This is a genomic window from Bradyrhizobium sp. AC87j1 (assembly GCF_002936975.1).
GTDB lineage: Bacteria > Pseudomonadota > Alphaproteobacteria > Rhizobiales > Xanthobacteraceae > Bradyrhizobium > Bradyrhizobium shewense.
In genome coordinates, this window is sequence record NZ_PTFE01000002.1 from 109,261 (window position 1) to 221,543 (window position 112,283).

The 112,283-nt window shown below is 62.9% G+C and carries 111 protein-coding genes, 4 tRNA genes and 2 pseudogenes; 59 read left to right on the forward strand and 58 right to left on the reverse strand.

Going from position 1 to position 112,283, the window contains the following annotated elements; all coding sequences use genetic code 11:
• Positions 1–434: 434 nt before the first annotated feature.
• From CV770_RS01970 to CV770_RS02005, 8 genes are all read right to left on the reverse strand, one after another.
• A complete protein-coding gene (locus tag CV770_RS01970) occupies positions 435–1,388 on the reverse strand; it encodes a 2-hydroxyacid dehydrogenase (RefSeq protein ID WP_104461129.1) in 954 nt (317 codons plus the stop codon).
• An 89-nt stretch (positions 1,389–1,477) separates the two neighbouring features.
• On the reverse strand, positions 1,478–2,170 hold the full coding sequence (rplA, locus tag CV770_RS01975) for a 50S ribosomal protein L1 (RefSeq protein WP_014494487.1): 693 nt from the start codon (positions 2,168–2,170) through the stop codon (positions 1,478–1,480).
• Between the two features lie 6 nt (positions 2,171–2,176).
• Positions 2,177–2,605 carry a 50S ribosomal protein L11 gene (gene rplK, locus CV770_RS01980; RefSeq protein ID WP_006611824.1) on the reverse strand — a complete coding sequence of 143 codons (429 nt, stop codon included), beginning with the start codon at positions 2,603–2,605 and terminating at the stop codon, positions 2,177–2,179.
• 134 nt (positions 2,606–2,739) lie between these two features.
• Positions 2,740–3,294 carry a transcription termination/antitermination protein NusG gene (gene nusG / locus CV770_RS01985; RefSeq protein ID WP_008136441.1) on the reverse strand — a complete coding sequence of 185 codons (555 nt, stop codon included), beginning with the start codon at positions 3,292–3,294 and terminating at the stop codon, positions 2,740–2,742.
• Positions 3,294–3,485, reverse strand: a complete 192-nt coding sequence (secE, locus tag CV770_RS01990; protein ID WP_026202711.1) for a preprotein translocase subunit SecE — start codon at positions 3,483–3,485, stop codon at positions 3,294–3,296. The genes nusG and secE overlap by 1 nt, the downstream gene beginning before the upstream one ends.
• 366 nt (positions 3,486–3,851) lie before the next feature.
• Positions 3,852–5,120 (reverse strand): class I SAM-dependent methyltransferase, encoded by a 1,269-nt coding sequence (locus tag CV770_RS01995; RefSeq protein WP_028141015.1) that lies wholly within the window; start codon positions 5,118–5,120, stop codon positions 3,852–3,854.
• An 85-nt stretch (positions 5,121–5,205) separates the two neighbouring features.
• On the reverse strand, positions 5,206–6,225 hold the full coding sequence (locus CV770_RS02000; protein ID WP_104461130.1) for a lysylphosphatidylglycerol synthase transmembrane domain-containing protein: 1,020 nt from the start codon (positions 6,223–6,225) through the stop codon (positions 5,206–5,208).
• Positions 6,226–6,237: 12 nt separating this feature from the next.
• Positions 6,238–6,825: an SIS domain-containing protein gene (locus CV770_RS02005; RefSeq protein ID WP_245453650.1), complete on the reverse strand. Its 588-nt coding sequence runs from the start codon at positions 6,823–6,825 to the stop codon at positions 6,238–6,240.
• A 165-nt stretch (positions 6,826–6,990) separates the two neighbouring features.
• Here CV770_RS02005 and CV770_RS02010 point away from each other — a divergent pair, with 165 nt between their 5' ends.
• The 19 genes from CV770_RS02010 (at position 6,991) to CV770_RS02100 (ending at position 28,025) form a co-directional block, all read left to right on the forward strand.
• Entirely contained in the window at positions 6,991–8,007 is a 1,017-nt protein-coding gene (locus CV770_RS02010; RefSeq protein WP_104461227.1) for an SDR family oxidoreductase, read from the forward strand.
• An 82-nt stretch (positions 8,008–8,089) separates the two neighbouring features.
• Positions 8,090–9,655 carry a PfkB family carbohydrate kinase gene (locus tag CV770_RS02015; RefSeq protein WP_104461132.1) on the forward strand — a complete coding sequence of 522 codons (1,566 nt, stop codon included), beginning with the start codon at positions 8,090–8,092 and terminating at the stop codon, positions 9,653–9,655.
• A gap of 27 nt (positions 9,656–9,682) precedes the next feature.
• The gene (locus CV770_RS02020; protein WP_104461133.1) at positions 9,683–10,684 is read left to right on the forward strand and encodes an NAD-dependent epimerase/dehydratase family protein; all 1,002 of its coding nucleotides are present in this window, start codon (positions 9,683–9,685) and stop codon (positions 10,682–10,684) included.
• A 5-nt stretch (positions 10,685–10,689) separates the two neighbouring features.
• The gene (locus tag CV770_RS02025; RefSeq protein ID WP_245453651.1) at positions 10,690–11,301 is read left to right on the forward strand and encodes an HAD family hydrolase; all 612 of its coding nucleotides are present in this window, start codon (positions 10,690–10,692) and stop codon (positions 11,299–11,301) included.
• Entirely contained in the window at positions 11,298–12,335 is a 1,038-nt protein-coding gene (locus tag CV770_RS02030) for a phosphotransferase (RefSeq protein WP_245453652.1), read from the forward strand. Before CV770_RS02025 ends, CV770_RS02030 begins: the two co-directional genes overlap by 4 nt.
• Positions 12,310–13,158 (forward strand): transketolase, encoded by an 849-nt coding sequence (locus CV770_RS02035; RefSeq protein ID WP_018322243.1) that lies wholly within the window; start codon positions 12,310–12,312, stop codon positions 13,156–13,158. The genes CV770_RS02030 and CV770_RS02035 overlap by 26 nt, the downstream gene beginning before the upstream one ends.
• 10 nt (positions 13,159–13,168) lie before the next feature.
• The gene (locus CV770_RS02040) at positions 13,169–14,128 is read left to right on the forward strand and encodes a transketolase family protein (RefSeq protein WP_104461136.1); all 960 of its coding nucleotides are present in this window, start codon (positions 13,169–13,171) and stop codon (positions 14,126–14,128) included.
• Between the two features lie 8 nt (positions 14,129–14,136).
• The gene (locus tag CV770_RS02045; RefSeq protein WP_028141025.1) at positions 14,137–15,243 is read left to right on the forward strand and encodes a DegT/DnrJ/EryC1/StrS family aminotransferase; all 1,107 of its coding nucleotides are present in this window, start codon (positions 14,137–14,139) and stop codon (positions 15,241–15,243) included.
• A complete protein-coding gene (locus CV770_RS02050) occupies positions 15,233–16,351 on the forward strand; it encodes a DegT/DnrJ/EryC1/StrS family aminotransferase (RefSeq protein ID WP_104461137.1) in 1,119 nt (372 codons plus the stop codon). The genes CV770_RS02045 and CV770_RS02050 overlap by 11 nt, the downstream gene beginning before the upstream one ends.
• Positions 16,348–17,154, forward strand: coding sequence for a sporadic carbohydrate cluster 2OG-Fe(II) oxygenase (locus CV770_RS02055; protein ID WP_104461138.1), 807 nt, complete (start codon positions 16,348–16,350; stop codon positions 17,152–17,154). The genes CV770_RS02050 and CV770_RS02055 overlap by 4 nt, the downstream gene beginning before the upstream one ends.
• Positions 17,147–17,539: an LIC12192 family sporadic carbohydrate cluster protein gene (locus CV770_RS02060; RefSeq protein ID WP_018322238.1), complete on the forward strand. Its 393-nt coding sequence runs from the start codon at positions 17,147–17,149 to the stop codon at positions 17,537–17,539. The genes CV770_RS02055 and CV770_RS02060 overlap by 8 nt, the downstream gene beginning before the upstream one ends.
• A 25-nt stretch (positions 17,540–17,564) precedes the next feature.
• A complete protein-coding gene (locus CV770_RS02065) occupies positions 17,565–18,230 on the forward strand; it encodes a class I SAM-dependent methyltransferase (RefSeq protein ID WP_104461139.1) in 666 nt (221 codons plus the stop codon).
• Positions 18,208–18,783 (forward strand): WbuC family cupin fold metalloprotein, encoded by a 576-nt coding sequence (locus CV770_RS02070; protein ID WP_104461140.1) that lies wholly within the window; start codon positions 18,208–18,210, stop codon positions 18,781–18,783. Before CV770_RS02065 ends, CV770_RS02070 begins: the two co-directional genes overlap by 23 nt.
• Positions 18,749–19,825, forward strand: a complete 1,077-nt coding sequence (locus tag CV770_RS02075; RefSeq protein ID WP_245453655.1) for a lysylphosphatidylglycerol synthase transmembrane domain-containing protein — start codon at positions 18,749–18,751, stop codon at positions 19,823–19,825. The genes CV770_RS02070 and CV770_RS02075 overlap by 35 nt, the downstream gene beginning before the upstream one ends.
• Before the next feature lie 28 nt (positions 19,826–19,853).
• Positions 19,854–22,121 carry a hypothetical protein gene (locus tag CV770_RS02080; RefSeq protein ID WP_104461228.1) on the forward strand — a complete coding sequence of 756 codons (2,268 nt, stop codon included), beginning with the start codon at positions 19,854–19,856 and terminating at the stop codon, positions 22,119–22,121.
• Positions 22,122–22,169: 48 nt separating this feature from the next.
• On the forward strand, positions 22,170–24,401 hold the full coding sequence (locus tag CV770_RS02085; protein ID WP_104461142.1) for a hypothetical protein: 2,232 nt from the start codon (positions 22,170–22,172) through the stop codon (positions 24,399–24,401).
• A gap of 172 nt (positions 24,402–24,573) precedes the next feature.
• Positions 24,574–25,791, forward strand: a complete 1,218-nt coding sequence (locus tag CV770_RS02090; RefSeq protein ID WP_104461143.1) for a class I SAM-dependent methyltransferase — start codon at positions 24,574–24,576, stop codon at positions 25,789–25,791.
• On the forward strand, positions 25,784–26,977 hold the full coding sequence (locus CV770_RS02095) for a class I SAM-dependent methyltransferase (RefSeq protein ID WP_104461144.1): 1,194 nt from the start codon (positions 25,784–25,786) through the stop codon (positions 26,975–26,977). Before CV770_RS02090 ends, CV770_RS02095 begins: the two co-directional genes overlap by 8 nt.
• A gap of 13 nt (positions 26,978–26,990) precedes the next feature.
• Complete coding sequence (locus tag CV770_RS02100) at positions 26,991–28,025, forward strand: Gfo/Idh/MocA family protein (RefSeq protein WP_104461145.1); 1,035 nt, start codon at positions 26,991–26,993, stop codon at positions 28,023–28,025.
• Here the strand turns inward: CV770_RS02100 and CV770_RS02105 are convergent.
• Positions 28,015–29,685: a hypothetical protein gene (locus CV770_RS02105; protein WP_104461146.1), complete on the reverse strand. Its 1,671-nt coding sequence runs from the start codon at positions 29,683–29,685 to the stop codon at positions 28,015–28,017. The two genes, CV770_RS02100 and CV770_RS02105, sit on opposite strands and share 11 nt — an antisense overlap.
• A gap of 152 nt (positions 29,686–29,837) precedes the next feature.
• Between CV770_RS02105 and CV770_RS02110 the strand changes: the two genes are divergently transcribed.
• The 3 genes from CV770_RS02110 to CV770_RS02120 all read left to right on the forward strand — a co-directional run bounded on the left by CV770_RS02110 (position 29,838) and on the right by CV770_RS02120 (position 31,765).
• On the forward strand, positions 29,838–30,344 hold the full coding sequence (locus tag CV770_RS02110) for a hypothetical protein (RefSeq protein ID WP_104461147.1): 507 nt from the start codon (positions 29,838–29,840) through the stop codon (positions 30,342–30,344).
• 9 nt (positions 30,345–30,353) lie between these two features.
• A complete protein-coding gene (locus CV770_RS02115; protein ID WP_104461148.1) occupies positions 30,354–30,860 on the forward strand; it encodes a hypothetical protein in 507 nt (168 codons plus the stop codon).
• Positions 30,861–31,003: 143 nt separating this feature from the next.
• Positions 31,004–31,765, forward strand: a complete 762-nt coding sequence (locus CV770_RS02120; RefSeq protein WP_104461149.1) for a glycosyltransferase family 2 protein — start codon at positions 31,004–31,006, stop codon at positions 31,763–31,765.
• Between the two features lie 136 nt (positions 31,766–31,901).
• Here the strand turns inward: CV770_RS02120 and CV770_RS02125 are convergent.
• Positions 31,902–31,977 (reverse strand) — tRNA-Trp (locus CV770_RS02125).
• A gap of 151 nt (positions 31,978–32,128) precedes the next feature.
• On the opposite strand from CV770_RS02125, the gene CV770_RS02130 reads away from it, so the two are divergent.
• Positions 32,129–33,364, forward strand: a complete 1,236-nt coding sequence (locus CV770_RS02130; protein WP_104461150.1) for a serine hydrolase domain-containing protein — start codon at positions 32,129–32,131, stop codon at positions 33,362–33,364.
• Between the two features lie 156 nt (positions 33,365–33,520).
• On the opposite strand, the gene CV770_RS02135 is transcribed toward CV770_RS02130, so the two are convergent.
• Positions 33,521–34,288, reverse strand: coding sequence for an SDR family NAD(P)-dependent oxidoreductase (locus tag CV770_RS02135; protein WP_104461151.1), 768 nt, complete (start codon positions 34,286–34,288; stop codon positions 33,521–33,523).
• A 120-nt stretch (positions 34,289–34,408) separates the two neighbouring features.
• Positions 34,409–35,107: a histidine phosphatase family protein gene (locus CV770_RS02140; protein ID WP_201759656.1), complete on the reverse strand. Its 699-nt coding sequence runs from the start codon at positions 35,105–35,107 to the stop codon at positions 34,409–34,411.
• Between the two features lie 134 nt (positions 35,108–35,241).
• On the opposite strand from CV770_RS02140, the gene CV770_RS02145 reads away from it, so the two are divergent.
• Together CV770_RS02145 and argE are read left to right on the forward strand one after the other, a co-directional pair.
• On the forward strand, positions 35,242–36,027 hold the full coding sequence (locus CV770_RS02145) for an SDR family NAD(P)-dependent oxidoreductase (RefSeq protein ID WP_018322223.1): 786 nt from the start codon (positions 35,242–35,244) through the stop codon (positions 36,025–36,027).
• Positions 36,028–36,945: 918 nt separating this feature from the next.
• Positions 36,946–38,124, forward strand: coding sequence for an acetylornithine deacetylase (gene argE / locus CV770_RS02155; RefSeq protein ID WP_104461153.1), 1,179 nt, complete (start codon positions 36,946–36,948; stop codon positions 38,122–38,124).
• Positions 38,125–38,196: 72 nt separating this feature from the next.
• Here the strand turns inward: argE and CV770_RS02160 are convergent, their stop codons facing one another.
• The 3 genes from CV770_RS02160 to CV770_RS02170 all read right to left on the reverse strand — a co-directional run bounded on the left by CV770_RS02160 (position 38,197) and on the right by CV770_RS02170 (position 41,421).
• A complete protein-coding gene (locus tag CV770_RS02160) occupies positions 38,197–38,823 on the reverse strand; it encodes a LysE family translocator (RefSeq protein WP_104461154.1) in 627 nt (208 codons plus the stop codon).
• 163 nt (positions 38,824–38,986) lie between these two features.
• Positions 38,987–40,045 carry a phosphotransferase family protein gene (locus CV770_RS02165; protein ID WP_091957528.1) on the reverse strand — a complete coding sequence of 353 codons (1,059 nt, stop codon included), beginning with the start codon at positions 40,043–40,045 and terminating at the stop codon, positions 38,987–38,989.
• Positions 40,046–40,185: 140 nt separating this feature from the next.
• On the reverse strand, positions 40,186–41,421 hold the full coding sequence (locus tag CV770_RS02170) for an acyl-CoA dehydrogenase family protein (RefSeq protein ID WP_091957532.1): 1,236 nt from the start codon (positions 41,419–41,421) through the stop codon (positions 40,186–40,188).
• 224 nt (positions 41,422–41,645) lie between these two features.
• On the opposite strand from CV770_RS02170, the gene CV770_RS02175 reads away from it, so the two are divergent.
• On the forward strand, positions 41,646–42,308 hold the full coding sequence (locus CV770_RS02175; protein WP_104461155.1) for a TetR/AcrR family transcriptional regulator: 663 nt from the start codon (positions 41,646–41,648) through the stop codon (positions 42,306–42,308).
• 4 nt (positions 42,309–42,312) lie between these two features.
• Here the strand turns inward: CV770_RS02175 and CV770_RS02180 are convergent, their stop codons facing one another.
• The 7 genes from CV770_RS02180 to CV770_RS02210 form a co-directional block, all read right to left on the reverse strand.
• Entirely contained in the window at positions 42,313–42,705 is a 393-nt protein-coding gene (locus CV770_RS02180) for a RidA family protein (RefSeq protein ID WP_104461156.1), read from the reverse strand.
• A 97-nt stretch (positions 42,706–42,802) separates the two neighbouring features.
• Complete coding sequence (locus tag CV770_RS02185) at positions 42,803–43,018, reverse strand: hypothetical protein (RefSeq protein ID WP_018322217.1); 216 nt, start codon at positions 43,016–43,018, stop codon at positions 42,803–42,805.
• Between the two features lie 203 nt (positions 43,019–43,221).
• Entirely contained in the window at positions 43,222–44,451 is a 1,230-nt protein-coding gene (locus CV770_RS02190) for a CaiB/BaiF CoA transferase family protein (RefSeq protein WP_104461157.1), read from the reverse strand.
• Between the two features lie 179 nt (positions 44,452–44,630).
• Positions 44,631–45,836 (reverse strand): MFS transporter, encoded by a 1,206-nt coding sequence (locus CV770_RS02195; RefSeq protein ID WP_104461158.1) that lies wholly within the window; start codon positions 45,834–45,836, stop codon positions 44,631–44,633.
• 134 nt (positions 45,837–45,970) lie between these two features.
• Positions 45,971–46,798 (reverse strand): 3-oxoadipate:acetyl-CoA acetyltransferase, encoded by an 828-nt coding sequence (locus tag CV770_RS02200; RefSeq protein ID WP_104461159.1) that lies wholly within the window; start codon positions 46,796–46,798, stop codon positions 45,971–45,973.
• Between the two features lie 122 nt (positions 46,799–46,920).
• Positions 46,921–48,318, reverse strand: a complete 1,398-nt coding sequence (locus CV770_RS02205) for an MFS transporter (protein ID WP_091957556.1) — start codon at positions 48,316–48,318, stop codon at positions 46,921–46,923.
• 270 nt (positions 48,319–48,588) lie between these two features.
• A complete protein-coding gene (locus CV770_RS02210; RefSeq protein ID WP_104461160.1) occupies positions 48,589–49,317 on the reverse strand; it encodes an NUDIX hydrolase in 729 nt (242 codons plus the stop codon).
• Positions 49,318–49,419: 102 nt separating this feature from the next.
• Here CV770_RS02210 and CV770_RS02215 point away from each other — a divergent pair, with 102 nt between their 5' ends.
• Entirely contained in the window at positions 49,420–50,466 is a 1,047-nt protein-coding gene (locus CV770_RS02215; RefSeq protein WP_104461161.1) for an SPFH domain-containing protein, read from the forward strand.
• Complete coding sequence (locus CV770_RS02220; RefSeq protein WP_104461162.1) at positions 50,450–51,385, forward strand: diacylglycerol kinase catalytic domain-containing protein; 936 nt, start codon at positions 50,450–50,452, stop codon at positions 51,383–51,385. The genes CV770_RS02215 and CV770_RS02220 overlap by 17 nt, the downstream gene beginning before the upstream one ends.
• Positions 51,386–51,408: 23 nt before the next feature.
• On the opposite strand, the gene CV770_RS42375 is transcribed toward CV770_RS02220, so the two are convergent.
• From CV770_RS42375 to CV770_RS02235, 4 genes are all read right to left on the reverse strand, one after another.
• Entirely contained in the window at positions 51,409–51,579 is a 171-nt protein-coding gene (locus tag CV770_RS42375; protein ID WP_162832278.1) for a hypothetical protein, read from the reverse strand.
• Between the two features lie 38 nt (positions 51,580–51,617).
• A complete protein-coding gene (locus CV770_RS02225; RefSeq protein ID WP_104461163.1) occupies positions 51,618–51,821 on the reverse strand; it encodes a hypothetical protein in 204 nt (67 codons plus the stop codon).
• A gap of 66 nt (positions 51,822–51,887) precedes the next feature.
• Entirely contained in the window at positions 51,888–53,225 is a 1,338-nt protein-coding gene (locus CV770_RS02230) for a PQQ-dependent sugar dehydrogenase (RefSeq protein WP_104461164.1), read from the reverse strand.
• Positions 53,222–53,674, reverse strand: coding sequence for a DUF2231 domain-containing protein (locus CV770_RS02235; RefSeq protein ID WP_104461165.1), 453 nt, complete (start codon positions 53,672–53,674; stop codon positions 53,222–53,224). The genes CV770_RS02230 and CV770_RS02235 overlap by 4 nt, the downstream gene beginning before the upstream one ends.
• A 473-nt stretch (positions 53,675–54,147) precedes the next feature.
• Here CV770_RS02235 and CV770_RS02240 point away from each other — a divergent pair, with 473 nt between their 5' ends.
• A complete protein-coding gene (locus tag CV770_RS02240) occupies positions 54,148–54,489 on the forward strand; it encodes a hypothetical protein (protein ID WP_104461166.1) in 342 nt (113 codons plus the stop codon).
• A gap of 82 nt (positions 54,490–54,571) precedes the next feature.
• Here CV770_RS02240 and CV770_RS02245 read toward each other — a convergent pair.
• Both CV770_RS02245 and CV770_RS02250 read right to left on the reverse strand, forming a co-directional pair.
• Positions 54,572–54,645, reverse strand: a tRNA-Gly gene (locus CV770_RS02245).
• Between the two features lie 318 nt (positions 54,646–54,963).
• A complete protein-coding gene (locus tag CV770_RS02250) occupies positions 54,964–57,369 on the reverse strand; it encodes an ATP-binding protein (protein ID WP_104461167.1) in 2,406 nt (801 codons plus the stop codon).
• Between the two features lie 346 nt (positions 57,370–57,715).
• Here CV770_RS02250 and CV770_RS02255 point away from each other — a divergent pair, with 346 nt between their 5' ends.
• Positions 57,716–58,429 (forward strand): substrate-binding periplasmic protein, encoded by a 714-nt coding sequence (locus tag CV770_RS02255; RefSeq protein WP_104461168.1) that lies wholly within the window; start codon positions 57,716–57,718, stop codon positions 58,427–58,429.
• Between the two features lie 12 nt (positions 58,430–58,441).
• Here CV770_RS02255 and CV770_RS02260 read toward each other — a convergent pair whose 3' ends face one another.
• On the reverse strand, positions 58,442–58,645 hold the full coding sequence (locus CV770_RS02260) for a hypothetical protein (protein WP_018322198.1): 204 nt from the start codon (positions 58,643–58,645) through the stop codon (positions 58,442–58,444).
• Between the two features lie 21 nt (positions 58,646–58,666).
• Positions 58,667–58,849 (reverse strand): hypothetical protein, encoded by a 183-nt coding sequence (locus CV770_RS02265; RefSeq protein WP_201759657.1) that lies wholly within the window; start codon positions 58,847–58,849, stop codon positions 58,667–58,669.
• A gap of 213 nt (positions 58,850–59,062) precedes the next feature.
• Between CV770_RS02265 and CV770_RS02270 the strand changes: the two genes are divergently transcribed.
• Positions 59,063–59,443, forward strand: a complete 381-nt coding sequence (locus CV770_RS02270) for a YciI family protein (protein ID WP_201759666.1) — start codon at positions 59,063–59,065, stop codon at positions 59,441–59,443.
• Positions 59,444–59,452: 9 nt separating this feature from the next.
• Here CV770_RS02270 and CV770_RS02275 read toward each other — a convergent pair whose 3' ends face one another.
• On the reverse strand, positions 59,453–60,043 hold the full coding sequence (locus CV770_RS02275; RefSeq protein ID WP_091957595.1) for a TMEM175 family protein: 591 nt from the start codon (positions 60,041–60,043) through the stop codon (positions 59,453–59,455).
• Positions 60,044–60,170: 127 nt separating this feature from the next.
• On the opposite strand from CV770_RS02275, the gene CV770_RS02280 reads away from it, so the two are divergent.
• Together CV770_RS02280 and CV770_RS02285 are read left to right on the forward strand one after the other, a co-directional pair.
• The gene (locus tag CV770_RS02280) at positions 60,171–62,228 is read left to right on the forward strand and encodes an ATP-dependent helicase (protein ID WP_104461170.1); all 2,058 of its coding nucleotides are present in this window, start codon (positions 60,171–60,173) and stop codon (positions 62,226–62,228) included.
• A 56-nt stretch (positions 62,229–62,284) separates the two neighbouring features.
• Positions 62,285–63,264, forward strand: a pseudogene (locus CV770_RS02285) (NADPH:quinone oxidoreductase family protein).
• Positions 63,265–63,305: 41 nt separating this feature from the next.
• On the opposite strand, the gene CV770_RS02290 reads toward CV770_RS02285, so the two are convergent.
• From CV770_RS02290 to CV770_RS02300, 3 genes are read right to left on the reverse strand one after another with little or no spacing between them, the layout of a single operon-like run.
• Complete coding sequence (locus CV770_RS02290; protein ID WP_104461171.1) at positions 63,306–64,553, reverse strand: metal-dependent hydrolase family protein; 1,248 nt, start codon at positions 64,551–64,553, stop codon at positions 63,306–63,308.
• 17 nt (positions 64,554–64,570) lie between these two features.
• Complete coding sequence (locus CV770_RS02295) at positions 64,571–65,068, reverse strand: GAF domain-containing protein (protein WP_091957612.1); 498 nt, start codon at positions 65,066–65,068, stop codon at positions 64,571–64,573.
• Positions 65,065–66,423 carry an MFS transporter gene (locus CV770_RS02300; protein WP_091957617.1) on the reverse strand — a complete coding sequence of 453 codons (1,359 nt, stop codon included), beginning with the start codon at positions 66,421–66,423 and terminating at the stop codon, positions 65,065–65,067. The genes CV770_RS02295 and CV770_RS02300 overlap by 4 nt, the downstream gene beginning before the upstream one ends.
• 87 nt (positions 66,424–66,510) lie before the next feature.
• Between CV770_RS02300 and CV770_RS02305 the strand changes: the two genes are divergently transcribed.
• From CV770_RS02305 to CV770_RS02340, 9 genes are all read left to right on the forward strand, one after another.
• Positions 66,511–67,458, forward strand: a complete 948-nt coding sequence (locus CV770_RS02305) for a LysR family transcriptional regulator (protein ID WP_283811257.1) — start codon at positions 66,511–66,513, stop codon at positions 67,456–67,458.
• Between the two features lie 146 nt (positions 67,459–67,604).
• Positions 67,605–68,636, forward strand: a complete 1,032-nt coding sequence (locus CV770_RS02310; RefSeq protein WP_104461172.1) for an LLM class flavin-dependent oxidoreductase — start codon at positions 67,605–67,607, stop codon at positions 68,634–68,636.
• A gap of 464 nt (positions 68,637–69,100) precedes the next feature.
• On the forward strand, positions 69,101–70,375 hold the full coding sequence (locus CV770_RS02315) for a tyrosine-type recombinase/integrase (protein ID WP_146101228.1): 1,275 nt from the start codon (positions 69,101–69,103) through the stop codon (positions 70,373–70,375).
• Between the two features lie 3 nt (positions 70,376–70,378).
• Positions 70,379–70,834 carry a hypothetical protein gene (locus CV770_RS02320; RefSeq protein WP_104461174.1) on the forward strand — a complete coding sequence of 152 codons (456 nt, stop codon included), beginning with the start codon at positions 70,379–70,381 and terminating at the stop codon, positions 70,832–70,834.
• A gap of 106 nt (positions 70,835–70,940) precedes the next feature.
• On the forward strand, positions 70,941–71,120 hold the full coding sequence (locus CV770_RS02325) for a helix-turn-helix transcriptional regulator (protein WP_104461175.1): 180 nt from the start codon (positions 70,941–70,943) through the stop codon (positions 71,118–71,120).
• Positions 71,093–71,284, forward strand: a complete 192-nt coding sequence (locus CV770_RS42050) for a hypothetical protein (protein WP_161499971.1) — start codon at positions 71,093–71,095, stop codon at positions 71,282–71,284. Before CV770_RS02325 ends, CV770_RS42050 begins: the two co-directional genes overlap by 28 nt.
• Positions 71,285–71,491: 207 nt before the next feature.
• Positions 71,492–71,644 (forward strand): helix-turn-helix transcriptional regulator, encoded by a 153-nt coding sequence (locus CV770_RS44175; RefSeq protein WP_502693582.1) that lies wholly within the window; start codon positions 71,492–71,494, stop codon positions 71,642–71,644.
• Between the two features lie 56 nt (positions 71,645–71,700).
• Complete coding sequence (locus CV770_RS02335) at positions 71,701–72,030, forward strand: hypothetical protein (protein WP_104461177.1); 330 nt, start codon at positions 71,701–71,703, stop codon at positions 72,028–72,030.
• Positions 72,030–75,302, forward strand: a complete 3,273-nt coding sequence (locus CV770_RS02340) for a bifunctional DNA primase/polymerase (protein WP_104461178.1) — start codon at positions 72,030–72,032, stop codon at positions 75,300–75,302. The genes CV770_RS02335 and CV770_RS02340 overlap by 1 nt, the downstream gene beginning before the upstream one ends.
• Positions 75,303–76,913: 1,611 nt before the next feature.
• Here the strand turns inward: CV770_RS02340 and CV770_RS43130 are convergent.
• Positions 76,914–77,015, reverse strand: a pseudogene (locus tag CV770_RS43130) (SEC-C metal-binding domain-containing protein); the annotation flags it as partial.
• 472 nt (positions 77,016–77,487) lie between these two features.
• On the opposite strand from CV770_RS43130, the gene CV770_RS02350 reads away from it, so the two are divergent.
• On the forward strand, positions 77,488–77,937 hold the full coding sequence (locus CV770_RS02350) for a hypothetical protein (RefSeq protein ID WP_104461179.1): 450 nt from the start codon (positions 77,488–77,490) through the stop codon (positions 77,935–77,937).
• Positions 77,938–78,153: 216 nt separating this feature from the next.
• Here CV770_RS02350 and CV770_RS02355 read toward each other — a convergent pair whose 3' ends face one another.
• Positions 78,154–79,068 carry a hypothetical protein gene (locus CV770_RS02355; protein WP_146101229.1) on the reverse strand — a complete coding sequence of 305 codons (915 nt, stop codon included), beginning with the start codon at positions 79,066–79,068 and terminating at the stop codon, positions 78,154–78,156.
• A gap of 181 nt (positions 79,069–79,249) precedes the next feature.
• Between CV770_RS02355 and CV770_RS02360 the strand changes: the two genes are divergently transcribed.
• From CV770_RS02360 to CV770_RS02375, 4 genes are all read left to right on the forward strand, one after another.
• Entirely contained in the window at positions 79,250–79,771 is a 522-nt protein-coding gene (locus CV770_RS02360; protein ID WP_201759659.1) for a hypothetical protein, read from the forward strand.
• Positions 79,772–79,922: 151 nt separating this feature from the next.
• Positions 79,923–80,102, forward strand: coding sequence for a helix-turn-helix transcriptional regulator (locus CV770_RS02365; RefSeq protein WP_104461181.1), 180 nt, complete (start codon positions 79,923–79,925; stop codon positions 80,100–80,102).
• The gene (locus CV770_RS02370; protein ID WP_104461182.1) at positions 80,099–80,383 is read left to right on the forward strand and encodes a hypothetical protein; all 285 of its coding nucleotides are present in this window, start codon (positions 80,099–80,101) and stop codon (positions 80,381–80,383) included. Before CV770_RS02365 ends, CV770_RS02370 begins: the two co-directional genes overlap by 4 nt.
• Positions 80,384–80,410: 27 nt before the next feature.
• A complete protein-coding gene (locus tag CV770_RS02375; RefSeq protein WP_104461183.1) occupies positions 80,411–81,193 on the forward strand; it encodes a hypothetical protein in 783 nt (260 codons plus the stop codon).
• Positions 81,194–81,666: 473 nt separating this feature from the next.
• Here CV770_RS02375 and CV770_RS02380 read toward each other — a convergent pair whose 3' ends face one another.
• Positions 81,667–83,247, reverse strand: a complete 1,581-nt coding sequence (locus tag CV770_RS02380) for an ATP-dependent nuclease (protein ID WP_104461184.1) — start codon at positions 83,245–83,247, stop codon at positions 81,667–81,669.
• Positions 83,248–83,418: 171 nt separating this feature from the next.
• Here CV770_RS02380 and CV770_RS02385 point away from each other — a divergent pair, with 171 nt between their 5' ends.
• Positions 83,419–83,739, forward strand: coding sequence for a hypothetical protein (locus tag CV770_RS02385; RefSeq protein ID WP_104461185.1), 321 nt, complete (start codon positions 83,419–83,421; stop codon positions 83,737–83,739).
• Between the two features lie 63 nt (positions 83,740–83,802).
• On the opposite strand, the gene CV770_RS02390 is transcribed toward CV770_RS02385, so the two are convergent.
• The 9 genes from CV770_RS02390 to CV770_RS02430 all read right to left on the reverse strand — a co-directional run bounded on the left by CV770_RS02390 (position 83,803) and on the right by CV770_RS02430 (position 93,480).
• The gene (locus CV770_RS02390; protein WP_146101230.1) at positions 83,803–84,723 is read right to left on the reverse strand and encodes a hypothetical protein; all 921 of its coding nucleotides are present in this window, start codon (positions 84,721–84,723) and stop codon (positions 83,803–83,805) included.
• A 30-nt stretch (positions 84,724–84,753) separates the two neighbouring features.
• Positions 84,754–86,484: an ATP-dependent helicase gene (locus tag CV770_RS02395; RefSeq protein ID WP_104461187.1), complete on the reverse strand. Its 1,731-nt coding sequence runs from the start codon at positions 86,482–86,484 to the stop codon at positions 84,754–84,756.
• Positions 86,481–88,433: an ATP-dependent nuclease gene (locus CV770_RS02400; RefSeq protein WP_104461188.1), complete on the reverse strand. Its 1,953-nt coding sequence runs from the start codon at positions 88,431–88,433 to the stop codon at positions 86,481–86,483. Before CV770_RS02400 ends, CV770_RS02395 begins: the two co-directional genes overlap by 4 nt.
• Positions 88,434–88,463: 30 nt before the next feature.
• Complete coding sequence (locus CV770_RS02405; RefSeq protein WP_104461189.1) at positions 88,464–89,186, reverse strand: hypothetical protein; 723 nt, start codon at positions 89,184–89,186, stop codon at positions 88,464–88,466.
• A gap of 8 nt (positions 89,187–89,194) precedes the next feature.
• Entirely contained in the window at positions 89,195–89,599 is a 405-nt protein-coding gene (locus CV770_RS02410; protein WP_104461190.1) for a hypothetical protein, read from the reverse strand.
• A gap of 7 nt (positions 89,600–89,606) precedes the next feature.
• Positions 89,607–90,626 (reverse strand): PIN domain-containing protein, encoded by a 1,020-nt coding sequence (locus CV770_RS02415; protein WP_146101231.1) that lies wholly within the window; start codon positions 90,624–90,626, stop codon positions 89,607–89,609.
• 48 nt (positions 90,627–90,674) lie between these two features.
• Positions 90,675–92,033, reverse strand: a complete 1,359-nt coding sequence (locus CV770_RS02420; protein ID WP_104461192.1) for a hypothetical protein — start codon at positions 92,031–92,033, stop codon at positions 90,675–90,677.
• A complete protein-coding gene (locus CV770_RS02425) occupies positions 91,993–93,090 on the reverse strand; it encodes a nucleoid-associated protein (protein WP_104461193.1) in 1,098 nt (365 codons plus the stop codon). The genes CV770_RS02420 and CV770_RS02425 overlap by 41 nt, the downstream gene beginning before the upstream one ends.
• A 304-nt stretch (positions 93,091–93,394) precedes the next feature.
• Positions 93,395–93,480, reverse strand: a tRNA-Tyr gene (locus tag CV770_RS02430).
• 206 nt (positions 93,481–93,686) lie between these two features.
• Here CV770_RS02430 and rlmB point away from each other — a divergent pair.
• Positions 93,687–94,517: a 23S rRNA (guanosine(2251)-2'-O)-methyltransferase RlmB gene (gene rlmB / locus CV770_RS02435; protein WP_201759660.1), complete on the forward strand. Its 831-nt coding sequence runs from the start codon at positions 93,687–93,689 to the stop codon at positions 94,515–94,517.
• A gap of 123 nt (positions 94,518–94,640) precedes the next feature.
• Here the strand turns inward: rlmB and CV770_RS02440 are convergent, their stop codons facing one another.
• Both CV770_RS02440 and CV770_RS02445 read right to left on the reverse strand, forming a co-directional pair.
• Entirely contained in the window at positions 94,641–95,132 is a 492-nt protein-coding gene (locus CV770_RS02440; RefSeq protein ID WP_091957632.1) for a hypothetical protein, read from the reverse strand.
• A 43-nt stretch (positions 95,133–95,175) separates the two neighbouring features.
• Positions 95,176–95,661 (reverse strand): hypothetical protein, encoded by a 486-nt coding sequence (locus tag CV770_RS02445; RefSeq protein ID WP_091957636.1) that lies wholly within the window; start codon positions 95,659–95,661, stop codon positions 95,176–95,178.
• A gap of 283 nt (positions 95,662–95,944) precedes the next feature.
• Here CV770_RS02445 and CV770_RS02450 point away from each other — a divergent pair, with 283 nt between their 5' ends.
• Positions 95,945–96,406, forward strand: a complete 462-nt coding sequence (locus tag CV770_RS02450) for a hypothetical protein (protein WP_091957640.1) — start codon at positions 95,945–95,947, stop codon at positions 96,404–96,406.
• A gap of 166 nt (positions 96,407–96,572) precedes the next feature.
• Positions 96,573–96,647: transfer RNA gene (locus CV770_RS02455), tRNA-Thr, on the forward strand.
• A gap of 18 nt (positions 96,648–96,665) precedes the next feature.
• On the opposite strand, the gene CV770_RS02460 is transcribed toward CV770_RS02455, so the two are convergent.
• The 4 genes from CV770_RS02460 to CV770_RS02475 form a co-directional block, all read right to left on the reverse strand.
• Complete coding sequence (locus tag CV770_RS02460; RefSeq protein ID WP_201759661.1) at positions 96,666–97,079, reverse strand: GFA family protein; 414 nt, start codon at positions 97,077–97,079, stop codon at positions 96,666–96,668.
• A gap of 228 nt (positions 97,080–97,307) precedes the next feature.
• On the reverse strand, positions 97,308–99,140 hold the full coding sequence (locus tag CV770_RS02465; RefSeq protein WP_104461231.1) for an outer membrane protein assembly factor BamB family protein: 1,833 nt from the start codon (positions 99,138–99,140) through the stop codon (positions 97,308–97,310).
• Between the two features lie 93 nt (positions 99,141–99,233).
• Entirely contained in the window at positions 99,234–99,947 is a 714-nt protein-coding gene (locus CV770_RS02470) for a class I SAM-dependent methyltransferase (RefSeq protein WP_104461196.1), read from the reverse strand.
• A gap of 195 nt (positions 99,948–100,142) precedes the next feature.
• The gene (locus CV770_RS02475) at positions 100,143–101,840 is read right to left on the reverse strand and encodes a methyl-accepting chemotaxis protein (protein ID WP_104461197.1); all 1,698 of its coding nucleotides are present in this window, start codon (positions 101,838–101,840) and stop codon (positions 100,143–100,145) included.
• A gap of 246 nt (positions 101,841–102,086) precedes the next feature.
• On the opposite strand from CV770_RS02475, the gene CV770_RS02480 reads away from it, so the two are divergent.
• Positions 102,087–102,287: a hypothetical protein gene (locus tag CV770_RS02480; RefSeq protein WP_104461232.1), complete on the forward strand. Its 201-nt coding sequence runs from the start codon at positions 102,087–102,089 to the stop codon at positions 102,285–102,287.
• Between the two features lie 3 nt (positions 102,288–102,290).
• On the opposite strand, the gene CV770_RS41435 is transcribed toward CV770_RS02480, so the two are convergent.
• On the reverse strand, positions 102,291–102,557 hold the full coding sequence (locus CV770_RS41435) for a hypothetical protein (RefSeq protein ID WP_146101232.1): 267 nt from the start codon (positions 102,555–102,557) through the stop codon (positions 102,291–102,293).
• Here CV770_RS41435 and CV770_RS02485 point away from each other — a divergent pair.
• Positions 102,556–102,933 (forward strand): hypothetical protein, encoded by a 378-nt coding sequence (locus CV770_RS02485; RefSeq protein ID WP_104461198.1) that lies wholly within the window; start codon positions 102,556–102,558, stop codon positions 102,931–102,933. The two genes, CV770_RS41435 and CV770_RS02485, sit on opposite strands and share 2 nt — an antisense overlap.
• A 304-nt stretch (positions 102,934–103,237) precedes the next feature.
• Positions 103,238–103,492 (forward strand): hypothetical protein, encoded by a 255-nt coding sequence (locus CV770_RS02490; protein ID WP_091957649.1) that lies wholly within the window; start codon positions 103,238–103,240, stop codon positions 103,490–103,492.
• 27 nt (positions 103,493–103,519) lie between these two features.
• On the opposite strand, the gene CV770_RS02495 is transcribed toward CV770_RS02490, so the two are convergent.
• The 4 genes from CV770_RS02495 to CV770_RS02510 form a co-directional block, all read right to left on the reverse strand.
• Positions 103,520–103,762 (reverse strand): hypothetical protein, encoded by a 243-nt coding sequence (locus CV770_RS02495; protein WP_104461199.1) that lies wholly within the window; start codon positions 103,760–103,762, stop codon positions 103,520–103,522.
• A gap of 252 nt (positions 103,763–104,014) precedes the next feature.
• Positions 104,015–104,722, reverse strand: coding sequence for an outer membrane protein (locus CV770_RS02500; protein WP_165637400.1), 708 nt, complete (start codon positions 104,720–104,722; stop codon positions 104,015–104,017).
• Positions 104,723–105,008: 286 nt separating this feature from the next.
• On the reverse strand, positions 105,009–105,443 hold the full coding sequence (locus tag CV770_RS02505) for a hypothetical protein (RefSeq protein ID WP_201759662.1): 435 nt from the start codon (positions 105,441–105,443) through the stop codon (positions 105,009–105,011).
• A 210-nt stretch (positions 105,444–105,653) separates the two neighbouring features.
• Positions 105,654–106,091 carry a His-rich protein BRANT gene (locus CV770_RS02510; protein WP_104461200.1) on the reverse strand — a complete coding sequence of 146 codons (438 nt, stop codon included), beginning with the start codon at positions 106,089–106,091 and terminating at the stop codon, positions 105,654–105,656.
• A gap of 250 nt (positions 106,092–106,341) precedes the next feature.
• Here CV770_RS02510 and CV770_RS02515 point away from each other — a divergent pair, with 250 nt between their 5' ends.
• Both CV770_RS02515 and CV770_RS02520 read left to right on the forward strand, forming a co-directional pair.
• Entirely contained in the window at positions 106,342–106,884 is a 543-nt protein-coding gene (locus CV770_RS02515) for a tetratricopeptide repeat protein (protein ID WP_104461201.1), read from the forward strand.
• 106 nt (positions 106,885–106,990) lie between these two features.
• Positions 106,991–108,376 (forward strand): serine hydrolase domain-containing protein, encoded by a 1,386-nt coding sequence (locus CV770_RS02520; protein ID WP_104461202.1) that lies wholly within the window; start codon positions 106,991–106,993, stop codon positions 108,374–108,376.
• Here the strand turns inward: CV770_RS02520 and CV770_RS02525 are convergent.
• Complete coding sequence (locus CV770_RS02525; RefSeq protein ID WP_104461203.1) at positions 108,366–109,934, reverse strand: S10 family peptidase; 1,569 nt, start codon at positions 109,932–109,934, stop codon at positions 108,366–108,368. The two genes, CV770_RS02520 and CV770_RS02525, sit on opposite strands and share 11 nt — an antisense overlap.
• Positions 109,935–110,182: 248 nt before the next feature.
• On the opposite strand from CV770_RS02525, the gene CV770_RS02530 reads away from it, so the two are divergent.
• The 3 genes from CV770_RS02530 to CV770_RS02540 all read left to right on the forward strand — a co-directional run bounded on the left by CV770_RS02530 (position 110,183) and on the right by CV770_RS02540 (position 112,214).
• Complete coding sequence (locus CV770_RS02530; RefSeq protein WP_091957674.1) at positions 110,183–110,962, forward strand: NAD kinase; 780 nt, start codon at positions 110,183–110,185, stop codon at positions 110,960–110,962.
• 99 nt (positions 110,963–111,061) lie between these two features.
• On the forward strand, positions 111,062–111,607 hold the full coding sequence (locus tag CV770_RS02535; protein ID WP_008549760.1) for a response regulator: 546 nt from the start codon (positions 111,062–111,064) through the stop codon (positions 111,605–111,607).
• A gap of 28 nt (positions 111,608–111,635) precedes the next feature.
• A complete protein-coding gene (locus CV770_RS02540; RefSeq protein ID WP_104461204.1) occupies positions 111,636–112,214 on the forward strand; it encodes an Hpt domain-containing protein in 579 nt (192 codons plus the stop codon).
• The last annotated feature ends 69 nt before the right edge of the window (positions 112,215–112,283 follow it).

Below are 112,283 nucleotides of genomic sequence, written 5' to 3' on the forward strand. Positions count from 1 at the left end.
GAGAGCCCACGGCGTGTCGAGGTCCGAACCAGACCCGTTCCGCAAACCAGCCCTTAAAGCTGGATGCGAAGTGAAATCCGGTCTTCACCCGTCTATGCAGGCCATGCGATTAAGCCGTTGAGAAGTCGAAACTTCCCGCGAGCGCCTGCAGTCTTGGACAGGACAAGGTCAGCCGGCGAACCGTCCGACCTCTGCCCGCACTCCACCAACCGACGGGTTTTCCTTCCTTTTCGGGCAAATCCTCACGGACGTCCTGAAAAGGAATGATCTCCTGTCTTGTCGGGTTTTCGGAATACGTGCACGAACGCGCCAGCCGAGGCCGGCACGTCCGGAAGCGGTTCTTTAACCGCTCAGAGCCTGCTTGCCAAGAGCAAAATTCACACCAGTTCCAATCTGTTGCCCTGGGCGCTTGATCCGGGTCGATAAGGACCGATTCAGACCGATTTGACCGCATGAGGCAGCGGCTTGCCCTCGAAAAACGCCGTCAGGTTCGCGAGCACGCAGTTCTGCATGGCGACGTGCGATTCGAGGGTATGGCCGCCAATGTGGGGGGCGAAGACCACGTTCGGGAGCGCGGTCAGGGCGTCGGGGGCGTGCGGTTCCTTCTCGAAGACGTCGAGGCCGGCGCCGGCGATGGTCTTGTCGGTCAGGGCCGCCACGAGCGCCTTCTCATCGATGACAGAGCCGCGGGAGATGTTGACGACGTAGCCGTGCTCCCCGAGGCGCTTGAGGATATCGGCATTGACGACATGCTGAGTCTCGGCCCCTGCCCGGACCGCGATCATCAGCACGCTGCACCAGTCAGCCAGGGCCTCCAGCGTCGGGAAATATTGGTAGGGCAGATCGTAATTGCTGCGGCTGAAATAGCCGACCTCGCTCTCGAAGGCGGCGCAGCGGCCTGCGATCTTGCGGCCGATCTCGCCCATGCCGTAGACGCCGATACGGCGGCCGGGCATGCCGGCCTGCGGGCGCATCATCGGTGATTGCTTCGACGCCGCCCAGTCGCCGCTGCGGACATATTGGTCGGCGACGAGGATCCGGCGGATCGTCGCCAGCATCAGGGTCACCGCGATGTCGGCGACCGAAGCCGCATTGGCGCCGGGACTGTGACCGACCGCGATATCGCGGCTCGCTGCCGCCTTCAGGTCGACACCGTCATAGCCGGTGCCGTAGCAAACGATCGCGCCGAGCTTCGGAAACAAGTCCATCGCCTCCGCGCCGAGCGGCGAGCCGCCCGCGGTCAGCATCGCGCGGATGCCGCTAAGCTCCTCCGCCGAAAACACCTCGCTAGCGGGCTTGCCACCGGTGTCGAGCAATTCGAACCGCTCGGCAAAACGCGCCATCATCGTCTTGGGAAAGCGTGAATAGATCAGGACCTTGTCAGCCATTGTTCTCGTTTCCGGTGAGCCCTGCCACAAACGACGAAGGGCGGAATCGGTTGCCCAATTCCGCCCCTCGCCTCATGCAATTTCCAGACTTAGCCGAGAATGGTGCCCGGCTCGACCTTCACGCCCGGGCCCATCGTCGAGGACACCGCAACGCGCTGGATGTAGGTGCCCTTGGAACCAGCCGGCTTCGCCTTCGAGACAGCATCGGCGAGAGCCTTGATGTTCTCGACCAGCTTCTCCTCGGAGAACGAGGCCTTGCCGACGCCGGCCTGCAGGATGCCGGCCTTCTCGACGCGGAACTCGACCGAGCCGCCCTTGGCACCCTTCACCGCACCGGTGACGTCCATGGTCACGGTGCCGATCTTCGGGTTCGGCATCAGGCCGCGCGGGCCCAGCACCTTACCCAGACGGCCGACCAGCGGCATCATGTCGGGGGTGGCGATACAGCGGTCGAAATCGATCGAGCCATTCTGAACCTTCTCGACCAGGTCTTCGGCGCCGACGACGTCAGCACCTGCAGCCTTGGCCTCATCGGCCTTGGCGCCGCGGGCAAACACGCCTACGCGGAGCGTACGGCCAGTGCCGTTCGGCAGGGTCACGACGCCACGGACCATCTGGTCGGCGTGACGCGGATCGACGCCGAGATTGATCGCGACCTCGATGGTCTCGTCGAACTTCGCTTTCGCGCGTTCCTTGACCATCTTGATGGCGTCCGCGAGCGGATAAAGCTTTTCGCGGTCAACACCTTCGCGGGCTTTGTTCAAACGCTTTCCGATTGCCATGACCAATTACCCCGCCACTTCCAGGCCCATCGAACGGGCAGAGCCCTCGACCATCTTCATGGCCGACTCGATGGAATCGCAATTGAGATCCTTCATCTTCTTCTCGGCGATCTCGCGCACCTGCGCCTTGGTCACCTTGCCGGCCTTGTCACGGCCCGGCGCCTTCGAGCCGGACTGGATCTTGGCGGCCTGCTTGAGGAAGAAGGACATCGGGGGTGTCTTCATCTCGAACGTGAACGAACGATCGGCGTAGATCGTGATCACGACGGGAATCGGGGTGTTCTTCTCTTCCTTCTGGGTCTGCGCGTTGAACGCCTTGCAGAACTCCATGATGTTGAGACCGCGCTGACCGAGCGCGGGACCGATCGGGGGCGAAGGATTCGCCGCACCGGCCGGGACCTGAAGCTTCAGGTATCCGGTCACTTTCTTTGCCATGTATCACTCCTGTTGTGCCGGCTGGCTGCCAGCGGTTTCAGGTTCGTGGTCTGGGTCGGATGCGGCTGGCAACCGCCCTCTCCCTCCCACGGCCTCTCTTTGCGCGAAGCTTTTCGGCTTCACGCGCTACCCGGTCAGACCTTCTCGACCTGACCGAATTCCAATTCGACCGGCGTGGCACGGCCGAAGATCGACACAGCGACCTTCACGCGCGAGCGCGCCTCGTCGATTTCCTCGACGACACCCGAGAACGAGGCGAACGGGCCATCGGCCACGCGCACGTTCTCGCCGATCTCGAACGACACCGACGCCTTCGGCCGTTCCACGCCTTCCTGCACCTGGTGCAGGATGCGCATGGCCTCGGATTCCGAGATCGGCATCGGCTTGTTTTCGGCGCCGAGGAAGCCCGTGACCTTCGGCGTGTTCTTGATCAGGTGAAACGCTTCGTCGGTCAGCTTCATCTTCACCAGCACGTAGCCGGGGAAGAACTTGCGCTCGGCGTCGATCTTGCGGCCGCGGCGCACTTCGGTGACCTTCTCGGTCGGAACCAGCACCAGCTCGAACAGCTCCTCGAGCCCGCGCTGCTTGGCCTGCTCGCGGATCGATTCGGCGACCTTCTTCTCGAAGTTCGAGTAGGCGTGGACGATGTACCAGCGCTTGTCGGACAGTTGAGCGGTTGCGGTTGCCATCAGTGAATGCCCAGAAGGTAAGTGATGAGGACACGGATGATCTGGTCGGCGGCGAAGAAGAAGATCGAGGCCACGGCGACCATGACGAACACCATGATGGTGGTGATCGTGGTCTCGCGGCGGGTCGGCCAAGTGACCTTGGCGGTCTCCGAGCGCACTTCCTGCAAGAACTTGAACGGGCTGACTGCCATCGTTTTGATGTCCAACGTCCGTCGACAGACGCGAATGAATTTCAGGGATCCGAACAGCCGCCGTTGGCCCAGCCCTCTGTCTCGAAGGATGAGCCGGAAACCGGGCTCGATTGTTCGGGGATTTCAAAGCCGCGCCGGAGATCCGCGTCTAACGGGCCGGCTGCGAGTGCGGGGTATCTACTGCGGATAGGACCAAAGGTCAAGATATAGAGGGCCCGACTGGACCAGCCGACCTTCCCGGGCGCTAGAGTAGAGCCCAGCCGGATCAAAGGCTTATCCACCCACCCTTCAGGGCGCAATCGCAGCGCCCGTCCGGTTCCTCCCAGACGCTCCCCCGGAGCGACCGCCTCGGCCCTATTGCGCGGGTCAGTCGGCCCGCTCGACCATGGAAATGCCCGGCAGCGGCACCACGAACTTTCCGCCTTCGGCGAAGTAGCGGGCGTGCTTGGCCCGGATCGGGTCGACGTAGCGCCAGGCGAAGACGACGACGAACGCCGGCTTGCGCTCGTAAAGGGCGGCAGGCGGCAGGATCGGGATATCGTAACCCGGGCCGGCCATCACGTTCCCCTTCTTGGGATCGTCGTCGACCAGGAAGTCGATCTTGTTCTCCAGACCGAACTGCGGCAGCAGCGTCGTGGTGCCGACCGAGACGCCGTAGCCGGCAACGAGCTGCCCGCGCGCATGAGCGGCATCAGCCATCGCGACCAGCTCGTCGCGGATCGCGGCGATCCGCTTCACATAGGGCGCATAATAGGCCGGCTGATCGACGCCCAGCCGTTCTTCCTCGGCGACGAAGCGCGCGACCTCAGCCGACGGCTTCTTGGCGCCACCGGCGCGCTGCACGGTCACGCGGATCGAGCCACCCTTGGTCCAGATGTGCTGGACGTCGATCAGCTCCATGCCGAGCCGGGCAAAGAAACGGATCAGCGGCTTGATGTTAAAATACGACAGATGCTCGTGATAGACGGTGTCGAGCAGGTTCTTCTCGGTGACGTCGACGCCGTATTGCGTTTCGAAGACGAACAATCCGTCCGGCGCAAGCACGTCGCGAACCCCGATCACCAGTGGATCGAGATTGTCGACATTGGCGATCATGTTGTTGGCGATCACGACGCTCGCCGCACCGTGGCTCTGCAGGATGCGGTGACCGATGGCATCGGTGAAGAAATCGCCGATGGTCTCGATCCCCGCCTCGGTCGCGCGCTTCGCGATATCGACAGCGGGATCGACACCCAGCACCCGCATGCCGCGCTCTTTGAAGAAGCCGAGCAGCGATCCGTCGTTGCTGCCGAGCTCGACGACCAGCGAGCCCGGCGCGACGCCGAAGCGGCTGACGACGTCGTTGGCATAGCCCGCGAAGTGCTCGCGCAGGCCGAGCGAGAGCGAAGTGGTGTAAACGTAGTTGCGGTACTGAATCTCGGGATTACCGACATGGAGAATCTGGAGATGGCCGCAATCCCTGCACAGATGCAGCGCCATCGGCACCGCGGCACGGAACACCGGATCGTCGACGCTGGCGTCCGGGACCTGGAAGTTCGGCGTGCCGATCGGCATGCCTGCCATCGGGACGACGAGCTCCTGCTTGTCCGAATGACAGAGGCGGCAGGTGTGGCGGACGTAGAACAGGTTTTTCATCGTGGAACCGAAAAATGAGATACGCGATCGGGTGAGGCAATCCCACCCCGTGAAGACCAGACCGCCAGCAACGGGCTCAAACGGGTCATGGGTGGCTCGAGACTTCCTTGCCCAGCCCGTCGTAGCCGGGGGCTTCCTCCGCCGCCTTGGCGGCCTTGTCCGCTGAATACGATCCGCGCTCCGGACTTGCCAGCCAGATCGCGCCGCCGACGAGCCCGATGATCACGCTGATGGCGCCCAGCAGCAGCGAAACCGACAGCGCTTCCTCGGAAGGAACACCCGCCAGACCGAGGCAGGCGACCATTGCCCCCTCGCGAACACCCCAGCCGCTGATCGAGATCGGGACCGCCGTCAACAGCACCACGGGCGGAATCAGGATGCCGGCGTCCACCACCGAGAGCTGTGCTCCGACACCGCGCGCCAGGGCGAAGCAGGCCGCCGCGGTCACGAGATGGATGAGCAGCGCCGACCCGAACAGCAAAGCACGTCGCTCGGACTGCAGCAGGAGAAACCTGACCAGCGCTCCGAACCGGACGAAGCTTGCGATTGCCGGATGGGCGATGAGGCGCTTGGGCAGACGGTCGAGCGTCAACAGAACCACGGTGCCGGCGACGCCGGCCAGCGTCAGCCCGCCGATAGCCAGAATCGCGGCCTGATCGGACACGCGAGACAACAGGAACGGCAATCCGGCCACCATCAGCGCGATCAGCCCGATCAATGCCGTGAAACGGTCGGCTGCAACGCCCTTGACCGCCTCCGGCCACTGCACGCCGCGCTGGCGAAGCAGCCACATCCGCACCGCATCACCGCCGACCGAGGACGGCAACACTTGGTTGAACCAGAGGCTGATCATGAGGATCCGCCAGCCCGCGAGCCAGTCCAGCGACACGCCGAGCGCGCGCATGATCAGCTCCCACCGGCCGTTGAGCACGAAGGTCTGGAAGAAAATCAACGTCAGCGCCAGGACGAACAGCAAAGGATCGACCGAGACGAGATGGCTGCGCAACCGCTGCAGATCGAGACCGCGCGCGATGTAGACCAGCACGGCAATCGACAGCAGCAGCTTTACCGAAAACAGGGCCGCCTGTTTGAACCGCGACTGCATCGGATGCCCGCCTCAGGATGCCGGATATTCCGCGCGACCGATCACGAGGTCGATCGCGGCCATCATCCAGAACTGGTGCGTGGTCTCGACAATGTTGTAGCTGCGGCTATCGACGAAGAAATTGACGTCGCCGAGATTGCGCAGCGGATTGTCCGCATTCATGCCCGACAGCGTGATCACGTCGAGCTTCATCGTCCGCGCCTGCGCAACCGCGTTGAGGATGTTCTTCGAGCGCCCCGACGAGCTGATCGCGACGAGGCAGTCGCCGGCGCGCGCGCTCAGCCGCACGGCGTGCGCGATCCAGTCCTCGAACCCGTAATCGTTGGCGAGGCACGACATCATGCTCGCGTCGCTGAAGCAGAGCGCAGGCACCGATGCGTTCTTCGCCAGATCGATCGCCAGATGCGAAGCGATGCCGGCCGAGCCGCCATTACCGATGAAGATGACGCGGCCGCCCTGCTCGCGCGCGCGCAACCAGGTCGCGCGGGTGGCGGAGATTGCGGCAAAAACGCCGTCGTCGACCGCCGTCGCGCGATGAAGACGCTCCACGTAATCGTCGAGGAAAGCCTTGTGATCGGGATCGACGGACACGGCGGGCATGGGCTGGCGGCTCGATTGCAACATGACCGGGTGATACCGGCTATTACCAAGGATTGCAAAGGTATAATACTTGCAAAGTCGGCGAGCGGCTGGTAGTCGGCTTTCGGGTTTCACTCAACATTGGCGGGCCTGTTTCGCTGGGCATTCGCGTCACGGATGTTCCTCATGAAATGCATCGTTACTGGCGGCGCCGGTTTCATTGGAAGTCACCTCGTCGATCGTCTCCTCGACGACGGCCATGAGGTCATCGCGCTCGATAATTTCGTCATCGGACGCCCCGAAAATCTGGCCGCACGCGCCGGTTCGGGCCAGTTGAAGGTCGTGCGGGCCGACGTCACCGACCTCGAGTCGATCAAGCCGTATTTCCACGGTATCGACTGGGTCTTCCATCTCGCGGCGCTGGCCGACATCGTTCCCTCGATCGAGTCGCCGATCCCGTATCATCGCGCCAATGTCGACGGCACGGTCAACGTTCTTGAAGCGGCGCGGCACGCGGGCGCCAAGCGCTTCGTCTACGCCGCCTCGTCGTCCTGTTACGGCATTCCCGACGTCTATCCGACGCCGGAGAGCGCCGAGATCCGGCCGATGTATCCCTACGCGCTTACCAAGAATCTCGGCGAGCAGTGCGTCATGCACTGGTGCCAGGTCTACAAGCTGCCTGCGGTCGCGCTGCGCCTGTTCAACGTGTACGGGCCGCGCCATCGCACCACGGGCACCTATGGTGCGGTGTTCGGCGTCTTCATGGCGCAGAAGCTTGCCGGAAAGCCCTTCACTGTGGTCGGCGACGGCGAGCAGACGCGCGATTTTACCTTCGTCAGCGACGTCGCGGACGCCTTCGTGACCGCTGCGCGCTCCGATATCTCGCACGAGATATTCAATGTCGGCTCTGACAACACTTACAGCGTCAACCGGCTGGTCGAGCTTCTCGGCGGCGACAAGGTCCACATTCCCAAGCGACCGGGCGAGCCCGATTGCACCTACGCCGACATCACTGAGATCAAGCGGGTCCTGAACTGGACGCCGAAGGTGAAATTCGAGGACGGCGTCGCGACGATGCTGAAGTCGATGGATCAGTACAAGGACGCGCCTTTGTGGACGGTCGACAAGATCGCCGACGCCACCAAGGACTGGTTCAAATATCTCGGTGACGGCGACGGCTCGCCGCAGAAGGCAAGCTCTTGAACAGGCTCGCCGGATATCGTTGCTGCGAGTCGATCATTTCAGTCCGGCCATCTGAGACCTGCCGGCGCTTTGGGTAATCCACATGGGTAATGCTGCGACAGACAAGCCGACCGGCCATCCGGCACCGCACGACAAGATCAGGACGATCGAGGAGCTGGGCGAGATTGCGCGCGCCGCGCAGGCCAAGGGCCAGACCGTCGCGCTCTGCCACGGCGTGTTCGATCTGGTGCATCTCGGCCACGTCCGGCACATCCTGGCGGCGCGCAACGAGGCCGACGTGGTCATCGTGACCACCACCGCCGACCGTTTCGTCAACAAGGGCCCGGGACGGCCGATCTTTCCGGAAAACATGCGCGCCGAGATGCTGGCCGCGCTCGGCACGGTCGACTGGGTCGGCATCAACCGGACCTCCAGCGCCGAGCCGGTCCTCGATGCCGTGCGCCCTGACATCTACGTGAAGGGCTCGGACTACGAAAACCCCGAGGATGACGTCACCGGCAAGATCGCTACCGAGCGCGAGGCTGTCGAACGTCATGGCGGACGGATCGTCTTCACGCGCGACGTCACCTTCAGCTCGTCGTCGCTGCTGAACCGCTATTTCGACATCTACGATCCCCCCCTGCGCGACTACCTCCAGAAGGTACGCGAAGGCGGCGGCGCCGAACGCCTGCTGAAGCTGATCGACAAGATCCAGGACATGCACGTCGTGCTGGTCGGCGATACCATCATCGACGAATACCAGTACGTCACGGCGCTCGGGAAGGCTTCGAAGGAGAACATCGTCGCCACTCTGCTCAAGAATGGCGAGCAATTTGCCGGCGGCGTCATTGCCGCGGCCAATCACGTGGCGAGCTTCTGCAAGTCGGTGGAGATCGTCACGACGCTGGGCGGCAACGACTACCCCGAGGAGTTCATTCGCGCGCATGTCCGCCCGAATGTCACGCTGACGCCGATCCGCATTCAGGGTCGACCGACGACCCGCAAATTGCGGTACGTTGAGATGGGCTATCTGCACAAGCTCTTCGAAGTCTACACCATGGACGACACGCCGCTCGACGAGGCCGAGCGCAAGGAGATCGACCGAATCACCGCCGAGCGCGTTCGTGGCGGGGACGTGGTGATCGTCACCGATTTCGGTCACGGCATGATCGCGTCCAGCACCATCGACACGCTCATCGCGAACTCCAAGTTCCTGGCGGTCAACGCCCAGAGCAACAGCGGAAACCACGGCTACAATCTGATCACGAAATATCCGCGGGCCGACTACGTCTGCATCGACGCGCCGGAAGCGCGGCTGGCCGCGACCGACAAGTTCAGCGACATCGCGTCGGTGATCGAGAATCGCCTGCACGGCAAGATCGATTGCGACAACATGATCATCACGCACGGCTCCTTCGGCTGCTACCCCTTCTCGTCGAAGACCGGCGTCGCGCGCGTGCCCGCTTTCACCAAAACCGTCGTCGACACGGTCGGTGCCGGCGATGCCTTCCTGACGATCACGGCGCCGCTGGTGGCGGCCGGCGGCAATATCGAGGACGTCGCCTTCATCGGCAACGCGGCGGGCGCGATCAAGGTCGGCATCGTCGGTCACCGCAACTCGGTCGAAAAGGCGCCGCTGGTCAAATTCGTCACCGCGCTGTTGAAGTAACGCGAGCGGGAAATCTGGAGAACGACAGTGATTGATCAGAAATGGAACGTGATGGTCACCGGTGGCGCCGGCTATGTCGGCAGCGTGCTGGTTCCCCAGTTGCTGGCAGCGGGCCACAAGGTCACGGTGCTCGACCTGTTCATGTATGGCGAATCCGTCTTCGACGCGGTTCGCAACAATCCGAACCTTCGCCTGATCAAGGGCGACATCCGCGATGAGGCCGCGATCAACGAGGCCCTGCGTGGCAACAATGCGGTGATCCACCTCGCCTGCATCTCCAACGACCCCTCGTTCGAGCTCGATCCGGGGCTCGGCAAGTCCATCAACTACGATTGCTTCCGTCCAATGGTGCGCGCCGCGAAGAAGGCCGGCATCAAGCGCTTCATCTACGCCTCCTCGTCGAGCGTCTATGGCATCAAGGACGAGGCCGAGGTGACCGAGGAACTGTCCTGCGAGCCGCTCACGGACTACTCCAAGTTCAAGGCGATGTGCGAGACCGACCTCGCCGAAGAGGCTGCGTCCGGCTTCGTCACCTGCACGGTTCGTCCCGCCACCGTCTGCGGCTACGCACCGCGGCAGCGGCTCGATGTCGTCGTCAACATCTTGACCAACCTCGCGGTCAACACCGGCCGCATTCGCGTGTTCGGCGGAACGCAGAAGCGGCCCAACCTGCACATCGAGGACATGTCGGCGGCCTATCTGTTCCTGCTGCAGCAGGATGACGCGAAGATCGACGGCAAGACCTACAATATCGGCTACGAGAACCACTCGCTGATGAAGATCGCCGACATCGTCAAATCGGTGGTCGGAAACAACGTCGACGTGGCCGTCGAGCCGACCGACGATCTGCGCTCCTACCACGTCTCCTCCGAGAAGATCCGCCGCGAACTCGGATTTGCACCGACGCACACGATCGAGCAGGCCGTGTCCGGCCTCGTGGACGCCTTCAGGTCCGGCCGCCTGCCGAACTCGCTCAACGATCCCCGGTATTTCAACATCAAGATGATGCAGAACATCAGCCTGAAGTGAGCGGCGTGCGGATCGGCATCGATTTCGACAACACGATCATCTGCTACGACAAGGTCTTTGCCGCCGCGGCGCGTCAGCGCGACCTGGTGCCGGAGGGCTGGGAGGGGCTGAAGAACGATGTGCGGGATCTCTTGCGGTCCCGCACGGGTGGCGAGCTCGCCTGGCAAGGCCTGCAAGGCTTCGTCTACGGCAAGGGCATTGGCGGCGCCGAAATCTATCCGGGCGTGCGGGAATTCCTTGCGGCGTGCAGACAGGCCGGCGCCAAGGTGTACATCGTCAGCCACAAGACCCGCTTCGGTCATCAGGACCCCGACCATACCGACCTGCGCGAGGCCGCACGCGGCTGGCTGCGTGGCGCCGGCCTCATCGACGCTGTGGAAGCGGCGGTGGCCAGCGGCGATGTTTATTTCGAGGACACGATGGCGGCCAAGGTCGACAGGCTCGCGAGCCTGGAGCTGGACATCTTCATCGACGATCTCGTCGAGGTCTTCGAGCAGCCGCATTTCCCGAAGGACACGCGATCGATCCTGTTCACGCGTTCGCAGTCCCCGCACCCCGAACATTGCAAGCCGATCGCGACATGGGCCGGCATCCGCGACGAGGTGTTTGCGGCATGAGCGAGCCCGACATCAGCGCAGCGGATGCGATCTCGATCGGCAGCCGCCTGGCCGGGGCCCGGGTCGCGGCAGCCCAGCCGGCGCGGTCCGGCGGCAACAACAGGGTGTTTCGGCTGGAGATGGCGGAGGGACCGCCCCTCGCTCTCAAGCATTATCCGTCGGACGGGCGCGATCGGCTGGGCCAGGAATATGACGCGCTCACGTTCCTGTCGCGCCACGGCATTGCATCAACGCCACGGCCGATCGCAAAGGACGCCGATGCGTTCTGCGCGCTGTATCAATGGTTCGACGGTGACGCGGCGGTGCTGCGTCCCCAGGACGACGATGCCGACCAGCTGGCCGATTTCCTGATCGAATTGCAGAAGCTCCGCGACGCCGAAGGTGCGCAGACCTTGCGGAACGCGTCGGCCAGCATCTTTTCGCCCGAGGAAGCCATCGCCCAGTACGAGCAGCGCCTCGACGGGTTGACGCGCGAGTCGCAGGAACACCCCGAGCTGCGTACGTTCATCGACGGCAGCCTGGTTCCCAGCACTGCCACCGCCATTCAGCGGCTCCGCCAGCGCTATGCGGAACTGGGGCGGGATCCCGCCGCGGACCTCTTGCCCCCGCATCGCGCATTGAGCCCGTCCGACTTCGGACTGCACAACGCGCTGCGCGGCGAAGACGGCCGCCTGCGCTTCATCGACTTCGAATATTTCGGCTGGGACGATCCGGTCAAACTGCTGTCCGATACCGCGATCCACCCCGGCAGCGATCTGCCCGCAACAAGCGCGAATCGCCTAATCGAACGCCTCACGCAAGCCTTCGCGGCTAGGGATGACGCGTTTGCGATCCGCCGTGACGTACTGTATCCTGTGTTCGGGGCGATCTGGTGCCTGATTGTCCTGAATGCCTATTTGCCCGAAAGCCGCTCCCGGCGCGCCTTGGCTGCGCAAGGTGGCGATCTGACGGTCCGCCTTGCCGGTCAGCTCGACAAAGCCCGCCGGCTTCATCAAACGATTTGCCAACGTGATCCAGATCTCACCCCACGCTGAAGCCGCCCTCACCTGCACGCTGGACGAGCGCAGTCTCTATTTGCGCCGCCTGGTCCTTGGTTCTGTTCGCTCCGCGGGACGCGGCCATGTCGGTCCGGCCCTGTCGCTGATCGAAATGGTCCGCGTGCTCTACGACGACATCCTGCGGATCGATCCGAACAACCCGCGCGATCCGGAACGCGACCGCGCCATCCTCAGCAAGGGGCACGGGTGCCTGGCGCTCTACGCGCTGCTCGCCGATCGCGGCTTCTTCCCGCTGTCGGAGCTCGACGGCTTTTGCGGCTCCGACAGTATCTTGGGCGGACATCCCGAATACGGCATGGTGCCGGGTGTCGAGGCGTCGACCGGCGCGCTCGGACACGGTCTGTCGATCGGCGTCGGCCTTGCGCTCGCCGCCCGCATGCGCGAGCGCAATTACCGGACCTTCGTGCTGCTCGGCGACGGCGAGATCAACGAGGGATCGGTGTGGGAAGCCGCGATGGGCGCGGCCAAGCACGGGCTCGACAACCTCGTTGCGATGATCGACTACAACAAGCTTCAGAGCTACGGCCCCACCGACTACGTGCTGCCGCTGGAGCCGCTCGCGGACAAATGGCGCAGCTTCGGCTTTGCCGTGCAGGAGCTCAACGGCCACGACGTCGGCGCCCTGCGCACCGTCCTGAAGCAGGTCCCGGCCGTGCCGGGCAAGCCCACCGCGATCATCTGCCATACCGTCAAGGGCAAGGGTCTGCCGGCTGCGGAATCCAACGCCGATTGGCATCACAAGAACAAGCTGTCCGACAGCGAGCTCGACGCCATCCGCGTCGCAGTCGGCGATTTTTGATCGGCTCCCCATGCGCAACACCGCGATGAACATGGTCCACAAGCTCGCCGCGCGCGACGAGCGTGTGCTTTACATCGGCTCCGATCCCGGCGCCGGCACGCTGCGTGCGATGAGCAAGGAGTTTCCCAAGCGCCATCTGATCGAGGGCATTTCGGAAGCGCACATCATCGGCATGTCCGCTGGCCTGGCGATGGAGGGCTTCGTGCCCTACGTCAACACCATCGCGACATTCCTCACCCGCCGCTGCTACGAGCAGGTGGCCGTCGATCTCTGCCTGCACAATCTGCCGGTACGGCTGATCGCCAATGGCGGCGGGCTGGTCTACGCACCGCTCGGTCCGACCCACCAGGCGATCGAGGACATCGCCATCATGCGGGCGCTGCCGAACATGACGGTGGTCTGCCCGTGCGACGCCGACGAGGCCGCGCGCATGATGGACAAGACGCTCGACTGGACCGGACCGATCTACATCCGGCTCGGCAAGGGCGGAGACGCCGTCGTCTCGAAGGCCGAGCACGGCTTTGAGATCGGCAAGGCCATCCTGATGCGCCCCCCGGGCGACGTCCTCATGGTGACCACCGGCATCATGCTCCAGCGCGCCATCGCCGCAGCCGACCTGCTGGCCGCGCAAGGCGTTCGCGCCGGCATCCTGCACATGCATACGGTGAAGCCGCTCGACACCGAAGCGCTGCTGCAGGCGATCCGCGGCATCAAGCTCGTGGCAACGCTGGAGGAGCACGTGCCTTCCGGCGGCCTCGGCAGCGCCGTCGCGGAGACGCTGATCGACAAGCTCGGCTCCGGCCTGCCCGCGATGCTGCGGCTGTCGCTGCCGGACCGCTTCATGCACAATTACGGCTCGCAGGACTCGCTGCTGAAGAAGCACGGCCTCGCGCCCAATGCCATCGCGACCTCGATCGAGCATGCGCTCGCGGCGTCGCGCACATCCTTCCCTCAACTTCATTCCACCTGACGGGTCACATGTACGACGTTCGATATTCCTATCTGCTCGAGCAATTCTCCGACCCCGCTCCGATCCTGGCCGAGATCGGCCGGCTGGTTGCGACCGGTGACTTCACCCTTGGCAAGCCCGTTGCCGAATTCGAGAAACGCTTTGCCGAACTGATCGGCGTGCGCCACGCCATCGGCGTCGGATCCGGCACCGACGCGCTCAAGCTGCCGCTCAAGGCCCTCGGCATCGGCCATGGCGACGAGGTCATCACCGCCGCCAACACCTTCATCGCCACCGTCGGCGCGATCGCGGAAACCGGCGCCACCCCGGTGCTGGTCGACTGCGACGATTCCTTCTGCATGAACGTCGACCAGGTCGAAGCCGCCATTACCAAGAAGACCAAGGCGATCATGCCGGTTCAGCTGACCGGCGAGGTCACCGACATGGGCAAGCTGATGGCGATCGCGCAGCGCCACAATCTCCCCGTCGTCGAGGACGCCTGCCAGGGCATCCTCTCGGAATTTGCGGGAAAGCGCTCCGGCACCCACGGCATCGCCGCCGGTTTCTCCCTGCATCCGCTCAAGAACCTCAACGTCTGGGGCGATGCCGGCGTCGTCGTCACCAATGACGACGGCATGAACGAGAAGCTCCGCCTGATCCGCAACCACGGCATGAAGAACCGCGACGAGATCGCGATCCTCGGCTGCAATTCGCGGCTCGATTCCTTGCAGGCCGTCGTCGGCAACTGGCTGATCGGCCAGACCAGCGAGATCACGCGGCGCCGGATCGAGAACGCGGCCTATTACGACGCGGGCCTTGCCGGCCTGCCCGGCCTGCGCGTCCCGCCGCGCCGGCCCAACGTGAAGCACGTCTACCATCTCTACATGGTGTTCGCCGAGCGCCGCGACGAGCTCTACCAATACTGCCTGGACAACGGCATCGAGGCCAAGATCCACTATCCGATCCCGCTGTATCAGCAGGAAGGCCTCAAGCATCTCGGCTACGCGCCCGGCACCTTCCCAGTCACCGATCGCCACGCCAAGGAAGTCATCAGCTTCCCCGTCGACCAGCATCTGACGCGCGCGCAGCAGGACCGCGTCATCGAGACCGTCAGGAAGTTCTGCCATGGACGCTGACACCGGCCGCCGGCGCATCGGTTACGTCAATCTTCCCGCCCAGTTCGAGGAAGAGCGCGCCGAGATCATGCAGGCGGTCGAGGGCGTGTTCCAGCGCAGCGACTTCATCGGGGGCGCAGCGGTTGGAAAGCTCGAGGAGGAATTGTCCGCCTATCTCGGCTCGCCCCATGTCGTGACGCTGAATTCCGGCACCGACGCGCTGATCCTCGCCTTGCGGGCGCTCGACATCGGCCCCGGCGAGGAGGTGATCACCCCGCCGAATTCGTTCGTGGCATCGACCGCAGCGATCGTCGCGGTCGGCGCCACGCCTGTCTTTGCGGACGTGCTGCCGGACCAGAACATCGATCCCGCCGCAGTCGAGGCGGCCGTCACGCCGCGCACCAAGGCGATCATGCCGGTGCACCTGACCGGGCGCATGGCCGACATGACCCCGCTGATGGCGATCGCGGAAAAGCATGCGCTCGCCGTGATCGAGGACAGCGCCCAGGCCGTCGGCTCGACCTATGACGGCCGGATGAGCGGCACCGTCGGCACATTCGGCTGCTTCTCCGCCCATCCGCTGAAGAATCTCAACGCCGCAGGCGATGCCGGCTTCCTCGTCACTGCCGACGCCGAGCTCGCCGCAAGAATCCGCCGGCTGCGCAATCACGGCCTCATCAACCGCAGTGACGTCCAGGAGTGGGGCATCGTGTCCCGGCTCGACACGCTCCAGGCCGAGGTGCTGCGCATTCGCCTGCGTCACCTGCCCTCGGTGATCGAGCGCCGGCGGCGCAACGCCGCGCAATACCGCGCCGAGCTCGCCGGGCTCCCTCTGTTCATTCCGCCCTGCCGCAACATCGAGTTCAACACCTTCCACACCTTCGTGGTGCAGACCGACCGCCGCAACGACTTCCAGAAATATCTGGCCGACAAGGGCATCGAGACCGCGATCCATTATCCGGTCCCGATCCATTTGCAGCCGGCGGCGGCGCATCTGGGTCAAGGCCGCGGCGCGTTCCCGGTGACCGAGCGGCAGGCGGACCAGATCCTCACGCTTCCCATCAACCAGTTCCTGTCGGCCGCCGATATCAGCTATATCTGCGCGACCGCCCGGGAGTATTTTGCATGACGGATACGGACTTCCTTCAGGCCGATGAGCAGGCGCTGGCGCAGCGCTTCATCGACAACGGCTTCGTCACCACGCCGGCCGACGACCGCGCAGGCCTCGACCGCATCCAGCGGCGCGCCGCGGAGCTTGCGGCGGACTATCTCAAGCTGCCGCACAGCAACGATCCCTATGCGATGCTGGACAGCATCCACACCCGGGTGAGCGTGGACGATCTCAACGGCCTGCGGCTGCACGTCTTCAACGGCCTCAACGCCGAGGCGTGGTTTCGGCCGACCTATTTCCGCCTGGCGCGCTCGACGATCGAGACCATCGTCGGCAACGAGCTCTGCATGCAGCGCCGCGTCAATCTCAGCATCCAGATGCCCGGCGACGATTCCTCGCTGCTCGCCACCCATTCCGATGTCTGGTCGGGCGACTCGCCGTTCGAGGTCGTGGTGTGGGTGCCGCTGGTGGACGTCCACCACACCAAGGCGATGTATCTGCTGCCGCCGTCGCTGAACGGCGACATGCAGGACCGGATGGCAAGCCTGCGCAGCGCCGAGGAGCTGTACAAGACGATCAAGCCGCACGCGACCTTCATCGAGATCCCCTACGGTCACGTGATGCTGTTCAACCAGACCCTGATGCACGGCAATCGCGTCAACGAGGAGCCCGGCACGCGCTGGAGCATGAACTGCCGCTTCAAGAGCATCATGTCGCCCTACGCGGATAAGCGCTTCGGCGAGTTCTTCGAGCCGATCCTGCTGCGCCCGGCGACGCGGGTCGGCATGCAATACAAGCTGCCGGGAGGCTTCCATGGCTGAGCGAGCCGGCCATCGCGGCTATATCGGCGCGCGGCCGCTGAACGGCAGCCGCACCCCGCAGCACGTCCAGAACATCGTGATCCGCGACTACGCGCGGCGCAAGAACCTGCAATTTCTGCTCAGCGCCGTCGAGCACATCATGCCCGGCAGCTACATGGTGCTCGAGGACATCCTGGACGAGTTGCCCCGCCTGAATGGCCTGATCCTCTACAGCATCTTCATGCTGCCGCCCGACGAGGCACGGCGACGGGAGATCTACGACCGCGTGCTGCGCGAGGGCTGCGACCTCCACGCCGCCGTCGAGGAGATCACGCTGTCGTCGCAGAAGGACATCCAGGCCGTCGAGGACATCCTGCTGGTCAATAAATACGCCACCATCCTGTGACGATGCCGCGGACCGGTGGGGCCCCATGAGCGAGATCAACCTGCTCCAACCGATGCACGCATCGACCAGGCGGAACTACGTTCAGCGCGTGGTCGAGCACGACAAGGCGGAATCCGCCACCGTCGCGCGGCAATGGGGACAGGACTACTGGGATGGCGACCGGCGCTACGGCTATGGCGGCTATCGTTATGACGGACGCTGGCGCCCGCTCGCCCAGACCTTGATCGATCGCTACGGAATCAAGCCCGGCATGAGCGTGCTCGACGTCGGCTGCGGCAAGGGCTACCTGCTCTACGAATTCAGCCAGCTCGTCCCCGACCTCAGGATCGCCGGCATCGACATCTCCGACTACGGCATCGCCAACGCCAAGGAGGAGGTGCGGCCGCTGCTGAAGGTCGACAGCGCCGTCGAGCTCCCCTACCCCGATCACAGCTTCGACCTCGTGGTGTCGCTCGGCGTGCTGCACAACCTTCCGCTCGAGGACGTATTCCGCGCGGTGTCGGAGATCGAGCGCGTCGGGCGGGGCACCTCGAAATATCTGATGGTGGAATCGTTCCGCAACGAGCGCGAAAAGGCGAACCTCCTCTACTGGCAGCTCACCTGCCTGAGCTTCCACGGCCCGGAAACCTGGGCGTGGATCTACGACAAATGCGGCTATCGGGGCGACCATGGGTTCATCTTCTTCGAATGAAGCCGGCCTGCGCCGGCCGACGTCGCTGCGTGCGCAGAATCCGGAAGTGTATTATTCGGACGACGCCATCGTCACGGCGGACGACGCCACGATCGCGGAGCTGAAACGCCTCGCCGCCGGCAACCCGCGTCTGCGCAGCCGGCTGTGCACGCACCCCGATCCCGCGTCCAGCCTGCACGAGATGCTGATCGTGCATCATCGCGAGGCCTATGTCCGGCCCCACAAGCATTTTGGCAAACCTGAATCGTTCCACGTGATCGAGGGCACTGCGCAGGTCGTGATCTTCGAGGATGACGGCCGCATTCGCGACGTGCTCGAGATGGCGCCCTACGGCCAGGGCAAGCGCTGCTATTACCGGATGCCCGAAAAGGTCTTCCACTCGATCCTGATCACCTCAGAATGGCTGGTGTTCCACGAAACCACCGCCGGCCCGTTCGATCCCTCACGCACGGCATTTCCCGACTGGGCCCCCGATGGCGGCGACGCTGCCGAGGTCCACGACTACGTCACGCGGATTGGTGCGCTCGCCGTGGAGCATCTGGCAAGACGGTAAATTTCGACCCCACTCGCTGCTCGACGATCCCGCCGTGAATGATCGAGGACGAAACCAGACGATGAAGCCGCCTGCAAAAGCACTGGTTACCCTGGTCAAGTTCGCCGTGTCGATCGGGATCCTGGTATTGCTCTTGCGCAGCCAGGACTTGTCGTCCCTGAAAGCCGATCTTCTCGCCGTCAACTTGAACATGCTCGCGCTTGCAGTGTTGCTGCTGTTCGCCCAGACCTTCGTTCTCTGCCACCGCTGGATCCTGATCCTGCGCGCCATGAGCGTGCCCCTGGGATGGCTGGCCGGCTGGCGCATTCTCATCATCAGCACCTTCTTCAATCAGGTGCTGCCCGCGGGCGGTGACGCGGTCCGGATCTGGATGCTGCGGCGGAATGGCGTGCAATGGTCGCAGACGATCGGCAGCATCGTGGCCGATCGCTTCCTGGCGCTGCTGGCGCTCGGTCTCATCGTCCTGGCGGGAATGCCGTTCCTGCTGCCTCGTGTCCACGACAACTCACTCCTTTTCGCGATCGTGACCGTTCTGGCGGCTGCATGCCTCGGCGCAATCGCCCTGGCGACGCTGGACCGGTGGCCGCCACGCTTGATCGCGGCCGTGCCGGCCAGGATCGTGCAATTCGCGATGTTGGTCAGGGCTCCGTTGCTGGCGGCCGGAGGGCGGGCAATGTTGATCGTATCAGCCATTGTCGTCCACCTGATCACCGTTGCGACCTGCTATGTCCTCGCGATCGGACTGGAGGCGCCCCTCACCGCACTTGACGCCTTCGTGCTGGTCCCGCTCGTCATCTTGTCTTCCGCGGTCCCCATCTCGATCGGAGGCTGGGGCGTGCGCGAAGGCGCGATGGTCGCTGCGCTTGGTCTTGCCGGAATCGCATCCGACAAGGCGCTCGCAATATCGGTTTTGCTGGGGCTTGGCGGCCTGATCGTCGGCCTGTTCGGCGGGCTGGTATGGCTGATCGCGCCCGAGCGCACCAGCTTCAGCCCTGACGAGGCACGGGCCATCGCCGAACGAACCGATGCAGCGCCGGTCTAGCATGGGCACCGCCGGACAAGACCAAGCGATGACATCTGCCGAGGTGCGCTTACGCAGTCTCGCCGAGACATGGTCGTGGCGCGTGCTCGTTTTCGCGCCGGCCGCTCTTTCCATCTGGTGCCTGAATCGCGACGGCATTTATCGAACGCTGCTATTTGACGGTGGCTGGACAACGCGATTTTACGTCCTCGCCTGGATCGTCCTGACGCCGTATCTCGGCTGGTTCATCATGGCGACCGGCCGCCTGACGTTCTCGCTCATCAGGCACGAACCCACTCAGCGCGTCGACGAGTTCTTCGTCGGCGCGGCCACGCTCATCTTGACGGGATTTGGACTCGGCGCTCTTTCCATCCTGTACCCACAAATCGTTCTCGGGTTTGCGATCGCGGTTCTGCTGTGGGACAGCCGCAGCTTTCGGAAGCCGCGGAAGCTCGCCGTAACTTTGCCGCTGGTCGCAATGTCGCTGCTGGGTCTTTGGCTTCTGGCAGCGGTGTTCCTCGATCGCGCCGTCATACCCGACGTCATTTCGACCGACGTTCAGCAGCTCTATGCCCCGTATCTTGCCGAGGTTGCGAGAAACCACAGCATCTGGCTTGCGGCCGACAATCCCATCTTCTCTGACTTCGAGATCGGCCACGGAAACGGGCTGCATCTGTTGCTGGCGACGTTCCTGCCGCCTCATGTTGCCCAGATCATTTCGTTTCTCTATTTCGTCGGGATCGGCGCGGTCATTTTCGAGCTCGCCCGCACGCTGGTACCCTTGCGGACGCTTGGGCGCCGGTGGGAGGACGCGGCGCCCTCGATTGCGCTCGGCTTTGCGATCCTCGCTCTCGCGTCGGACCCCGGCCCCCAGATCATGGAGTTCGGAAAGTACCACCTCCAAACTGCTGCGTTCCTGCTTTATTTTCTGCTGATCATTGTTCGACCTTCCAAAGGGCAGGACAAGCTCTCCGCCGGCCTCTGCGGCGTTGCTCTCGCCGCTTCCTATCCATTGTACGCAGCGTTTGCCTTTCTAACATCCGGCGTGGGAGTGCTCACCAAAGCGTTTCAACGAGATTGGCAAGGATTCGCTACGAGCGTGGCGCTCGGGTCGGGCGCATTGGGAGGCTGCATACTCGCCTTTGGAGTCAACTATCTCTATCTGGGAATTCCGGCGACCAATCCCTATTCAATCTTCCGGCACGTCGTATCGGTTGACCGTTTCTCGCAATTCGGCAGCCTCGATATTCTCGATTATTTCGTGATGGCCCAATCGATCGGCGTAAGTGACTTTTCCATTGAAGGAGGACTGCTCGTCGCGTTCAGGCAGATCAAGGCGATTATTCGAAGCGCAGCCCTTCTCGCCATGACATGTTGCGTTGTCGCCTTCCTGGACTCGAAGCTGTTTCCCGATCGTTCCAGCAACTCAAAATCATGGCCGCCGCTCAACGCAGCAGCACCGTTCATCCTCATCGCCTACCTCGTCACCGTCCGATTTCTCGACGCAACGTTGAAAATTCCCAGCCTGATAAGACTGTCCATTCATGTCCACGCCCTGATCCCCGTTTTGGTCATCGCGATCGCTTTTGCGGGACTGACAATCGTGTGGCGGTTGGCACCTACCTGGTTCAGCGGTCGTACCGCTCCGCGTCTGGCGTTTTTGGCGCTCTTGTTCGTTTGCGCTTCGACGGTGTATTCGTTTCCCTGGCAGAGCTTCAAGAGCGACGGCGCCGTCCGTTTCGTGACAGGACGTCCCCTCAATCAAATGCCTCGTGTGAGCCTGAACTGGCAACGCTGCGACGAGTTGCAGCAATCGACGGGCTCTGAGCGCATTCTGCCCCTCAACGGCTATCGCGCGATGGTGCCCTGCTATTTCTCGCCCCTCCTGACACGAGGCAAGATCATCCATACCTATCAGAGCGATGTCGCCCGCGATTTCAAAAAGATCGCGCTGGGGACCGCCGAGACGGCAGAGGCCGCGCTTCGCGAGTTGGGAGTGAATCTCTTTTATGTCCAGAAGGAGAATTGCGATTTTTGGCTGAATGGGTTCTCCGACCTCTTTCAGAAAGACGAGTTGGCGAGACGTTTTTCCGTTCGCGCCGACACGCCTGACTACTGGCTATTGTCATGGACGAATGGCGATGAGGCGTTGAGTCCGGAGGCTGAGGCCGGAATCTCGGCACTAAGGGCGAGATCGAAAGAGATATACCTGGAGGCTTACGGTGCGGAGCCATTTGAGGTGGTCAAGCACCGTCTGTCATTAGACGGCAAGCGCACCGATCCCCAGCGTCTCGATCAGTTATCCAAATGCCGCTGAGGTGTCGCTGATTTGACAACGGAAAGCGATCCTTCGCGGAAACTCCAGATGCGCTTCGCTAAACGCTGGTCTTGGAGCAACACACGCTGGCACGCCGGCGCGCGCGCCGGCTTGATGACGGCTCCATTCCTCATCGCGGCGCTGGGCCTGCTGGTCAAGGTTCCTCCCGAGGTCCAGTACTTCAGCGGCGGCCCCTTGGTCGCCTGGAACAGCTCGTGTCTCGCTGTCCTCGCTCCCTACGTGGCTATTGCGTTTGTCGGAATGGGGACTCTGCTCGTTCACCGGCTCGACGAAGGCAACGACCTCGATGCGGCTGATCTGCTCGTGCTGCAGTTCTTCGGTGGCGCTGCTCTGTGCGTTTTAATTGGCGTTTGCCTCGGCACGGCTGGATTGCTCTTCCCGTGGATCACCATCCCGTTCCTGACGGGCATCGTCGCCTGGCACTTGGCCCGGCCGCCCCGCGGCCGATGGACACCGTCTACGGCAGCCGAATGGCTGCTGGTTGGGCTGCTCGGTTTATCGGCTGTTGTACTTCTGCTCGTGAAGGGCATCGTGCTCGACGCGACGCGCGGCGATATCCCACAACTTTATCTTCCGCTCCTCGCTGACCTGCAGAACCGGCACAGTCTCTGGCTTGACCCCGAACAACCAAAGCTGTTCTGGTTTTTGCTCGGCCGCGGCCACGGAGCCGACATGTTGCTTGTGAGCTTCGGTGGTCCGACGGCTCATCAAGTCCTCTCCGTCGTTTATTTGCTGTCAATCACGGCGTTGGTCCATCGCATCGCGGCGCGGCTGACGACGGGCTGGATATTGCCGGGCTGCGCGGCGCTGATCGCAATGTGGTCGAGCTTCATCGGCGTGGAAACCGGACGCTTTCACTACGAGACGGGCGCCCTCCTCCTGTTCGTGTGTTGGGCTGGACTGCTCTATGCCACAACAAAGGCCCGTGTGGTCATCCGCGCCTTGGTGCCGGCCGTGATGTCCATCGCGATCATGGTTCCCCAGGCGGCAATCATCGCTGCAGCATTCTTGATGGCGGGGGCAGGAGCCGGTTGGTTTGCTCATGGCCCACGCGGCATCGTGCGGCCGCTCGGAGTGGCTGCAATCGGTATTGTCACGGCGGCTCTCAGCCTTCTGGTCAACCAGATCTATCTCGGCATCGCCGAGGTCAATCCGATCGCCGTTTTCATGCCACTCATGAACGTGGAGCGCTTTCGTCAGATCTCGAGTTTGGATCTCATGGTCTACGTAAACAACGCGCAAGGCATCAAGTATGCGGGATTTTCGATGCGCGACATCGTGGCCGCTACGGAACGCTTCCGGGCAGTGTTTTCGAGCCTTTTCCTTGCGGGCAACGTTTGGACGTACCCGGCCTTCATTGTCGCATGCGCCGCTTTGCTCGACGTACGGCGCCCCCGGGACACGGGCCCTTTCATCGCAGGTCTTGCTCTATCTCTGCTCGCCATAATTTCTCTCATCACCCTCACTTCACATGGAAGTCTGGAGCGCATGCTGGCCTTTCGATCGGTCGCGACTCCGCTGATTGCCGTTTCACTGATAGTGGCTCTCGCCTGCATCTTTCGGCGGCACAAATTCCAAGACCGCTTCGCCTCTCTGCCTTCGGCGATCGTTGCAATCAGTTTGGCGGCCCTCGTTGCAACGGTTGTTGCAAGGTCGCAGGGCGAGATAACTCGGGGGCGCCTGGAGGGCGCTTGGGCGTTTGTCACCGGTCGCATCGGCCTGGTAGGCACCTCGCCGTCATTTGACGAACTAGACCCGCGCCGCTGCGGGGAGGTTTCGCGCCACGTCGCGCCCGGCTGGCGCATCCTGCCCGTCAATTCCGCCTTGCGCTTTCTGCCTACCTGCGCCGAATCCCCTCTCCTGCCATCCGGTCGGGTGATCGATACTTTGCATCCGGTGTTTCTGCCGGATTATGGAGATGTTCTGCTCGGACCGACCCCCGTCAGCATTGCGGCTTTGCGCCGGCGCGATGTGAATGCCTTTTACATCGAGAGCGATAGGTTGGACTTTTGGGCGCAGGGGCAAAGCCCGCTGTTTGATTCAGATAGCATAAAGCGCAATCTGGACGTGCTCCACGTCGGAGCCGATTACATATTGCTGACGTGGAAGGGTCTTGGCGTCCAAATTAGCGACGCGCAGGTTGCAGCGATCACCGAGCTGCGGAACCGCAGTCGCGTGACTGAAGGAAGCAAGGAATATTGGGATGGTATCGCAGCACTCGCCACATGGCGATCCCGGCAAGACTCGATCCGGAAGTGAGCCGACGCTATTCTCGTGAGCCCCCTCTGCGATGCCCGCAGACGGTGTGCAACCCAACTTATCAATTGAGGTGCACGCTGTGGCCCTATATAGCCGTACAATGGCTGCCAGCCGCGGGCCGTAATGGCTCGGAACGCCGATTCCAGACCTGCTCCTGCAAAGAGTTAAAGCCGTGACCGACCATTGCCGCCTTTGCCATTCGACCAACCTGCGTCCGGTCATCGACCTCGGACTGATGCCGATTGCGCATCGGCTTCGGCATAGCCGAAACGAACAGGATGAACGATATCCGTTCGAGGTGCTGGCCTGCGGCGATTGCGGCCTGCCCCAGATCGTCAAGCCGATCGATCCCGATATTCTGTACCGCCAGTTCAACTACAATTTCAGCAGCTGGAAGCCGGAGCCGCATCAGGCGGACGAGCTCGACACCATCGCGAAATTCTCCAAGCACCAGTCCGTCTTCGAGATCGGATGCAACGACGGCCTGTTCATGGACAAGCTGCGCGAGCGCGGCACCAAGATCATGGTCGGCGTCGAGCCCAATCCGGTGTCGGGCAAGATCGCCCGCGAGCGCGGCATCAAGGTCTATGCCGACATGCTCAGCCCGGAGATGGCCCACGATGCTGTCGCTCAGTCCGGCAAGTTCGACCTCGTCATATCGCGCCAGGTGCTGGAGCACATCGTCGATTTCGAGAACTTCTTCGACTGCGTCAAGATCGCGCTCAGCGACGACGGTCTGCTGTTCATCGACGTGCCGGATTTCGCCCCGGGGTCAGCGGTGGGCGACCTCTCCGTCCTCTGGGAAGAGCACGTCAGCTATTTCACCGAGCCGACCCTGCTCGCGCTGCTGGCGCGCCATGGCTTCGAGGCGGTGTCCGTGAAGAAATACAATTTCAGCGGCGGCAGCCTCGCGATCGCCGCCCGCCGTGCCAAGGGCGCCGTGACGCCGCCGCCCGCGCCGTCCGGCGTCGGCGAGAAATTCGGCCAACGCGCAAGAGAGTATGGCGCACGTCTCCGCCCGATTCTCGCGAAGGCCCGCGCCAACGGCGCCGAGATCGCCATCTACGGCGCCGGCTGCCGCGCCTGCACCTTCACCAACGCCCACGAGCTGGCGGATCTCGTCGACCTCTCGGTCGACGACCAGGAAGAGCGCCAGGGGCTGTTCCTGCCCGGCACCGGCATTCCGATCCGCTCGCCCGAGGATCTCGCCGGCAAGCCGGGTCCGCTCGTCTGTCTCCTGGCTGTAAACGAGGAGAACGAGGCCAAGGTCAGCAGCCGGCTGCGCGAGAGCGTGAAGCGTCCGCTGCAGATCGTTTCGATCTTCGCGCCGAACGACATCTGGAGCGAGCTCGACCGTCTCGAGGCGGCCGCAGGGTCGCGGCATGGCTGAGGACAAGCTCTTCAACTATTACGAACGTCAGGATGTTCTGCCGACGTTCGGGAATTTCAAATCGTCCACCGAGCTCGAGGCCTACGCCAGCCAGCGGCGCGAGCTGTTTTCGGACAAGCTGGTGCTGCCGCCACGGCTGTTCCGCGATGCCGATGTGCTCGAATTCGGTCCCGATTCCGGCGAGAACGCGCTGGTGTTTGCCGGTTGGGGCGCGAACATGACGCTCGCCGAGCCGAACCGGCATGCACACCCGAAGATCCAGGCCTACTTTGCACATTTCGGCCTGACCCAACGTCTCCGCGAGCTCGCACTCGCCGACGTCGAGGGCTTCAGCAGCGATCGCCGCTTCGACATCATCGATGCCGAGGGCTTCATCTACACGGTGCAGCCGAGCGAAAAATGGCTCGGCATCTTCCATCGCTTGCTCAATCCGGACGGTTATGCCGTCGTGTCCTATTACGAGCGCTATGGCGGCTTCTTCGAGCTCGCGCTCAAGGCGATCCATGCGGCCGGCAAGGCATTGACCGGTCGCGCCCCGCTCGAAACCGCGAAGCTGCTGTTCGAGGCGAAGTGGGACAGCATTCCGCACACCCGCAGCTTCGAATCCTGGCTGATGGACGTGCTGGAAAATCCGTTCGTCCGGCATCGCTACTTCCTCGACGCGGCCAGCTTGTGCGCGGCGGCGCATCAACAGGGGTTCGACGTCCATTCGGCGTGGCCGGCCTACCGCGACAGCCTCGACATCTACTGGCACAAGAAAGTCCTGTCCGGTGATGAGAAGCTGCATCGCGCCAGACGCCATCTCGACCGCAGCCGCCTGAGCTTCCTCGGCGGACGAAAGCTCTATCTGGTCGGCAAGGCCGATGCCGTGCAGGCGATCTCGGCATCGATCGAGGCGCTTGTGCTCGACGTCGATGGCATGATCGATGATCCCTTCGGCGCGAGCCTGCCGCGCGTGGTCGCGGGCCTCGCGTCGCTGCGCGAGACGATCCGGACCACCGACATTCTCGCCGACGATGCCGCCGACATCGAAGCCATCATCGCGACGCTCGACAGCTTTCATCGCATCTTTGACGTGATCGGGCGCCGAGATGCGTCCGCAGTCGCCGCCCTCACGCAGTCGGATCCGGCCTTCATCAACACGTGGGGACAGCCGGCGCATTTCCTCGTGGTCCGGAAGCGCTAAGGGATCGTAGCCAGTGAAGCCAGGCATTGGCATCATCGGAACGGGCATGGTCGGCCAGATGTGCCACCTCGCCAATTTCGCTGCCAACCCCGCCTGCCGCGTCGTCGCGATTGCCGATCTCCGGCCGGACCTCGCTGCCGCCGCGGCGCAGAAATTCGGCATCCCCCGGGTTTACGGCACGCACCGGGAGCTCCTCGCGGACAGTGCTGTGTCCGCCGTCGTCGTCGTGACGAAGCGTCGTGCCACAGGACCGATCGTCCTGGACGCGTTGAACAGCGGCCGGCACGTGCTGTCCGAAAAGCCGATGGCCTACACGTCGGCCCAGGCCAGTTCGCTGGTCGAAGCCGCGCGGCAGCAAAACCTCGTCTACAGCATCGGCTACATGAAGCGTCACGATGCCGGCGTGGTACGGGCGCTTCAAGTGCTGACGCGCTTGCGCGAAGACCAGTCGCTCGGACGCATCGTCCGGGCCAAGGGCTGGTGCTTCGGCGGCGACACGGGCCGGTCGCACGACAATTTCGTGATGACCGGCGAAGCGCGACCGGACGGGATCGAACTCTGGCCGGATGGTCCCGACTGGATGCCGCGCGCGATGCGTCCCGGCTACGACAATTTTCTGAACGTCTTCAGCCATATCATCAACCTGGCGCGCTACCTGCTCGGATCGTCGCCGACGGTCGCCGAAAGCGCAATCGAGACTTCGGGAGCCGCGCGCATCACGCTCGATTTCGGCGGCATCGCCTGCACGCTGGATCTCGTGAACGGCTCCGAGGGCAGCTGGCGCGAGGGGCTGACGATCTATTTCGAGCGCGGCGCAGTGACCCTGGAATTGCCGCCACCTTTCGCCGAGCAAGAGGCGGAGGTCATCGTCGGTTACGATGGTCAGAGCACGCGGCTGACGGGCGAAAAGAGCTGGGCATTTCGGCGCCAGGCGGACGCCTTCGTTTCCGACGTCGCCGCGCGAGGCGTCCCCTTGGCCTCCGGCGCGGATTCAGTGACCGACATCGCGCTTACGGAGACCGTCTGGAAACAGCGCTCTAGCGGCTAGGCGCGGCATCCTTGCTTGCGCCCTCGAGCGGCAGAATGCCCGCAATGGGCCCAAGCTTGATCGTGACTTGCGCAAGTTGAGCCAGGAACTCTGCAACATCGCAGCGCGCCAGGAACCGGCACGCATAGTACTGCCGCACCAAGGTCTGGTTCGGTGCTGCTCCCGGGCCCGGCTGGAACGAGATCGTCGCCTGCGGCCCCGTCGGATCGAAATGATGGAATGCGCTTCCCGGAGCCGTCCGCGCCTCGTCCATTCCCCGCAGGATGTCGGGCCGCTCGGCGCGCAGTGCAAATCCGAAGAACGGCTGATTGCCCCAGGCAAGGCGCAGCATGCCGGTGACCTCGGCGAGGCCGAACGGCACATGCCGTGAGGGGTAGTCGAAAAAGCCGTCATCGAGCGCATAAACCGTCGCCGCTGGCTGGGCCCGGCTGGCAAGGTTGCGCGTCAGGGCCTCCTGCTTCAGCGTTCGCGCCTGCATGAAGACGTAGTCGCTCCACAGCATGCCGATCGACATGATCAGGCCCGATCCGAATATGGCTGCAAAGGCGATGCTGGGATTGGTCCAACGTTCGGCCAGCCGCTTGATTGCGAGAAACCCCAGCGCCGAGGGCACGCCGAGCATCAGCAGATGGCGGCTCTCGTAGAAATGCGTCGACGACGGCCGCAGGCCGGCGATCAGATAGGGCGACGACAATGCGAGGAACAAAACCACGGCGAGCACGAGTGGCAAGGCGATCGCGAGTCTGGACGTGGTCGGCTTCGTGTCGGCGCGCAGCAGCAGCAAGACGATGCCGACGAGCACCGCCGCCAAAACGAAGAGCCCAGGGACGGCGATCGCCGCGCGCAACGCGTGGGCCAGGACGTCCCTGTAGCCGGTGATGAAGAATGCCAACCATCCCTTCGCCAACTCGCCGAGCGTCGGGAAATGGGCATCATAGTGCTGCGCGTACACGCCGATCCGCTTGAACCAGATATTGAGCGTGCCCCAGTAGATCAGAGGAAGCAGGATCAATTCCGGATAACCCAGGGCACAGCGCCAGGATGCGAGCCATGTGCGGCGAACGAAACCGTCCGTCGGCTTCCCGCCCCGCCATATCGCAACGAAGAGACCAAGCAGCACGAAGGCATAGAGCACGATCGTCGAGTTGAGGGCGAAGCTCAGCAGGAACACGAGCACACAGGCCACGCGAAGCAGCACGCGCCGCAGGCCGCGGGCGCTGAAGGCCAGCGTCAATAGCCATGCGCCGATGAACAGCAATCCGAAGCTGAAGACGTAGACCGCGTTCGCCTTGCCCGCCCAAAGCTGATAGCCGGGATAGGTCCAGACGATCAGAGCGAAACCGACCGCCTCGGCGCGGTCGAGCAAACCGAGACGCGTTGCGGTCAGCGCGAGCGATGTTGCGCCGAAGATGATTCCAGCAATCGCCAGCGAGACCATCACGACAACCGGGGCGCCCGTCCAGTTCGCGAACGTGTCGTAGCTGTAAAAGATCGGATGACCGGCACCGTTCAGCAGGAAATCGATGTTGATGAAATAGTCGGGACGGGGCTTGAGCACCAGCCAGTCGTCCATGAAGAGACCATCGTTCACGAGCATCGGCGCATGCGCAGCCAATAGCACGACGAGGAGGACGACTATCGCACGCAGCAATGGGGACATCTCGGACGGAGGAACGGCATCGCCGGCAGGATTCGCACGGCCACGTGACGTCCGCAAGCCGGGATGATGGGCTCCCTTGACCGGAAAAATGCGACCTTTTATAGACTTTCGCTCTGGCTGGGCCTGAGAGGCGTCCGGGACGATTTTCCGCAATGAACATGCTCCCGGGCCCGGCGCAAGCCGCTGCGATTGGTCTCAGTGTCGCGCTGCCGCTGCTGCTATTGTGCTACGCGCGCATCACCGCCACCGGCGGATCCGGCCGCCGCTTCCGGCTCGGCTGCGTCAGCGTCTTGGCCCTCTACGCGATCGCCTGTCTCGCGCTTCCCGGTCAACGCCATCTCGACGACGTGCTTGGCGGACTGTTCCTGCTCGCGACCGCGATGATGTTCTTCTACATCCTGTTCAGCCTGCTCGCCTGGGGCTTTACGCTGACGCTGCTCACGGCACTCGTTAAGGCCGGGCGTCCCCTCACCCTGGAGCAATGGGCCGTAGCCTACATGCAGGGCGGAGATCTCGGCGCCTTCACGCACAACCGCCTGAAGCTCCTGGTCGGCGCGGGGATGGTGATCACGGCAGACGGCAGGCTGACTCCGACGGACAAGGGGGTGGCGGTCGCGCGTCTCGTCAAACTCGTTCGTCTGTCGACGGGCCTTGGGTGAGAGGCCACGATGTCCTTCGTTGTCGGATTCCTCGCCGCCGTCACCTTCGCCCTGCTGTCGCCTGCCTTGCAGCTCATGGCCCGCACGCGCAGATGGTCGCTTGGAGCCGTGACCCTGCTCGCGATCGCCGCGATCCTCACCCATGGTCTCGGCGTGATGCTCGGAATCCTCGTCATCCCGGAATTTCAGTACTGGGACGCCGCGTCGATTTTCGGTTTTTGCGTGATGGGTTACGTGTTCGCTTTTGGCGCAGTGTACAAATCGGTTTCCCTGGAGATTCTGCTCGGCATCGTCGACCGGCCCGAGCGGAAGGCTCCGCTTTCGGAGATCGCCGAACGGCAGGTTCCAGATCTGTTCCAGGGACGAATTGGGAACCTGGTCGACGGCGGCCTTGTCGAACCGGTGGATTCACACTTCGCGGCGACGGCGGCGGGTCGAAATATGGCAGGCCGCGTCGGACAGCTGCGCCGCGCCTTCGGTATCGGCGATACCAGTCTCTATGATTTTTCCGAATAGTTGCCGGGATCACACACACCGCCGGTTTCGTGCCGATTGTGCAGGGCATATCTGCGGGCCCCTTATTGTTCGCCCGGCCCAGATGACCTAGAGTTGCGCCGGGGTTCCACCAGTAAAGAGTGGCCGGCAACAGGCGGCATGAGATGACACCTTCCAGGGCGGCAAAACGGCTTACGATCGTCATCCCTGCACTGAACGAGCAGGACAAGATCGCCGACACCATTGACGGCGTGTTGCCGCTCGCCCGCGAGCTGCTCGACGATTTCGAGATCTTCCTGATCGACGACGGCAGCACCGACGCCACCGGCGCGATCATGGACGAGTTCGCGGCCGGCGAGCCGCGCATCATCGTGCAACATAACGCCAAGCCGCGAGGTGTCGGTGCCGGCTTCGAATACGCCCTGTCGCGCGCAAAATTCGATGCCATCACGCTCATTCCCGGCGATCACGCCTTTCAGAACGAGGGCGTTGCCCGGATGTTCAAGGCGGCGGGCGCCGCCGACCTCGTCATCACCTATCGCGACAACCAGTCGGACCGCTCCGTCAACCGCTCGCTGCAGTCGCATTCGCTGCGGTTCATCCTGAACTGCCTGTTCGGCTTCTGGCTGTCCGACTATCACAGCATGATCGTCTACCCCGTGAAATGGCTGCGCCAGATCGCGGTCAAGGCCGACGGCTACGGCTATCAGATCTGCGCGTTGATCTCGCTGCTCCAGCTCGGCCTCACCTATGTCCAGGTGCCGGTGAGCCTGAACGCGGAGCTGAAGGGGTCATCCCGTGCGCTGCGGCTGCGCACCTATTTCGAGCTCGGCGGCACCATCGTCTCGCTGCTGCGCCGCGTTCCCATCCGGGACGTCGATCTCAGCCAGGTTCCTACCGACGCGGAACGGTCCCCGGCGCGCTAGGCGCCGCCTGGCCTGCCAACCCCGGACATCAAGCGGATGGGCTCACGCGTGGTGAGATGGGCCCACGCGTGGCGATTCGCCCGCGGGACGCCTCGTCCCTATCCTGCCAGCATCTGACTTAAGTGATTGATTTGACTGGCAGGAGTGGCAGGGCTCGAACCTGCGACCCCCGGTTTTGGAGACCGGTGCTCTACCAATTGAGCTACACTCCTACAGACCTCGGGTCGCCCCAGGATCAGGGCCGCTTTCAAGCACAGGCGACGGCCGGTTTGCAAGGGTGAACCGCGCCCGTTTCGCTTGTTTGTACCGGGGTTTCTGAGCCACAGTCCGTTGCCGATAATCAAAAACAAACTGGGAGTGCCCATGACCGCCACAGCGACCGCTCCAGCCGCCTCACAGGCCACGATCGCAGCCTCCACCCCGCCCTTGCCCGAGGCAAGGCCAGAGACGCTCGGGCTGTCGCGGCTGCGCCTGCAGGCCATGTCGGACGCCTTCAAGCGCGAGATCGACAAGGGAACCGTTCCCGGGGTCACCGTGCTGGTGGCGAGGGGCGGCCAGATCGGCTGGTTCGAGGCGCTCGGCAGGCAGAGCCCGGCGGCCGCCACTCCAATGGCGCGGGACTCGATCTTCCGGATCTTCTCGATGACCAAGCCGATCGTCTCGGTCGCTATCGTGGCGCTGGTCGAGGACGGCCACCTGCTGCTCAGCGACGCCGTCGCAAAGTTCATCCCGGAATTTGCCAGCCAGCGGGTCGGCATCGTCAAGGACGGCAAGCTGGAGCTGGTGCCGCCGGCGCGGCCGATGACCGTGCAGGACCTGCTTCGCCACACCTCGGGCCTCACCTACGAGCACCAGGGCGACGGCCCCGTGCACAAGCTCTACCAGGAGTCCCGCGTCCGTAGCCGCAAGATCACCAACGCCGAGCACGCCACCCTGGTGGCGAGCTTCCCGCTGATCTGCCAGCCCGGCGCGGAATTCAACTACAGCCGCTCCACCGACATCCTCGGCCGCATCATCGAGGTCGTCAGCGGCAAGTCGCTCGGCACCTTCCTCACCGAACGCGTGCTCGCCCCGCTGCAGATGGCCGAGACCGGCTTCTCGACCTCCGAGGCCAATGCGGGCAGGCTCGCCGAGCCGTTCGCGGCCGATCCCTGGACCGGCGACAAGGTCGCCCTCTTCAATATGCTCGAGCAGCCGGTGATGGAGTCCGGCGGCGGCGGCCTGGTCTCGACCACGATGGACTATGCCCGCTTCTGCCTGATGCTGCGCAACGGCGGCACGCTCGAAGGCAACAGGATCATCGGCCGCAAGACGCTGGAGCTGATGGCGTCCGATCACCTCGGGCCGCAGGTTCAGACCAACGGCACCCTGCTCTCGCCCGGCCACGGTTTCGGCCTCGGCTTCGCCGTGCGTCGCGAGGCCGGCATCGCGCCGTTCCCCGGCAGCGTCGGCCAATATTTCTGGAGCGGCATTGCAGGGACGTTCTTCTGGATCGATCCGAAGGAGGATCTGTTCGCGGTGTTCATGAGCCAGGGCCCGGGCCAGCGCGATTTTACGCGCACGCTGGTGCGGGATCTGGTTTACGCGGCGGTGGAGTGAGACCACGCTCTCGTGCCCCGGACGCGACGCAGCGCACAGCGGTGCCTCGCAGAGCCGGGGCCCACGTCTCAACGATCTCGCTCTTGGCCTTCTGGGTCCGGCTCTGCGGAGCAGCACTGCGTGCTGCAGCGCGTCCGGGACACGAGAGCAATGCCCTCAACTGATCGTCGCGCCGCCGTCGATCACCATGGTCTGGCCGGTCATGAAGTCGCCGGCCTTGGAACCCAGGAACACCGCGGCGCCCGCGATCTCGTCGGGGATGCCGATGCGCAGGAGCGGCGAGCGCGCGGTCGAGGCCTTCAGGTTCTCCGGATTGTCCCACAGCGCCTTGGCGAAGTCGGTCTTGATCAGGCCGGGCGCGATGCAGTTCACGCGGATGTTGTCCTTGCCGTATTCGCAGGCGAGGTTGCGGGCGAGCTGCATGTCGGCGGCCTTCGAGATGGCGTAGGCGCCGAGGATGGTCGAGCCTTTCAACCCGCCGATCGAGGAGACGATGATGATGGAGCCGTCCTTGCGCTCGATCATCTGCGGCACCACCATCGAGATCAGCCAGTTGTTGGCGACGATGTTGTTGTCCAGGATCTTCCTGAACTGATCGTCGGAGATGCCGGCGAGCGGACCGTAATACGGGTTCGAGGCGGCGTTGCAGACCAGCACGTCGATCTTGCCGAAAGCGCGGTTGCTCTCATCGACGAGGTTTTGCAGATTCTCTTTCGATGAGATGTTGGCGGCGACCGCGACCGCAGTGCCCTTGCCGAACTTGTCGTCGATGCCCTTGGCCACCTGCTCGCAGACGTCGGCCTTGCGCGATGAGATCACGACCTTGGCGCCGTGCTCGGCCATGCGCTCGGCAATCGCAAGCCCGATGCCGCGCGTCGAACCGGTGATGACGGCGACTTTCCCCTTCATGTCGAACAAGGTCATGTTTCTCTCCCAGATTGATCTTTGATATTCAACGTCATCCCGGGGCGATGCGAAGCATCGAACCCGGGATCTCGAGATTCCGGGTCTGGTCCTTCGGACCATCCCGGAATGACAGCTCACTCAGGCCAGCTTCTTGACTTCCGGTCCCGCCGGCTGATGCATCGCCGCATGCGCAGCATCCGCGATCCACGGCTGTTGGTTCACCATCGGCAGCCGCCAGACCTTGCGCTCGGGAGTTGCGAAATAATCCAGCCGCGTCACGGAGCAATTGTCGATGTCGAACGACAATCCCCGCTCCGGCTGGCCGTCGAGTGCGAGCCCCAGCGCCGCCTTGATGGTGCCGCCATGGGCGACCGCGATGATGTCCTGGCCTCCCGCCTCAGCGTTGATCCGCTCGATGGTGCGACGCGTGCGGTTGTAGAGATCCATGAAGCTCTCGCCGCCGGGCGCGGGCTCGTTGATGTCGGCAAACCAGCTCGTTCCCACGGGGCGGCTGGCGATGAACTGGGCGCGGTTCATGCCCTGCCAGCGGCCAAGGTTTTGCTCGGCGAGGTCCGCTTCCCATTTCATCGATTCAGGCCTTGGGAAGCCGGCCGCCCAGATCGCTTCCGCGGTCTGGTGCGTGCGCATCAGATTGCTCGAAAACCAGACCGCCGTGCGTGGCAGCACCTTGGCAACAGCGTCGAACACATAGGTATCGCTGGTGTCGCAGGCGATATCGCTCTGCCCGTAGATGTTGCCGCCGTCGTTGCGCACCGGCGCGTGACGGACCCACCACCACCGTGTCATGACCACATTGGGCTTGTCTGCGCCTGCCATCGAAACCCTTCCATCCCGTTTGATGTCGCTGTACGTCAGGTGTGAACGTGTCTCAAGACACTTTACCGTTTGAAATCTTGTTTGAAATTCCGTCGCGCGGCAAGCGTCGCGCGGGGCACCACAGGGAGAAACGCATGGGCCGCCTGCAAGGCAAATCCGTCATCATCACCGGCGCCGGCAGCGGCATCGGTCGCGCCGCCGCGCTGCTGTTCACCCGGGAAGGCGCCAAGCTGATCGCGGTCGATCGCACCGAGGCGGTGAAGGAGACCGTCGACGAGGTGAAGAAGGCCGGCGGCGTCGCGGAAGCCATGATCGCGGACGCGGGCTCCGAGACGGATGTCATCGCCGTGATCGACAAGGCGGTGAAGACCCACGGGCGACTCGACGTGATCTGGGCCAATGCCGGCGTCAGCGGCGGCCTCGTTCCGCTCGGTGAGCAGACCGTGGAGCATTGGCAGGAGGTGTTGCGCGTCAATCTGATCGGGCCGTTCCTCGCGGTGAAGCATGCGATGCCGCACATGGTGAAGCAGCAGTCCGGCGCGATCGTGCTGACCGCGTCCGTCGCAGGCCTCAAGGCCGGTGCCAGCGGGCATCCCTATGCCGCGAGCAAGGCCGGCGTCATCAGCCTGGTGCAGACCACCGCGTATTCGCTCACCGGCACCGGCGTGCGCATCAACGCGGTGTGCCCGGGCCTGATCGAGACCGGCATGACAAAACCGATCTTCGACCGCGCCAAGGAGCGCGGCACCCAGGACAAGATCGGCCAGCTCAATCCGCTCAAGCGCCCCGGCCAACCGCATGAACTCGCGGCGATGGGCCTGTTCCTGGCCAGCGACGAAGCCTCGTATGTGAACGGCCAGGCGTTCCCGGTCGACGGCGGCCTCACCGCGTCGATGCCGTATACGGGCAAGCCGGTTTAATCTCGTCGCTGATATCAGCTCCGTCATCCTGAGGCGCGAAGCTTGTGGTGCGCACGCATCGCAAGCTGAGCCTCGAAGGATGAACGGCCGAGATGCAGCCGGGCTGTCGCCCTTCGAGGGCCGCTGAAGAAGCGGCCGCCTCAGGGTGACGGTCTCGGATGATACTTGCGGAAGCATTCGATATTCGCCTTCGTGCGGACACACCTTCGCATCCTCGCGGCTCATCTCGCCCGAGCTTTGCTTCATCTCTTCACCCTCATAATTGAAAGAGGGCGCAGGGAAGACCGGGAGCCCGCTGGCACCCGAGGTCCACTGTGCGAAGTTGTAGTAAGAAGTCTGCACAGTGGCATACAGGTGTAGCCAGGACATCCCGGCCTTCCCTGCGCAGTGGTTTTACGGTTTATGTCGTGCTCTCCCCGGGGAGCGATGCACTATTGCCCCCGTCGCCTTGCAGATGGCTGACGGATGAGTCCGGTTGGACGACACCCATCACCGCAAGACTTGGCGCACAGACCCCGGGCGCCAGGACGACACGATTTTGCCGTACGCGGATCACACCGGTCGTGTGCGCAACACCCTCGCTCACAGTTGCCTGCCCTGCGAAAGCTCTTCGCGCCGATGTCACCTGCGTCCACCGCCGCCCGGCCCGCGTTCGTGACGATCGCGATACGCCCCTCTTCCTTGGGCCGGGTTGCCGCGACACATACGTCATTTCCGAATTTCGGTAAAGTGGAATATTTTTGGCAACGCGGATTGACCGACCAATTGGGTGTTTTGCCCGTCGGGCAACGCGACATCTTGTAGTCCGGATGGAGCGCAGCGCAATCCGGGCTACGGGTCTTTGTTGATTTGCGCAATCAGGCACCGCGTTGGTATGGTTCCTGCAAGCACCTCAGCCTCCATTGACAGAACGAGACAATGCCAAGCTCAAGACCCGACCGTATTCGCAAACTCCTCGCCGACCTCGTCGCCTTCGACACCGTCAGCGACCGCACCAACCTGCCCCTGATTGCCCATATCGAGAGCTACCTCGCCGCGCTCGGCGTCAAGGGCGAGCGCATCACCGACACGACCGGGCAAAAGGCCTCGCTGTGGGTCACGATCGGCCCCGAGGACCGCCCGGGCCTGGTGCTGTCGGGCCATACCGACGTCGTGCCTGTGGTGGGCCAGGACTGGAGCCACGATCCCTTTAGGCTGATCGAGCGCGACGGCAAGCTCTACGGCCGCGGCACCACCGACATGAAGGGATTTGTCGCGGTGTGCCTCGCCATGGTGCCGGAGATGCTGGAAGCAAAGCTCGCAACGCCAATTCATCTGGCGATCTCCTATGACGAGGAGATCGGCTGCGTCGGCGTACGGCCGATGCTCGGCGAGGTCGCGAAGAAACGGATCATACCGCTCGGCGCCTTCATCGGCGAGCCGACCGAGATGAAGGTCATCATCGGCCACAAGGGCAAGCATGGCGTGCGCGCGACCTTTCGCGGGCTTGCACGCCACTCCTCGATCGCGCCCGACGGCGTCAACGCGATCGAATATGCCGCCGAGCTGATCGTCGAGATCCGCCGCCGCGCCGTGGCGCTCGCAGCCGTGCGTGCCACCGACAGCCTCTACGACGTTCCGCATTCGACGCTGCTCACCAGCATCGTGCATGGCGGCGCGGCGCTGAACATCGTGCCCGATACCTGCACAGTGGATTTCGAATGCCGCGGCATCGGCATCACCGAGTCCAGAGAGGTGACGGATGCGATCATCGCATGGGCGAAGGCCGAGCTTGAACCGGCGATGAAGAAGCAGCATCCGGAGTGCGGCATCGATTTCGAGGAGATCCTCGACTACCCCGCGCTCGACACCGCCGCCGACGCCGCGATCGTCACGCTGGCCAAGAGCCTTGCCGGGCGCAACGACCACGCCAAGGTCGCCTTCGGCACCGAAGCGAGTTTGTTTGCCAGCATAGCCGACATCCCCTCGGTGGTGATCGGCCCGGGCTCGATCGCGCAGGCGCACACGCCGGATGAGTTCGTGGAGATGGCGGAGCTGGAGAAGTGTGCGGGGTTTGTGGAGAGACTGATCGCGCATTGTGCGAAAGCCACGGCGTAGGTGCCGTAGGGTGGGCAAAGCGAAGCGTGCCCACCATCAGGCTGCGATCACGGGGAGATGTCGCGGGCCGCCTCATCTTTCCTGCAGGGCCAGCCGTACGCCGACGGCGCAGTAGATGGTCCCGACCACCTTGCCTTGCCACTTCACCACTGTGGGATGTCTGCGAAGAAGATTGCCGAGACGGCCGGCGCCGACTGCGAACACGACGGTGCTGAGCAGGCCGAGCAGCACGAAGACGACACCGAGAGTGGCAAGCTGAAGTGCCGCCGCGCCGTGCTCCGGCTTCACGAATTGGGGCAGGAACGCCAGGAAGAACAGCGCGGTCTTGGGATTCAGCACTTCGGTGAGCACGGCCTGCCGGAAGGCACGGCCCGCGCCAATCGCGGGCGCGGCGCCGTTCAACTCGATCGGCGCCTTGTCGAGCATGGCGCGAATGCCGAGATAGATGAGGAACGCCGCGCCGGCATATTTGACGATGCTGAACATCAGCGCAGATGTCGCGATGATCGCCGACAGCCCAATGATCGCCATCGCGGTGTGGATCAAGTCACCGGCCGCGATCCCCGCTCCCGTCGCGATGCCGACCTTCGTTCCCGAGCTTGCCGCCCGAGCCATCGTAAGCAACGTCGCCGGACCTGGAATGAACACGAAGCCAAGCACGATGAGGATGTAGGTGATCAGGGTAGTGTGGTCGATCATGCACGGATCTCCCGGGCGGATTAACGCGGCTTCTCGGTTCAAACACTAGCGTCTCTGGAATACTGGATTGCCCGCCTTCGCGGGCAATGACACCGCGTGTTTGGAGGCGGCGACGCGCCACAAACAAAAAAGCGCGGCCACACCGGCCGCGCCTTCGTCATTCCTAAACCGCCCCCGCCTTCTGCGCGTATTCCCATGAGGCCTGCGACAGCGGCACGGTGCGCTTGGCGGATTCGAGGGCCTTGGCGTTGGCGGCGGTGCCGTCGCGGACGCGGCCGGCGATGCCTTGCGTGATGCCGGCGAGACGGAACAGATTGTAGGCGAAGTACCAGTTGAGATCAGGCACCGTCATCTTGGTGACGTTGCAATAGATCTGCGCGGCCTCTTCCACGCTCGGGATGTTGAGCGCCTTGAGGTCGGCGCCCTGCAGGCCCGGCATGATCCACTGCATCAACAGATAGGTGAAGTCGGCCATGGGATCGCCGAGCGTCGACAGCTCCCAGTCCAGCACCGCCTGCACGCGCGGTTCCGTCGCGTGGAAAATCATGTTGTCGAGGCGATAGTCGCCGTGGACGATCGAGACGCGCGCCTGCTCCGGCACGGTCTTGGGCAGCCATTCGGCGACCTTCTCGAACTCGGGAATGTGCTGCGTCTCGGACGCGCGATATTGCTTGGTCCAGCGGTCGATCTGCCGCGCGAAATAATTGCCGGGCTTGCCGAACTCGCCGAGCCCGATCGCCGTGGGGTCGTACATGTGGAGTTTCGCCAGCGTCTCGATCTTGCTGGTGAAGATTTTTCGACGATCCTCCGGCGTCTGGCTCGGCAACGTCGGATCCCAGAACACCCGGCCCTCCTCCATCGACATGATGTAGAAGGCGGCACCGATGACGCTGTCGTCCTGGCACAGCGCATAGGCGTGCGCGACCGGGAAACCCTGCTTGCCGAGCGCTGCGATCACGCGATATTCGCGATCGACCGCGTGCGCCGAGGGCAGCAATTTGCCGAACGGCTTGCGGCGCATCACATAGGAGCGCTTCGGCGTGTTCAGGCGGTAGGTCGGATTGGACTGGCCACCCTTGAACTGGAGCACGACCAGCGGCCCCTCATAGCCTTCGACGTTGTCGCGCATCCAGGCTTCGAGCCGCATCTCGTCGAAGCGATGACGCTCCTCGACCGGCTTGGTGCCCGAGAACTCTTCGTCTTTCCTGACGCCGTCAGCCACGATGACGCTCCCTCTTCAGTCCTGACCATTTCAGGTCGAGCATGATCCTAATCGGTAACCGCTGACGCACTTGCGTCAAGCGGTCACCGCATCATGCCCTGTCGTTTCTTCAGATCGGGAGCGCCTCCCGGCCCTCCCTCTCAATGATTGGGAGAATTTGCATACTTCCGAACCTCAAGTCTGGCAATGGCGCGATTGTGCACCTCGTCCGGACCGTCGGCGAGACGGAGCGTGCGGATGTGGGCGTAGTCCTTGGCAAGCCCCGCCTCATCCGAGACACCGGCGCCGCCAAAGGCCTGGATCGCCTCGTCGATGATCTTCAGCGCCATGTTGGGGGCTGCGACCTTGATCATGGCGATCTCGGCCTGCGCGGTCTTGTTGCCGACCTTGTCCATCATGTCGGCGGCCTTGAGGCAGAGCAGGCGCGTCATCTCGATGTTGGTGCGAGCATCGCCGATGCGCTGCTCCCACACAGAGTGCTCGACAATCTTCTTGCCGAAGGCGCTGCGCGAGGACAGGCGCTTCACCATCTTCTCCAGCGCCTCCTCGGCCTTGCCGATGGTGCGCATGCAGTGATGGATGCGGCCGGGGCCGAGACGGCCCTGCGCGATCTCGAAGCCGCGGCCTTCGCCGAGCAGGATGTTCTCCTTCGGCACCCGGACGTTGTCGAGCAGCACCTGGGCGTGGCCGTGCGGGGCGTCGTCGAAGCCGAACACCGGCAGCATCTTCTCGACCTTGATGCCGGGGGTGTCGAGCGGAACCAGGATCTGCGACTGCTGCTGATGCTTGGCTGCCTTGAAATCGGTCTTGCCCATCAGGATCGCGATCTTGCAGCGGGGATCGCCGACGCCGGACGACCACCATTTGCGGCCATTGATGACGTAATGATCGCCATCCTTCTCGATGCGGGTCTCGATGTTGGTCGCGTCCGACGAGGCCACCGCCGGTTCCGTCATCAGGAAGGCGGAGCGGATCTCGCCGTCCATCAGCGGACGCAGCCATTTGCGCTTCTGCTCCTTGGAGCCGTAGCGGATGAACACTTCCATGTTGCCGGTGTCGGGCGCGGAACAGTTGAACACTTCCGAGGCCCAGGTGATGCGGCCCATCTCTTCCGACAGCAGCGCGTATTCCAGATTGGTCAATCCCGCGCCGCGGAATTCGTCGTCCTCATGCTCGCTGGGCGGCATGAACATGTTCCAGAGGCCTTCGGCCTTCGCCTTCTTCTTGAGGTCCTCGAGGATGGGGATCACCTTCCAGCGCTCGCCGGCATGATCCTGCTGATCATAGATCGGCACCGCCGGGCGCACGTGCTTGGCCATGAAGGACCGCACGCGGTCGAGCCATTCCTTCTGCTTGGGCGACAGATCGAAATCCATGGGACGCTCCTCGTCTCTCTTTGCGAACCTGTTTGCTTCGCGAGCCTGTTTTGCGCCGGACCGTCCTCCCGCTGCGCGCAACCCGCAAGCGCTCAGCTTGCGGACGCTTCGGAACCGGCTTCGCAAGTTGCGAACGAGTCCCGATTGCGATTGACATCTCCGGCCTTCAAACGATAGTTTCATACAACTGTTTGAATTGCAACTCCCTCTCTCAGGGACTTCCCATGGCCAGCGATCACACGAGATCTGCCATTCTCGCCGCCGCCGAACGGCTCTATGCCGATCGCGGCTTCGGCGACGTGACGCTGCGCGACATCGTCGCGGAGGCGGGTGTCAACCTCGCCGCGGTGAACTATCATTTCGGCTCGAAGGATGAGCTGATCGCGGAATTATTCGTCACCCGCTCGATCGCCACCAACCGCGAGCGCCTGCGCGAATTGAAGGCGGCGGAAGAGCAAGGCGGCGGCCGTGCGCCGATCGAGGTGATCTTGCACGCGCTGGTCGGGCCGACGCTGCGCGGCTGCCTCGGGCCTGAGAACCAGCGCTCGACCGCAGCGCGCTTCATGATCCGCGCCTCGATTGAATCCGTGCCGCCGATCCGCCGCATCAAGAACCGCGAGATCGACCATTTGCGCAAATTCGCAGGCGCGATGCGCCGCGCCCTGCCTGACCGCAGCGACGTCGATATCTATTGGGGCCTCAACTTCGCGCTCGCCATGGCACACCACACCATCCGCGAAAGCGAGCGGCTGACAAAGCTGTCGGAAGGCAAATGCGACCTCGACGACGTCGAGGACGTGATCGCGCGCGTGGTCAGCGTGGCGACGATGGCGCTGACGGCGGGAAAAGCCGAGACGAAGGCGCCGGCGCGGGTAGCGGCGCGATAGTCCCTCACATCATCGCGATGCAGTCGATCTCGACGTCGAAGGGGCCGAACCATTCCGGCGTGCAGACGAAGATCCGCGCCGGCGGATCGATCGGGAAATAGCGCGCATAGATGGCGTTGAACGCGGCGAAATGTTTCGTCGAGGTGCAGTAGACGTTGCACTTCATGACGTTGTCGAGCGAGGCGCCGGCCGTCTGAAGGCACAGCTTCATCTGCTCCATGACGATCTCGCTCTGCCGCTCGATCGGCATTTGCGCAATCTCGCCCGTCTCCGGGTCGAACGGCGGCAGGCCGGCGACGAAGATCATGTTGCCGGCGCGCGTCACCGGCGAGACCGGTGCGTTGCGGCGGTCGAGAAAGGTCGAGATCGGTTCGACGCGGAGCGCTTCGCGTTTCATGCAGCCACCTTCGGTTCAAGCGAGACCGACGCCTGACTACATTATCCTGCAGCCGGCATGCTTCGCTTTTAATCGAAGTGTGGTTGTCGCGACGGGTTCAGGCCCGCTGCGGCATCTCCTCGGCCTCTTCCTTGGCGAGCAGCAGCAGCATCTCGATGCCCATCTCGCCTTCCTGCGGCGAGCGGATGAACTTGATCTCCTCGGCACTCTGCCGCAGTGCGGCAACGATGGCGACGGCCTGATTGGCGGTTGCTGCCTCGGTCGCCAGAATTGCCTTCTGGTCCTTGGCCTGGAACCCGATCGTGTAGGACATCCATTTCCCTCCCGACGTTAGTGGAGAGATCGAAACAGAGTCTCGCACGGAACGGAAGCCTGTGAGACTACGGACCGGGACTATCTGGGGATGGCGCGCCAGCCTCAGGCAAGGCCTAGCATCGCGCGCGCGTCCTCAGCGGCCGCCGCTTTGCTGCGAACCACCCTCTCCCACGAGGGAAGAGGGTAAGAGCTTCTGATGAGTTAGATGATCCCCTGCTGCTTCAGCGTCTCGATTTTGCCCGCATCATAGCCGAGCTTGCCGCCGAGGATCTCTTGCGTGTGCTCGCCGAGCAGCGGCGGCGCGCGATATTCGGTGATGGGGGTATCCGACAGGGTCAGCGCGTTGCGGATCAGCGAGAGCTCCGGCTCGAACTTGTGCTCAGTCTTCACCCGCATGCCGCGCGACTGGACATGCGGATCGGAAAACACCTGCTCGAAATTGTTGATCGGACCCGAGGGCACGCCGGCCTCTTCCAGCTTGTCCAGCCAGTGGGCCACCGGCTGCTTCAGGAACAGGCCGGCGAAGATCGCCATGATCTCCTTGCCGTGCACGACGCGGTCGTTGTTCTTGATGAAGCGCGGGTCGCTCGCCAGCTCCGGCTCGCCGAGCACGGCACAGGTTTTCCGGAACTGGCCGTCATTGCCGACCACCAGCATCAGCTCGCCGTCGGTGCAGCGGAACACGCCGGCCGGCATGCCGCCATTGCCCCAGGTGCCGCGTCGCGGCGGCGTCTTGCCGTTGACGAGGTAGATCTGCAGCCAGTGCGACAGCGATGCGATGACGGTGTCGAACAGGCAGACGTCGATGTGCTGGCCCTGCCCGTTATTGACGTCGCGGTGATAGAGCGCCGAGAGAATCCCGATCGAGGTGTTCATGCCGGTCATGTAGTCGACGATCGACGGGCCGACCTTCATCGGGCCCTCGCCGGGCTCGCCGTCGATATGACCGGTGACGCTCATCAGGCCGCCCATCGCCTGCAGGATGGCGTCATAGCCGGCGCGCGGCGCATACGGTCCGGTCTGGCCGAAGCCGGTCACCGAGCAATAGATGATGCCGGGGTTGATCGCCTTGATCGTCTCGTAGTCCAGGCCGTAGCGCTTGAGATCGCCGACCTTGTAGTTCTCCATGAAGACGTCGACGTCCTTGGCAAGCTCGCGGATGATCGCCTGCCCCTCGGGCTTGGCGATGTTGACGGTGACCGACTTCTTGTTGCGGTTGGCGCAGAGATAGAAGGAATTGTTGTTGTTGGCCTTGCCTTCGGGATCGCTGAGGTAGGGCGGGCCGAAGGCGCGCGCGTCGTCGCCGGTGCCCGGCCGCTCGATCTTGATCACCTCGGCGCCGAGATCGCCCAGCATCTGGGCCGACAAAGGCCCGGCAAGCACGCGCGTGAGGTCAAGGATCTTGATGCCTGAAAGCGGCAGGGCCGACATGTCGATTTCCTCCGGGGAACTGAATTTTGGCGCGGCGGCTCTGAGCGGCCGCGCTCCCCAGCGGATACACTATTTTGGCGCCTTGAGCACTGCACTGGCGGCATACGGCTATCCCCGGCTCCGGCAGCACGCCAATTCCTGTCCGCAACTTTCCGCGCCGCGAATATTGCCTCGTCGGCTCAGGACACGGCCGCCGCCACCACCCGCGGCCGCCGCCGGCCGAGCAGGATCAGGATCAGCACCGTCGCGCAGGAGCAGACAAAGGTGAGACCGAGCGCGCCGCGGCTGCCGAATTCGGTGAGCAGGCCAACGAGGAGCGGCGGCGAGATCGCGGACGCCAGATTGAGCGGCAGCGCGATCATCGACATCGCCTTGGCGAACTCGGCCTGGTCGTAGAACACGAGCGGGATGGTGGCCCGCGCCACCGCCATCGCGCCGCTGCCGGCGCCGTAGAGCAGGATGAAGACCGCGACCGCCCAGGTCGCGCCCTCGCTCAGCATCAGCAGCAGCATCGCGACGGGCAGCGCCGTGCCCGCGACGAGCCCGGTCGTGATCCCGTCCCATCGCCCGCCGCCGAGAAGATCGAGCCCGCGGGCGCTGACCTGGATCACGCCCAGCATCGAGCCGAAGAGGAGTGCCTGCGCCGGCGCCAGCCCCTCCGCCCGCAACAGCTCGATCATGATGGCGCTGATGCCGAAATTGACGAAGGCGTTGAGCGTGATCGCGGCGACGACGAGGCCGAACGTGCTCCTCGGAATCGCAGGCACATCGGCAGCCCGGGCCGGCGTGCCGCCATCGTCCTTCGCAAGTCTCCGGCGCGGCGCCACGAATGCATAGAGCGGAAGCGACACGAGGATCAGCATGGCCGCGTAGACCAGGCACGTCCCCCGCCAGCCGAGGTGCCCGCTGAGGAACGACGTCGTCGGCCAGAAGATGCTGCTGGACAGGCCCGTCACCAGCATCAAGGCCCCGATGGCGTTCTTGGCCTGTCGCCCGGCGATCTCGTTCAGCATGATATAGGCGCCGGTCGAGAGTGTGGCGCTGCCGGCGACGCCGAGGACGATCCAGGCGGCGAAATAGAGCATCGGCTCGCGCGCGAGGGACAGCAGCACGAAGCCCGGTGCGGTGACGACCGTGCCGACCATCATGACCGTCCGCGCGCCATGCCGCGCAAACGATCTGGCGAGCCACGGCGCGCACAGCCCCATCGAGACGTAGAGAACGGATGTCCCCGCGAACACCGCCGGCAGGCTCATGCCGAGATCGGCAGCGAGATCGCGCCCGACGATGGCGGGAAGACCTATTGTACCCCATCCGACAAGTTGGGTGATCGCGAGCACCAGCAGGACCTCGATGAGCCTGCTGTCAGATTTCAAGAACCGCATTCCAACCGTCGCCTGCCCGGCAGGCGCCGATCACGCCTGTGACACCTCTCTTAGCCGGAGACTCAGCGCACGGGAACGCCAGCCGCCGAATGGCAGAAGGCAGCCCGGAGCATGTCAGGAGGAGGCAGTACCCTCTACCGCGCGATCCCCAGCAGGGATCGCGCCTCGGCGGCGGTCGCAACGCGGCGACCGTGACGCGTGACAGCCTCGCAGGCGATGGTCACGAGCTCCGCATTGCTCGCGGCCAGGCGTGTCTTGTCGATCCTGATATTGTCCTCGAGCCCGGTCCGAACCGCGTCGGCGCCCCGCGCCAGCGCCCAGCCCATGACCTCGGCCTGGTGACGTCCGATCCCGGCCGCGGTCCACGTCGCTTTCGGAATCAGCCGCCTGAGCTCCGCCAGCAGGATGTCGAGGACATGCTCATCGGCTGGCATCGCGTTCTTGACGCCCATGACGAACTGCACGTGCGGACGTGAGTCCATCAGCCCCGCTTCGATCAGGCGGCGGGCACCATGGATATGAGACAGATCGAAGATCTCGATCTCCGGCCGGATGCCATTCGTCTGCATGCCGGTGGCGAGGGTCTCGACCAGGGCGGCGCTATTCTCATAAACGATCGTCGGGAAGTTCACCGATCCCGTGGATAGCGAGGCCATGTCCGGCTTCAGATAGAGCGACGATCCACGCGCCGAGGGATCCCGGCCCCGCCCGCCGGTCGAGAACTGGACGATCATGCCAGGACAATGCTTCCTGATCCCTTCCGCTACCTTCGCAAAACGTTCGGGATCGGACGACGGCGTCTCGTCATCGTTGCGAACGTGGATGTGGGCAAGCGTGGCGCCGGCCTCGAAGGCCTCCTGCGTCGACTCGATCTGTTCGGACGGCAGAATCGGCACCGCCGGATTGTCCTTCTTGCGCGGAACGGAGCCGGTGATAGCGACAGCAACGACGACGGGGTTCATCCTGCAACCTCATGATGATCGCGCTCACGCGCACCAAGTTCGATCAGGCCCTGACATAGCGCGCGGAGCCCTGCCGCCGCAAACATCAATTGTCGCAGCGGCACGGCTTCCTTGCGTTCGCGTCAGGTCTGAACTGCGGCCACACCACTCGCCGCTTCCGCCCGCTGCCGCTCATAGTCGGCTCGGGCGATCGGAACGGCCTTGGGATTGCCGAGATCATCGATGCTGATCCGATAGGTCTCCCGGGCCGTGACGGCCGCCAGCGCCGCGATCACCGTAATGCCGAAGGCGATCGCGCCCACCGTCAAGGGAATGTTGGCCGAGCCGGGAGGCGCTACGACGGCGAACAGGGCCGGAAGCAACGCGGTGATGGTCGTTCCGATGTTCTGCGAGATCGCCATCGCCGACACCCGTGTGCGGGTCGGAAACAGCTCCGGATAGAAGCTCGGGAAGATCGCGTTATAGCCCTGATAGACGACACCCCACATCAGGAGCGACAGCAGGATCGCCAGCGGCACGTTCCTGATGCTGATGGCGTAGAGATAGCCGAAGGCGAGCAAGCCGGAGAGCAACGCGCCCACGACGATCGGAGGCTTGCGCCCGACCTTGTCCGAGAGATTGCCGACAAAGGGAATGACGAACACGGCCAGCATGTTTCCGAGGACCGGGATCCACAGATAAACGTCCTTGGCAAAGCCGATGCCGTAAGCCGGCTGCACCGCGTAGGCCGCGCCGAAGATGGTCGCGACAACCGGAATGACATTCATCAGCGCCATGCAGATGACCCTGAGCATGTCGGGCCAGTTCAGCTTGATGGCCTGAACGATGGGCGCCCGCGGCGTTTCTCCCCGCTCGCCCTCGCGCGCAAAGGCGGGGGTCTCGTCGACTTCGCGGCGAATGATGTAGCCCGCGACGATGACGAAGAAGCTGAGCAGGAAGGGAATCCGCCAGCCCCAGCTGTTGAAGGCGTCGGTCGGCATATAGGCCGCCAGCGGCAGGAAGACCGCAGCTGCGAGAATTTGTCCAGCCTGTACGCCCTGAAGGGCGAAGCTTGCATAGAAGCCGCGTCGACCGAACGGCGCATGCTCAAGGATCATCGAGCTTGCGCCGGAGATTTCACCGGCAACGGCAAATCCCTGCACGAGGCGCAACATGACGAGCAGGATCGGCGCCAGGATGCCGACCTGCTGATAGGTCGGCAGGATCCCCACCGCCATGGTCGAGATGCCCATCAGGAACATGCAGACGATGAGGACGGTCTTGCGGCCATGGGTGTCGCCCCAATGTCCGAGCACGAAGGCGCCGATCGGCCGGGCCACATATCCAACGCCATAGGTCGCCAGCGATGCGACGATCGCGACCGTGGGATTGTCCGACGGGAAGAAGATTTGCGGGAAGATCAGCGACGCAGCGGTCGCGTAGATGAAGAAGTCATAATATTCGAGAGCCGATCCGATCCAGCCGCTGGCAGCAGCCTTCCTGGACTGACTCATGTCGTGGATCGCGCGCGTGGTACCCATCACAAAAGTTCCTCCCGATCTGTTCGTTTGTTGGCGTCCCGTTGGCGGGCTTCGCTGGACAAATTGGACAGCAATCCCCGGGCGCTCTGCGGAGCTCCGCGAGCGCTTGGCACTGCCGGTCGGTGTCTTGAGTGAGGACAACACTAGGCTTTCGCTGGCCTAACACAATTACCCAGTTATGCGATAAACCTAACATGATGTTATCAGGGCTAGGGGCCGGAGCCGGCCGTCCTGCACGCTGACCGACGGCTCGGCATGCCGCCGCGGAGTTCATTCCGGCGGATTGAACGTCCGCACGAAATACACGGGATCCCGGCCCTTCCTGAGGCGATAAAGCTGAGCCGGGCGGTTCGGGCCGCGCCGCATCTTTGCGACCGGCTCGATCATGTCGGCCGACAGGATGCGGGTGCGGAAGGCACTTTTCTCGAGCGGGCGGTCGAGCACGATCTCGTAGACGCGCTGCAGATCCGGCAGCGTGAATTCCGGCGGCATCAGATAGGCCGGCAGCGAGGTGTACTCTACCTTGTTGCGCAGGCGCTGGATCGCGGTTGCCAGGATGTCGCCGTGATCGAAGGCGAGCTTGTCCTTGAGCCTGCCCCCCCGAATTGGAAACCACCGCGCATCGTTCGCCAGCACGCTTGAATCCGCCGGGATCAGCGCGAAATAGGCGTGCGTCGCCGACCAGCCGCGCGGATCGCGCGTCGCGCTTCCCCAGCTTCCGAGTTGCTCCAGATAAGGGCTGGTGACCCCGGTCTTCTCCCTCAGCTTGCGGGCCGCGCAAGCCGCGAGGTCGCGGTCCTTCGTGACGTCCACGAAGCCGCCCGGCAGCGCCAAGCTGAGCGGAAACGGCTCGCCCTCGCCCGCCGGGCGCTGCATCAGCAGCACCTGAAGGCTGTCGTCGAGGATCGTAAAGATCACGACATCGACCGTGGTCAGGGGTCGCGGGAAGTCCAATTGCCTTGATTTACCAGACCCTTCAGCCCGACCTTCGCCCGCCATCGGCAGCCTCCCCTGTTCGAACTTGACAGTAGCATAGTTAGTTGTACAGTCCAACTTACTTAGTTGTTCAGACCAACTTACAGTCAATCATTGGAGACAATTATGTTCGGCGTCAGGTTCATCAAGGCCCAGCCCACCACCTATCTGATGAAGTACCGCGCCGGCGCGGTCGTCGCCGAGGGCGCCGGTCTCTCCGCGCTCTATTACGCGCCGGTGACCACGCTGGTTGCCGTGCCCATCGGCAGCCGCGACGCCTCCTTCATCTTCGAGCAGATCGCACGCGACTTTCAGACGCTGACCGTGCAGGGTCACGTCACCTATCGCGTCAGCGAGCCGAAGAAGGCGGCATCGATGCTCGACTTCACGCTGAAGGCTGACGGGAAGTCCTATGGGAGCGATGATCCGGAGAAGCTGCCGGAGCGCATTCTCGGCACGGTCGAGGTCCTCGCCCAGCAAGCGGTCAAGGAGCTGTCGCTGAGGGACGCATTGCAGGCTTCCGACCGCATCGCCGACATCATCGCGGGCGGATTGAGGGCGCGCGCCGACATCGCCGCTCTCGGTCTCGAAATCCTCGGCGTGTCGATCCGCGGCATCAAGCCGACGCCGGACACCGCAAAGGCGCTGGAGGCACAAGCGCGCGAGGCGATCCTGAAGAACGCGGACGAAGCCATCTTCGCCCGGCGCAACTTCGCCGTCGAGCAGGAACGCGCCATTCGCGAGAGCGAGCTCGACACCGAGATCGCGGTCGAGCAGAAGAAGCGGTCGATCCGCGAGACCCAGATGGACGCCGAAGCGAGCGTGGCGGCAAAGCGCAATGAGCTGCGCGAGGCCGGCATGGCCGCGGACATCGTGCTGGAAGGCAAGCGCAAGGATTTCGTCGGCCTCAACGCCGAGAACACCAGGACGCTGGCCGACGCCGAGGCCTACCGCGTCGGTGCGCTGATGAAGATCTTCGAGGGCGTCGACACCCGCGTGATCCAGGCGCTTGCCGCCGCCGGCATGCAGCCGGGTCAGCTGATCGCACAAGCCTTCTCCGGCATTGCCGAGAAGGCCGAGAAGATCGGCCAGCTCAACGTCTCTCCGGACCTGCTCAGCCAGTTGATGGAGAAGCCGAAGCCGACGGAGGCCGCCAATGCCCGCCGCCAATGACCGCAAGGTGGTGCTGGTGACGCGCAAGACCAGGCTGGAGGACCTGATCGCGCGCCACCTGACGGCGGCGCAGGCGCGCTTCTATGTCGAACATCTCGGCGCCGACTTCTCCGACTATGAGCGCGAGCACGAGGTCTATCGGGCGCAGCGTCACACGACGCTGCAAGTGCTGGAGCAATGGGGGCGCTATCAGGTCATCGACCGTGGCTTCCTGCCGAACTTCCTCTTCGGGCCAGACGACATCGTGGCCGCGCTCGGCCAGGATGGCGTCGTCGCCAACACGATGAAATATCTCGACGACCATCCGCTGATCGGGCTCAATCCGGATCCCGCGCGCCACGACGGCATCCTCCTGCCCTTTGCGCCGCGCGAGTTCGCAAAACTCCTGCCCGAGGTCGCTGCCGACAAGCGCGACAGCCAGGCCGTGACGATGGCCGAAGCGCGGCTCAACGACGGCCAGGTGCTCTACGCCGTCAACGATTTGTTCATCGGCGCCCGCACGCATGTCTCCGCGATCTACGAGCTTGCGGCCGGCGGGGCGACGGAACGCCAATCTTCGAGTGGACTGATCGTCTCGACCGGCCTCGGATCGACCGCCTGGTTCAAAAGCATCGTCACCGGCTCGTTGGCCATTGCCGGCAGTTTTGGCCAGCCTCCCCTGCTGACCGGTTACGAGGCCCTGCCCTGGGACGCGCCGGAGCTGCGCTTCGCGGTGCGAGAACCCTTCCCCAGCCGCCATTCGCAGACCAATCTCGTCTGCGGCCGGCTCGCCTCTGTAGACCACTTGCGCATCCGCTCCTTGATGGCGGAGAACGGCGTCATCTTCAGCGACGGCATCGAAGCCGACCGTCTCGACTTCAACGCCGGTGCGGAGGTGACGATCGGGGTTGCCGCACGGCGCGGGCGGCTGGTCGTGTGATCATGTTAGGCCGCCAAGCCGCGTCAGGCGGTGTGGCCGGGGTCGATATGCTTCGGCGTCTTCTTCTCGCGCTGCGGCGTCATCTTGGCCGGATCAGGCGCACCGGGCACGCCGCGGGGACCAAGCTGTTCGCGCTGGATGTCGTCCTCGGAACGGGATGGCTCGACGCCGTTCGGCTCACGCGGCTTGGTCATCGCGGCCTCCTTCTCGAATGCTGCTTCGTGGTTCGGCTCTAGACGCCGAGCGCGTTGTCTCCGGCTTCGCGGCCGGGCACGCTGACTTGGACTTCATGTCCCTCACGAAGCGCGAGGGATGCGGCGGCAACCGCCGATTCGAACGCAGCTTCCTTGGTGGCGTATGTGTTCTTGACGTCGCCGTCGTGCAGCACGCCCCATTCGTCCTGCACCGGCACGATGGCATATTGAGCAAGGCCCATTGTCCAACTCCTGGCTTGAGTTTCAGAATTTGGCTTTCACCTCTGTCCGATAACGCGCCGGCGGGCCTATCGTTGCGTCAGCTGCGGGTGCGCAGCGGTGACGCGCCACACCGTGTTGCCGCTGTCGTCTGCGACCAGCAACGCGTCTGATTTGTCGATGGCGACGCCGACGGGCCGGCCGCGCGCCTTGTCGTCGCTGTTGAGGAAGCCGGTCACGACGTCCTGCGCCGGTCCGCTCGGCTTGCCGTCCTTGAACGGCACGAACACGACCTTGTAGCCGTTGAGCACCTGCCTGTTCCAACTGCCATGCTCGCCGACGAAGGCGCCGCCGTGATAGGCGGCCGGCAGGCTGGAGCCGGTGTTGAAGACCATCCCGAGCGGAGCGACATGCGAGCTCAAGGCATAATCCGGCACGATCGCCTTGGCGACGAGATCCGGCCGCTGCGGCTTGACGCGGGGATCGACATGCTGGCCGTAATAGCTGTAGGGCCAGCCGTAAAAGCCGCCGTCCTTCACCGAGGTCATGTAGTCAGGAACGAGATCGGGACCGAGTTCGTCGCGCTCGTTCACCACCGTCCACAACGCGCCGGTCTGCGGCTCGAAGCTGAGCCCGTTCGGATTGCGCAGGCCGCTTGCGAACACGCGCCACCGGCCGCTGCCACGATCCACCTCGAGGATCGCGGCGCGATTGTGCTCGGCCTCCATGCCGTTCTCGGTGATGTTGCTGTTGGAGCCGACACCGGCATAGAGTTTCGAACCGTCGGGGCTCGCGACCAGGCTCTTGGTCCAGTGATGATTGATCGGCCCGCCCGGCAGCGGCGTCAGCACCGTGCCCGGCGCGGTGATCTTCGTGTCGCCTTCCGTGTAGGGATATCTGACGATGGCATCGGCATTGGCGACATAGAGCTCGTTGCCGACCAAAGCGATGCCGAACGGCGAATTGAGGTGGTCGAGGAAGACGCTTTGGGTATCCGGCACGCCGTCGCCATTGCTGTCGCGCAGCAGCGTGATGCGGTTACCCGGCCCGGTGTCGTTGCCGCCCGAGGTCGCCCAGGACTCGATATAGCCCATGACGATCTCCTTGGGCCGCTTGATCCCGGCCCCCTTCGGCGCCTTGGATTCCGCCACCAGCACGTCACCATTGGGCAGCACGTAGAGGAAACGCGGATGCTGCAGGCCGGTCGCGAAAGCCTTGACCTGCAGACCTTGCGCCACGGTCGGCGTTTCGTCCTTCTTCCAGCCGACGATGCGCGCGATGTGGACCGGCGGCAGCAGATATTGCTGGATGTCGGGAAGCTTAGGATTGGCCCCGATTTGCGCCTTGGGATCGCCGCTGCCGTCGTTGCAGCCGGCCAAGAGCAGCAGTGAGGCGCACAGCAGCGCGCGGCCAATCGAGAACGTCATCGCGCAACTCCCACGCCGTGGCGGTAGACCATGGCCCAGCCGAGCCAGCCGGTGACGGGCAGGATCAGCACGGTGATCACCGAAAGTACGAGCCCGGTCGGCCACACCGAGGTCCAGGCATCGCGGGTGTGGATCAGCGCGTTGACGATGGCCAGGATCAGCGCCACGGCATTGCCGATCAGATGCGGCCAGGCCGGCGTCTGCGCCCGCACCAGGCGGTTGCCGAGGAAATCAATCAGGCCCGCGATCGCCGCCATCACGCCGAAGACGACGCCGACGAGCAGAAGCCAGGCGGAAAAATCCGCCCACATGATCTCGGCGCTGGCGACATAGGCGATGTCGGTCAAGAGCGCTCCGACGAAGCACGCGATCGGGATCGGCACCAGCATCGGATGAATGGGATGACCCGCGATCTGCGCGGTGGTGCGCACGCGCACGTCTTGCTGCACGGTTTGGCCTCGTGTGACTTTCGGTCCTGCCCGACCGGCCAACTCATGCGCGGTGTGATGGTTCCTGGAGGACCCGCGCCGCTCCGTCCTGCCGCCGCGCGCGACATTGACCTGGATCAGGCCGGCGCGGCTGGGCCATCCTTGTTCTTGCGGGCAGAGGTCAATATGCTCGATGCTTTCTTTTGGGGGATAGAATGAAATCGATATTATCGGTGGCGGTTTCCTTGACGCTAGCGCTTTGCGCAACTGCTCACGGGCAGCCTGCGGCGAGTTGCGTCAACAAGTTCGTCGGCACCTGGATTCACCATGGCATTGCCGGCTAGACCAACACCGCGAACCTGCAACCGGATGGGCGGGCTCTCTGCAGCGACAACAAAAACTGCGTTGAGGGCACGTGGACCTGTAGTGGCAACGTGCTGAACTACGACAACGGGATGTACAAGACCGACTAGACTCTTCAGGCCGACGGCACCATGACTGCGCGCGGCGGCATCGTGGTCACCCGCGTCGGACCCGCCCCAAAACTATCGGCGCCGCGCGAACCTGCAGGATCGAACACGACAGCCGCCTTCGGCGGTCTTCTCGCACAGGAAAAGCAGGATAACGGCATCAAGGGCGGCAACGTTCACGAGCGATCGTACGTCGTCCGTCAGAAATTCGAGAACAAGTGCGGCTACCCGGTGTCCTTTGCCGTGAAGAGCAACAAGGTCAAAATCAAGCTGTCCGCCACCGTTCAGCCGGGCAAGATGGAGAAGATTTGCGCCACGTCCGAGACCGAGACGCTGCAATATCTCGGCTGGAAGCAAACCCTCTGAGGAAGGGTGAGCTGCAGGAGACGCAGGGGGGGCCCGAGGCGCGCGGGGGCACCGTTGCCTAGACGCGGCGGGCGCTGAGGATTGGAGCGGGTGAAGGGAATCGAACCCTCGTATTCAGCTTGGAAGGCTGCTGCTCTACCATTGAGCTACACCCGCGTTACGGGCTCCCTAACACGGCCGGGCGGCGGTCTCAACTGCCCAGGCGGTCGCTTTCCGGCCTTGCGAGCCGCCCCGGTTCCTCCGGAGCCGCCGCCTCTTAACAGCGGCGGCAATGCCCCCTATATTGAAATCTTCCGAAACCAACGAAAGGAGGTGATCCAGTGTCTTTTACCAAGCGCTGTCACCTCGCTGGGATCGCCCGCTAAGCTCTAGATAAGGGCTTGGCATCGGGGCGCTCTCAGCCCTGGACCAGCGAGCAAGAAATCGGGCGCGACGGGGCTTCCCCGCCGCGCCTTTTTCGTCCGGGAGCGCCGCTCAGGCCGGCGGCTCGCCCGCAAGCACCTCGCGAATCTTCTGCGACAGCTCCGACTTCCGGTAGGGTTTCCTGAGCAGCGCCACGCCGGGATCGAGATGTCCTTCGTGGACGATGGCGTCGTCGGTGTAGCCGGAGGTATAGAGCACCCTTGCTCCCGGCCGGCGGAGCCGGACCGCGTCGGCCAATTCCCGCCCGTTCATGCCGCCGGGCATGATGATGTCCGTGAACAGCAGATCGAATTTGGCGCCCTGGTCGACCAGCACCAGTGCGGACGCGCCGTCGCCGGCCACCAGCGTGCGATAGCCGAGGCTGCCGAGCCGGGCGATGACATAGCCCTGCACCAGCGGATCGTCCTCGACCACGAGGATCGTTTCGTGCCCGCGTGCCGTGTCGAGCGCCTGGACCGGCGCGGTCCTCGCCGGCGCCTCGCCCTTCGACCGCGGCAGGAACAGCCGCATCTCCGTGCCGCGCCCCTCCTCGCTCTCGACCGCGACGGTGCCGCCGGTCTGCTTGGCAAAGCCGTAGACCATGCTGAGCCCGAGGCCGGTGCCGCGACCGACGCCCTTGGTGGTGAAGAACGGCTCGAACACGTGCTCGCGGATGTCGGCGGGGATGCCGTGGCCGGTATCGGCAACCGCGACCATCACGAAGGCGCCGCGCATGGCATCGCCGTCGCCGGCAGCGTCGGTGTCGTCGAGCTCGCGGTTCGCGGTCTCGATCGTGAGCTTGCCGCCGCCCGGCATCGCGTCGCGCGCGTTGACGGCGAGGTTGACGATCGCGGAGGAGAGCTGCGATGGATCGGCCATCGCGGACCAGGCGTCATCGGCGAGCCGGGTCACGATCTCGATATGGGCGCCGAGGATCGGCCTCAGCAGCTTCGCGGTCTCGATCACGAGGGCATTGACGTCGATCTCGCGTGGCTCCAGCGGCTGGCGGCGCGCGAAGGTCAGGAGCTGGGAGGTGATCTCCGCGCCGCGCGCGGCCGCATCGTCGATCAGCTGCGCGATCGCGGCGAATTCTGGCTTGTCCGCAAGCCCCTCCTGGATGATCTCGATGGTGCCGGTGATGACCGTGAGCACGTTGTTGAAGTCGTGCGCGACGCCGCCGGTAAGCTGGCCGATCGCATCCATCTTCTGCGATTGGCGCAACCGCTCCTCGGTCTCGTGCTGCTCGGTGAGGTCGGTCGCGGAGCCGCGATAACCCATGAAGCTTCCGTCGGCGGCGAAGATCGGCTGGCCGTTGACGCTGAAATGATGCATCCGCCCGGTGGTGTCGCGGCCGCGATATTCGAACTTCCGGAACGGCTCGTGGCGATCCAGCATCGCCATGTGCGCGTGCCATTTCTCGGGCTCGGCGTCGCTACCGGACGCGGCATCGGTGCGGCGCTTGCCGATCAGCGCCTTGTTGTCCATGCCGAAGACGCCGGCCCGGTCGGATATGTAGGTGAACCGATGGTCCGGTCCGGTCTCCCAGAACCAGTCGGACGCGGTCTCGGCATAGTCGCGGAAACGCTCTTCACTCGCACGCGCGTCCTCTTCGGCGCGCTGGCGGACCTTGAGGTCGCGCTCGAGGTTTGCATTGGCCTCACGCAGCTCGCCATAGGCCCGCTGGAGGTTCGCGCACATGGCGTTGAAGGCGTCGATGACCTTATCCAGCTCGTCGGCATCGTAGGGCGGCCGGCGCTCCAGGCGCAAAGGCGGCGGCGGCCGCGCCAGATTGTATTTGCTGACGAAGTCTGCGATGGCGACCAGATGCCGCGTCACCAGCAGATGGAACATGTAGATGATGAACAGCGAGACGAGGAACGTCTTGGCCGCCTGGCTTGCCAGGATGACCAGCGCGCGGTTCAGCAAATGCTGGTAGACGTCGGTCAGCGTCGCCTCGACGTGGAGCACGCCGATCTCGCGTGCAGTCCCCTGCACATTGGTCTTCAGCGGATAGTCGCGCGTCACGACCGAGCGGGTGCTCGGCTCGCCGATGGCGAGACGGATCGGATTGGGACGATCGGCAATCTCGCGCACCTCGGCGGCGCGGATGTCGGGCAGCCGCAGGATACCGTCGAGCTGGAGCTTGAGCAGGTTCTGGTCGAGATTCCACAGGCTCTCGCCGAGACTGCCGGTGGTGCTGCGGCCGATCTCGTCGAGCCTGGTCTCGATGAGGCCGACCTCGCGATCGTAATCGAGATAGAGCTGGAGCGCGGTCAGCGTCAGCGTCACGACCGAAGAGAACAGCAGCACGGCGGCGAGCAGGCGCGGCCCGACGCCGCTGCGCGACCAGTTGAAGAGCCGGGACAGCAGCGCGGCGAACATCGAAGGCGCGAGCGCGGTGCCGATCAAATCCTGCTTCGCAGCCGCCGGTGCAACTGCGCGGCCGCGATTGGAGTCCTCGTCACCAGCCTTGGCCATGCACCACATCCCCGGAAATGGCGGCACGCTGCGGCCGAGCGGTCGCAGCCTCGAGCATCTCGATCGTCGAGACTTCCCCTTCCCGCGATGTGCGCGGCGATCCCGTCGGCCGATTTCCTGTCAACCCCTGGGCGGCTTGAGGTCGGCGGGGTCATATCTTGCGTCCGGCAGCAGGATTGTCGCGCAAACTATCACTTCGCGTGGTAGAATGACATCGGTGAAAGTCCGGAAGTCGCCTGCACCTCGGGCGGGCAGTGACCGCTATGGCCACGCGCAGGCGCCATCTCCGGTAGATCGGGCGGACATCGGAATCCAGCGATAGCATCGGGCAACGAGGAGGCGCGTCATGTGGCGGATTATCGTCGCCTGCCTGTCACTGCTTGCAAGCGGCCCATCGCAGGCGCAGGAAGTCATCCGGCTGGCGCGCATCGCCGACATCCCCGATCAATATGTCGGCGGCGAGATGCTGCGGGCCGTCTACGCCAGGCTGAATATCAAGCTGGAGTTCGAGGACGTCCCCGGCAAGCGCGCGCTCGCGCTGTCGAGCGCCGGCGCGATCGACGGCGAGATCCAGCGCATCGGAACGCTCTCGCGCGATTACCCGACGCTGGTCCAGGTCACGCCGGCGATCAACTATATCGAGCCTGCGGTGTTTGCGACCAAACTCCGGTTCGACGTCGCCGGCTGGGATTCGATCAGGGACTACAGCATCGGCATCGTCCGCGGCGTCGGCTCCTCGGAGGCCGGCACGCGCGGCATGGCCCGCGTCACAGCGACCACTGGCCTCGACAACATGGTCAGGATGCTCGATGCCGACCGTTTCGACGTGATGGTCACCGATCTCTTCAGCGGGCTCGCGGCGGTGCGGAAACTCAATCTGCAGGCCAGGATCTACCCGCTCTCGCCGCCGCTCCAGCGCATCCACATCTACCATTACCTGCATGAACGCCATCGCGACCTGGTGCCTGAGGTCGGCAAGGTGATCGCCCAGATGGAGGCAAGCGGCGAATTGGCGGCGCTGCGCGAGGCCCTGGTCAAGCAGGTCTTGAACGCCCCGTAACGGGGCGCCGGCTCAGCCCGCGCGAAGCCGCTCGCGCAAGGCGACGGCGGCGATCAGCATGCCGACGCACCAGGCCACGACGGCGCGGTGAGGCTCCCCGCCGAGCAGCACCGTGAAGATGCTCGTCAGCAGGCACGGCACGATGACCTTGCCCGTCCGGCTCGTCAGTGCGAGCAGGAACGGCATCGCCGCGATCGATATTTGCAGGACGTCCATTTGCAGAACGGGCGCGAGGCTTCAGAAGCCGCAAACACCGAGCGCGCGCGGCCGCTTGCCGCGCCGGCTTTCGACGATGCGCTCGCCGCCATTCTCGGCCGAGCTGCCGTAATAGCGGTGATGGCCGCTTTGGTCGTGCAGATCGACCGTCTGAGATTGTCCGGCCCGACGTGCGTCGCAGATGATCTTGATGTGACCCGACATTGCCGCCTCCAGCAGAAATCTTGTTGTTGTGGTCATCAGTCGCGACCACTTCCGGCGGCGTTCACACGGCAACGCCGCAATCGGGTTTCGGGACGGTTTCGTCGCGGCATGGCCACGCAATATTTTGTGCTTGAATTTCTTGTTTGGGGATTGTCGGCATCGCCTGCGGTGCTACGTCCTTTGGGATCGGTGCAGAAAAACAATGAGGTGACGATGCTGTACGCCATCCTGGCCTACCACGTGGAAGACGAGATCCTGTCCTGGACGCCTGAGCAGGACGCCGCGGTCGTGGCCAAGGTCATCGAGGTCCAGGCGCCCTTGCGGGCCAGCGGACAGTTCGGGCCGGCCGCCCGTCTGGATGAGACCCGAAAGGCGCGCACCTTGCGTGGCCCCGGCGCGGGCATGGTGCTGGACGGCCCGTTTGCGGAGACCAAGGAGCAGCTTCTGGGCTTCCACCTCATGGAATGCTCCACCGAGGAGGAGGCGATCGCGGCGGCGCGCAAGCTGCGTGCGGTCAATCCGACTGCGGTCTACGAAATCCGCCCGGTCAAGCTTTACGTGCCGGCCGATGGGTTCGGCGCGACGTCCGGGTGAGGCACGGCCTCACGCGCCCGGCTCGGTCCGCGCACCGTAGAAGCGCTGGATCGCGAGCCCGCCGAAGGCGATGAACCAGACAAAGGGCGCGACGTGCGGGGCGAATGCCGCCACGATCGTGCCCGGAATGAACACCAGAAGCGGAAACAGCGAGGCCATGATCTCGTTGCGCCAGCTGCCAAGGATGGTCCACCACAGCCAGGCATTGAGGCCGGCGATCGCGGTCAGGTGCAGCCCGTAGAGCACCGCAACCGCGCTGCTCATGCCGTAATTGGTGTAGAGGCCGTTGGTGACGGGCAGCAGCACGATCGAGAGCAGGAAGAACAGGTTGAGGATCACCGCGCCGCGGCTGCCGACCGGCTGGCGCGCCAGCCGCCGGTGATGGCTGATCCAGAACACCCCGGCGATGATGAAGCTGAGTGCGAAGCCGGCGAGCTTGCCGGAATAGACATGGGCAAGATCGCTCCAGTCGGGCGCGCTGGTGAACACCGCGGCCTTGGGCAGGTCGTAGGCCAAAAGCGTCATGGCGACACCAAAAATGGTGTTGCTGAGCGATTCCAGCCGCCGCATCTCGAACTGGTCGGATTTGAGCTCGGTCATGCCGGGTGCGCTTTTCGGACTGGAACCTGGGGGCGTCTTTCCCCCTAAATCCTAAACCCGGTCCCGTCCAGCCGCATTGCGATTCGCGCCGGGATCGCCGACTCTCGCCCTTTCACCGGGGCGATTCGTGGCGACATATCTGGACACGCTCAATGCGGAGCAGCGCCGCGCCGTCGAGCATGGCGTGGCCGGGGGCGCGACCGTGGGCGCCCCCCTGCTCGTCATTGCCGGCGCCGGCTCCGGCAAGACAAACACGCTCGCCCACCGGGTCGCGCATCTGATCGTCGCAGGCGCCGATCCGCGCCGCATCCTGTTGATGACGTTCTCCCGCCGCGCGGCGGCCGAGATGGCCGGCCGGGTCGAGCGCATCGCCCGCAAAGTGCTGGGCGAGAACAACGCCGCGATCATGCGCGATGCGCTCACCTGGGCAGGCACCTTCCACGGCATCGGCGCGCGGCTGCTCCGCGAATATGCCGAACGGATCGGCGTCGATCCCGCCTTCACCATTCACGACCGCGAGGATTCCGCCGACCTGATGAACCTGGTCCGGCACGAGCGCGGCCTATCGAAGACCGAGAGCCGCTTCCCCGCCAAGAGCACGTGCCTGTCGATCTACTCGCGCTGCGTCAACGCCGAGATGGAGATCGAGAAGGTGCTGGGGGTGCACTATCCCTGGTGCGCGGGCTGGGCCGCCGAGCTGAAGGGCCTGTTCGCGGCCTATGTCGAGGCCAAGCAGGCCCAGCACGTACTCGATTACGACGATTTGTTGCTGTACTGGTCGCAGATGATGAGCGATGCGCTGATCGCGGACGAAATCGGCGGGCGCTTCGATCACGTATTGGTCGACGAATACCAGGACACCAACCGCCTGCAATCCTCGATCCTCCTGGCGCTCAAGCCCGACGGACGCGGGCTCACCGTGGTCGGCGACGACGCGCAGTCGATCTATTCGTTCCGCGCCGCCACCGTGCGCAACATCCTGGATTTTCCGCAGAGCTTCTCGCCCCGCGCCGAGATGATCACGCTCGACCGCAACTACCGCTCGACACAGACCGTGCTGGCGGCGGCCAACGGCGTCATCGGGCTCGCGCGCGAACGCTTCACCAAGAATCTCTGGACCGACCGCACCGCCTCGCATAAGCCGCAGCTGGTCACCGTGCACGACGAAGCCGACCAGGCGCGCTACATCGTCGAAGAGGTGCTGGCGAACCGCGAGCAAGGCGCGCTGCTCAAGCACCAGGCGGTGCTGTTCCGGACCTCTTCGCATTCCGGCCCGCTCGAGATCGAGCTGACCCGCCGCAACATTCCCTTCGTCAAGTTCGGCGGGCTGAAATTCCTCGACGCCGCGCACGTCAAGGACGTGCTTGCGCTGCTGCGCTTTGCCGAGAACCCGCGCGACCGCGTCGCCGGTTTCCGCATTTTGCATCTGTTGCCGGGCGTCGGCCCCGCGACCGCGCAGCGCGTGCTCGACCAGATGGCGGAGAGCACCGATCCGCTCGCCGCGCTCGGCCAGCTCCCGGTGCCCGCGCGCACCGGCGCCGACTGGACCGACTTCGTCCGCACCGTCGAGAATTTGCGCTATTCGGAATGGCCGGTCGATCTCGAACGCGTGCGACTCTGGTACGAGCCGCATCTCGATCGCCTTCACGAGGATTCCGAGACGCGCCGCGCCGATCTGATGCAGCTCGAGCAGATCGCAAGCGGCTATGCCTCGCGCGAGAAATTTTTGACCGAGCTCACGCTCGATCCGCCCGATGCGACCAGCGACAAATCCGGGCCGCCGCTGCGCGACGAGGACTATCTGATCCTCTCGACCATCCACTCGGCCAAGGGCCAGGAGTGGAAGTCGGTGTTCGTGCTCAACGTCGTCGACGGCTGCATGCCCTCCGATCTCGGCGCCGGCACCAGCGCCGAGCTCGAAGAGGAGCGCCGCCTGCTCTATGTCGCGATGACCCGCGCCAAGGACGATCTGCACCTCGTGGTGCCCCAGCGCTTCTTCACCCACGGCCAGGTCGCCAAGGGCGACCGCCACGTCTACGCCTCGCGCACCCGCTTCATCCCGGAGCAGCTGGTCTACCTGTTCGAGCGTACCGCCTGGCCGAAGGCAGCAAGCGGCGCTGCCCGCACTGCGGCACAGGGCCCGAAGATCGACATCGGGGCGCGGATGCGCGGGATGTGGCGGTAGACGCAAGAGGCTCGTCTCGGGACCTGTCAGGGTAACTGGAACAACAGAGGTCCGACATGAAAGCCGTCGTCGTCGAGCAATACGCACCGATCGATCAGATCGAACTGAAGGACGTCCCGCCCCCGTCCATGGAACCGGGACAGCTGCGCATCCGCGTGGAAGCTGCCGGGATCGGCTTCGTCGACGGCTTGAAGATCGAGGGACGCTATCAGACAAAAGATCCCCTGCCCTTCATTCCCGGTACGGAGTTTGCCGGGTGGTGACGGACGCGCCCGGCGCACCCGGCGGCTATCAACCCGGCATGCGCGTGATGGGGATGACGCGGTCGGGCGCGCTTGCCGAGGAGATCGTCGTCAGACCCGAAGTGCTCCATCCCCTGCCGGACGGCGTCGCGGCCGAAGTCGCCGCCTCGTTTCGCGCCAATTATCTGACCGCGCTCTATGCGCTCAGTGCGCGCGCCTCGCTCTGCGCAGGCGAACAGCTTCTGGTGCTGGGCGCAGCTGGCGGCACGGGAATTGCGGCAGTCCAGATCGGCAAGCTGCTTGGCGCCCGCGTCATCGCAGCAGCATCGACACCGGACAAGCGCGCCTTCGCCCAACAACACGGCGCCAACGTTGTGATCGACTACACGCAGACCGGCTGGCGCGACACGCTGAAGGAATTGACGGGAGGACACGGCGCCGACGTGATCTTCGATCCTGTCGGCGGCGAGATTTCAGTTCAGGCCTTTCGCTCCATCGCCTGGCGCGGCCGTCATCTCGTGGTCGGCTTTGCCGCCGGCGCGATCCCGGCATTGCCGTTCAACCTGCCACTGCTGAAAGGTGGCGCCCTGCTCGGTGTCGACCTCGCGCAGATTCCCGTGCGCGAGCCCGAGGTGCAGAAGCGCCTGATGTCGCAGTTGACGGGCTGGCTCGCCGACGGCCAATTGAAACCGGTGGTCGGTCGCATCTTCGCGCTGGACGATTTCCGGGAGGCGTTCAGGACCATGCAGACGCGCGGGGCGCTCGGCAAGATGGTGGTGCGCATCTCGACATAGGACGCACAAACGGGGCGAAGATGCCCGTGACGTGGCGGTAACTACGCGTTCAGCCGGTCGAACTGAACCTTGCCTGATTTCATCACCAGCGGAATGTGCTCGCCCTGGCCGAGCAGGCAAGCGACGTTGCGGAGCGGATTGCCATCGACCACCAGCAGGTCCGCGATCGACTCGGGCACGATACGGCCGAGCTTGCCCTCCATGCCGAGCACCTCGGCGCCGATCACCGTGGCGCTGGCGATTACGGCGCGCGGGCCGAGAATCTCGGCGCGGATGCGGAATTCGTCGCTCTGGAGGCGCTGCGACGGCCCGAGCAGGTCGCTGCCAAAACCCATCTTCACGCCGGCGTCGCGATAGATCGCGAGCGAACGCAGGCCGGCGTCGCGGACATCGGCGATCTTGGCCACGCTCTCGGGCGGCAGGCCATATTGGGCGCCCTCGTTGGCCAGCGCCTCGTAGGTGACGAGCGTCGGCACCACATAGGCGCCCTTCTCGGCCATCAGGCGCGCGGTCGGGGCATCGACCAGATTGCCGTGCTCGATGGTGCGCACGCCGCAGCGAACGGCGCGCTCGATCGCGGCAGCGGTGTAGGCGTGGGCGAGCACATAGGTCTGGCGCCCGCGCGCCTCCTCGACGATGGCGCGGATCTCGTCCTCGGAGTAGCCGAAGGCGCCGACCGGATCGGTGGGTGACGCGACGCCGCCGGATGCCATGATCTTGATCTGGTCGGCGCCCATCTGCAGCTCCTCGCGCGCCGCCTTGCGCACGCCGTCAACGCCGTCGGCAACGCGCGCCAGCGCGCCGACACGCACGCAGCACGGACATGGTGCGTCGCTGGCGAGATAATCCGAGCGCGCCCGCATGTCGCCATGCCCGCCGGTCTGGCTCAGCGCACGACCGGAGACGAACAGCCGCGGGCCGTCGGTGAGGCCGGTGTCGATCGCCTGCTTCAGCGCATGGCCGGCGCCGCCGGCGTCGCGAACCGTCGTGAAGCCACGGCGCAGCATGCCGCGCAGCAGCAGCGTCGAGCGCAGCGTCACCAGCACGTTCGGCATGTGCACCTGCTGCGCCAGGTTGAGCTCGACGGCGATCGCATGGACATGCAGGTCGATCAGGCCGGGCATCAGCGTCTTGCCGTTGAGATCGATGGTGCGGTCGACCGAAGCCTGGAGCGGCCGGTCCGAGACCTCCTTGACCACATTGTCCTCGACCAGCACGTGATGGCCCTCCAGCAAATCCGGCTGAAGCGGATCGAGCAGAGCGGCGTTTTTGAAGAGGGTGCTGGGCATGGTCGTTTCCTGTCTGGTCAGGACTGTGTGAGCAGCGCGGGCAATGCGAGCTGGGCAAATGGAAGACACGCGGCGGCATCGTCCGCGCCGTACCAGCCCGCCTCGTGCAGCAGGTTGAGCGAGCCGAGCGTGCGGCCGCGCCAGCGCACGGGCATGTTGAGCACGCTCTCGCAGCCGAGTGAAGCGATCAGCTCGTGATCGGCGAACACATTGCGCAGATCGTCGAGGCTGCGGCCGATATAGGCCTCGCCGCGGTCGAGCACGGCCTCGGTCCATGGTCCCGGCGCGAGGCGCTTGCGTCCGCCCGTCGGGTAAGGCCCGGGAAGATTGGAATAGATCCGCGCCGCTTCGCCGGTGTCGTCGTCATAGGTCAGGATCGTAAACAGCTTGTGCCCGATCGCCGATTTCAAGGCGTCGTCCAGTGCCGAGAACAGCGCCTCCGGCTGATCCGCCCTGCCCTGCGCCGCCGCCACGGCGTTGAGCAGCGGATCGGCCCGGCGTGTCGTCTCCCTCATGCGACTTCGCCCGCGGCAATGTCTTCCAGCGAACGGCCGCGCGTCGGCACGCCCATCACCACGACGGTGAGCGCTCCGAGCAGCAGCACGCTGGTAGTAAGGCCGAACACACCTGCGAAGCCGAAATTGGGATAGAGGTAGCCGACCAGGATCGGCGAGACGATCGCGCCGATGCGGCCGATCGCCGAGGCAAGGCCGGCGCCGGTGGTTCGCACCGGCGTCGGGAATACCTCCGCCGTATAGGCATAGACGCCGGCATAGGTGCCGTTCATGAAGAACGACAGCAGGATCCCCGCGACCATGATGTGCTGGTCGCTCTGCGCGAAGGCGAGTCCGAGCGCGCTGATACCGCCGAGCACCATGTAGGACGCAATGGTCGCCTGCCGGCCGATGCGCTCGTTGAACCAGGCGGCGCTGAAATAGCCGGGGATCTGCGCGCAATAGATCGCGATCGAATAGGCGAAGCTCTTGGTGATGCTCATGCCGTTCTGGACCAGCAGGCCGGGGATCCAGACGAAGAAGGAATAATAGCTGAAGGTGATCGCAAGCCACATGATCCAGGTCATGACGGTGATGCGCGCCTGCCGGCCCTCGAGCAGCGCCGCGAAATTGGCGAGCAGCGTTCCTCCGGCGACGGGCGGGCTGACTGCATCGACGACCGGCTGCGGCAGCACATGCCCCTGGCGTGCGAAGCCGGCTTCGATCTTGTCCAGCACCGCTTCGGCTTCCTTCGCCCTGCCCCGGCTTTCCAGCCAGCGCGGCGATTCCGGCAGCGCCCTGCGCCACCACAACAGCATGACGACCGGCACGGCGGTGATCACCAGCACGATGCGCCAGCCGTTCTCATAAGCGGGAACGATGAAGTAGCCGAGCAAGGCGGCCGCGACGAAGCCGAAGGAGAAGAACCCGGCCAGCGCGCCGGTGAAGCTGCCGCGGAAGCGCCGCGCCACGAACTCGGCGAGATAAGGCGCGATGATCGCGCTCTCGGCGCCGGTGCCCATGCCCGCGACGACGCGGGCGGCGAAGAAGGACGGCCAGCTGTCCACGGCGGCGCTGACGATCGATGCGGCACAATAGAGCGCCAGCGCCGACATCATCACCGCCCGGCGGCCGATCAGGTCGCCGAGCGTGCCCGCCAGCAACGCGCCGAACAGGAAGCCGATATAGGTGCTGCTACCGAGCACGCCGATCTGCACGCTCGTCAGATTCCAGGCGGTGCGCAGCACCGGCAGGATGAACGCCAGCACGGCCGCGTCCATCGCGTCGAACATGTAGCCGAGCCCGCCCATCAACAACAGATGCGTGTGGAAGCGTGCGAATGGCAGGCGCTCGATGCGCGCCGAGATCATCGACATGTAAGTCCCCTCTGTCCGGCGGCCCGGCATCCGCAAGTCCCTGGGGGAACCATAGACAAAGAGATATTATCGTCATAATTTATAATCGTGATCCCATACATCACCACGGTGAATGTTCTGTCGTTTCGATCGCTCGACCTCAACCTGCTGAAAGTCTTCGAAGCCCTGATGACCGAGGGCAGCGTCACGCGCGCCGCCAACGCGCTGCTGATGACGCAGCCCGCGGTCAGCAACGCGCTCGCGCGGCTGCGCGATGCGCTCGGTGATCCCCTGTTCGTCAGGTCCGGCACCGGCATCCGTCCGACCCAGCGCGCGGTGGTGTTGTGGGAGCCGATCGGCGAGGCCCTCGAAACCGTCCGCGGCGCGCTCGACGAGCAGGTGTTCGATCCGCGCCGCGCGCAGACCGAGTTCAGCCTGTCGATGTCGGACTACGTCGCCTCGCTGGTGATGCCGAATCTCCTCGGTCATTTCGGCAACGTCGCGCCCAAGGCGCGCGTGCACACCGTCCCCAACACCATTCTGGAGATCGCCGATCAGCTCGAAGACAATCGCGTCGATTGCGTGCTGAGCGTCTATGTCAACGAGGCGCAGCAGCCGGCCGCCATCCGCTCGCGCTCGCTGTGGACGGTCGACTATGCCTGCTTCATGCGGCGCGGCCATCCGCTTGCGGCCCAGAAGCGGCTCAGCACGCGCAGCTTCCTCGGCGCAGGCCATGTCGATGTGAGCCTCGCCGGCAAGACCCTGCCGTCCTACGATCTCTTCCTCGCCTCGCGCGGGCTGTCGCGCAATCTGGTCGCGACCGTCAATCACTACAGCGCCGCTTACGAGGTGGTGCGCCAGTCCGACCTGATCGCGGTTCTGCCGAGCGATCTGCGCTCGCAATCCCGGCACGCGCCGTTCCTGCGCGCCATGCCGCTGCCGCTGAAGGCGCCGCCGCGCATCGTCAGCCTGTTCTGGCACCAGCGCAACGACACCGTGCCGGCGCAGCGCTGGCTGCGCGAGACCCTGGTCGAGATGTTCACCCGATCCGACTGAGCGGGCGCTGGCCTGGCACGATCCAAAAAGGAAACGGTGGGTTTCTCAAAGCAGCATTGTTGCACCGGCCGCCGCGGCCTAGCTCCACCGCAAACGATCCCCTCCCACAGCGACAAGCGCAAGCTGCGTCCGCAGAGACCTCACCGATGACTGCATCGCTTCAATTCGGACTGGATACTTTTGGCGACGTCACCAGGGACGCCGCCGGCGCGATGCTTCCGCACGCGCAGGTGATCCGCAATGTCGTCGACGAAGCGGTGCTGGCCGACGAGCTCGGCCTCGACTTCATCGGCCTCGGCGAGCACCACCGCGCCGATTTCGCGATCTCCTCGCCGGAGACCGTGCTGGCCGCGATCGCATCGCGCACCAAGCGCATCCATCTCGGCTCGGCCGTAACGGTGCTGTCTTCGGACGATCCGATCCGCGTGTTCCAGCGCTTCGCGACGCTGGATGCGCTCTCGAACGGGCGCGCCGAGGTGATCCTCGGCCGCGGCTCGTTCACCGAATCCTTTCCGCTGTTCGGCTTCGACCTGCGCAAGTACGAAGAGCTGTTCGAGGAGAAGCTGGACCTGTTCGCCGCATTGCTGTCGCAGAAGCCGGTCACTTGGGAAGGCAAGCTGCGTCCACCGCTGCGGGATCAGCTGGTCTATCCCCCGGTCGAGAACGGCCGGCTTAAGACCTGGATCGGCGTCGGCGGCAGCCCGCAATCGGTGGTGCGCGCTGCGCATTACAACCTGCCTTTGATGCTCGCGATCATCGGTGGCGATCCCGCGCGCTTTGCGCCCTTCGTCGATCTCCATCACCGCGCCGCCAAGGAATTCGGCCGCCCCGCGCAGCCGATCGGCGTGCACTCGCCCGGCTATGTCGCCGAGACGGATGAAGAGGCGCGCGAGGAGCTATGGCCCGACTACAAGGCCATGCGTGACCGCATCGGCAAGGAGCGCGGCTGGCCCCCGATGGGCCGCGACGAGTTCGTCAACGAGGTCGAGAACGGCTCGCTCTATGCCGGCTCGCCGGAGACGGTGGCGCGCAAGATCGCCAGGACGGCAAAGACGCTTGGCGTTGAGCGGTTTCAGCTGAAGTATTCGGCGGGGCCCTTGCCGCATGAGAAGCTGATGAAGAGCATCGAGCTTTATGGGCGGAAGGTGGTGCCGATGGTGCGGGAGATGATGGGGTGAGTTACGTTCACGACCAGTCCGCCTACGCCCTGCGGACTACGGCGCGACAGCCTTCGCTCACTTCGCGCCACGAGCACTTATGCTGGCTTGCCGAGCCGTAGCTCGCGAAGCGATGGAGTGATCATGGTTTAGAGACAGTCCGCCTACGCCCTGCGGGCTACGGCGCGACAGCCTTCGCTCACTTCGCGCCACGAGCACTTATGCTGGCTTGCCGAGCCGTAGCTCGCGAAGCGAGCGAAGGCTGGTGGGGGAGGCAGGACTCGAACCTGCGAAGCCATGAGGCGGCTGATTTACAGTCAGGCATCTTGTGGTTTCGGCAACTACCGCCAAGCCCCACATGCGTCAAAAAATCTCATTCTAATCAATAGTATCGCCCTCTACTGGTAGCTGACGACACCCCGAGAAATACCACTACAGCTAGGTATTTGTTGGGGCTTGGAGTGGGGCTCAGAAAGGGGGCGCTGATGAAAAAACCGCTGACTGCGTTAGCGATCGAACACGCGAAGCCGCGAGCGAAGCGCTACGCCCTGCCCGACGTGGGGCATCCCGGCCTGCGCGTGTTGGTGTATCCGTCCGGGGTGCGGACGTTCGTCTACAGGTTCCGACGGACTGACAAGCAAGACGTGACTGTCGTGCTTGGCCCTGCCAGCGGCCCTGGCGCGCTTACGCTGGCGCAGGCCCGAGATGCAGCCGGCGATGCACGAAGGCAACGCGCGATGGGTGCGGACCCCGCTGACCAGAAGCGCGCCACTCGCCGGGCAGAAGCTGCACGGATCGCGGCCGAGGAGCAGGAAGCCCGACGCCGCGAGGATACGGTCGCAAACGTGCTGGCTCGCTACTATGCCGACCACGCCGATGGATTGAAGTCCGGCCGGGAGGTTCGGCGAGTTCTCGACAAGGAATTGAAAGGCTGGGCCAAGAGGTGCGTGGATGACATCCGGCGCAGCGACGCAATCCGGGTGCTCGACATGGTCAAGGTGCGCGCGCCGATCCAGTCGAAGCGGTTGCGAGCATATGGGCGACATTTCTTCCAGTGGTGTATTTCCAAGGAACTAGTCGATAAGAACCCTTTCGACGGAACTGCTGTCGTCAAGGAGGTCGCACGGGATCGGGTTCTGACCGATGATGAGTTGCGCCTCTTGCTGCGGGCAATCGACCGCCTCGAATGGCCTCGGCGTCAATTTGTCCATCTGCTCTTATTGTCCGCGCAGCGGTTGAACGAAGTCGGTGACATGGAGTGGTCAGAACTCGACCTGACCAGCGACACACCGATATGGACCCTCCCCGGTGCGCGCGCGAAGAACGGCCGCGCCCATGCCGTTCCGCTCGCCCCGATCTCCGTTGAGATTCTGACGAGCATGGACCGGGTCAAGGACACGCCCCGTGTGTTCGCCTCGTTCTCTGCGGCCCACGCGAAAACGCGCATTGATGAAGTGATGCTGGAGATCGCGCGGGAAGACGCGGCGGCGGGCGGCGACGATCCTGAGGAGGCTAAAATCGAGCCCTGGCGACTTCACGATTTGCGGCGCACGGCCGCCACCACCATGCCGAGGCTGGGCGTAGACGTTGTGACTATTGAACGGGTATTGAACCATCAAATGCGCGGCGTGATGGCTGTTTATCAGCGACACTCGTTCGCTCAGGAGAAGCGCCACGCGCTGAATGTATGGGCAGATTTCCTCGCCAATCTCTCGGCGGCACGCGAATCCAATATCGTGAAGTTCAGGGCGGGCGCGTGATCAATGGCGAAGCTGCCCACGAAGGCCGAACTTGACCTAACCACACTGACAGGAGTGTTCACCGCCAACAAGAATCCTGCGGCGGCTTGGGCCGCATATAGTTTGGCGCGACGGCACGGACTACCCGTGCCGGGTGTGATCCAAGCCGAGGTTGATAGGTTTGCTAGCTGCATCGGAAAGGTTGCCGAACAAGCTATGCAGACCGAGTTGGGCGCACCGCCAATCCGTTTTCGGGCGGAAGAGTTGAGCCAAGCGTGGCGCAGCTCCGGCGGAGACAATCCCGTCGGATCGCTGCAAGGCGAATGGCGAGACTATAAGATTTTCCTTGCCGTCTACGAGCGTGTGGAGGGCGGTATGAAGGTTGGGGCCGCTCAAGCCGCCGTCGCGGCCGACAAGGGTGTTGGGGTGGGGATTGAGTCCATCAAGAAGATCTGGAAACGCTTGAAGCGTGACGTGTAGCCACACACCATCCTTTGGGGTAACGAGCGTCAGTCAATTTCTACCGCGATTTTCTACGTCGCCATTTGTACCTCTTGAGCCACCATCAAATCTCAGGAGGCACAAAATGAAACAACTGATTAAGTCCGAAACGGTGCGCGGCAAGCTTGACATGCCGCAGTCAACTTTCGAGCGGCTCGTTAAGCTGCGAACGCATGACTTCCCCGCGCCGATCTACATCAGCCGGTCTAGATTCTTTGATGCAGCGGAGATTGAGGCATGGCTCGCTACCCGATCGGCAGGTTGACCATGGACGACGACAACCCCAAAATCGGTTCGCCTGAATACCTGCGCGCGCTCGCCGATTGCTTCGGATGCAACGAAGATATCACGCTTGGTTCTACTGACCAGGCCTTGTGCAAGCAAGCGCTTCTCGACCGCGCCGACCTGATCGACGCCGGGCTCGCCTGATACATCCCAGCGATAAGTATCAACGAAACGTTGCCACCGACGCGGCGTCTAGCTTCGCGTCGGTGAGTTCTTGCCTTTTGCAAGAGGTTTTTCGGCAGGGGAGATCATAATGGCCTGTTCAACTCTGTGATGCCGTGTTCGTTTGTCTTCACGAACGATTGGAGACCAAAAATGTCGACCTCAGCGCTACTGCCTCAAGATGAACTCATGGTGGAGCTCGGCGTGTCGCGACCGACGTTGCAGCGGTATCGCCGGGAAGGCTCGGGACCGGCTTGGTTCCGACTTCCCGGCGGTGCCGTGCGTTACCGCCGGTCGGATGTGGACCTATGGCTCGAAGCGCGGCGTATCGCTGTTGCATAGCCCACAAAAGCAAAACCCGCCGTTGGCGAGGCGGGTGATGCAAAAAGGAAAGTCTTATGAAGCCCACTTTTTATAATCCCGACTCGAAGTGCGCGCAAGTTTTTTGCAGGAAGCCCGTCAAAAACATCAGCGCGGCCTACTTCGTCGCACATCCCGATGCTATCTATAGCGTGCGCGCGTGGACGGCCGACACTGGCAGGAAGCTTCGCTACTTTCATATTGAGATCACGCTTCGCACCGGTGACACGATTCGCTGCGACAGCGTCGATCTCTGCTCGAAGATTTGGAGCGGTGGCGGCGGCAGTTCGCGCGAGCGGGCCAAGGCTGCTATTCGCGCCCTGATTGCTGACGAGAACTTTCGGCCGCCTGCTCTGTCGGCGGCGTGATGATGGCTTCCCCCTTTGCTTTAACGGCGCTGGCGCTGGTCGAGCGCGGCTATTCGCCGTTGCCTATCGCGCCGTGGGGTGAACGCGACTGGAATCCGAAAGGCAAAGAACCCGGCAGACTCGAAGTCGGCAGCGACGGTGAACCGGAGTGGTATCGCCTCAAAAACTGGCAGGTCTTCTGCGAACGGCAGGCCCATCCCAAGATCATCGAGCATTGGTCAAGGTGCCCGGATGCTGGGGTCGGCCTCGCTTGCGGCTTCGGTGGACTCGTTGCGGTTGACGTTGACGACGACTCCCTGATTGAATCCATCTTCGCGGTGTTGCGGCCCTACACGGTCGCGAAGCGCGGCAGGAAGGGCGTGACCGCGTTCTATTGTGCCACCGAACCGCTACCGTCGAAGAACTACCGCACCGCCGACAAGCGCGGCTTGCTCGACTTTCTGAGCGTCGGCAAGCAGACGGTGCTGCCTCCTAGCTACCATCCAGACACCGGCCTCCCCTACGAATGGACCACCGAGCGGAAGTTGCTCGATACGCCGCTCAGTGACCTTCCCGAGATCACCGGCGCGCAAGTCGCGGCGATGGAGGCGGTGCTTCGCGCATACGGATGGGACGCTCCCGAGCGTCGGCAGCCGCGTGGCGGCGCCGGAGAATGCCCTGCGCAGAACGCCATGCCCAGCATCTGCGGCAGTGATGACGTAAACTCGGCCGCGCTCGCGAACCTGTCCGCCTGGGTGCCCGATCTTGGCCTGCCGAAGCTTCGCAGAAATGGTGCGGGCTATCGCGCGGTCGCGCCATGGCGCGCCTCCGGCTCGGGTCGGGCCGCCACCGCGCGCGGCGCACATCTTGGCATCCATCCGACCGGTATCGTTGATTTTGGGTCCGGCGATACGTTTTCCGCCATCACAATCGCCGCCAAGGCGCGCGAGATCAATTACGGCGAGGCGCGCGACTGGCTCCGTGACAAACTCGGCCTCTCTGCCGCGCCGCTCATCCATTTGCGCAATGTTGCGTCGGCATCGGCGGTGGTCCCGAGCTATTCAGACCAGCGTGTCCACCTTCACGAGGCCACCGCGCGTCTTCGGACGCTAACCGGCCCCGAGCTTGCCAACGCTATTTTGAACGGCATCGCTGTTCGGAATCAGGCGGCACTCAAGCCGCCGCTGATTCTCCCGGTGCATCCGGTCACGTCGGTGCGGTCGGAAGCCGGTATCGGTAAAACGCACGCCGCGCGGGAGGGTGCCGCCAAGCAAGCTCGGCTGGGCCGCCGCATCGCCTATGTCGTGCCACGCCACGATCTTGCGGAACAGATCGCGGCGGACTTCGCATCGGATGGTGTCAAGGCCGAAGTCTATCGCGGTTATGAGCGCCCGGACCCGCTCGCGCCCGAACATCTCATGTGCCGCAACATCCCGGCCTACAAAGCGGCGCGTGACCTTGGCGTCAGCATCCGGGACTCCGTGTGCGAGCGCCGGATCGATAACGAGATTGTCCGCTGCCCGCTTGCGAAGGCGTGCGGCATTGAGCGCCAGCGCGAGGCGCGTCCGTCCGTATGGGTCACCCCGGCGGCGTTGCTGTACACGAAGCGACCGGACTTCATTTTCCCGCCCGACGCGGTCGTTATCGACGAATCGTTCATTGACGGCGCAATCGGCGATCCGGTGAAGGTCGATGTAGCAGCGCTGCTCGGGTCAAAGATCGAAGGCTGTAGCGACGAAGACCACGACGCGGTCGAGCGATTCCGCCACCGCCTTGCCGCCGCAATCAAGGCGAACGGCAATGGCCCGTTGGCCCGCGCCGCTTTGATCGACCACGGAATTGACGCCGAAGTCGCCAACGCAGTCGGTTGGCTAGAGCAACGCCGTGTCACTTCCACGATCTTGCGCCCTGATATGCGGGAAAGCGAACTCAAGACCGCCACCTATCGCCATGCGGCCCGGAACAAGCTTGCGCGGGACGCGGGGACGCTTTGGCGGGAGATCGCGGTCTTTCTTGAGGAATGGAAGATCGAGTCCACCATTGGCGACCGATCGCAATCGGGGCGTATTACGGTCGAGGGCGGCAAAGTGTCTGTGATGCCGCTGCGGACGGTGCATCCGTCATGGCGTGACGCGCCGACGCTGGTTCTCGACGCCACCGCGCCGCCGGCTTCGCTGATCGCGATTGCGCTTGGTGAAATCCAAACCGCCGACCTTCCGCCGGTGGTGACCGAACAGCCGGTTGTTGCCGCCAAGTGGCCGGAGCACGTCCGGGTGCGGCAGATCATCGGCGCCCCGGTCAGCATGTCAAAGCTGGGCTTATGGGAGGCCCCCAAGCCGCGCAACGTGCTGGACGTTGTCCGGTTCGTTCGGCTCCGGGCTGCCTTGGCCGCGCCCTCCCAGATCGGTGTCGTCACCTACAAAGGCGTGCTTGACCAGATCGCCGGGCAGCTTCCGGCCAACGTGATCGCTCGGCACTTTGGGGCGCTGGCCGGCATGAACGACATGCAAGACGTTGCCGGGCTGATCGTGATCGGGCGTCCTGCCCCCAGGCGGTCCGCCGTTGAAGCTTTGGCGGCGGTCTTCGCTGGGCGTCCGGTATCCGGTGGCGAAGGTCATTTCTTCGATAAACATCCGGGCGGTATCCAGCTTGCTGACGGCTCCGTTGTCGCGACTACGATTGATCGCCACCCCGAGCCGATTGCGGAGGCGCTACGCTGGCGGATCACCGTGGGCGAACTACTTCAGGCGGTTGGTCGATTGCGCCCCCACAGGCGCTCCGAACCGTGCTGGCTGGACATCGTGTGCGACGTGCCGCTGCCGGTCACGGTTCATGAAGTGGCGCGGTGGGATGGGGTGGCCCCTGGGTCGACCGCTGACATGGCGGCGGAAGGCGTGGTTCTGACGAACAGCCGGGACGCCGGCTTAGCGTTCGGAACGACGGACTGGGGCGCGCGAGGAGTCGGTGGTTTCTCTATAGAGTCTCTTATTAGAGATTCCACCGACTCCTCGCCCGTCCGAAAGTTCACCTACCAGAAGGCCGGTTCCGGCCAGAAGCAGTACCCGGCCTGGTATCTTCCCGGCATCCTGCCGGGCGGCGTCGCCGCCCTCCGGGAGTGGCTGGAAGAACGGCTGGGGCCGCTGGCAAGCCTTGATGTTGCGCGGATGCAGACGCGTGTCACGTTCGCTCGGATCGGTCGGGATATGGCAGGCCGGTTGAAGTTTGCAGATGCATCTTCACCGGCGCTGAAGACGATCGCTGCGTTCTTTGATGACCTCGAAAAACACGCGTAGAATCTACAACATTCAGTTCTCGTTACAACCTCGCCCAATTTACGGCCGTGGCTTGATGCGTCCCTCAGCAGCCTGGTCCTGCTCACTGCGCATCCATGTCCACTTCGTATATTCGCGCGCAACACGAACACGCGCTTCTTTGAGTGGGAGATCCTTGTAGTGAGCAACCGTTTGATTTTGTTCAAAGAACTTGTCCACCTGTTGCTGCGTCATGTCGGCGTTTGCTTTCAGCAGCCAATCGTAAAGATCGAAAGGATCATCACGGCGCAAGCTCCGCGAGGCGTTGTCTTTGCCGAACACAGCATCCGTATAGCGCCGCGCGGCCTGCGCTTCCCCTGCGGTCAGCGGCATTTCCACAAGCCAATGATGGCCGTTTGCGGCAACCATCAGCATGGCTTTGTTGTCACCCGATGAGCAAATGTCTTCCACCGTCGCTCGGACGATCTGGCCGTCCATGTTAGGCACCTCCATCGTGGTACCGATCTTGACCGTGGGTTTCAGTTTGCCGTCGCTGTCGAGCAGTTCTGGCGGCGAACCGTCGAAGGTGATCGGCACAGTGCTAGCTGTCTTCCACGCTTCCATGAGCCAGAAAATGTCGCGATGCTTATCGTATCCTTCAAGCGCAGCTTCGATCTCCATTGTCCGCCCGAAGGGATAGTCGTCGATCTTGATGGTTTGCAGGAAGCCAAAGCACGGGTGACCTGCGACTTCCTCATCGGCGAGGAAAGTGTGGTTGGTAATAATGATATAGGCGGGAGCGATCGGCTGCCCGTCCACTGTCATGCTTTTCTCCGCGCTGCGAATTGCCGCCTCGGCCTTGTCGGCGACAGCGCGCCAGTCGGCCTCGGCCAACATGGTGGGAATGCTCAGCTCAAACCAATAGACCGGATTCGTGAGCTTCTTCTTCGACGCCTTATAAATCTGATCGCGCACATAGCCTTCCAATTCGCGTTGAAACTCCGGGTTCGTTACATCGCCCGTGGGCGCTTTCCAGCCGTGCTTTCGTTTAGCTTCAACCTCATAGATCCTTCCGGACGTCTTGGACTTGGCCCTGAACTCTGGCGTCGGCATCGACCCCGACTTCGTCTCCGCGCAGGCGATTTCCATGCCCGCAACGGCCAAGGCTGCGCCCACGACAACCTCGTGATAGGCGGGCATGAAGCTGACGTAGTTGCGCAGCCGCTTGAGCAGAAGTTGCGGTATCTCATCGTGATGGGCGATCAGATAAACTGCGTAGGCTAGGTGCAGCCAGCACGCGATGAAGCCCATCATCACAATGCTTTTCACCTTTGGCTCGCCGGGCTGATGGCCACTGTATACCTGGGTCTTTTCCAGCCATCGGAAGAGCGGATGCTGGCCCTTGCTACGTTCGCGCTGGCCCCATTCATTGCCGAGCGCATGCTTCATGAAGTAGTCGAGGAAGTTAGGGAAGATGACCCAATCCTTTCCCCAGTGGACTGTCGTTTTGACCGCCACGAATCGGAAGCCATGCGAGTCATCCATCCACGATACGATAGGGTTACCGTGGCCTTGCTGCTGTCGGCGTACATTCTCCGCGGCTTGACGGTGACGCAGCATGGCTTGCGCTTGCGCCAAGAAGGCCGGGTCGGGTCCAGGCATAGTCTTCCGCTGCGCGCCCGGTTTGGCGGCATCCAAACAGCACTTTTTGAACTTCTTGCCGCTCCCGCACGGGCACGGCTCATTTCGTCCAATTTTCATCCGCATAGTCCTGCCGCTGAGTCTTAGCGGTTCCTCTCCATAGATCGAGGGACTCGGCAATTCGCCCCCCGGCCGACTTACCCGACGCCTTCAAACCAAGGACATTCCGCCTGACGAGTGAGCGGCCTCGCCCCGTGCCAGCGGGTTAGCGCGGCCCCGAACGTATACGCGACGCTACCAAGCGCTTTACCTGAAACTCCAACGCGGGTTGGTCTGCGCCCGATATTCGACGAACTACATCGTCAATACCTTGCGGAGCTGGCAATTCGAGGTTCCGACCTATGCCTCGGTCGCCTCGATCGCATGCGAGACCATCTGCAATTAGGGTCCCAACCGAAATTCCATCGGTCAAGAAGTCGTTCGGGACTCTCGGCCACGTTGCACGATGGGCGGGCACCGCAACAATACCTCTAGGACCAAACACTAGGATAAATGACGCATCCGACCTGCGCTCCATCCGCAGGGCTTGGTTCCGCAAAGTGTTATCGCCATCGTAGAGACCGTCCTCCCACTTCGATTGCAACAAAACACCTTTGCTTATGCCTTTGTCACGTCGAACGAGGGAGACGTACAAGTCGGCGCCGTTGATACTTTCCATCGAACGTCCGCCTCGGTCAGGAATGTTACGGCCCATGACCTCGATAGTAAGACGCCCAACAATGACGGGGTGGTGCCGAAGCTCGTTGCGGATTGCGGCGGCCAAGGTTGCGGTAAGTGGCGGTTCTTGCGTGAGCGTGCCAAATTCTTCCTCATGAACTTGCTTGCAAGTCCTATCGATGACTTTTCGAAGTTCGTTGAGCAACCGTCGCTCTTCTTCGGTCAAATCCGCCATTTGAATGTGCTCCGGATCGGTCTAGGCTGGATACAAGTTCCAGTTGCACAATTCATACGCCGCAGCAACCACGATATGGATTGAACGTTAGAAAATACGCTGACGCATGACGCAAACCGCTTTCAGCGGCTTCCGTATTGCCGTCTGTAATATCTGGCTCTGGGTCGTCAGGTCGCCCGCGCGACTTCCGCTATCGGGGCTCGCGGAGTTTCTTGCTAGGATGTTGCGCCACGAGATCCACACACGTTAGACATCAGGGCTGAGCGAACCTTCAAGCATTCGACGCCCCTTTGCTTCGTACTACTCTCCTTTTTCGTGTGGAATATATCTTCCTGTCGGCTGCCTATGCCCTTTGCGAGCGCGAGCAATTTCTGCCTCCGAAGCTGGCTTCGCCGTGGCGACAGACGGAGGATTTGGCGGCGAAGAAGGAGGCAGGACCGCATTTATAAAGGGCCTCCCCGGATACATCCTAACTAAGTCGGTTCGCAACGCTGTCATTGCTTCACCACTTGAGAGGACGTTCAAAGTGACCTGCTCAATCAGAGCTTCGCTTATTTGCTTTAGCTGCTGAAACAAAACGGGACCAAGAGCTTTCTCGATTTCAGATGCTGGTATTTTTGATCCGTGCTCGAAGCCGGCTTCTTCGAGCTTCTGCCAAGCCTTTTCCAACAAGGCGTTGCGATTTTCAATCGCGCCTTTGACTTGATGATAACGCTCCTCTTCAATCATCGTTTGCTGCCACACGGCACCACTGGATTGGAGAAGGAAGCCAAGATTGTTCTTGTTCAGTTCAACGCGGATACCGTTGTCCAAGGGAGGCCCGGGCATAATCCTAAACCAAGCGTCCGGTGCACCCTGGTGCGGATCAATATAGTTTCGCTTGTATAAGAACTGGTGATTCAGAAACTTCATCAACACCGAGAGTGCGAGATTGCCTTCGATAACCTCCTTATCGATACGCTCCCGCGTCGCCCGTCGATTGTTGAAGGCGAAGGCGGAGAAAGCACCAGCAAAAATTGAGAACGGAGCCCAAAAGGCGCCAATCACCTCTTTGAGTGTCAGAGACCTAAAAAAGCTAGCCGCACTATCGAGCGCGAATTGAACCAGTCCGGGCACCTTCTCGCCCCCCAAAATTGGAACAAAACCACAATAGGGTTCAACTAACAACAAACCACGGCTGAGAGAACCATTTGGGTCCTCCCGACGCCCCTCCATTTGAGGGTGACGCGCGACCGCCCGATCTGGCTAGATATAAAATTTCAAAAGTGACTTTCTGTTCTCGAATCGGTTGTGGCAGCAACGCGGGGAGCGCTGCTCAAGGGCGACTGCAATAGGCTGTAGCGGAATATCTCGTCGCCTGATCTTGGGGGCAGTTTCAACCTCAGGATTTCCGCCGATGCCCGACCTTCTTCCGCTGTATCCCTCCGACTTCCGCACCGCCCCGGTCGCACCCTTGAACGGAAAGCGTCGCAAAAACCCGCGCACGGTCACGATGCCCGACAGGGTGGGTCCGCATGTGAAACTGGTCTTCGCCGAAATGGCACGCCAAAAGCTGCGTTACCTTGACGTGGCCGAACGTAGCGGCGTGCAGCATGCTACGCTGAAGGCGTGGAGAAAGAAAAATCGGCCGGGTTTGGAGTCCGTTGAAGCCGTGCTGGCAACGCTTGGGTACGGCCTTGTGCCGGTTCCCGCTCTCGAAGCGCTCCCGCCGGCACTCGCTGGCGAACTCACGGCGCTGGCGCTCAAGATGCGGATGAATATCCCGCAGACCTGGGCCGCTCTGATCGACATCGGCGTCGAGCAGGAGCTTCTCCACATGCGGGCGGACGAGCGCGCCGCCATTCTCGCCGAGCATGAAGCGCGCCTCGCTCGCATCCCCGCCAACGACAACCAGAAGCGACGCCGTAAAGCTGCTTAAGGGATACCGAAACGGTCCCGACGAAAGCCTCTGATTTTCCCATACTGATCCCGTTGCTTGGTTCTCCTCCACACCAAGTAACACCGGTCGTCAGCCTTGGCCGGTGCGTTTGGTAGCCAGATGCACCGGCCACTTTTTTAGATGGATGCCAATGTCAAAAGCTTATCTCTCGCGCACCCAGGCCGCAAAGCGGATCGGCCGTTGCACGAAGACCCTCCGCAACCTCGCCAAGCGTGGCGATGGCCCCCCGTTTTTGTTGATCGGCGACCGACCTGCTTATCCGATCGACCAGCTTCAAACCTGGATTTCAGCCGGCGGAGATGCCCAATGAGCCGCGCCAAGCTTCTTGCCGACCTCAAGGCGGCGTCCGCAGATTACGCAACGGCTCAGCGGCAGTTTGCGGCCGAACGTTTCAACGTCCAGCACGGAATCGCGCACAATCTGATGCTCGCCGAGAGCCGCGAGCATGTTGCCTATCACCGCTGGCTCGGCGCTCACGAAGCATTCGCTACCAGTGCACCGAAGCGCGCTCCGAAACCTGCCCCGAAGGTATCGGCGGTCGCACCGCGAGACCCCGGCGCAGAAGCCGTTGCCGACTACTGGCGGCGGTGATTTTCAACCCCATTGAGACCAAACACAATGAACATCCTGAAGTCCCTCTTCGGCAAGAAGCCGATTACTTCCACCGCCATCGCTGCCGAGATCGCGCAGGCGCGCGCCGAACATGACGCTGCCCTTGCCAAGCGCGGCGCAGCGCTGGCCGGTCTCGGCTTGATGGATGATGCCGCCCATCAGAAGGCCGAAGCAGAATACGAAGTGCACCGGCGCGCCGCCGATCGCGCTGCCGCGCGCCTCGCTGATCTTGAAAGGGCGCACGCCGAAGCGCTCGTCACCGAAGCGGTGTCGGAGAAGCAAGCCGAGGCAGAACGCTTCCGCCAACGTGTCACGAACGCGCGCAATGACGTTGAGGTTGAGGCGGCAGCGTTGCTTCGCGATTACGACGCTACGGCTGCAAAGCTCGGCGACATCATCGCCCGGCTCGGCGAGATCGACACCGAGGCGAGCGCGGTTAATGAAGCCGGCCGACGCGCACCGGGCTTCGAGCCTGTGCGCAGCATCGACGCCGCGCACCGCCAGCATCCGGGTCGGCAAGCGATCGAGCGTCGGGAGATGCAGCAGTGCTGGGTGTTCGCAAACGGGGATGTGCTTGCCGTCCGAACCAACGCTGATGGTGAAGTCATCAAGGAAGAGTCGCGCTGGGTTCATCATGAACAGCGTTTCGACACCCCGCGCCTTGAACAGCGGGAGATTATCGTGTCGCGCACCCAAGCCCGCCCCGGCCACTATGAGGCCGGCCTGAACGGCATCGTGCTTCCGCCCGGCTTCGCCCGTGGTGCTGCACATTGGCCGCGCAAGTCATGAGCGCGCCGGGCTTGAAGTTGATTTGGGCCATCCCGTCGAAATCGGCGGGCTGGTGTGCGAGAACGCCCGCTGTCGTGCAGAGGAAGCCGCGCTGCGACGTGCCCCGTGCCGACCTTGGTGGCTGCGCCATCGAAAACATGACGTTGGCGCGCACGCCTGATGTCGGCTCTCCCGCCGATATCAGCGCATTAGCGGACGGCGCTAGAGGTCGCAAAAGAGCCAACAGCGGACGTTCAGCGCATCGCAGGCCGCGATCTGTTTCGGAGGAAACCGACACACGCTATTGCAGCAAGGGCGACCGTTCTTTCATGGAAGACCATACAAACCTGGTCGCGTAGGATATCCGCCCGGGACATCCAAAGCTGGCGATTTTGCAGAAGCCACATGAAACGCAAAAGCTCATGTAGCCCAGACAGGTGAATCGTCGAACATCTGGATGCCCGGGAAGCGTAAGTGATTTCGTGTTGAATCTGCTAGACAACGCGGTTGAAAAGATGTGGCTCCAATGCTGCGATGAGGGCCGCTTTGAGGGCTGCCTTGCTAGCTTCTTGCGATAAGTCGGCATCGCTCGTGCCTAGGATTGCGCACACATCATCAAACGCTTTTTTCGTCGTCACCTGCATCTGGTGCTGAAACCCTGCCTGATAGGTTTTTGCTGGGAATTTCTTGAGCAGCTCGTCAGTATTAAGGGCTGCGGTTAACTGCTGAATTTCTTGATCAAGTATTCGCTCAGGTTCTGACGCTGCCGGAACCCCCGATGAAAACGCCAATTTCATAACCGCGAGATCAGCGTTGGGCGCCACTGAGTTGCGCATTTGCTGTTGTTCGAGTTCAAGCAGCAGTTTAGCTCGGTTCAGGGCATGCTTGTTCAGAATGAAGCCGCGAACAGAGTTTCTGGCTGCAGTGAGGAAAGCCTGATAGCGCCCGTCGATGTCGGTTAGATTGTAAAAAGCTGCTAGTGCTTTAAATATTGGTTCGTAGCATACAATTCCCTCAATCTCGTTGATGGGGAGTGCTTTGATACGATGATGTGAGGTCAGGTATGCCTCCGACCAATCATCGCGGTCGATGTGACCGTGGGCTTCGACGTTTTTGGTTGCTCGATTGCTGTTGAAGACGTCAACGCACTGCTTAACGTTGCCGCAGCCGCCGACTGGAATCACGGCTGTGTTGGGGCAGTCGTACCAAGCCTTGAGCAGTCGATGATCTTCATCGTCGAGGCCGCCTTCGCAAAATATCAGCCGAGTTGCGGTGATTGAGAATGACGCTGCACCAAGTATTGTATTTATCGCGTCATCTGGGATCTGAGTGTCCGCGATTTCATCAAACGTTCCTGGCGATCTAACGACGTAGATTTTCGGATGCGAGCGTGAAAGGGCGAACGGGATGTCATGAGTCACGTAGACGAACAGGGTGTCCTTCTTGTGAGCCTCCATTTCGTTCCAAAAGCGCCGCGCCAACAGCGGGTGAAAATGGATTTCCGGCTCGTCCACAATGACGATCGATGCGCTTGAGCTGACAAGGCGGGTGATCAAGTACAACGCTGTGCGCTCTCCCTCGCTCATCTGCGCGGTCGGGTAGGGATTGGACCCGGACCTTGTGACTGTTGGCGTATAGTCCATTTTGAGCGTTCGGTTGGGAAACAGACGTTCCCATAGACGAGTGATAGTGCGAAGGCGCGTGTCGGATAATTCCTTTGGGATCTCTCTGCCTTCTAGATGATGCGCTCGGTAGTCTTGCGCTCGTGACTTATCTTCCTCAAGAATTTGGGACATGAGGTAAGTGTATTCATTATGTACGTCCCAATATTGATGAAGCTGGCGCTGGAGCGCGCCCTGCGTATTGCTCTTGAGGTCGCTATCGGCTTGGCGAGGCAAATCCGTTAGGCCAATAAATCTGTTGGCGGAAATCCTATCCGTATTCGGATTATTTCGTTGCGCGAGATCCACCGCGAATCTCGTCTTTCCAACCCCGTTGGGTCCGAGCAGAACAATAGGATTATCGCTATCTGTCTGTATTTGAGAGCCGTCAGGGAGATTCACCGGAACGAGCATGAGCAGTCTCTTGAACTTGCCAAAATCGGATTTGACGTGAAATGATCGGCTCAAGCAGAAAGCTATCAGAAGTTGACGTTCAAGAAAGGAGAAACGCCTCCGGGAGCCAGACCTTTCCCCAAAGGTATTAGTGGGAATCCTGCCGGACGGCCTAAGGGGTGAGCCAAGCGAATGTTCTCACCCATCCGCGCCCTAAGCGGTCTCGTGAGCTTCGGCAAGCCGTACCTTGTCGGCGAGAACGGCCCCGAGCTCTTCGTGCCCGGTATGTCGGCGAACGACAAGCTGCGCAGCCTGACCTCAGACGGCGCGGCGGCGGTAGCTGCGACGTCCAGCGAGCACGGCAGCCGCGCCGGTGGTCCGATCGCGATCACTAACCATTCGACCATCAACGGGGCCGACAATCCTCGCGCAGTGGCAAATCAGATCGACAATCGGTTCGCCACGCTCATGCGACAGCTCGAAAGCGAGCAACGGGGGTTGTTGAGCGATTGAGCACCTAGGAGCGGCGGTCTGACCTAATTCAACTACCGACGGCGGCCGCTAAACCTCGCAGGCTCACCAACAGGTATATAGTCGCCCGCAAACATTACCTTCATCGATCTCCTTCAATCGAGCCTTGCTGCCTGAGTCGCTCAAGATGTAGTCACAAATATCTTGGTATCGCTCGTCGAGCCGACGAGTGATCCACTTGTCCGTCATAACCCGCTTCTCCTTTTCAAACATGCTATCTCGTCGCTGTTTAAGAACGCTCTCAGCGTCGGCGAGCATTGCCATGCGCTTATAGAGGACTTCGATCTGTTCTGACTTCGTCATATAAACTTGGCTCTTGACCACCTTATCCCGATCAGGAGGCGAAAGAGGGCCTGACCTTTGAGGGACCTGAATCAATAGATTCCCTGCTAGCAAGGCGTAGTAGAGAGAGCACTCTTGAAGCTCTTTAGCGAACTCTATGGCAGCCGAGCTACCTGCTTGAGCCACAGGAGGAAGCAGCGATGCGACCGCGCCGGCCACTGCATCAATTTTGTGAAACGATTTGCAATTCTTGGCGAGGACGTTCATCTCAAATTCGCTAGCTGGAGTTCGCGGTGCTGCAAATTTCTCTTTTATCGATCGCGTTGCCGCATCTCCAATCTGCTTAAAGCGTTCGGTCGGCATGTCTTCGGACACCAAAGCGCTCAACTCAAACGAGATTTCCCCCACGTCGTGAATTTCAGCCATTCGTTCGGTAGTTTCTGCTTGTTTGGAAATCACTAGAAAAACATACCCACACTCAAACAATCTCGAAATAACCTTTTCGCGAAGTGCGGCATCGCTTCGTGAACGCTGGCGTATCTCGCGATTGATGTCGCTCGCGATTGATGCAGTTATCCGCTCCTTCTCCGCCTTGCTAAGCTGTGCAGCCGCTGGGGACGCTCCATGTAAGAGCAAAACCACAGCCGAAAGTGACAGGATGGATCGATTGTAAGAACCGCTCATTGCCCCCTAACCGAGACGTTCTCCAAGATTTCAAAGTGCAACGATCCGTACCGCGCGGCCACCCGCGTCGAGGATAGTCTTCAACGCTGCGGCACGGCTGTTGGGAGCAGCAATCGCCAACAAACGCTCAGCACGGGACGCAGCAACGTAAATCTTCCGAGCTTCCTCGACAGGCTTGTTAGCCCTCTCCGCACCGGTCAGAACATTCAAAATATCTCCTGATGTCTTGACGGTAAGCACGACGCAGACCGCCGGAAACTCCAAGCCTTTGACCGAATGAATCGCCTTGGCCGGGAGGGCAGTCGGGGATGCCTCTGCGAGCACAGCCGGTAACTTTTGATTGTATCGCAACCGCTGACCAATGCTAGACGAGCCGACGAGATCGGACCCTAGCAAATCGCGAGCACGCTTGAGCCAATCCTCGGCGCTCTCCCCAGCGAACACCTTTAACGCCTGACCTATGGCGATAACGCCCGGCCGCCAACGGCCATCATCAAGACGGCTGTTGAGCACGTGAGTTGAATAGGCTCCCGCATTGGAGATTTCTCCCCGCACTTGCAGTATTGCTCGATGCAAGACAACAAGCGCCTCCCGGCGATTGCCCGCCGCGAAAGCGAAGTGGAGGCCCATAACAGCCTCTGCCAACAGAAGGGTCTTATCATTGCCTGCATCGGGTACTGCCCGTCCAACCGCATTCCCCGCGCTGGCCCAAGTAGCAGCCAGCACTAATGCCTGCTCCGGCGGAATGCGAATGTCTGACGCCATCTTTTGGAATTGAGTGCCGATCGATGCGGGAACGCCGGTGCCACCATAAGCCAGGATGTAAACTGGCGCAGTCTCGTATTGATATCGCCCTACGGCTTGGTCAACCGCACCGCGCGAGGCAGGCGGGCGCAACTGGGATATAGCGGCGCAGATCGCGGGAGATGAACGGAAATTGCCGCTCATTTGCAACTGATCGATTTTGTCGAACTTATTCGCAAACCTCAGAAGCTCATCCGTGAGGCCGCCCCGAAACGCGTAGATCGCTTGGTTGGGATCGCAAACGACCTTGACTTTAATGCCAGAGGTTCGCAACCATTCGATAATGTCGAGGTCAGTCGGGTTGCAATCCTGAGCCTCGTCAATGACGATTTCACGGAATCGACCGCAGAGAGCCGCACCCAGCCGGGCAGAGAGAGCCCGATCGGCAAGGCGTTCACTGACGCTGTTGCGGACGTCGTCGAAATCTAAATGTCCATTGGACAACGCTCGCGCGATAATATTGCGCGCTCTTGTCTCCCACGCGGCTGGTCCATGCTTGGGCGCAAACCCTGTGTCGGCTGCTTTATCAGCAAGCAGTGTGCCGGTGGCCCTGTCGAAATGTCTTAGTTTGAGTGTATGCGCTGCCTCGAAAGGCTTGACCTCCCATTCAGACTTGTCAGGCACAAGTCTTGGGAGTTGGTTGCAGCCGTCCACACCGAATGGAGCGATGAAGAACTGCCAGAGAAATCGATCAAACGTACCAACAAAGCTCGGAAACAGCGGCGACGGCAGAATGCCGAAATTGCGCAATCGTGTTTCCAACTCCTCGACCGCCGCATTCGTGAATGAAAGAAAGGCAACGCCGCGTCGATCATTCGCGTTTGACAAAAGATGTCGCGCGCGCTCGACCATGGTGCGTGTCTTCCCCGCACCGGGGCACGCTCGTACAAATGCATGGCCTTCGTGCCCAATAATCGCCTGTTGCTCCTTAGTCGGCAGGAAAGCGCCATTGGTCACGCCACGACCTCTCGGATAGTCCTTTCGATGTAGGGCGGCACAGTAAAAGCGAAGGCTTTCTTCTCTATCAGATCGGCCAGCTTTTGGGCGAAGTCGCCCTTGCGCGCATTTTTGAAGATGGCTCCGATGGCCCTTGCGCGCTCGTCACCCGCAAGTGCTGCGGCCCTATCCCACTTGTTGGCGGACCGGGGATGCATACTCAGGTAGACGGCGCGGAGGATAGCTCCGTTGCCAGCCTCAAGCAGTTCGCTTTCTAGCGAGTAGCGCGAGGTAATCGCGGCCATAATTTCGGCTGCACCATTTTCGATTGCGAGCGCATCCAATGCGCGCTTGCGTCGCTCTCCGGGGATGATCCTTTCCTCGTTCGCCACCGAGGACGCGCTGCCCGCTGGTCGGCTTTCGTCAGTGCTTGGATCGTCATCTTCATTCTCGTCTTGGTCGGCCACACCGTCACCGTCCGTCATGATTACGACCCGCTCAGCGATGCGCGCCTCATTAATTGGGCATGTTAAAAGGTTGGCATACGGATTGAAGTCGACTCCATCAATCGGAACAAAAACGGCTGAGCGAAACAGGCGTAGCTTCTCCGGCTCATCTTTGAGGGTGAAGTATTCAGCGATTACTGGGAGCAGCAAGGCTTCCGCGATACCCTCTACAAGGAGAACGCGTCCGCCGAACAACAGGGCCGCCTTTGTCACGTCGAGGTAGCGATCAATCTTGCGTCGTTCGAGGTCACTCAAGTCTATCTGAGCGAGGGGGATGCATCGGGTTGATCGACGAAGCGCGGCTGCGGCGGCAGTCGTCACTAGGCCTTCGATAGAATCGGCTGGATCGCCTGTGCCCTCTGCTATCCCGGTCTCAATTACAGCCGCATCGGCGGCGGCCGGCGCCCCATCTTCGTTAGGAGTGACAGATTCCGTCGCGGCCGCAGGCAGGACCGATTTGAAGACCACCAACTGCTTGCTGCTAACCCAGGCGGACAAGTTTGGCGAATGGCTGGCAACGACAACCTGCACTTGGCCTGCCGGACCATGTTCAGGCGTGTCGACTCCAGATTGAACAGCTTGATCCTTTAAGAATGCAAGGACCGCCGCCTGAAGTTGCGGATGAAGATGTGCTTCAGGTTCTTCCACCAGAAACAGAGTTAGATCAGAATTGCGCACTTTCTCTAACTCAACAGCGATAGTCGCCATGAATAAAAGGTTCGCGTAGCCATGGCCTGAGTACTGTAAATCTTCTGGTTGGACGCCGTGGTCGGCCAGCTTGAATCTTAGATCGCGCGCGATATCGACTAGAGTTTCTTGCGCAGCGAAGCCTAGGGCGGCCGACTGAGCCCGCACACCAGCAGTCAGCGCTGTCAAGCTCTTGCCGACGGCCTTATCAACCTTGGAGAGCACGTCATGGCCAGCGCGCCGAGCTAAGTCGCGCGCGAGGTCCGACGCCGACACATCCCCGAGAAAGTGATTTAGGAGGGCTGTGATCCGCGAGGGATTCCCGGAAGCCAAAGCGCGCTTGGCGTCACGGAGAGGCGGCAAGTAGACATGCCGGATCATGTCATGGCAGCCGGGCTCCGGTTGGTTGCCCGCCTTGCCTGCCCAAAGGCCCGGTCGATCGCCGAGGCCGCCGCTATGACGTAGGCCGAACCGCGCTTCGGAAAGCGTCGCGTCCGTGCTTGCAGAGATCAACCGCCCCTGCTGGCCTACATTGAGATCAGTGAAGACAGCTTCGAGCTCAAAGCCTCCAGTTTGGCTTTGAAAGCGTACATCGGTGGGCTCACAATAAATCTCCCGACGTCCCCCGAGCGGCTGAGTCAGAAGTCGGATGGCGTCAATGGCGTTGCTTTTGCCCCCATTGTTCTCGCCGACGAAGACAGTGAGATCTTTTTGAAGCTCCACTTCGCCCATGTCGAACGAACGAAAATTGCGCAGCGCGATCGATTTCAAATACATCGAATCCAAATTCCCCGGGAAAGGCTAGTTTCAAAATGGCAATTGCGCCGCCGCTATCCTCGTGTCGAAATTCGATTTGGCGAAGTGAGCCGGAAAAACTAAGTTAAAAATCTTGAGGCTACATATACCGGCCTGGGCGCAGCTCTTGAGGCCATGTTGTAGCTGTAAGCTATCGCCCGCCAGCATCATCACTTGCATATTTCCGGTATTGAGCGAACCCGGCACCACGCTACCTAGTACTCCCTTTTCGTTGGGATGCGCGCCGAAGTCGATGCTCTTCTCGTACAGATCTTGATAGATCGCGACGAGCGGCGCATCGCCTTTTTCAATCGCCTCCCGGACAGCTCGATTGCTAAACTTTCTTCGCACTCCGGCGAGATTCTGATCCCGCTGAAGCCAGAGCTTCGCCAATTCCGGATGATCAAAGACGAGCTTCGCGTAGCCGGCATACTCCAAACACGACCGCTGCAATGGGAAGCTATCGGCCGGCTGACTCAAGCCTACCATCACCGACGACCGGAACGCACTAAAGGATCGAAAGAAGAGCAAGATCGGCACCAACTCAGTCTCGCTCGACGGTTTAAAGCCGTCATGCACCGCGAAAAAGATTTCGTCGATTGCCGTCAGACGCGCCGCTACGACGTTGTTGAGCGCCACGAAGGCGACCGAGTTACTCCAGCATTCTTCTATGAACGGGAACAGATCGCCCCGCTGCCATTCCGGCGGGCGAGCGCGGGCCAGATTATTGGGCACAGTGCACCTCAACGGTTTGGCGGGTCCTTGCCTTCAATCAGATCTTCTAGAGTATACGGGTCGCGCTTGATCGTTACCGCACGTTCAGCGTTTCGCTTTGCCCTTTGACAGTCCGCTGCCGCTTGCGATAGCGACGCGGTAAGCCACCCGAACAATCCGAGGAGAACGAAAAGGCCCGAGGTGGCCGACTGCTCCATTGTCCAATCAAAGATTTTCTGAATGCCGACCAAATCGGTATGCGGGATTGGTAGAGGAATGTCGCGCATTTCCTCATAGATGAGATATTGCGGCCACTCGCCGTATTTAATCCAGGTAATCGCGCAGACTGCCAGCCTGCCGATCCAGCAAAAGAGCCAGCCCACCGTTATGATGCCGCTTGCAACTGACAGGAGGCCTATTACCGCGCAGTCCATGCTTCACCTATGTATCCAGCATGTCCCAATCGTCGCCTAAGACCCAACGCAGAGCAGAAAGTTTACCGTTGAGCATTCCCCACTCGAAATCGTCCCACGGACCCATATTCTTGATGCCATACCGCTTTTCCACGCGCTTCGCTGCCTTGAGCGCACCTTCCCAAATATCGCGTTGAATCGGCCGGACCGCGCCGAGCGGCGTTGGAAAGGTCTCTTTGTCGACGAGTTGGATATGCTTAGCCTCTATCTGCTCCTCGCGAACCTTGTGCCGGTTGTACCAGACTTTGTCGATCAACTCTCCAATGGAATTGGCTATATCGGACACGCTGCGGATCGGTGGCTCATAGTTATCGTACATCCAAGCGTTCGGCCCGGTGAGATGCATTCTGCCTAAAGCATCACCAACAGTGATGTAGTACCGCGATTTCCGAGCCGAGAAGAAAGCCGCAAAGTCGGGATGCGGCACCTTATGACTGCCGGTAGGCTCGCTGAAATCGCGATGATTGTGCGTGACGAACCCGAATCGATCTTTAGCTTTGGATTGACCTTTGATGACCTCGCCGTAGGCTTCCATTATCAGGGCATCATTCATGCTGTTTTTGTCGCGGTGAAACGGCGCGCGCTTTTGCATCGCGCGCTCGGCAGCCCGGACCTTCATCCCTTGACTTATGGGGAAGATCTTACCGTGCTGCATGAGCGACTGAATTTGGTCGGCCGCGTCCTCAGCGACCGACCTTGGTGTCCTGATTTGGCTATTGGCCTGATCGAGCAACCGATCGAGCACCTTGGACCTCCGGCCCTTTCGCTGCTGGGCGACGATCTCCTTCGCTCGGCTCATTGTCGTGGTAATGCTCTTCACGTATTCGTCGATGACTCGCGTGCGGTTCCTAATGAACTCGTCGAGAACGATTTGTGGTACGATAATTTCAATACGATTTTCGTTCCGAAGACCGGCAAGTATTTCGATATTTCTCGCTTGCGCGGGCGTCTTTGCCATATCGAGCCAAACGCAGGTATCGACCAACATTCTCAGCATCAAAACCTCAATCAGGCGTGAGCCTTTATCGTTCGAAATTCACAGAGACGAAATTACCATGTGAAAGAAGTTATCGCTCGCGCGGAATCCATAGTGCGCAATCCCAAGGAGGACCACGACCACAATCAGATATGCAAGTACGATAAATCGTCGATACCAGCGGAAGTTACTCTCGGCCTTCCGGTAATGCTTGCCGGCGAGTTCCTCGTATTCTTGGTCCAGTAATAGCGGGCCATACAGGCGCGATCGAAAGCTCTTCTCATTTTCAACGATCCCGCTAACGGCGCTGGACGCCGCAACGCACGAAAAGATGCAACTGGCTAGCAAATAAGCGGCGACCATCCAGAGAAGCCAATTTCCCACCGTCGAGCTCGCAAGACGAAAGGCAATTACGCCGAAGGCGACTGCCGCGTCGCGCCACAGCCCGGACGAAAGCGAGGATGTGTTATTCGCCAATGAGCGCACATCATCTGCCAGTCCCTTTCGGAGATCGGACATGAGTTTAAAGGCATCGACGCCCTTGGATTGAATGTGGAGACGATAAGCCGTTCGAGCGGACGCGAAAGCTCCTTCCAGGCTCTCTCGCAGTCCATCCTGCCAACTCGAATCTGTCTGCCACAGCCGAACCAGTTCGGCGGATAGCAAACTATGGCGGGTTTCAGCGTCCCGCCCATCAAGATAAATCCACTCGCATACGTCGGACAACGTCGAAAGAAGCTCGGGCGAAGTCCATGACGAAAGCGGCGCAATAGCTGCGATTACCTTACGTCCACTGCGAAGATGTGCAACGGCCTTTCCATCGTCGTCGATTGATACAGCGTCAGGTAAACACAATGAGAGACGATAACTCGCAACATTCAAAATCTTATCGCGGAGCCATGCATCGGCTACGATCCACGTGCTTACGCTGGTCGGAACCAAGCCTTTCCCAGACATGTCATTGACGAGTCGTCGAGGGGAAGGCGCCGCATCGACGCTTTGCGTAGGAGATGATGTAGAGGAGTCATCCATCCAAGGTCGGACGATCAACCCGGCGCTGGTGCTTTCGAAGTCAATCTCAGCAATCAGTACATTTTCGACGGACTCGAATCTGCTCGGCTCCGTGGCAGCGGAGCGACAAAAGCCATCGATCGTGAAAAACTTTAAAGTATCAGGATGCGGTACTTTGATTATTCGTATCGAGAAGGCTCTTTCTGAAAACTCCTCAAGATCATCGTCCAACAGTTCATAATCATCCGAATGATCCGTCACGCTAATGGTGACCCCCATTTCGGCGGCTTCCAGGCGTGCAGCCTGAAGGAATTGCCAAAACGGCGTCCCGCTGACGGTTATCGTCTGTTGATAGAGATCGCTGGTTTCACTGACGGGGCCGGCCGCGTGCTGGCGCAGCGCTTCCATCAATGCTTTCGTCCGAGAGTTCGTCATCAATAATACCCTGCGTCCTGATTGTTATCGTGGCGCTTCCGTCTGGGCCTCGGTCCACATTCACGACGGCTTTGCCTGCGTCATCAAGTTGCTTCGGGTAGATCACCCAGATGTTTTCTTGCGTTCTGAGGCGCCGAACTTGGGGGGACTTGACGCGCGCTTTATCGATTTCGATCACTTCACCTGAAATGCGATTTCGATGAAGCTCGCGCTCAACGTCTTTTCTGAACCCATCGTCCTGCCAGAACGGACCGAAGACTTGAGCCCCGAAAACGTTGAGGTCTTCTCCGGGCTCGATTGCGTCACGCGAACGCGTCGCTTCGTGTAGGTTCCTTCTCCAATTCCGCTTGACGTCTTCCGGCATCGATTGCCGGTAGACAGCGGCGCTGGCCGCAAGTGACTTGATAAGCCGATCGGTGGCGTCTGATGGCGTCCAAAGCCGCTTTACGCCCAGAAAGGTCTTGAAGTACTCGGTGATATTTCGCTTGTTGGCTCGGTCGTAGACGGCAAGGTCTCCTCCTTTCGCATCCAACACTATCAACGCTGATTTCTGCATCGCCTTGCGATCCTCAACGAATGTGTTGTTTACTTCAGTGACCTTTGCGCGAACGCGACCGTCTTTCGTTGTCTGCTGGTATCGCAGCACTTTTTGATCGTCGAACTTGATGAGCGCAAAAGCGGGCGTGGGCAATCCGCCGAGTTGAGCCACGATGAACGCGCCTTTCGACGAAAGCGGTGCGCCCTTGTGGCCGCTCTGAAAGACCTCGGTCAGTTCCTTAGAGCGCTGGACAAACTTGCTGCTGTCTTCGGACACACTCCGAAGCGAGGGCCGCACTCCCGCATCTTCACCGATGAAATTGAACCTGTTTCCGACATTCGTTTCCCGAATCCGAGCTAGAAAAAAGCTCTCGAATCCAGCCGCATCGATCTCGTCCATCAATTGAAAATCTTCGTCGGCCGGGCCGACAACATGGAAAATCATTCGTTGGATGGAAATACGATCGAGCGCATCTTCATCTAAAAGACCCATTCGTTCCCCCGTCACGTGCCGCGAAGCGAAGACGGAAGTAGCAGAAAGTTCGCTGCTCAACTAACGCGCAATTCGGAACATAATGAGAACACTCTAAGCCGTCAATACGGACTCCGGAAGTTTGGCTACGGCTCTCACGAAGGCGGAGAAGGAGCTTGTCGCGCGGCCACGAGCCGGGCTGCGCCCGTGTCTTCTTGTTGTTGAAAGCGATCGGATTAGTGGGGCTTGAAGTGGGGCTCAGAAGCATCCGAAAAATCTGGCGCGCGGGCGGCACCTGATTTTTCGACTAAGCTATTGAAAAGATTGGTGGGGGAGGCAGGACTCGAACCTGCGAAGCCATGAGGCGGCTGATTTACAGTCAGCTCCCTTTGCCACTCGGGACACTCCCCCGCTCGACGGCAGCACAATCGGGCCGGACCTTGCCGGCGACCGAAGACGGCCATGGAACGTGAAGGCCGCGACAGCCCGGATGGGGGCGCGACCGGGCGCGGTTATGGGCGATCCGATGGGGCAAAGTCAACCGAGGCGAACAGCTAAAATCGCCTTCGAAGCCACCCAAATTGCCATATTCCGGGACCCGTGACACAAGCGAGCCCATGAAGGATCGAAAATTCACCCCCAGGGGCCCTCGCGGCGGGGCTAAGCCCTTCAACAGGCCCGGGAAATCGGGCGGCCGGCCGGCCTGGCGCGACCGCGATTCGCATGCCGACGGGCCGGTCATCCTCTATGGCTGGCATACCGTCACCATGGCGCTGGCCAACCCGGAGCGGCGGATCCGCAAGCTGACGCTGACCGAGAACGCAGCGAAGCGGCTCGTGGACGAAAATATCCAAACCCGCGTCACCCCCGAGATCGTCCGGCCCCAGGAGATCGACCGCCTGCTGCCGCCCGACGCCGTGCATCAGGGCCTGCTCGCCGAGGCCGATCCCCTGCCCTCGCCCGACATCGAGGACTTGGCGCAGGAAGGCATGGTGCTGGTGCTCGACCAGATCACCGATCCCCACAATGTCGGCGCCATCCTGCGCTCGGCCGCAGCGTTCGCGGTGAAGGCGATCGTCACCACCGCGCGCCACAGTCCGGAAGCAACCGGCGTGCTCGCCAAGGCTGCCTCCGGTGCGCTGGAGCTGGTGCCTGTTGTGACCGTGCAGAACCTCGCTCGCGCCCTGACCACGCTGAATGAAATCGGCTTCCAGACCGTCGGCCTCGACAGCGAAGGCAGTGAGGATCTCTCGGACGTCGCATTGCGCGAGCCGCTCGCGCTCGTACTCGGCGCCGAAGGCAAAGGCCTCAGGCAATTGACCCGCGAGACCTGCAGCGTCGTGGCGCGGCTCGACATGCCCGGCGAGATCAAGAGCCTCAACGTCTCGAACGCCGCCGTGCTCTCGCTTTATGTCGGCGCGAGCCGGCTGGGGCTGATGAAGCGGTAAGTGTTTTCGAGCGAAGTGGATACCGGTTCGCGTCAAGAAAACGCGTCAAACCAAAAATCCAAAAAGCAAAACGCCCGTCCGCATCGCGCGAACGGGCGTCTCTTTAGCTCAACCGATCAGAGATCAGTAGTAGCGGCGCAGCACGCGGTGACCGCCGTAGTACGGCGCCGGCACGTGACGGTGGGCGTAGCCGTAGCGCGGACCATAGCCGTAATGCGTGCGCGGCAGGTAGCCGTGCCGCGGGCCGTAGCCGTAGCGGTACGGACGGTAGTACGGGCGGTGATAGGGAGCCACGGCGGCGCGATAGCCGTAGCCGTAATTGGCGGGCGCGACGACCGCGTCTTCACGGTAGGTCGGATACGGCGCGAAAGCGCCCGGGCCGGTGTAGGTCGGGCCCTGGTTGACGTAATAATACTGCGTGGTCGGCTCGGCGAGACGCTCGAAGGCGCCATAGCCGTAGCCGGCACCATAGCCGTAGCCGCCGCAACCGGTGTTGCAGCCGGAATAGACCGGCGCGACTGGCTGGCACGGGTTGAAGCCGCACGCCGCGGCGGGTGCCGTGGCGACGAACATCACGGCAGCTGCCGCGACCAGTCCCGAAATCATTTGACGCATTACTCTCTCCTGTTGATTTCTGTTTGTTGGATTTTGACGTTTCTTAACCCGGCGGCTTGCCGGGGACCTGGACATGCGGCCGCGGTCGCGGTGGCCGCGGACGATCGTTGATTTCAGGCGCGAGGATCACCGGCGGCGGATCGACGGGCACGTCCATCTGCGGCGGCAGCGGCGCCGATTGCGCGCCCCAGCTCTGGTGATAGCTCTCGGCGGGCTTCGGCAATTTGCGGTTCGCGGGCGGCTCGACCTCGAGCCGGCCGTAGCCGGGTCGCAGGCCCAGCGTCGGATAATAATGGCCGACGTCGGCGGGCTGCCGCTCGGCGATATAGCGCCCGCCATAGATCGTGGGCTGCACCTGCTGGTTCTTGCCCAGGCCCCAGACACCCTCGACCACGGCATAGGACGCGTCGATGTTGTTGATGATGATCGGCACGCCGGGCCGGCCGGGAACGACGATATCGAAGCCGCTGCCGGCAAACGCCGTCGCGGGCAGTCCGATCAGAAAGGCAGCGAGCGCCACAACGCGCATGAGGGGGACCCCGGTTATGCGGCGGCAACCTATCCGATCGCGGCGCAGAGAGGGTTAAGGCCCGCTCACCAAATTCCGGTAAGCCTAATGTGTAAGGATTGCGCGCCGCTCAAATGCTGCAAACCGAATGAGCGAAACGTTAACGGCGTGTGACTCCGCCGCACGGAACCGCGCCGTGCGCTCACATCCGTTTGACCGTTTGCTTGCGAAATCCCCCGGTTTCATCGGAACGTCCGGCGCCGCAAGCGTTTAGCCCCCGTCAACAAAATGGGAGCCAACAACCATGAACATCAAACTTCTTGGAGCGACGGCGATTGCGGCGACCATGCTGGCAGGCTCTGCCATGGCGCAGGCCGTCGTCACCAATCCCGGCCGCTGCTCGGCGCAATTCCCCAACGCCAATTGCCAGAATCTCGGCCCCGGCAATCCTTACACCGATAGCGGATACCGCCATCGCCGCGTGTCCTATCGTCAGACCAATGGCGACTGGAATAACGACTGGAACAGGAGCCGCACCGGCTTCTGGCCGACCGACGTCGCGGCCGGCGTAGCCGGCGCCGCGATCGGCACCGCGGGCGCGATTGCCAGCGCGCCGTTCCGCGCCTGGGACAATTCCTATGCCTACGACAATTCGTGGGACAACCGCGGCTGGGACACCCGTACCTACGCCCAGCGTAACGGCTTCGTCTGCACGCCCGGCACCTGGTTCAAGGGCGCAGACGGCCGCCGGCACATCTGCCAGTAAGGCGATCTAAATCGATGCGAGAGATCAGGCGGCCTCCGGGCCGCCTGATTCATGTCTGCGGCGACGGCCTTTCCGGTTCTGGCACTTTCCGATCAAGTCTGGTATTGCGGCGCGCAACGGGTGGACACCCCGGCCCATGCCGGCCCTACCCGCGTCGTCAGGCGTCGCCGGCTTAGCTCAGCGGTAGAGCAGCGGTTTTGTAAACCGAAGGTCGGGGGTTCAATCCCCTCAGCCGGCACCAGCATCTGGCGCGCAGTTTTCAGCTTGAACGCTTCGGCACGCTGCCTTGCTGGAAGTGCTCGGCACCTGACATCTCCACCCATCCATGTTTCGACTGCTCGAACACTGATCTGATGGGCGGTGGAAAATCGGAATTCGCGATCGCGCCGACGGCAACGCCGATCATCGCAGGCAAATTCTCGGCTTGCCAATAAACCGTCGAGCCGCAGTCAGGACAAAAATAGCTGCGGACCTTGCCGCCGCTTGCGGCTGTCCGAACGTACGGCTTTGGCGTCCCTGAAATCGTGACGGTCTCTGCAGCGTAGAAGGCGCCGACGCCGAACGGCGCGCCGGTTCGTCGCTGACAATCAACACAATGACAGGCGACGACGAGTTGCGATGGTCCCGGAAGCGACAGTGCGAGAGCACCGCAGCTGCATCTGGCATCGATCATCGAATTCTCTCCTCGTTGGTCGGGATGCAGTTGAAAGGGAGGCGCCTATGACGAGGTTGACGAAGCGGCCTCAACCCGTGCCCCGGACGCAGTGCAGCGCCTCTTCGGCGATGCGCTGCAGAGCCGGGGCCCATCGCGCCGCATTCCTCCGTGCCGCTTTCTGGGTCCCGGCTCAGCCCCGCAACGCTGAAGGCGTTGCAGCGCGTCCGGGACACGACGGCGAAATTCTCAGTCCGTCCCGACCTCGAACGCCAGCAGCACGTTGCCGGCGACGCCGCTCCATTGGCCGTAGCCGGAATTGGTGTAGAGCATGCCGCCGGCGATGACCGGCCCGGGGCCGTCGATCGCGCCGCCATGGGCGGGGACGCCGTTCACGGCCTTGAAATCCTGCGCGGTGTCGAACTCCCAGAGCAGCTTGCCGTCGGTGGCATAGGCGCGCAGGAAGCCGCTGACGCCGCCGGAGAATACCACGCCCGGGATCAGGCTCACCGCCGCCGAAAGCGCGGGGCTGCATTGGGGACGGTCGCCGCAGGTGACCGGCGGCACTTCCATCGCGATCTTGCCGCTGACGAGATCGAGGCCGAACAGGCCGCCGCCTTGCGTCGAATCGAGTTGCCGCGTGCCGTCACGCATGAAACGCACGTCCGAGTTGGCGACATAGATGCGCTCACCGTCCGCGGCCGAGCCCCACTCGCTGCCGCCGAGCGCACCGCCCTTCCCGATCCGGGTCTGCCACAGGATCTTGCCGCCGTCGTCGGGATCGAGCGCGTGCACGACGCCGGACTTCTGCGCGATGACGAGCACGCGCCTGCCGTCGCGCAAGGTCACGAGGATCGGCGATTGGCCGAAATCGTGATCGGGTCCGTGATCCTCCGGGCAATTGGACTTGTCCGCAGTGAAGCACGCCACGACGAAGGCATCCTTGGGCGTGGCCTGCTGCTTCCAGAGCAGCTTCCCGGTCGCGAGCTCAAAAGCGAGGATCGCATCGGCGGTTGCCGCCGGCGGGTTCGAGTATGAATTGCTGGTCGCCACATAGACGGCGCCCCGCTTCGCATCGATCGTCGGCGCCGACCAGATCGCGGCGCCGGACGGACCGAACAGCTGCGTGCCCCTGGCGTTCTTGCCGGTCGGATGCGGCACTTCCGGAATCGTATAGGCCTGCCAGACCAGCTTGCCGGTCACCGCGTCCAGCGCCACCACGCTGCCGCGGAAGGTGCAGCATTCGTAACTGGCTTGCGAGCCTGCGGCTTCCTCGATCGAGGACACCGGCACGTAGAGCACGCCCGAATGCAGCGTCGGCGCGCCGGTGATGCGCGCGGCGGCATGCTCCTCGACCTTCGTCTTCCAGATCAGCGCGCCGGTCAGCGCGTTCACGGCATAGGCGTTGGCGCGCAAATCGCCGAAGAAGATCGCGAACTGGTCGGAGCCCGGAAGTGGCGCAAAGCTGATCGCGGCCCGCACCGCCGCATCGATCGCCAGCGTCCACAGCGTGCAGCCGCTGCGCGCGTCGAGCGCGTGCACCTTGCGATCGGTGCCGCCGATGAACAGGATTCCGCCCACGATGGTCGGCGGCGCAAACGACACCGAGGCGCCGGGGAACGCATAAGCCCATTTCAACCGCAGGCGCGGCACCTGCTCCGCGGTCAGCCCCGCCATGTCGGCGGGCTGGAAGCGGCTGTTGTTGGTGTCGACGCCCCATCCGTTCCAGCGCGGACCGTCAAAGGCTAGCGGAAAACCGCTGACCTGCTGCGTGCAGCGGCCTTCCGCGTCGGCTGCAATGCCATCGCTCGCGATCTTGCCGGTGACGAAGGAAGCGATCGCGCGGCGCTCCGCATCGCTGCGATCCTTCGCCATCGCCGCCATACTGCCCGAGGTCAAGGTGCCCAGCACATGATCGAACGACATCGCCTGCATGGCGCCGCGGCCCGGCACGCGGCTCTGCGCATCGCCGTCGTGGCATTGCGCGCAATGCGCGGCATAGAGCGCTGCCCCCTCCTGCTGCGCCAGCGCCGGCGCGCTGCACCAGATCAACAACGCGGCCAGGACAGCACATGCTCTCATGGTGGGCTCCGGCATACGACAGGAGATCGCAACACAACCCGAAATCTATCGCCGGGGCGATCACGGACGCAATGGACGTTCCGCCCGCAGCTGTCACACATCCGTGGCCGTGCGGACGCGATCCGGCAACTCGTCCAGCCGCCAGAGCCCGAGGCTCTTGTCGCGCCAGCCGCCATCGCCCTCCTCGCAGCGCTCGTCGATCAACTCGCGCGGCGCCGGCCAGTCGAACGGCGCCTTCGTCATGTTGAGCGCGCGCCAGTCGCCATCCTCGCAATCGCGGTTTTCCTCCCACTCCGGAAACGTCGTGGCGAGCAGGAATTGCGCGCCGCTCTCGCGAAAGCGGGCGATGACGCGGGCGATGTTCTGAAAACTCAGATGCACCAGGCAATCCCGGCACAGGATCAGATCGGCGCGCGGCAGTGCATCGCGCGTGATATCGGCCACCAGGAATCGACCGGCCAATTCACCGCGCGCCGCACGCGCGTTGTTGGTCTCGATCAGCGACGGCACGATGTCGATGCCGATGTAACCGAGATCGAGATTGAGGTGGCCGATCCAGCCGGCATCGCCGCAGGGCGCATCAAGCAGCGAGCGTACGCCGAGCCGCTGCAGCAGCGGAGGAAGCGCATCCCGGATCGCGGCGGTGGCCGTGTCCTCCGAGCCGAGGCCCGACACCGAGTTCGTGGCACCCCAAAGGTTCGTCCGCTCGATCCGCTCGAACCGCGCGGCGAGATCTAGTCCCGAGAAATTGTCGCGGTCGGCGACGAAGCGTTCGTGGGCGAGCACGGGAGGACGATTGGAGATCATGGGATCGGACTCAAGGTCGAGATTCCGGTGCAAACACGCTATACTCGCGTCCGATGCGCTCGACCACCCCGAGAGAGAAGGCCAAGATTGCCGCTGGCGCGGTGACGGCCGTCGTCATGACGGCCGTGCTGTTGGTGTTCGTGCTCGCTTGTCTGCTGGCGCTCTAAGACGCGCGACGGACGGATGCCGGCGGACTTACGCCGTGCGCACCGTCCGCAGGAATTTCCCGACCTCGTCCTTCAGCCGGTTGCTGTCGGTCGCCAGCATCTTGGCGGTCGAGAGCACCTGCGAGGAGGCCGAGCCGGTCTCGGCCGCTCCGCGCTGCACGTCGGTGATGTTCGAGGAGACCTGCTGGGTGCCGTGAGCGGCCTGCTGGACGTTGCGCGAGATCTCCTGGGTCGCGGCGCCCTGCTCCTCGACGGCCGCGGCAATGGTCGAAGACACCTCCGACAGCCGCTCGATGGTCACGGAGTTATCGCGGATCGCGTTGACGGATTCCTGGGTCGCGGTCTGGATGCCGGAGATCTGCAGACTGATCTCGCCGGTCGCTTTCGCGGTCTGCTCGGCCAGCGTCTTCACTTCGGACGCGACGACCGCGAAACCGCGGCCGGCCTCGCCGGCACGCGCCGCTTCGATCGTGGCGTTCAGCGCCAAAAGGTTGGTCTGGCCGGCAATGGTGTTGATGAGCTCGACGACGTCGCCGATCCGCGTCGCGGCAACCGAGAGCTCGCTGACCCGTTCCGTCGTGGTGCGGGCCTGGGCGACGGCTTCGCCCGCCATCCGCGCGGATGCCTGCACCTGCCGGCTGATCTCGTTGACCGAGGAGGACAGCTCCTCCGTGGCGGTCGCGACCGACTGCACATTGCCGGTAGCTTCGCCGGACGCGACTGCGACGACCGAGGTCAGCTCCTGCGCGCGCTGCGCGGTGGTCGCCAGCGTCGAGGACGACGCTTCGAGCTCGGTGGAGGCGGATCCGACCGTCTCGATGATCTCGCCGACTGCACGTTCAAAGCCGTCGGCGAGGTTGACCATGTCGCGACGGCGCTGCTCGGCAGCCTGCTTCTCGACTTCGAGCTGTGCGGCCTTGAGGCGCTCGACCTCCAGTGCATTGGTCTTGAACACTTCGACCGTGTTGGCCATGTCGCCGATCTCGTCGCGCCGGTCCTTCTCGGGCACCTCGGTCTTGAGGTCGTTGCGGGCAAGCCCCTCCATGGCGAGCTTGAGCCGGGCGATCGGCTGCGACATCGCCTTGAGGCCGATGAACAGCGCGATCGCAATGCCCAGGATCAGGCCGCCGGCGCTGACGCCGATCACGGTCCAGGTCGCGGCGTGAGCGTCGCGGCTGATGGTGTCCTTGCGCTTGGCGACGGCCTGGGCGGTCTCGGTCGTGAACTTGGCGATGCGCAGCAGGGCCGCATCGATCAGGGGATCGCACTCCTTGTGCGCGCGTTCGGCTGCCCTGGCATTCTCTTCCGTGCTGCTGGCCTGTGAGCCGGCCTGGAGCACCGGATCGCAGCCGATGAAGGCGGCTTTCAACTGGTCGCCGATGCTCTTCAGCTCGCCGGCACGCGATGGGTCGTCCTGCTCGGCCGCATCGAGGAATTGACGGATTTCGTCGCGGTTCTGGGTCGCGGTCTTGAGGCGTTTGGCATTGCCCGCCTCGGTTGCCTCGGTGAACACCGCATAGAGCGCCGCGTGGTAGGTCTCGGCGCGGCGCTGGGCGCGGGTGAGGTTGAGAGAGGAAGATTGCGCGGCGGAGAGCTCGCCGAAACCGTCCACGGTCGCGGAAAGTTCGCGCACGCCAAAGGCCGCGACGGTGATCATTGCACAGCCCATCACGGTCACGATCAACGCGACCTTCCAGACGATCTTCAGATTGTTCAAAAAGCTCATATAAGCCGTCCAATGATGGTGCTGCCGGCGATAATCCCAGCATCGTGCATTGGAACCGGCGGATGTTAAGATTTAACCTCAAGTCGCCTGGGTATTCTTACGCAAAAATAACCCTTCTGCGCTCCGACGTAAGCTTGGCGTAAGCTTCGGCCCATTTCGGTCGCGCGATCCGGCGTCGCCGGCCCGGAACCGAGCCTCCGCGTCAGCCGTTGTCGACCTATGCGGATCAGGGAAGAAAACCGAAATATGTTTCTGCTAGCGACCGTGACGCTGTGCTGTGTCGCCGTGACCGGGACATTAACGTTGTTCGAGCCGATGCTTTCGCCGGCCCCCGAAAAGCGGGTCGCCGAGACAGCCGTGATCGACGTCACCCGGACACCGGTTCAGACACCGGTCCGGGTGGTTGGCGCACCGTTCGAGCCCAACATCAATCCGCGCCAACGATAGCGCTCACCTCGGCGACGCCTGCGTGCCCTCCTCGGGCCGGCCTTGCGAACGCGCCAATTCCTCGACGAACGCGATCACCTCCGCCCGCTTGTCGGGCGGCAGCAACAGGAACGCGCGGATGAGCCTCAGGCCCTCCACTTCGTCCGACCGTTCTTTTCCGGAATCCATCCGCCTATTTTCAGGCGACCGGGAAAAATATGCAATCCCCTTGTTTCCGCCTTGATTCGGCGCGGCCGCCTTGCTGGAATGGGGCCGGCTGAGGTGGATCATGAAATGGATCGCGGAACGCGACGCGCTGATCGCGCAGACACTGGCCTTCGTCCAATCGGTGACCGGCAGGAAGGATGATGTCCTTCAGCCGGAAGGGACCCCGGTTGCCACGACAGTCGCGGTCGAGAGCATTGCCGTGGAAGCCGCCGCAGTCGAGATCGAGCTGGCGCAAGCTCCGGTACCGCCCCCACCACCCACTCCTCTGCCGCCACCGCGGGTGATCGGTGATTTCCGCACCGAGATGCAGGCCCGCATCGCCAATTTCCGCAAGCATCAGGAGCGGTTCGAGCGCGAGCGCGAGGAATATTGTGCCGAAACCCTGACCAAATTGCGCGCCGCCATCCACGACGCCTCTGGCCCATCGGCCAAAAAATAAGGCCGCCCTCCCGTCAGAGGGGCCCTACAGCCAGGACCACACCAGCCAAAGATTGGCCGCGCAGGCGCCGAATAACGCCAGCGTCAGCGGCAGGAGCATGTGCCCGCAGGAGGTCTTCAGGTCGCTCGTCATGGCGGAAAACATCCGCTGATTCCGCCAAACGAGTCCCAAGGATTCTTTTTTTCGCGATTCAGGACTCGTTAAGGACTCAGGGCCCGGCAGCCCGATCACGGCCCCGTGATCAGCAGCCGCCCGGAACCGGCGGCCCATGAGGTCGTTAACGCGGTTTCCGGGAGCGGGAAGAATGCCCTACGCCTTGTTCTGCAACGACGCCCAGATCAGCAAGGCCTATCCGAGCGAAGCTGACGTCTGGAAGCTCGCGTATCGGAGCGGCCTGGTTGTGGACGTCAGCGCCGACGAGGAGCGTCCCGGGCCACGCCGGGTGCTCGACAACGACTACGAGATCAGGCCCTGCCGGGTCGCCCAGGGTGAGGACCCCGCCCAAAACAAGGCCGAGGCCGACCGCCAGTCGACGATGGAGCTCGAGCTGAATTCGTGAGGTCCGGCGGAGCAAGCCGCAAAGCGGTCAAGGCGTTGCGGTTGCCAGCGAGGCCTGCTCACCGGCCAGCACCACGCAGGCCTTGCGGCGATGCAGCCCGCGGATCGCGCCGGTGACCTTGAGCACCTTGCCCGACGAGCACGACGCGTCCTTGACGAAAGCCACCTCGTAAGGTGCCAGCATCAGAGGCTCGGATTTGAGGATTGTCTGTGCAGAGCACGGCAGGCAGACAAAGCACGAGAGCACCACCGCCGACACCAAGATACGCATGTCCGTCGTCCCACCAGCCCGGTAATTCTCATATAACGCTTTCCGGAGCGCGAGTTCCGTAAGCGGCAAAAATTATTTTTGCTTTACCCAAGTCCCATGACGCGCGTGAGAAGGCGCCCGTCGGATGTTTTCCTGCAAATGACGCGCCAGATGGTTCACGCAAAGCAAACATGGGGCCGGCAGGCAAGAGGCTGACAAACGAAAGGCCGGCGGGAAGCCGGCCTTTGTCAGAGCGATGATCGCGGTGGAGGGTCAGTAGCGCGTGGCTGCCGGACCACCCCAGCCGAAGCGGTAGTTCACACCGACCTTGACGGTATGCTCGTCCTCCCGGCCGCGAACGCCGACGATATCGGCCGGGCCGGAGGTGAAGGTGGTGCTGCCGAAATTGTAGTACTGGTACTCGGCCTTGGCCGACCAGCTCGGCGCGAACATGTATTCGAGGCCGGCGCCGACGGTGTAGCCGTCCTTGCTGTTGCCGGTGGTGGTGAAACCCTGCGGCACCCCTGCGACATTGACGCCCAGGCCGCCATTGCGCCAAGCGTAACCGCCCTTGGCGTAGAGCAGCGCCGGACCCCAGGTGTAGCCGATGCGGCCGGTCACCGACCCGAGCTGGTCGGTGTTGGAGGTCACCTGCGTGCCCAGCGGGAACGTGACACCGTTGTTGTTGGTCGGCAGCCAGGAATACTGGGCCTCGATACCCACCACCCAATTGGGCGCGAACTGGTAGTCGAAGCCGCCCTGCACGCCGCCGAGGAAGCGGGCGTCGCTGGACTGGAAGCTGCTGTCGCCGGCGAACGCGCCGCCGACATGGCCGCCGATGTAGAAACCGGTCCAGTTATAAATCAGCTGCGGCGGCGTATAGGCCGGGGCCTTGGCGTAGGTGCGCGGCTGCATGTCCGCGGCTGCAGCCGGCGCGGCCAGCGCAAGCAGAGCAGCTGCACCCAGCAAAATTGATTTCATGATCATCCCCGTTCTTTCATTTACGACACTCAGGAAACAACGTGGCGTGAATTGGGTTGCTTCGCGGCGATGCCGGAACGTTGATCGCTCGTGACTGTGACGGAGGGGCAACAACGCGATTTTGTTCCGTCACGTCGTCCTGCACCGACTATTTTTGTCGTCTGCGCAGGGCCTGCCGTAACAATTTGTCGCGAGGTCAAACCACCCCGTTCAAAGCTCGCCGAAATGTGATCCAGCGGCTCCGGCAGCATCGTTCTAACACCCGGCGATGAAGGCGGGCTTTGCGCTACCGCGTCATCTTTTCCAGTTCCGGAAAGGGTACGTAAACCGCGCCGGCGCAGAGCTCGCTCGTGCGGTCGACGACGCGGTCCGCCCGTCCGTTGACGAAGATCACAGCGCGTTCCCGCATGGCCTTGTAGCTGCCATCGGTTTCGCGCGGGGTGAAATGCAGACAGCTCACATAGAACTGCCGGCCGCCGACCTCGCGCTGGACGGGCTCGGCCATGCTGGCCTCGCGCACGCCGACCGGGTTGTTCAGATAGGTGCGCATCAGCGCCAGGATGTCGCCGCGGAAATTGTCGGGAAACGGCTGCGGCCCTCCGGCCTGGGTCCCACCGATGATGGTCGGACGATCACCGTCGCTGCCGAAACATGCCGCAAGCGCCAACGGCAATAACAGGACCGATGCCAAGCAGGCCGCACGTTTCGCCAATCGCCCCACAGATCCCGCTCCCGCTCGAACAGACTAAGGCGACGTTCTAGCCGCAAGGTCGTGCAAAGGGAATTCGCGTCACCGGGGCTTTGCGACGCACGCACCGTCCCGCCGCCGGCGTCTGCGCTTTCGCGCAAGGCGCCGAGACGACGGGCCGGGTCTGAAGTCCTGACGCGGCGGCGGGGCAATGCTTGGGATGCCGCCGCGCAGGATCAGTCGTTAGCTGCGCTTCTCGGTGGCCAGCGGCTTAGTCACCTCAGGCTGCGCCTTCAGCTTCTTCGCCGACAGACGCTTGTGGTGGTGGCGATGGGTGCGCACGGTCTTGTGCTCGTCGGGCGTGACCGCGGCGTTGGCATTCATCGCCTTCGACTTGGTATCCACCTTGGCGTCCGCCTTGACGTCGGCGGGCTTGACGTCGCCGGCCTTCGCGTCGGTCTTGGCAGTGGCCTTCGCATCGGTCTTGGCATCGGTCTTGGCCTCGACCTTGGCATCGGCCTTGATGGCGGTGTCCGGTTTCGCGGCAGTGGTCGAGGCCTTGGTCTGGCTCTGGTCCGCCTTGATCACCGGGGCCGTGGTGGTCTTGCCGGCCTCGGCGGCGAAGGCCGGGGCTGCGATCACGGAAGCGGCGAGCAAGGCTGCGGAAATGGTCTTCAACATGGTGGTCTCCTCTTGGAAGGATCTTGAGGCGGCGCCCTCTCGCCTACCCTTCGATCGTGGGTGGGAGCCTAGGGGCGGCGCGCTGAACCCTGTCTGAAGCCCCTTGCAGGCTTCCGTTCATCTCCATGACAAGTTTGTCATCCGCGCCCGGGCGAATAGATCGTGCGAAGCGGGAATGTTTTCGCCAGACGGGTGTTCCGGTCTTCGGGCAATCGTGTAGGATCGCCACGTTCCATACGGGAGAATTTAGATGCGCAAACTCTCAATGCTTGTCGTGCCGGGATTGGTCGCCATGTCGCTGGCGGCCGCGCCGGTGCTGTCCAGCGCCTATGCCGCCGGCAGTGACGAGCCCTCGCCGCCGCCGAAGTCGGACTCCTCGTCCAAGAAGGGCAAGAAGAAGAGCTCTTCCGTCAGCGATCCCAAATTCCTCGCCGCCTATCGCACCGCCTATACTGCGATCTACGACAACCACGACTACACCGGCGCGATCGATCGGTTGAAGTCGCTCAAGCGCAACGACGTCGCCGACGTCGCCAACCTGATCGGCTACTCCTATCGCAAGCTCGGCGACTACCAGTCGTCGAAGGTCTATTACGAGCTGGCGCTGAAGGACGATCCGAACCACGTCCGCACCTGGCAGTATTACGGCCTCTGGCAGCTCGAGCAGGGCAACCGCGAACAGGCGCAGTATCATCTGAACAAGATCGCCTCGCTCGCCGGCACCGACAGCTCCGAATATCGCTCGCTCGCCACGGCGCTCGACAAGCCGACCGGCGCGACGCTCGTCTACTAAGACAATCGCATCTTCAACCTCGCGAACGGGCACAACCTTTCGGTTGTGCCCGTTCGGCTTTCTCGGCTAGCCTCTAGCATCGATTTTCCCAGCAAATTGGTGTGCAATGGACCCGTGGCTGCGATCCGCGATCGACTACATCGGCTCCTGGATCGAATTCCAACTGACGACAATCCAGCAGCCAGGCGTCATCATCGCATTCGCCCATCGCGGCGAGATCGTCGCCGAGCATGCGTTCGGCCTTGCCAATCTCGACACCGGCGAGAAGCTCACCCCGCGCCACCGCTTCCGCATCGCCTCCCATTCCAAGAGCTTCACCTCGGCCGGCATCATGAAGCTGCGCGAACAGCGCAAGCTCCGGCTCGACGATCCGGTCGGCCAATATGTCGGTGGCCTGCATCCGCGCGTCGCCGAGACCACGATCGGGCAGGTGCTCTCACACAGTGCGGGGCTGACGCGCGACGGCGCCGATTCCGGACAGTTCATCGACCGCCGTTCCTATCTCAACGCGAAAGAGTTGCTCGCGGAATTGAAGCTGCCGACCGCGATCGAGCCCGGCACCCGCTTCAAATATTCCAATCACGGCTTTGGCCTGCTCGGCCTCGTCATCGAAGCGGTGACGAAGCAGCCCTACTCCGCCTGGATCAAGCGCGAGATCATCGAGCCCGCGGGCCTGCGCGAGAGCGAGGCGGACGCGCCGCTGCCCAAGGACGCATCGTTCGCGCGCGGCCATACGCGAAAGCTGCCATTCGGCGAGCGATGCGTGATCCCCGGCGACAATCCCGCACAGGCGATGGCGTCCGCCGCGGGCTTCGTTGCGACTGCCGGCGACACCGCCCGTTTCTTCGCGCAGCTTGCGCCCAATGCGAAGAAGAGCGTGCTCTCGGTCGCGAGCCGCCGCGAGATGACGCGACACCATTGGCGTATCCCGCAGAGCTTCGAGGGCTATTACGGCCTCGGCGTCAATGCCGGCAAGACCGACGGCTGGGACTGGTTCGGCCATGGCGGCGGTTTTCAGGGCTACATCTCCCGGACCTGCGCCATCCCCGCTTGCGAGCTCACGATCAGCATCCTCAGCAACTCCATCGACGGCGCGGCGCCGTTCTGGATGGACGGCGCGATGCAGATCTTGCGCGTGTTCAAGACGCGCGGCACGGCCGACCGGCGCCTGCGCGACTGGACCGACCGCTGGTGGACGATCTGGGGCGCGAGCGACCTCGTGCCGATGGGCAACCGCGTGCTCGTCGCCAATCCGCAATTCATCAATCCGTTCATGGATGCCGCCGAGATCGAGGTCACCGGCCGCGACACCGGCAAGCTCGCCTGGGCTGCGGGCTATTCCAGTCATGGCGAGCCGGTGCACCGGATCCGCGACAAACGCGGCAGGATCAGCGAGGTCTGGATCGCCGGCGCCAACCTCAAGCCGGCGAGCGTCGTGGCGAAGGAGATCGCCCGTCGATATAAGCCGCGCAAACGTCGGCCTACTCCCTGATCAGCGCCTCGACCTCGCTGCGAAACAACTGCCGCGAGCCGCCTTGCGAATAGAACATGTGGCCGCCGGGATAGACGACGAACTTCACGCGCTGCGTCGCAAAGCCCGGCATCTGATCGAGCACCCGCTTCGTTCCGAAATAGGGCGTGGCAAGGTCGAACAGGCCGTGCGCGACCAGCACGTTCAGTTTCGCGTCGGTGGCGAGGATCTGGCGCAGATCGGACACCGATTGCGGCGGGTTGATGCCACGACCGAAATCCCAGTGACCTTCCACGCTGCCGTTCAGGACTTCATAGGAGCCGTCGGGCCGCCAGTTGAGCTTGCGCGTGAGCACGTCGACCGCGGCGCTCGTCAGCGGCGCCTGGAGTGCGTCGCCCGAGGGGTCGCCGAACCGCGAGCTGCTCGAATCCGGATAGGGATCGAAGCCGCGCACCGAGGCATCGTAACGTCCCGTCACCTTGCCGTTCTTGCGGTCGAATTCGCGGCGGAACTCACCGACGTCGAAGCGGCCGGCGAGCCGGCGGCTCACCGCCTGGTCGATGCCGGTGAGCGCGGCGACCTTGTCGGCAAGACGATTGGTGGCCTCCTTGTCCGCCTCGCCCTTGACGAGGTCAGCCAGGAATTCCCCGCGCGCGTAAGCCTCGACGTCGGCGAGATCGGCGCGCTTGACCGGCCCTTTTACCTCGCGTGCCACCGCCACATAGCTCGGCAGCGTCGCGACATATTGCAGGAGGCTGGTGCCGGTGAACTCACGGAAATCCAAGAGCGGCGACACCAGGATCAGGCCCTTGACGCCGACGCCGTGCTGGAGTTGCAACTGGCGCACCACCTTCGGCCCGCGAATGCCGCCATAGCTCTCGCCCGCGACGTATTTCGGCGAGGTCAGCCGGTCGTGCTTCTCGAGCCAGCGGCGGATCACCAGCGCGATCGCGTTGACATCGCCGTCGACAGAGTAGAACGATTTTCGTGCGTCCTCGCCGCTCGCAATGAAGCGGCTGTAGCCCGTGCTGACGGGATCGATGAAGACGAGATCGGTGAAATCGAGCCAGGTCTCCGCGTTCGGCTTCACCTCGGGCGAGGCTGACGGCGACAGCGCTTCGCCGTCGAGCGGCAGCCGCCATGGACCGGCCGCGCCGAACTGGAGCCACGCCGAGGACGCGCCGGGCCCGCCATTGAACAGGAACGTGACCGGGCGCGTGGCGCGGTCGGCGCCGTCGAGTTGGTGGGACGTATAGGCGATGTCGGCCAGCGGCTCGCCCTTGCCGTCGAACACGCGGATGGAGCCGGCGGTCGCGGCGAAATTGAGGGTGCGGCCGGGCAGATCCAGCGTCTGCTTCGTGGTCGAATCCGGGGGGAGACGGTGCGGCTCGGCCGCGGACGGCGAGGCCTGCGTCGCGCTTTGCGGATTGGCGGCGCGCCCACCCTTCTGTCCCGCTGGCGATGCCGCCTCGGAGCGCGGCTGCGGCGGATCATCCGCGCGCGCCACACTCGCGAGCGCGGCCGCGGACACGGCCAGCACGAGCCCGGTTCGTCGCAGCGTCGGCAAGATCGTGAACATGATCGTTCTCCCTGCCCGGCTGTCACAGCCGGCGCGCATCGAACTAGCGCGGAATTGCGACGCTTTGCGGGATCAGCGGTCCGATGGGCAAGTAAGGCGCCCGGGCTGGCTCAAATCAACCCGTTTTGTTCTCCGGATCGACAATCGCCCGTTTGCCTTGAGAGGCGGTCATCCTCGACAATGGAGCCCCAGGTCGTATAGACGAGCCCGGCGGAACTTCCTCCAGCCAGCGGCCTGCCCGACAAGCCATGATCAAGCCCCAGCGATACGACCGCATCGCCTTCGTCGCCAGCCCGAGCAGCGAGGCGCAGGCCGCCTTCAGCCAGCTCACCAGGGACTATGGCAATTGCGACCCGAGGGAGGCCGACGTCGTGGTCGCGCTGGGGGGCGACGGGCTGATGCTCCAGACGCTGCACCAGAACATGCGCACGGGAAAGCCGATCTACGGCATGCATCGCGGCACCGTCGGCTTCCTGATGAACGAATATGCGACGCACGATCTGCGCGCGCGGCTCGAGACGGCGCATGAATCCGAGATCAATCCGCTCCTGATGCGCGCAACCGACGTCAACGACCGCGTCCACCTGCACCACGCCATCAACGAGGTCTACCTGTTCCGGCAGACCTCGCAGGCGGCGCGCCTGCGGATCCTGATCGACGAGCGCGAGCGCATGCCCGAGCTGATCGCCGACGGCATCATCGTGGCGACGCCGGCCGGCTCGACGGCTTACAATCTGTCGGCGCAGGGACCGATCCTGCCGATCAACGCCGCCCTTCTGGCACTGACCCCGATCAGCGCCTTCCGCCCGCGCCGCTGGCGCGGCGCCCTGCTGCCCAACACCGCCTATGTCGTGATCGAGGTGCTGGAGGACGACAAGCGTCCGGTCGCGGCCGTCGCCGACCATGAGGAGGTCCGCAGGGTCCGGCGCGTCGAGGTCCTGTCCGACAAGAGCATCTCGATGCGCATGCTGTTCGACCCCGGCCACAGCCTGGAAGAACGCATTTTGCGCGAGCAGTTCGGCTACTGAGCCCCCGCCCCCCGCGCGCTGCGGGAGCCCGGTCGCAACCCTTCGTTAACCCTCGCCACGATATGGTTAACGAAGGTTGACCGCTTTGGCCCGGGCGTCATGTTCCGTATCGACTTCAACAAGCTGCGCTTCCTCGTCTGCGACGACAATCCGCACATGCGCCGCATCCTGCGGACGCTGCTGCATTCGTTCGGCGCGCGCGAGGTCTATGAGGCCGAGGACGGCGCCACCGCGCTCGAAATGTACAGCCATTACGTGCCTGACATCGTCATCACCGACTGGGCCATGCCGATCTTCGACGGGCTCGAGCTGGCGCAGATGATCCGGCAGCCGGAATCCAAGGGCAACCCCTACGCGCCGATCATCATGCTGACCGGCCACTCCGAGAAGCGCCGCGTCACCGTGGCGCGCGATGCCGGCGTCACCGAATTCCTGGCCAAGCCAATCTCGGCCAAGGGGCTCTATCAGCGCATCCTGAACGTGGTGGCCAATCCCCGCCCCTTCATCAAGACCAAGACCTATTTTGGGCCGGACCGGCGCCGCAACACCAATTCCGCCTATATGGGCCCCGAGCGCCGCGTCGGCGAAAAGCACGAGGTGCTCCAGCAGCCCTCGCTGCTCGACAAGGCCCGCTCATCCATCTAGCGCAACGTCTTCAGACGAGGCAGGCATCATGGCGAAGAACAGCGCAAAGGACATCGAGGTCACGGCCTTCGCCACGCATCAGATCATCACGCAGCCCAACCCGCTGCGGAAGGTTCTGCGCCGGGTCGAAGACAAGGACATGGACGATCCGATCGGCCGCGCCGAGCAGGCGCTCGCGGACCTGTCCGGCGAGTTCAAGGATTGGATGACGACCGAGGTCAATCGTCTGTCGGCCGCCTATGTCGCCATCCGCAATGACGGCTTCACCAAGGAGCGGCGCGACGAGCTGTTCCGCGCCGCGCACGACATCAAGGGCGACGCCGCGACCTTCGGCTATCCGGCCGCAGCCGGAATCGCCGAGAGCCTGTGCCGCGTCATCGAGCACGCGCCTGATCTGGAAAAGGTGCCGGCCGAACTGTTCACGCACCACATCAACGCCATCCTCGCCATCGTGCACGAGAACACCAGGCTCGACAGCATCAGCGTCTCCGCCGAGCTCAGCCGCCGCCTGCGCAAGGTCGCCGACGACTATCTCGCCCACGTCAACCGCGACCGCCCCGAGCATCTCGAGGTGATCCTGGCGCCAAGCATCGCGCCGACGGAGTAAGCGCCCGTCTTTTTCATCTCGTGTGAGGCTGCTCGATCCACACGGGCAGCATCGTAGGGTGGGCAAAGC

Bases quoted from the DNA above. Each gene is read 5' to 3' on its own strand.
- CV770_RS41435 (WP_146101232.1), bottom strand. From the start codon at position 102,557: ATGATCCACCTCAGCCGGCCCCATTCCAGCAAGGCGGCCGCGCCGAAT.
- CV770_RS02355 (WP_146101229.1), bottom strand. From the start codon at position 79,068: ATGGAGGGGCGTCGGGAGGACCCAAATGGTTCTCTCAGCCGTGGTTTG.
- CV770_RS02140 (WP_201759656.1), bottom strand. From the start codon at position 35,107: ATGGCAGGCGCAGACAAGCCCAATGTGGTCATGACACGGTGGTGGTGG.
- CV770_RS02360 (WP_201759659.1), top strand. From the start codon at position 79,250: ATGCCCGACCTTCTTCCGCTGTATCCCTCCGACTTCCGCACCGCCCCG.
- CV770_RS02255 (WP_104461168.1), top strand. From the start codon at position 57,716: ATGTGGCGGATTATCGTCGCCTGCCTGTCACTGCTTGCAAGCGGCCCA.
- CV770_RS02050 (WP_104461137.1), top strand. From the start codon at position 15,233: ATGGACGCTGACACCGGCCGCCGGCGCATCGGTTACGTCAATCTTCCC.
- CV770_RS42050 (WP_161499971.1), top strand. From the start codon at position 71,093: ATGGCTCGCTACCCGATCGGCAGGTTGACCATGGACGACGACAACCCC.
- CV770_RS02460 (WP_201759661.1), bottom strand. From the start codon at position 97,079: ATGATCGATGCCAGATGCAGCTGCGGTGCTCTCGCACTGTCGCTTCCG.
- CV770_RS02080 (WP_104461228.1), top strand. From the start codon at position 19,854: ATGACATCTGCCGAGGTGCGCTTACGCAGTCTCGCCGAGACATGGTCG.
- CV770_RS01970 (WP_104461129.1), bottom strand. From the start codon at position 1,388: ATGGCTGACAAGGTCCTGATCTATTCACGCTTTCCCAAGACGATGATG.
- CV770_RS02420 (WP_104461192.1), bottom strand. From the start codon at position 92,033: ATGGAAGCGCTGCGCCAGCACGCGGCCGGCCCCGTCAGTGAAACCAGC.
- CV770_RS02425 (WP_104461193.1), bottom strand. From the start codon at position 93,090: ATGGGTCTTTTAGATGAAGATGCGCTCGATCGTATTTCCATCCAACGA.
- CV770_RS02130 (WP_104461150.1), top strand. From the start codon at position 32,129: ATGACCGCCACAGCGACCGCTCCAGCCGCCTCACAGGCCACGATCGCA.
- CV770_RS02105 (WP_104461146.1), bottom strand. From the start codon at position 29,685: ATGTCCCCATTGCTGCGTGCGATAGTCGTCCTCCTCGTCGTGCTATTG.
- CV770_RS02045 (WP_028141025.1), top strand. From the start codon at position 14,137: ATGTACGACGTTCGATATTCCTATCTGCTCGAGCAATTCTCCGACCCC.
- CV770_RS02270 (WP_201759666.1), top strand. From the start codon at position 59,063: ATGCTGTACGCCATCCTGGCCTACCACGTGGAAGACGAGATCCTGTCC.
- CV770_RS02540 (WP_104461204.1), top strand. From the start codon at position 111,636: ATGGCGAAGAACAGCGCAAAGGACATCGAGGTCACGGCCTTCGCCACG.
- CV770_RS42375 (WP_162832278.1), bottom strand. From the start codon at position 51,579: ATGACCAAGCCGCGTGAGCCGAACGGCGTCGAGCCATCCCGTTCCGAG.
- CV770_RS02380 (WP_104461184.1), bottom strand. From the start codon at position 83,247: ATGCTCGTTCCGGTGAATCTCCCTGACGGCTCTCAAATACAGACAGAT.
- CV770_RS02390 (WP_146101230.1), bottom strand. From the start codon at position 84,723: ATGAGCGGTTCTTACAATCGATCCATCCTGTCACTTTCGGCTGTGGTT.
- CV770_RS02015 (WP_104461132.1), top strand. From the start codon at position 8,090: ATGGGTAATGCTGCGACAGACAAGCCGACCGGCCATCCGGCACCGCAC.
- CV770_RS02135 (WP_104461151.1), bottom strand. From the start codon at position 34,288: ATGACCTTGTTCGACATGAAGGGGAAAGTCGCCGTCATCACCGGTTCG.
- CV770_RS02295 (WP_091957612.1), bottom strand. From the start codon at position 65,068: ATGAGGGAGACGACACGCCGGGCCGATCCGCTGCTCAACGCCGTGGCG.
- CV770_RS02120 (WP_104461149.1), top strand. From the start codon at position 31,004: ATGACACCTTCCAGGGCGGCAAAACGGCTTACGATCGTCATCCCTGCA.
- CV770_RS02445 (WP_091957636.1), bottom strand. From the start codon at position 95,661: ATGCGCGTTGTGGCGCTCGCTGCCTTTCTGATCGGACTGCCCGCGACG.
- CV770_RS02220 (WP_104461162.1), top strand. From the start codon at position 50,450: ATGCCCGCCGCCAATGACCGCAAGGTGGTGCTGGTGACGCGCAAGACC.
- CV770_RS02240 (WP_104461166.1), top strand. From the start codon at position 54,148: ATGACTGCGCGCGGCGGCATCGTGGTCACCCGCGTCGGACCCGCCCCA.
- CV770_RS02415 (WP_146101231.1), bottom strand. From the start codon at position 90,626: ATGTTGGTCGATACCTGCGTTTGGCTCGATATGGCAAAGACGCCCGCG.
- CV770_RS02365 (WP_104461181.1), top strand. From the start codon at position 79,923: ATGTCAAAAGCTTATCTCTCGCGCACCCAGGCCGCAAAGCGGATCGGC.
- CV770_RS02225 (WP_104461163.1), bottom strand. From the start codon at position 51,821: ATGGGCCTTGCTCAATATGCCATCGTGCCGGTGCAGGACGAATGGGGC.
- CV770_RS02175 (WP_104461155.1), top strand. From the start codon at position 41,646: ATGGCCAGCGATCACACGAGATCTGCCATTCTCGCCGCCGCCGAACGG.
- rplK (WP_006611824.1), bottom strand. From the start codon at position 2,605: ATGGCAAAGAAAGTGACCGGATACCTGAAGCTTCAGGTCCCGGCCGGT.
- CV770_RS02000 (WP_104461130.1), bottom strand. From the start codon at position 6,225: ATGCAGTCGCGGTTCAAACAGGCGGCCCTGTTTTCGGTAAAGCTGCTG.
- CV770_RS02465 (WP_104461231.1), bottom strand. From the start codon at position 99,140: ATGAGAGCATGTGCTGTCCTGGCCGCGTTGTTGATCTGGTGCAGCGCG.
- CV770_RS02525 (WP_104461203.1), bottom strand. From the start codon at position 109,934: ATGTTCACGATCTTGCCGACGCTGCGACGAACCGGGCTCGTGCTGGCC.
- CV770_RS02195 (WP_104461158.1), bottom strand. From the start codon at position 45,836: ATGCGGTTCTTGAAATCTGACAGCAGGCTCATCGAGGTCCTGCTGGTG.
- CV770_RS02060 (WP_018322238.1), top strand. From the start codon at position 17,147: ATGGCTGAGCGAGCCGGCCATCGCGGCTATATCGGCGCGCGGCCGCTG.
- CV770_RS02065 (WP_104461139.1), top strand. From the start codon at position 17,565: ATGAGCGAGATCAACCTGCTCCAACCGATGCACGCATCGACCAGGCGG.
- CV770_RS02370 (WP_104461182.1), top strand. From the start codon at position 80,099: ATGAGCCGCGCCAAGCTTCTTGCCGACCTCAAGGCGGCGTCCGCAGAT.
- CV770_RS02005 (WP_245453650.1), bottom strand. From the start codon at position 6,825: ATGCCCGCCGTGTCCGTCGATCCCGATCACAAGGCTTTCCTCGACGAT.
- CV770_RS02325 (WP_104461175.1), top strand. From the start codon at position 70,941: ATGAAACAACTGATTAAGTCCGAAACGGTGCGCGGCAAGCTTGACATG.
- CV770_RS02470 (WP_104461196.1), bottom strand. From the start codon at position 99,947: ATGATCTCCAATCGTCCTCCCGTGCTCGCCCACGAACGCTTCGTCGCC.
- CV770_RS02510 (WP_104461200.1), bottom strand. From the start codon at position 106,091: ATGTTGAAGACCATTTCCGCAGCCTTGCTCGCCGCTTCCGTGATCGCA.
- CV770_RS02320 (WP_104461174.1), top strand. From the start codon at position 70,379: ATGGCGAAGCTGCCCACGAAGGCCGAACTTGACCTAACCACACTGACA.
- secE (WP_026202711.1), bottom strand. From the start codon at position 3,485: ATGGCAGTCAGCCCGTTCAAGTTCTTGCAGGAAGTGCGCTCGGAGACC.
- CV770_RS02200 (WP_104461159.1), bottom strand. From the start codon at position 46,798: ATGAACCCCGTCGTCGTTGCTGTCGCTATCACCGGCTCCGTTCCGCGC.
- CV770_RS02500 (WP_165637400.1), bottom strand. From the start codon at position 104,722: ATGAAATCAATTTTGCTGGGTGCAGCTGCTCTGCTTGCGCTGGCCGCG.
- CV770_RS02055 (WP_104461138.1), top strand. From the start codon at position 16,348: ATGACGGATACGGACTTCCTTCAGGCCGATGAGCAGGCGCTGGCGCAG.
- CV770_RS02290 (WP_104461171.1), bottom strand. From the start codon at position 64,553: ATGCCCAGCACCCTCTTCAAAAACGCCGCTCTGCTCGATCCGCTTCAG.
- CV770_RS02310 (WP_104461172.1), top strand. From the start codon at position 67,605: ATGACTGCATCGCTTCAATTCGGACTGGATACTTTTGGCGACGTCACC.
- CV770_RS02385 (WP_104461185.1), top strand. From the start codon at position 83,419: ATGTTCTCACCCATCCGCGCCCTAAGCGGTCTCGTGAGCTTCGGCAAG.
- rplA (WP_014494487.1), bottom strand. From the start codon at position 2,170: ATGGCAATCGGAAAGCGTTTGAACAAAGCCCGCGAAGGTGTTGACCGC.
- CV770_RS02480 (WP_104461232.1), top strand. From the start codon at position 102,087: ATGTTTCTGCTAGCGACCGTGACGCTGTGCTGTGTCGCCGTGACCGGG.
- rlmB (WP_201759660.1), top strand. From the start codon at position 93,687: ATGAAGGATCGAAAATTCACCCCCAGGGGCCCTCGCGGCGGGGCTAAG.
- CV770_RS02010 (WP_104461227.1), top strand. From the start codon at position 6,991: ATGAAATGCATCGTTACTGGCGGCGCCGGTTTCATTGGAAGTCACCTC.
- CV770_RS02215 (WP_104461161.1), top strand. From the start codon at position 49,420: ATGTTCGGCGTCAGGTTCATCAAGGCCCAGCCCACCACCTATCTGATG.
- CV770_RS02275 (WP_091957595.1), bottom strand. From the start codon at position 60,043: ATGACCGAGCTCAAATCCGACCAGTTCGAGATGCGGCGGCTGGAATCG.
- CV770_RS02400 (WP_104461188.1), bottom strand. From the start codon at position 88,433: ATGTATTTGAAATCGATCGCGCTGCGCAATTTTCGTTCGTTCGACATG.
- CV770_RS02145 (WP_018322223.1), top strand. From the start codon at position 35,242: ATGGGCCGCCTGCAAGGCAAATCCGTCATCATCACCGGCGCCGGCAGC.
- CV770_RS02160 (WP_104461154.1), bottom strand. From the start codon at position 38,823: ATGATCGACCACACTACCCTGATCACCTACATCCTCATCGTGCTTGGC.
- CV770_RS02530 (WP_091957674.1), top strand. From the start codon at position 110,183: ATGATCAAGCCCCAGCGATACGACCGCATCGCCTTCGTCGCCAGCCCG.
- CV770_RS02375 (WP_104461183.1), top strand. From the start codon at position 80,411: ATGAACATCCTGAAGTCCCTCTTCGGCAAGAAGCCGATTACTTCCACC.
- CV770_RS02030 (WP_245453652.1), top strand. From the start codon at position 11,298: ATGAGCGAGCCCGACATCAGCGCAGCGGATGCGATCTCGATCGGCAGC.
- CV770_RS02335 (WP_104461177.1), top strand. From the start codon at position 71,701: ATGAAGCCCACTTTTTATAATCCCGACTCGAAGTGCGCGCAAGTTTTT.
- CV770_RS02315 (WP_146101228.1), top strand. From the start codon at position 69,101: ATGAAAAAACCGCTGACTGCGTTAGCGATCGAACACGCGAAGCCGCGA.
- CV770_RS02115 (WP_104461148.1), top strand. From the start codon at position 30,354: ATGTCCTTCGTTGTCGGATTCCTCGCCGCCGTCACCTTCGCCCTGCTG.
- CV770_RS02475 (WP_104461197.1), bottom strand. From the start codon at position 101,840: ATGAGCTTTTTGAACAATCTGAAGATCGTCTGGAAGGTCGCGTTGATC.
- CV770_RS02490 (WP_091957649.1), top strand. From the start codon at position 103,238: ATGCCCTACGCCTTGTTCTGCAACGACGCCCAGATCAGCAAGGCCTAT.
- CV770_RS02040 (WP_104461136.1), top strand. From the start codon at position 13,169: ATGCGCAACACCGCGATGAACATGGTCCACAAGCTCGCCGCGCGCGAC.
- CV770_RS02340 (WP_104461178.1), top strand. From the start codon at position 72,030: ATGATGGCTTCCCCCTTTGCTTTAACGGCGCTGGCGCTGGTCGAGCGC.
- argE (WP_104461153.1), top strand. From the start codon at position 36,946: ATGCCAAGCTCAAGACCCGACCGTATTCGCAAACTCCTCGCCGACCTC.
- CV770_RS02070 (WP_104461140.1), top strand. From the start codon at position 18,208: ATGGGTTCATCTTCTTCGAATGAAGCCGGCCTGCGCCGGCCGACGTCG.
- CV770_RS02485 (WP_104461198.1), top strand. From the start codon at position 102,556: ATGAAATGGATCGCGGAACGCGACGCGCTGATCGCGCAGACACTGGCC.
- CV770_RS02170 (WP_091957532.1), bottom strand. From the start codon at position 41,421: ATGGATTTCGATCTGTCGCCCAAGCAGAAGGAATGGCTCGACCGCGTG.
- CV770_RS02265 (WP_201759657.1), bottom strand. From the start codon at position 58,849: ATGTCGGGTCACATCAAGATCATCTGCGACGCACGTCGGGCCGGACAA.
- CV770_RS02535 (WP_008549760.1), top strand. From the start codon at position 111,062: ATGTTCCGTATCGACTTCAACAAGCTGCGCTTCCTCGTCTGCGACGAC.
- CV770_RS02520 (WP_104461202.1), top strand. From the start codon at position 106,991: ATGGACCCGTGGCTGCGATCCGCGATCGACTACATCGGCTCCTGGATC.
- CV770_RS02185 (WP_018322217.1), bottom strand. From the start codon at position 43,018: ATGTCCTACACGATCGGGTTCCAGGCCAAGGACCAGAAGGCAATTCTG.
- CV770_RS02110 (WP_104461147.1), top strand. From the start codon at position 29,838: ATGAACATGCTCCCGGGCCCGGCGCAAGCCGCTGCGATTGGTCTCAGT.
- CV770_RS02250 (WP_104461167.1), bottom strand. From the start codon at position 57,369: ATGGCCAAGGCTGGTGACGAGGACTCCAATCGCGGCCGCGCAGTTGCA.
- CV770_RS02300 (WP_091957617.1), bottom strand. From the start codon at position 66,423: ATGTCGATGATCTCGGCGCGCATCGAGCGCCTGCCATTCGCACGCTTC.
- nusG (WP_008136441.1), bottom strand. From the start codon at position 3,294: ATGGCAACCGCAACCGCTCAACTGTCCGACAAGCGCTGGTACATCGTC.
- CV770_RS02440 (WP_091957632.1), bottom strand. From the start codon at position 95,132: ATGCGTCAAATGATTTCGGGACTGGTCGCGGCAGCTGCCGTGATGTTC.
- CV770_RS02410 (WP_104461190.1), bottom strand. From the start codon at position 89,599: ATGGACTGCGCGGTAATAGGCCTCCTGTCAGTTGCAAGCGGCATCATA.
- CV770_RS02085 (WP_104461142.1), top strand. From the start codon at position 22,170: ATGCGCTTCGCTAAACGCTGGTCTTGGAGCAACACACGCTGGCACGCC.
- CV770_RS02180 (WP_104461156.1), bottom strand. From the start codon at position 42,705: ATGAAACGCGAAGCGCTCCGCGTCGAACCGATCTCGACCTTTCTCGAC.
- CV770_RS01995 (WP_028141015.1), bottom strand. From the start codon at position 5,120: ATGAAAAACCTGTTCTACGTCCGCCACACCTGCCGCCTCTGTCATTCG.
- CV770_RS02515 (WP_104461201.1), top strand. From the start codon at position 106,342: ATGCGCAAACTCTCAATGCTTGTCGTGCCGGGATTGGTCGCCATGTCG.
- CV770_RS02260 (WP_018322198.1), bottom strand. From the start codon at position 58,645: ATGGACGTCCTGCAAATATCGATCGCGGCGATGCCGTTCCTGCTCGCA.
- CV770_RS02210 (WP_104461160.1), bottom strand. From the start codon at position 49,317: ATGGCGGGCGAAGGTCGGGCTGAAGGGTCTGGTAAATCAAGGCAATTG.
- CV770_RS02230 (WP_104461164.1), bottom strand. From the start codon at position 53,225: ATGACGTTCTCGATTGGCCGCGCGCTGCTGTGCGCCTCACTGCTGCTC.
- CV770_RS02095 (WP_104461144.1), top strand. From the start codon at position 25,784: ATGGCTGAGGACAAGCTCTTCAACTATTACGAACGTCAGGATGTTCTG.
- CV770_RS02205 (WP_091957556.1), bottom strand. From the start codon at position 48,318: ATGGGTACCACGCGCGCGATCCACGACATGAGTCAGTCCAGGAAGGCT.
- CV770_RS02495 (WP_104461199.1), bottom strand. From the start codon at position 103,762: ATGCGTATCTTGGTGTCGGCGGTGGTGCTCTCGTGCTTTGTCTGCCTG.
- CV770_RS44175 (WP_502693582.1), top strand. From the start codon at position 71,492: ATGGTGGAGCTCGGCGTGTCGCGACCGACGTTGCAGCGGTATCGCCGG.
- CV770_RS02190 (WP_104461157.1), bottom strand. From the start codon at position 44,451: ATGTCGGCCCTGCCGCTTTCAGGCATCAAGATCCTTGACCTCACGCGC.
- CV770_RS02450 (WP_091957640.1), top strand. From the start codon at position 95,945: ATGAACATCAAACTTCTTGGAGCGACGGCGATTGCGGCGACCATGCTG.